Annotated in this window: 92 protein-coding genes and 4 tRNA genes (2 of these 96 running past the window's edge); 45 read left to right on the top strand and 51 right to left on the bottom strand. The window is 54.0% G+C overall.

What is annotated here, in order from left to right; genetic code table 11:
* The 6 genes from Q8902_01565 to Q8902_01540 all read right to left on the bottom strand — a co-directional run.
* Nucleotides 1-168 carry the 5' end (the start) of a ribonuclease P protein component gene (locus Q8902_01565; protein ID MDP4198240.1) on the bottom strand. 267 nt of this gene lie to the left of the window's left edge, so the window shows 168 of its 435 coding nt (coding positions 1-168); its start codon is at nt 166-168; its stop codon lies beyond the left edge, outside the window.
* Between the two features lie 100 nt (nt 169-268).
* Nucleotides 269-421, bottom strand: a complete 153-nt coding sequence (rpmH, locus tag Q8902_01560) for a 50S ribosomal protein L34 (GenBank protein ID MDP4198239.1) — start codon at nt 419-421, stop codon at nt 269-271.
* A gap of 36 nt (nt 422-457) precedes the next feature.
* Nucleotides 458-1,270, bottom strand: coding sequence for an AAA family ATPase (locus Q8902_01555; GenBank protein ID MDP4198238.1), 813 nt, complete (start codon nt 1,268-1,270; stop codon nt 458-460).
* Nucleotides 1,271-1,349: 79 nt separating this feature from the next.
* On the bottom strand, nt 1,350-1,913 hold the full coding sequence (locus Q8902_01550; protein ID MDP4198237.1) for an NUDIX hydrolase: 564 nt from the start codon (nt 1,911-1,913) through the stop codon (nt 1,350-1,352).
* Nucleotides 1,910-2,908 (bottom strand): inorganic phosphate transporter, encoded by a 999-nt coding sequence (locus Q8902_01545; protein ID MDP4198236.1) that lies wholly within the window; start codon nt 2,906-2,908, stop codon nt 1,910-1,912. Before Q8902_01545 ends, Q8902_01550 begins: the two co-directional genes overlap by 4 nt.
* A 4-nt stretch (nt 2,909-2,912) precedes the next feature.
* Entirely contained in the window at nt 2,913-3,560 is a 648-nt protein-coding gene (locus Q8902_01540) for a DUF47 family protein (GenBank protein MDP4198235.1), read from the bottom strand.
* A gap of 312 nt (nt 3,561-3,872) precedes the next feature.
* On the opposite strand from Q8902_01540, the gene Q8902_01535 reads away from it, so the two are divergent.
* From Q8902_01535 to Q8902_01510, 6 genes are all read left to right on the top strand, one after another.
* A complete protein-coding gene (locus tag Q8902_01535) occupies nt 3,873-4,364 on the top strand; it encodes a hypothetical protein (GenBank protein ID MDP4198234.1) in 492 nt (163 codons plus the stop codon).
* A 117-nt stretch (nt 4,365-4,481) separates the two neighbouring features.
* Complete coding sequence (locus Q8902_01530) at nt 4,482-5,801, top strand: TolC family protein (protein MDP4198233.1); 1,320 nt, start codon at nt 4,482-4,484, stop codon at nt 5,799-5,801.
* 5 nt (nt 5,802-5,806) lie between these two features.
* Nucleotides 5,807-6,922, top strand: a complete 1,116-nt coding sequence (locus tag Q8902_01525; GenBank protein MDP4198232.1) for an efflux RND transporter periplasmic adaptor subunit — start codon at nt 5,807-5,809, stop codon at nt 6,920-6,922.
* A 2-nt stretch (nt 6,923-6,924) separates the two neighbouring features.
* On the top strand, nt 6,925-10,032 hold the full coding sequence (locus Q8902_01520) for a CusA/CzcA family heavy metal efflux RND transporter (protein MDP4198231.1): 3,108 nt from the start codon (nt 6,925-6,927) through the stop codon (nt 10,030-10,032).
* A complete protein-coding gene (locus Q8902_01515) occupies nt 10,029-10,682 on the top strand; it encodes a hypothetical protein (GenBank protein ID MDP4198230.1) in 654 nt (217 codons plus the stop codon). Before Q8902_01520 ends, Q8902_01515 begins: the two co-directional genes overlap by 4 nt.
* Complete coding sequence (locus Q8902_01510; protein MDP4198229.1) at nt 10,682-11,713, top strand: DUF2279 domain-containing protein; 1,032 nt, start codon at nt 10,682-10,684, stop codon at nt 11,711-11,713. The genes Q8902_01515 and Q8902_01510 overlap by 1 nt, the downstream gene beginning before the upstream one ends.
* 20 nt (nt 11,714-11,733) lie before the next feature.
* Here Q8902_01510 and Q8902_01505 read toward each other — a convergent pair whose 3' ends face one another.
* Nucleotides 11,734-12,330 carry a C39 family peptidase gene (locus Q8902_01505; GenBank protein MDP4198228.1) on the bottom strand — a complete coding sequence of 199 codons (597 nt, stop codon included), beginning with the start codon at nt 12,328-12,330 and terminating at the stop codon, nt 11,734-11,736.
* A gap of 87 nt (nt 12,331-12,417) precedes the next feature.
* Here Q8902_01505 and glgP point away from each other — a divergent pair, with 87 nt between their 5' ends.
* From glgP to gltX, 4 genes are all read left to right on the top strand, one after another.
* A complete protein-coding gene (gene glgP, locus Q8902_01500; GenBank protein ID MDP4198227.1) occupies nt 12,418-14,607 on the top strand; it encodes an alpha-glucan family phosphorylase in 2,190 nt (729 codons plus the stop codon).
* 110 nt (nt 14,608-14,717) lie between these two features.
* Nucleotides 14,718-14,791 (top strand) — tRNA-Arg (locus Q8902_01495).
* A gap of 55 nt (nt 14,792-14,846) precedes the next feature.
* Nucleotides 14,847-14,920 (top strand) — tRNA-His (locus tag Q8902_01490).
* Nucleotides 14,921-15,032: 112 nt separating this feature from the next.
* Nucleotides 15,033-16,472, top strand: a complete 1,440-nt coding sequence (gene gltX, locus Q8902_01485) for a glutamate--tRNA ligase (protein MDP4198226.1) — start codon at nt 15,033-15,035, stop codon at nt 16,470-16,472.
* Between the two features lie 2 nt (nt 16,473-16,474).
* On the opposite strand, the gene Q8902_01480 is transcribed toward gltX, so the two are convergent.
* Genes Q8902_01480 through Q8902_01450 form a run of 7 tightly spaced genes read right to left on the bottom strand, consistent with a single transcriptional unit; the run spans nt 16,475 to nt 22,023 of the window.
* Nucleotides 16,475-18,859 (bottom strand): DUF5686 family protein, encoded by a 2,385-nt coding sequence (locus Q8902_01480; protein MDP4198225.1) that lies wholly within the window; start codon nt 18,857-18,859, stop codon nt 16,475-16,477.
* A 4-nt stretch (nt 18,860-18,863) separates the two neighbouring features.
* Nucleotides 18,864-19,409, bottom strand: a complete 546-nt coding sequence (locus Q8902_01475; GenBank protein MDP4198224.1) for a hypothetical protein — start codon at nt 19,407-19,409, stop codon at nt 18,864-18,866.
* A gap of 32 nt (nt 19,410-19,441) precedes the next feature.
* A complete protein-coding gene (locus Q8902_01470; protein MDP4198223.1) occupies nt 19,442-20,125 on the bottom strand; it encodes a hypothetical protein in 684 nt (227 codons plus the stop codon).
* Nucleotides 20,126-20,131: 6 nt separating this feature from the next.
* On the bottom strand, nt 20,132-20,872 hold the full coding sequence (locus Q8902_01465; protein ID MDP4198222.1) for a class I SAM-dependent methyltransferase: 741 nt from the start codon (nt 20,870-20,872) through the stop codon (nt 20,132-20,134).
* The gene (recR, locus tag Q8902_01460; protein MDP4198221.1) at nt 20,869-21,477 is read right to left on the bottom strand and encodes a recombination mediator RecR; all 609 of its coding nucleotides are present in this window, start codon (nt 21,475-21,477) and stop codon (nt 20,869-20,871) included. The genes Q8902_01465 and recR overlap by 4 nt, the downstream gene beginning before the upstream one ends.
* 6 nt (nt 21,478-21,483) lie before the next feature.
* Nucleotides 21,484-21,792: a YbaB/EbfC family nucleoid-associated protein gene (locus tag Q8902_01455; protein MDP4198220.1), complete on the bottom strand. Its 309-nt coding sequence runs from the start codon at nt 21,790-21,792 to the stop codon at nt 21,484-21,486.
* A gap of 48 nt (nt 21,793-21,840) precedes the next feature.
* On the bottom strand, nt 21,841-22,023 hold the full coding sequence (locus Q8902_01450) for a CPXCG motif-containing cysteine-rich protein (GenBank protein ID MDP4198219.1): 183 nt from the start codon (nt 22,021-22,023) through the stop codon (nt 21,841-21,843).
* Nucleotides 22,024-22,102: 79 nt separating this feature from the next.
* Between Q8902_01450 and bshC the strand changes: the two genes are divergently transcribed.
* The gene (gene bshC, locus Q8902_01445; GenBank protein ID MDP4198218.1) at nt 22,103-23,881 is read left to right on the top strand and encodes a bacillithiol biosynthesis cysteine-adding enzyme BshC; all 1,779 of its coding nucleotides are present in this window, start codon (nt 22,103-22,105) and stop codon (nt 23,879-23,881) included.
* A gap of 66 nt (nt 23,882-23,947) precedes the next feature.
* A tRNA-Arg gene (locus tag Q8902_01440) sits at nt 23,948-24,021 on the top strand.
* A gap of 429 nt (nt 24,022-24,450) precedes the next feature.
* Here Q8902_01440 and Q8902_01435 read toward each other — a convergent pair.
* Nucleotides 24,451-25,671, bottom strand: coding sequence for an acyltransferase (locus Q8902_01435; GenBank protein MDP4198217.1), 1,221 nt, complete (start codon nt 25,669-25,671; stop codon nt 24,451-24,453).
* Nucleotides 25,672-25,934: 263 nt separating this feature from the next.
* On the opposite strand from Q8902_01435, the gene Q8902_01430 reads away from it, so the two are divergent.
* Nucleotides 25,935-27,053 (top strand): sugar phosphate nucleotidyltransferase, encoded by a 1,119-nt coding sequence (locus Q8902_01430; protein ID MDP4198216.1) that lies wholly within the window; start codon nt 25,935-25,937, stop codon nt 27,051-27,053.
* 391 nt (nt 27,054-27,444) lie between these two features.
* Here the strand turns inward: Q8902_01430 and dnaA are convergent, their stop codons facing one another.
* From dnaA to Q8902_01400, 6 genes are all read right to left on the bottom strand, one after another.
* Nucleotides 27,445-29,259: a chromosomal replication initiator protein DnaA gene (dnaA, locus tag Q8902_01425; GenBank protein MDP4198215.1), complete on the bottom strand. Its 1,815-nt coding sequence runs from the start codon at nt 29,257-29,259 to the stop codon at nt 27,445-27,447.
* A gap of 343 nt (nt 29,260-29,602) precedes the next feature.
* Nucleotides 29,603-30,778: an anhydro-N-acetylmuramic acid kinase gene (locus tag Q8902_01420; protein ID MDP4198214.1), complete on the bottom strand. Its 1,176-nt coding sequence runs from the start codon at nt 30,776-30,778 to the stop codon at nt 29,603-29,605.
* Complete coding sequence (locus Q8902_01415; protein ID MDP4198213.1) at nt 30,775-31,014, bottom strand: hypothetical protein; 240 nt, start codon at nt 31,012-31,014, stop codon at nt 30,775-30,777. The genes Q8902_01420 and Q8902_01415 overlap by 4 nt, the downstream gene beginning before the upstream one ends.
* 94 nt (nt 31,015-31,108) lie before the next feature.
* A complete protein-coding gene (locus Q8902_01410; GenBank protein MDP4198212.1) occupies nt 31,109-31,756 on the bottom strand; it encodes a hypothetical protein in 648 nt (215 codons plus the stop codon).
* On the bottom strand, nt 31,756-33,042 hold the full coding sequence (locus tag Q8902_01405; protein MDP4198211.1) for a hypothetical protein: 1,287 nt from the start codon (nt 33,040-33,042) through the stop codon (nt 31,756-31,758). Before Q8902_01405 ends, Q8902_01410 begins: the two co-directional genes overlap by 1 nt.
* A gap of 60 nt (nt 33,043-33,102) precedes the next feature.
* Nucleotides 33,103-33,849: an RNA polymerase sigma factor gene (locus Q8902_01400; protein MDP4198210.1), complete on the bottom strand. Its 747-nt coding sequence runs from the start codon at nt 33,847-33,849 to the stop codon at nt 33,103-33,105.
* 264 nt (nt 33,850-34,113) lie between these two features.
* Between Q8902_01400 and Q8902_01395 the strand changes: the two genes are divergently transcribed.
* Nucleotides 34,114-36,504: a hypothetical protein gene (locus Q8902_01395; protein MDP4198209.1), complete on the top strand. Its 2,391-nt coding sequence runs from the start codon at nt 34,114-34,116 to the stop codon at nt 36,502-36,504.
* A gap of 58 nt (nt 36,505-36,562) precedes the next feature.
* On the opposite strand, the gene Q8902_01390 is transcribed toward Q8902_01395, so the two are convergent.
* The 3 genes from Q8902_01390 to Q8902_01380 form a co-directional block, all read right to left on the bottom strand.
* A complete protein-coding gene (locus tag Q8902_01390) occupies nt 36,563-37,339 on the bottom strand; it encodes a hypothetical protein (GenBank protein ID MDP4198208.1) in 777 nt (258 codons plus the stop codon).
* Nucleotides 37,340-37,347: 8 nt separating this feature from the next.
* Nucleotides 37,348-38,136 (bottom strand): hypothetical protein, encoded by a 789-nt coding sequence (locus Q8902_01385; protein ID MDP4198207.1) that lies wholly within the window; start codon nt 38,134-38,136, stop codon nt 37,348-37,350.
* A 173-nt stretch (nt 38,137-38,309) separates the two neighbouring features.
* On the bottom strand, nt 38,310-40,751 hold the full coding sequence (locus tag Q8902_01380) for a PDZ domain-containing protein (GenBank protein MDP4198206.1): 2,442 nt from the start codon (nt 40,749-40,751) through the stop codon (nt 38,310-38,312).
* Nucleotides 40,752-41,080: 329 nt separating this feature from the next.
* Here Q8902_01380 and Q8902_01375 point away from each other — a divergent pair, with 329 nt between their 5' ends.
* Together Q8902_01375 and Q8902_01370 are read left to right on the top strand one after the other, a co-directional pair.
* Entirely contained in the window at nt 41,081-43,957 is a 2,877-nt protein-coding gene (locus Q8902_01375; GenBank protein MDP4198205.1) for a hypothetical protein, read from the top strand.
* Between the two features lie 98 nt (nt 43,958-44,055).
* Nucleotides 44,056-47,382 (top strand): tetratricopeptide repeat protein, encoded by a 3,327-nt coding sequence (locus tag Q8902_01370; protein MDP4198204.1) that lies wholly within the window; start codon nt 44,056-44,058, stop codon nt 47,380-47,382.
* Between the two features lies 1 nt (nt 47,383).
* Here Q8902_01370 and Q8902_01365 read toward each other — a convergent pair whose 3' ends face one another.
* A complete protein-coding gene (locus Q8902_01365) occupies nt 47,384-48,349 on the bottom strand; it encodes an SDR family oxidoreductase (GenBank protein MDP4198203.1) in 966 nt (321 codons plus the stop codon).
* 107 nt (nt 48,350-48,456) lie between these two features.
* A complete protein-coding gene (locus Q8902_01360) occupies nt 48,457-49,764 on the bottom strand; it encodes a UDP-glucose/GDP-mannose dehydrogenase family protein (GenBank protein MDP4198202.1) in 1,308 nt (435 codons plus the stop codon).
* 200 nt (nt 49,765-49,964) lie between these two features.
* Here Q8902_01360 and Q8902_01355 point away from each other — a divergent pair, with 200 nt between their 5' ends.
* The gene (locus Q8902_01355) at nt 49,965-51,275 is read left to right on the top strand and encodes a hypothetical protein (GenBank protein MDP4198201.1); all 1,311 of its coding nucleotides are present in this window, start codon (nt 49,965-49,967) and stop codon (nt 51,273-51,275) included.
* 2 nt (nt 51,276-51,277) lie between these two features.
* Here the strand turns inward: Q8902_01355 and Q8902_01350 are convergent, their stop codons facing one another.
* The 4 genes from Q8902_01350 to Q8902_01335 form a co-directional block, all read right to left on the bottom strand.
* Nucleotides 51,278-52,444: an aminotransferase class V-fold PLP-dependent enzyme gene (locus Q8902_01350; GenBank protein MDP4198200.1), complete on the bottom strand. Its 1,167-nt coding sequence runs from the start codon at nt 52,442-52,444 to the stop codon at nt 51,278-51,280.
* Between the two features lie 84 nt (nt 52,445-52,528).
* Nucleotides 52,529-53,257, bottom strand: a complete 729-nt coding sequence (locus Q8902_01345) for a DUF2461 domain-containing protein (GenBank protein MDP4198199.1) — start codon at nt 53,255-53,257, stop codon at nt 52,529-52,531.
* 84 nt (nt 53,258-53,341) lie between these two features.
* Complete coding sequence (locus Q8902_01340) at nt 53,342-53,941, bottom strand: metal-dependent hydrolase (protein ID MDP4198198.1); 600 nt, start codon at nt 53,939-53,941, stop codon at nt 53,342-53,344.
* Between the two features lie 110 nt (nt 53,942-54,051).
* Nucleotides 54,052-55,677 (bottom strand): S41 family peptidase, encoded by a 1,626-nt coding sequence (locus Q8902_01335; GenBank protein MDP4198197.1) that lies wholly within the window; start codon nt 55,675-55,677, stop codon nt 54,052-54,054.
* 411 nt (nt 55,678-56,088) lie between these two features.
* On the opposite strand from Q8902_01335, the gene Q8902_01330 reads away from it, so the two are divergent.
* Nucleotides 56,089-56,298 carry a hypothetical protein gene (locus Q8902_01330; protein MDP4198196.1) on the top strand — a complete coding sequence of 70 codons (210 nt, stop codon included), beginning with the start codon at nt 56,089-56,091 and terminating at the stop codon, nt 56,296-56,298.
* 155 nt (nt 56,299-56,453) lie between these two features.
* On the opposite strand, the gene Q8902_01325 is transcribed toward Q8902_01330, so the two are convergent.
* Nucleotides 56,454-58,451, bottom strand: coding sequence for an OmpA family protein (locus tag Q8902_01325; GenBank protein ID MDP4198195.1), 1,998 nt, complete (start codon nt 58,449-58,451; stop codon nt 56,454-56,456).
* Between the two features lie 780 nt (nt 58,452-59,231).
* On the opposite strand from Q8902_01325, the gene Q8902_01320 reads away from it, so the two are divergent.
* Nucleotides 59,232-60,014 carry a DUF3108 domain-containing protein gene (locus tag Q8902_01320; protein MDP4198194.1) on the top strand — a complete coding sequence of 261 codons (783 nt, stop codon included), beginning with the start codon at nt 59,232-59,234 and terminating at the stop codon, nt 60,012-60,014.
* Nucleotides 60,015-60,047: 33 nt separating this feature from the next.
* Here the strand turns inward: Q8902_01320 and tsaB are convergent, their stop codons facing one another.
* From tsaB to Q8902_01305, 3 genes are all read right to left on the bottom strand, one after another.
* On the bottom strand, nt 60,048-60,620 hold the full coding sequence (gene tsaB / locus Q8902_01315; protein ID MDP4198193.1) for a tRNA (adenosine(37)-N6)-threonylcarbamoyltransferase complex dimerization subunit type 1 TsaB: 573 nt from the start codon (nt 60,618-60,620) through the stop codon (nt 60,048-60,050).
* An 88-nt stretch (nt 60,621-60,708) separates the two neighbouring features.
* Complete coding sequence (tsaE, locus tag Q8902_01310) at nt 60,709-61,158, bottom strand: tRNA (adenosine(37)-N6)-threonylcarbamoyltransferase complex ATPase subunit type 1 TsaE (GenBank protein MDP4198192.1); 450 nt, start codon at nt 61,156-61,158, stop codon at nt 60,709-60,711.
* A gap of 38 nt (nt 61,159-61,196) precedes the next feature.
* Nucleotides 61,197-62,777 (bottom strand): bifunctional response regulator/alkaline phosphatase family protein, encoded by a 1,581-nt coding sequence (locus Q8902_01305; GenBank protein ID MDP4198191.1) that lies wholly within the window; start codon nt 62,775-62,777, stop codon nt 61,197-61,199.
* A gap of 149 nt (nt 62,778-62,926) precedes the next feature.
* On the opposite strand from Q8902_01305, the gene Q8902_01300 reads away from it, so the two are divergent.
* From Q8902_01300 to Q8902_01280, 5 genes are all read left to right on the top strand, one after another.
* The gene (locus tag Q8902_01300; GenBank protein MDP4198190.1) at nt 62,927-63,637 is read left to right on the top strand and encodes a peptidase E; all 711 of its coding nucleotides are present in this window, start codon (nt 62,927-62,929) and stop codon (nt 63,635-63,637) included.
* Between the two features lie 201 nt (nt 63,638-63,838).
* Complete coding sequence (locus Q8902_01295) at nt 63,839-64,111, top strand: hypothetical protein (GenBank protein MDP4198189.1); 273 nt, start codon at nt 63,839-63,841, stop codon at nt 64,109-64,111.
* Between the two features lie 87 nt (nt 64,112-64,198).
* Nucleotides 64,199-64,969, top strand: a complete 771-nt coding sequence (locus tag Q8902_01290) for an MBL fold metallo-hydrolase (protein MDP4198188.1) — start codon at nt 64,199-64,201, stop codon at nt 64,967-64,969.
* 63 nt (nt 64,970-65,032) lie between these two features.
* Nucleotides 65,033-65,716, top strand: coding sequence for an HAD-IA family hydrolase (locus Q8902_01285; GenBank protein MDP4198187.1), 684 nt, complete (start codon nt 65,033-65,035; stop codon nt 65,714-65,716).
* Between the two features lie 74 nt (nt 65,717-65,790).
* A complete protein-coding gene (locus Q8902_01280) occupies nt 65,791-68,919 on the top strand; it encodes a hypothetical protein (GenBank protein MDP4198186.1) in 3,129 nt (1,042 codons plus the stop codon).
* A gap of 56 nt (nt 68,920-68,975) precedes the next feature.
* Here Q8902_01280 and Q8902_01275 read toward each other — a convergent pair whose 3' ends face one another.
* The 5 genes from Q8902_01275 to rlmD all read right to left on the bottom strand — a co-directional run bounded on the left by Q8902_01275 (nt 68,976) and on the right by rlmD (nt 73,788).
* On the bottom strand, nt 68,976-69,575 hold the full coding sequence (locus Q8902_01275; GenBank protein MDP4198185.1) for a hypothetical protein: 600 nt from the start codon (nt 69,573-69,575) through the stop codon (nt 68,976-68,978).
* 58 nt (nt 69,576-69,633) lie between these two features.
* The gene (locus tag Q8902_01270) at nt 69,634-70,989 is read right to left on the bottom strand and encodes a DUF4139 domain-containing protein (GenBank protein ID MDP4198184.1); all 1,356 of its coding nucleotides are present in this window, start codon (nt 70,987-70,989) and stop codon (nt 69,634-69,636) included.
* Nucleotides 70,990-71,084: 95 nt separating this feature from the next.
* Nucleotides 71,085-71,852, bottom strand: a complete 768-nt coding sequence (locus Q8902_01265; GenBank protein MDP4198183.1) for a DUF4239 domain-containing protein — start codon at nt 71,850-71,852, stop codon at nt 71,085-71,087.
* A 76-nt stretch (nt 71,853-71,928) separates the two neighbouring features.
* Nucleotides 71,929-72,013, bottom strand: a tRNA-Ser gene (locus tag Q8902_01260).
* A gap of 209 nt (nt 72,014-72,222) precedes the next feature.
* Nucleotides 72,223-73,788, bottom strand: a complete 1,566-nt coding sequence (rlmD, locus tag Q8902_01255) for a 23S rRNA (uracil(1939)-C(5))-methyltransferase RlmD (GenBank protein ID MDP4198182.1) — start codon at nt 73,786-73,788, stop codon at nt 72,223-72,225.
* A 23-nt stretch (nt 73,789-73,811) separates the two neighbouring features.
* Here rlmD and Q8902_01250 point away from each other — a divergent pair, with 23 nt between their 5' ends.
* From Q8902_01250 to Q8902_01240, 3 genes are all read left to right on the top strand, one after another.
* Nucleotides 73,812-74,627 (top strand): hypothetical protein, encoded by an 816-nt coding sequence (locus tag Q8902_01250; GenBank protein MDP4198181.1) that lies wholly within the window; start codon nt 73,812-73,814, stop codon nt 74,625-74,627.
* A gap of 196 nt (nt 74,628-74,823) precedes the next feature.
* Nucleotides 74,824-75,552: a phosphoribosylaminoimidazolesuccinocarboxamide synthase gene (locus tag Q8902_01245; GenBank protein ID MDP4198180.1), complete on the top strand. Its 729-nt coding sequence runs from the start codon at nt 74,824-74,826 to the stop codon at nt 75,550-75,552.
* 215 nt (nt 75,553-75,767) lie between these two features.
* The gene (locus Q8902_01240) at nt 75,768-78,125 is read left to right on the top strand and encodes a T9SS type A sorting domain-containing protein (protein MDP4198179.1); all 2,358 of its coding nucleotides are present in this window, start codon (nt 75,768-75,770) and stop codon (nt 78,123-78,125) included.
* A 68-nt stretch (nt 78,126-78,193) separates the two neighbouring features.
* Here Q8902_01240 and Q8902_01235 read toward each other — a convergent pair whose 3' ends face one another.
* From Q8902_01235 to larB, 3 genes are read right to left on the bottom strand one after another with little or no spacing between them, the layout of a single operon-like run.
* Nucleotides 78,194-79,018, bottom strand: coding sequence for an undecaprenyl-diphosphate phosphatase (locus tag Q8902_01235; protein ID MDP4198178.1), 825 nt, complete (start codon nt 79,016-79,018; stop codon nt 78,194-78,196).
* Nucleotides 79,019-79,068: 50 nt separating this feature from the next.
* Entirely contained in the window at nt 79,069-79,872 is an 804-nt protein-coding gene (locus Q8902_01230) for an inositol monophosphatase family protein (GenBank protein MDP4198177.1), read from the bottom strand.
* A 7-nt stretch (nt 79,873-79,879) separates the two neighbouring features.
* Nucleotides 79,880-80,575 (bottom strand): nickel pincer cofactor biosynthesis protein LarB, encoded by a 696-nt coding sequence (gene larB, locus Q8902_01225; GenBank protein ID MDP4198176.1) that lies wholly within the window; start codon nt 80,573-80,575, stop codon nt 79,880-79,882.
* Nucleotides 80,576-80,675: 100 nt separating this feature from the next.
* Between larB and Q8902_01220 the strand changes: the two genes are divergently transcribed.
* Together Q8902_01220 and Q8902_01215 are read left to right on the top strand one after the other, a co-directional pair.
* Nucleotides 80,676-81,326 carry a glycerol-3-phosphate acyltransferase gene (locus Q8902_01220; protein MDP4198175.1) on the top strand — a complete coding sequence of 217 codons (651 nt, stop codon included), beginning with the start codon at nt 80,676-80,678 and terminating at the stop codon, nt 81,324-81,326.
* A 54-nt stretch (nt 81,327-81,380) separates the two neighbouring features.
* Nucleotides 81,381-82,592: a trypsin-like peptidase domain-containing protein gene (locus Q8902_01215; protein MDP4198174.1), complete on the top strand. Its 1,212-nt coding sequence runs from the start codon at nt 81,381-81,383 to the stop codon at nt 82,590-82,592.
* A 1-nt stretch (nt 82,593) separates the two neighbouring features.
* On the opposite strand, the gene Q8902_01210 is transcribed toward Q8902_01215, so the two are convergent.
* Nucleotides 82,594-83,850 (bottom strand): hypothetical protein, encoded by a 1,257-nt coding sequence (locus Q8902_01210; GenBank protein ID MDP4198173.1) that lies wholly within the window; start codon nt 83,848-83,850, stop codon nt 82,594-82,596.
* A gap of 331 nt (nt 83,851-84,181) precedes the next feature.
* Nucleotides 84,182-85,507 (bottom strand): phosphoribosylamine--glycine ligase, encoded by a 1,326-nt coding sequence (gene purD / locus Q8902_01205; GenBank protein MDP4198172.1) that lies wholly within the window; start codon nt 85,505-85,507, stop codon nt 84,182-84,184.
* A 190-nt stretch (nt 85,508-85,697) separates the two neighbouring features.
* On the opposite strand from purD, the gene Q8902_01200 reads away from it, so the two are divergent.
* The 4 genes from Q8902_01200 to Q8902_01185 are packed head-to-tail and all read left to right on the top strand — an operon-like array spanning nt 85,698 to nt 87,982.
* Nucleotides 85,698-86,444 (top strand): DUF4905 domain-containing protein, encoded by a 747-nt coding sequence (locus tag Q8902_01200; protein ID MDP4198171.1) that lies wholly within the window; start codon nt 85,698-85,700, stop codon nt 86,442-86,444.
* Nucleotides 86,386-86,877, top strand: a complete 492-nt coding sequence (locus tag Q8902_01195) for a hypothetical protein (protein ID MDP4198170.1) — start codon at nt 86,386-86,388, stop codon at nt 86,875-86,877. Before Q8902_01200 ends, Q8902_01195 begins: the two co-directional genes overlap by 59 nt.
* Nucleotides 86,878-86,879: 2 nt before the next feature.
* Nucleotides 86,880-87,341, top strand: coding sequence for a thioredoxin-dependent thiol peroxidase (bcp, locus tag Q8902_01190; protein ID MDP4198169.1), 462 nt, complete (start codon nt 86,880-86,882; stop codon nt 87,339-87,341).
* The gene (locus Q8902_01185) at nt 87,341-87,982 is read left to right on the top strand and encodes a GNAT family protein (protein MDP4198168.1); all 642 of its coding nucleotides are present in this window, start codon (nt 87,341-87,343) and stop codon (nt 87,980-87,982) included. Before bcp ends, Q8902_01185 begins: the two co-directional genes overlap by 1 nt.
* 12 nt (nt 87,983-87,994) lie before the next feature.
* On the opposite strand, the gene murQ is transcribed toward Q8902_01185, so the two are convergent.
* The 4 genes from murQ to yidC all read right to left on the bottom strand — a co-directional run bounded on the left by murQ (nt 87,995) and on the right by yidC (nt 94,116).
* Nucleotides 87,995-88,924 carry an N-acetylmuramic acid 6-phosphate etherase gene (murQ, locus tag Q8902_01180; GenBank protein MDP4198167.1) on the bottom strand — a complete coding sequence of 310 codons (930 nt, stop codon included), beginning with the start codon at nt 88,922-88,924 and terminating at the stop codon, nt 87,995-87,997.
* Nucleotides 88,925-88,969: 45 nt separating this feature from the next.
* Complete coding sequence (gene mnmG / locus Q8902_01175) at nt 88,970-90,838, bottom strand: tRNA uridine-5-carboxymethylaminomethyl(34) synthesis enzyme MnmG (protein MDP4198166.1); 1,869 nt, start codon at nt 90,836-90,838, stop codon at nt 88,970-88,972.
* 46 nt (nt 90,839-90,884) lie between these two features.
* Nucleotides 90,885-92,165: a GTPase gene (locus Q8902_01170; GenBank protein ID MDP4198165.1), complete on the bottom strand. Its 1,281-nt coding sequence runs from the start codon at nt 92,163-92,165 to the stop codon at nt 90,885-90,887.
* A gap of 88 nt (nt 92,166-92,253) precedes the next feature.
* Nucleotides 92,254-94,116 (bottom strand): membrane protein insertase YidC, encoded by a 1,863-nt coding sequence (gene yidC, locus Q8902_01165; protein ID MDP4198164.1) that lies wholly within the window; start codon nt 94,114-94,116, stop codon nt 92,254-92,256.
* A 189-nt stretch (nt 94,117-94,305) separates the two neighbouring features.
* Between yidC and Q8902_01160 the strand changes: the two genes are divergently transcribed.
* From Q8902_01160 to Q8902_01150, 3 genes are all read left to right on the top strand, one after another.
* The gene (locus Q8902_01160) at nt 94,306-97,782 is read left to right on the top strand and encodes a T9SS type A sorting domain-containing protein (protein ID MDP4198163.1); all 3,477 of its coding nucleotides are present in this window, start codon (nt 94,306-94,308) and stop codon (nt 97,780-97,782) included.
* A 90-nt stretch (nt 97,783-97,872) separates the two neighbouring features.
* Nucleotides 97,873-98,376, top strand: a complete 504-nt coding sequence (locus Q8902_01155) for a hypothetical protein (GenBank protein MDP4198162.1) — start codon at nt 97,873-97,875, stop codon at nt 98,374-98,376.
* Nucleotides 98,373-99,131 (top strand): hypothetical protein, encoded by a 759-nt coding sequence (locus Q8902_01150; GenBank protein MDP4198161.1) that lies wholly within the window; start codon nt 98,373-98,375, stop codon nt 99,129-99,131. Before Q8902_01155 ends, Q8902_01150 begins: the two co-directional genes overlap by 4 nt.
* A gap of 16 nt (nt 99,132-99,147) precedes the next feature.
* Here the strand turns inward: Q8902_01150 and Q8902_01145 are convergent, their stop codons facing one another.
* Nucleotides 99,148-100,299, bottom strand: coding sequence for an AAA family ATPase (locus Q8902_01145; protein ID MDP4198160.1), 1,152 nt, complete (start codon nt 100,297-100,299; stop codon nt 99,148-99,150).
* 287 nt (nt 100,300-100,586) lie between these two features.
* Between Q8902_01145 and Q8902_01140 the strand changes: the two genes are divergently transcribed.
* From Q8902_01140 to tmk, 8 genes are all read left to right on the top strand, one after another.
* Nucleotides 100,587-103,418, top strand: coding sequence for a T9SS type A sorting domain-containing protein (locus Q8902_01140; GenBank protein ID MDP4198159.1), 2,832 nt, complete (start codon nt 100,587-100,589; stop codon nt 103,416-103,418).
* A 157-nt stretch (nt 103,419-103,575) separates the two neighbouring features.
* A complete protein-coding gene (locus Q8902_01135; GenBank protein ID MDP4198158.1) occupies nt 103,576-104,136 on the top strand; it encodes a hypothetical protein in 561 nt (186 codons plus the stop codon).
* Nucleotides 104,137-104,239: 103 nt separating this feature from the next.
* The gene (locus Q8902_01130; protein ID MDP4198157.1) at nt 104,240-105,904 is read left to right on the top strand and encodes a LamG-like jellyroll fold domain-containing protein; all 1,665 of its coding nucleotides are present in this window, start codon (nt 104,240-104,242) and stop codon (nt 105,902-105,904) included.
* Between the two features lie 49 nt (nt 105,905-105,953).
* Entirely contained in the window at nt 105,954-107,540 is a 1,587-nt protein-coding gene (locus tag Q8902_01125) for a tetratricopeptide repeat protein (protein MDP4198156.1), read from the top strand.
* 158 nt (nt 107,541-107,698) lie between these two features.
* Entirely contained in the window at nt 107,699-110,389 is a 2,691-nt protein-coding gene (locus tag Q8902_01120; protein ID MDP4198155.1) for a hypothetical protein, read from the top strand.
* Between the two features lie 74 nt (nt 110,390-110,463).
* Nucleotides 110,464-111,231 carry an aminotransferase class I and II gene (locus Q8902_01115; GenBank protein ID MDP4198154.1) on the top strand — a complete coding sequence of 256 codons (768 nt, stop codon included), beginning with the start codon at nt 110,464-110,466 and terminating at the stop codon, nt 111,229-111,231.
* Entirely contained in the window at nt 111,209-111,592 is a 384-nt protein-coding gene (locus Q8902_01110) for a DUF3037 domain-containing protein (protein ID MDP4198153.1), read from the top strand. Before Q8902_01115 ends, Q8902_01110 begins: the two co-directional genes overlap by 23 nt.
* A gap of 299 nt (nt 111,593-111,891) precedes the next feature.
* Entirely contained in the window at nt 111,892-112,596 is a 705-nt protein-coding gene (tmk, locus tag Q8902_01105) for a dTMP kinase (GenBank protein MDP4198152.1), read from the top strand.
* Between the two features lie 141 nt (nt 112,597-112,737).
* Here tmk and Q8902_01100 read toward each other — a convergent pair whose 3' ends face one another.
* Both Q8902_01100 and Q8902_01095 read right to left on the bottom strand, forming a co-directional pair.
* Nucleotides 112,738-114,213, bottom strand: coding sequence for a T9SS type A sorting domain-containing protein (locus Q8902_01100; GenBank protein MDP4198151.1), 1,476 nt, complete (start codon nt 114,211-114,213; stop codon nt 112,738-112,740).
* Nucleotides 114,210-114,899, bottom strand: coding sequence for an RNA polymerase sigma factor (locus Q8902_01095; GenBank protein MDP4198150.1), 690 nt, complete (start codon nt 114,897-114,899; stop codon nt 114,210-114,212). Before Q8902_01095 ends, Q8902_01100 begins: the two co-directional genes overlap by 4 nt.
* Nucleotides 114,900-115,038: 139 nt before the next feature.
* Between Q8902_01095 and Q8902_01090 the strand changes: the two genes are divergently transcribed.
* A protein-coding gene (locus Q8902_01090) for a hypothetical protein (protein MDP4198149.1) crosses the window boundary here: on the top strand, nt 115,039-115,343 show its 5' portion. The gene runs 535 nt beyond the window's last position; the window shows 305 of its 840 coding nt (coding positions 1-305); it begins with the start codon at nt 115,039-115,041; its stop codon lies beyond the right edge, outside the window.

Genomic DNA, 115,343 nt, shown 5'->3' with positions numbered 1-115,343 from the left:
CGAGGCTTCGCCTTCGGGAAGCGGCCGCTCCGCCCAGGAACACTCGACGACTTGCAGTTTCGCGGACCGGATCCACTTTCGGTTTGCAAAAAACCAGTCGAGTAATTTCGTACCCCGCACCGTGTGATCGCGATCGAGCGAAAGTCGCGGTCTCATTGGCGGATTCATGCGGCCAGCAACAAAAAGCACCCGAAGGACATTCGGGTGCTTCGAAAATCAGGATCGAGGCCACAATGGGCAATCCGGAGCGGATGAATATCCGCCAGGATTAACCCTTCCGCTCGTCAGAGACGGTCAATTTATGCCGGCCTTTGGCGCGACGGGAAGCGAGGACGCGGCGTCCATTCTTGGTCGCCATGCGTGAACGGAAACCGTGCTTGTTGGCGCGCTTGCGGCGACTGGGTTGGTAGGTGCGTTTCATATCGGCGCGGGTAACAGGAACGGCGGCAAGAATGGTTCAGACCGCCGAGGGGGCCGAATTGACCGGCGGCTTTCGTTTCGCGAATTTTGGGTTCCGCTTCACGATCTCTCCTGCCAAATCGAGGTACTGTTTACTTCCCGTCGATGCCGCGTCGTAAAGCACCACAGGCTGTCCAAAGCTCGGCGCTTCCGAAAGACGGACGTTCCGATGGACCAGTGTAGTAAATACCTTTTCGCCAAAATACTTTTGAACTTCTGCGACCACCTGATTCGAAAGTCGCAGCCGGCTGTCATACATCGTCAGCAGCACGCCTTCGATATCCATCTTGGGGTTCAGGTGCCGCTTCACGATATTGATCGTATTCAGGAGCTGCCCCAGACCTTCCAGCGCATAATATTCGCATTGGACCGGAATAAGAACACTATCGGAGGCTACAAGCGCATTCAGCGTCAGCAGACTCAGCGAGGGTGGACAGTCAATAATTATGACTTCGTATTGATCTCGAATGTCCGCGAGCGCCTTCTCCATGATGTGCTCGCGGTCCGCCGCCTCGATGAGTTCGACTTCGGCGCCAACGAGATTGATATGCGACGGCAGAAGATCAAGATTCGGGACGATGGTCGATATGATCGCGTCTTTCGGGTCCAGATGATTCACGAGGACTTCGTAAATCGTCTTCGAAAGTGATTTCGATTCAACGCCGAGCCCGCTTGTGGCATTCGCCTGTGCATCGATATCGATAAGCAGCGTCCGATACTCGCCCACCGCGAGTGAAGAAGCGAGATTGACCGCCGTCGTTGTTTTTCCGACGCCGCCCTTCTGATTTGCGATAGTTATGATCTTGCCCACGCTTCGCGAGTAACGAGTGGATGAGTAATGAGTGCCTGCCACTAAACACTCGATTCTCATTCCTCGTTACTTCTGTCGATCACAATCCGGCAAGCTTCATCCAGTAGAGAGCGGCGATGACGAGCGAGTGCTGGATTTCGCCTGATGTAATCAGCTTCTCGATCTCGGAGCGAGGGACAAGCCGGACGCGAATGTGCTCATGCTCATCGAAGTGCGTTTCGCCGGTAGGCCGGACGTTCGTTACAAGATAGGTGAAGCACTTGTTGCGAATAAATGCGGGATTAGGAATGACTTCGCCAATGCGCCGGAATTCGCTTTTCTCGGAAATCTGGTATCCGGTTTCTTCCACCAGTTCGCGAAGAATGGAGTCGTCCGGCTGCTCGTTCTCGCCGATAATTCCGCCGGGAATTTCCAGTTCGACCCGCTCGCTCCCTTGCCGGAATTGCTCGATCAAGACGAGTTCGTCGTTCTCTGTGATTGCAACAACATTTGCCCAATTCGGCGCATGGACGATAAAGAAGTAACCGTGCTTTCCGGTGCCTTCTTCTTCGCGACGATGTTCTTCGAGTGTGAGAAATGGGTTTTCAGCGACGACCGTTTTAGTGGTGGTCCTCCAATGCGGGATTGATTTCTTCTTGGTCATGGAGTCGTCCAGCCGAGCGCAGCCAGAGCGTAATAGGTTAAGGCGGCAATACCGGCGCTGGCCGGAATAGTAAGAACCCACGCCCAGATGATGCGTGTGGCGACACCCCAGCGGACCGCCGATAGACGACGAAGCGATCCAACCCCGACAATCGCGCCGGTAATCGTGTGCGTAGTGGACACCGGCACTCCAAGAGAAGACGCGCTGAACAGCGTTACCGCGCTGGCAAGCTCCGCGGCAAACCCACCAATGGGTTTCAGTTGTGTGATCCGCATGCCCATGGTGCGGACGATACGCCAGCCCCCTGAGAGCGTGCCTAGTGCCATCGCAAGATACGCTCCGATGATGACATACGTCGGGATTTCAAACTTCGGAATGAGATGGTTCGCAAAGAGCAGACCGGCCACGATCCCCATCGTCTTTTGGGAATCGTTCGTGCCATGACCCAGCGAATAGGCGGCGGCGGATACAAGCTGACCGTGTCGAAACCAGCGATCGACCCCCATCGGGGATTTCGCGCGTGAGAGCCAGGTCACAAGCAGAAAGATAAAGAACCCGAGAATCATACCGACCATCGGAGCGAGCACGATCCATAAAATCGTCTTGGTCCATCCTGATAGAATGATGACACCAAATGTTCCGGCTTTTGCGATGGCCGCGCCCGCATATGCTCCAACGAGTGCATGTGATGAGCTGGTTGGCAGGCCGAGCCACCATGTGATCAGATCCCAGAAAATCGCCCCGAGCAGCGCGGCGAGCACGACGTATGTCGTAACAACGCTGATATCGACCATGCCCGAACCGACCGTCTTCGCAACAGCCGTTCCGAACCCAAAGACGGCGACAAAATTGAAGAACGCGGCCCAAAGCACCGCTTGCAGTGGCGTGAGCACTCGTGTCGAGACAACGGTCGCGATCGAATTCGCCGCGTCATGAAAGCCGTTGAAGAAGTCGAAGATGAACGCGATCGCGACAACGATGATAATAAGAGTCATGTCGCTATGCGTACTTTACTACCACACCCTCGATCAGATTCGCGACGTGCTCGCACTTATCGATCGCTTCTTCGATATCCGAAAGGATCTCCTTCAGCTTGATAAGCTGAATCGGGTCGGTGATACTCTTGAAGAGGCGTGCGATTGCGTTGTGGTAGATATCATCACCGGCGTTCTCGCAAGTGTTCACGTGCTCGCAAGCCCGCAAAATCACTTCGACATTCTTCATGTCGCCCAGCAGCGGAACGGCAATTGCAAGGTCCTCCACAGCGTGCAACAGCGTGTCGGTCAGGTCGCGAAATTCCGGCGGGAATTCGGTCACCTCATATAGGATGACGCGGATCGCCACGTCTTCCATGAGATCGAGAATGTCGTCAATCTCCGCAGCCAGGCTATGGATGTCCTCACGATCGATCGGAGTCACAAACGTGCGCGAAAGATCGGCGAAGATATCGTGTGTGATTTGATCGCCCCGATGCTCGGCATCTTCGATCCGAGCCACCAAAATTTTGCGGTCCGCCGTCGATTTCGCGTCCAGCAATTTCCGCAGGTCAGAGGCGGCTTCTTGAATATTGGCGATATTGCTCGTAAACAGCCTAAAATACTGGTTCTCCTGGGGGAGGAGCTTGCGGACGAAGGATGAAAAACCCATGGAGCTGAATTAATTACGAATGACGAATTACGAATTATCCCACAGCCTGGGCCATTCCTAATTCTCGGACGCTCTTATACTGGCAAAATTACGACTGTTTCGCGACTGACCTGTAACAAATTCATATTTCCGAAGTTGTTTCCTCTGAGCGGACTTCTCAATTCGTTCGACAAAGCGGGCCGTTCACTTCTGATTCGTGCTTCGGGCGCCCCTTTCGTTCAATTTTCGATCAAGCTCAGGTCGAACCATGTACAGCCCCGCGATCGGGCCAACGGAACTTCATTCCGAGAGGCCAGGGTTCATCCGTTGGTTATGATTGGCGCCTTTCGACACATTGCATTAGGTGGCAGCACGCGAAAGCTTACCGGCTTTCAGCGCGTGGCTGCACAACTGGCACGCGTTGTCTCAATCATTACCGTCCTCGTCTTCTTTGCCGACACCATCAATGCGGACATTCTGTACGCTGCGATCAAGGGTGATGTCCGATTCGATGATAACCCTCTAATCCTCGACTCAGCAACAGATGGGACAGGCGTGATCCCCGCCTCGCTTGTGCCCCATACCAACTACTTCGCGCTCGCGAAGTATGATGGTGGCGCGAAGCAAATCTCGCGACATATCATCCCGCGATTCCACGGCACGACGATCATCGAAGATGCCGATAGCCCATCGGTCCTCGATGGCGCGACAACGGCAACGCTGACGTTCTCGTGTTTTCAGTACGATCCAACTCTCAAGATCGATCAGGCGAGCGCCACACCAATGCTCGATCGGACGATCACCTATAGCCGACTGCTGATTTAGCAGCGCATCATCATTGGCAGTGGCCGCCTTATCGGCTCTGCACAGAATGCGCAACTTAAACAACGCATCGGATTTCATTCGATGCGGCAATTTAATCTATACTATGCTAAATCGGCAATGCCATATCCTATTCGTTCTCGAACTCCACGGGAGGCCCTGGCGGCGTGCGCGCTGCTCGCGTCGCTCCTATCCTGCGTAGCACGCGGCCAGACTTCACTCGGTGACACACTTGTCCTAAGTCTATCCGATGCGCGCCAGATCGCGCTTGAGCGGAGCACGGCTCTCGCGGCAGCGCGGTACCGACTGCATGCCGCAGAAGCGGACACCATCGGCGCGCATCTGTTGCCCAATCCGCTTCTTTCCGTCAATGCCACCAGTGTCGACGTGCTTCACGGGCCGCCGAATTTCACAGGTGCATCGACGTCGTACCGTCTGGACCAAACATTCCCGATTGCTGGCCAACGAGGCAACCGCGTTCTGACAGCTCGCGCATCGACCGAGGCCGCGCGCGAAAGCTTCGACTATCAGGTCTTTCAAACGAATGCAACAATACGGGATAGCTACATCGATGCCGCATACGCGCAAATCAATATCGATCTCGCCCGGCAGAATTACGATTTGTTTGCGAAGTTGATCGCAGCGGCGAACGCGCGGCTCCACGCCGGCGACATTGCCGAGGAAGACGTGACGAAGCTGGAGTTAACCGAGCTGACGTATCGCCAGACGCTGAACGATGCCCGGCAAAACTTGCTCGATGCGATCAATTCCCTCAAGCAAGCCATTGGGCTGGATACCAATGCGCCGATCGCGGTGAAGTACGACTTTCAGAGTATCGCTCGCGACGCCTCCGAGACGTCTATTTCCAGAGACTCGCTCGAGCGCGTCGCGCTTGCACGTCGTGCGGATCTCAGTGCTACAGAATACACTGTACAGGCCGCCCAGCATCAGATCGCACTTGCCCGTTCTAACGCATGGCCAACTCCTGACATCGGGCTTGAACTCGATCGCTCGGGGCCAGACTTCCCCAACCTGTTTGGCGGTGGGATCGGCATTGCTATTCCGCTCTTCAGCCGCAATCAGGATGAGATCTACCGAGCCGAATCGAACGAACGCGCAGCGGAATATGACTACGAAACTGCGCGACTCGGTGTGCGGACCGATCTGGCAACCGCATACGAGAAGTATAACAATTCACTTGATCTGTTTCGCGGACTCTCTCCCGACATCCTGAAAATGGCAACGGATGTGCGGGACCACGCAATGCAGAATTACACCTCGGGCCGTATCGGACTGCTCGATCTCCTCTCGTCGGAACAGGTCTATCATGATGCCATGGCGAGCTATTATGGCGCGCTCTATACACTAGCCAGGAATCTGTCGCTGCTGGAACGGGCAGTCGGCGTGGATTCCGAAGACACACAAATATTTAAGAGGTAATTAGAATGCGTACAACCACTTATCCTATTGTTTTGCTTGCCGGAATCCTGGCTGCATGCTCAGCCAAAGCGCCGGCACCGACGGAAGAATCAAAGGCGACAACAGACGTCATCTCTACAAGCATGAAGATGTCGAGCCAACTTCCTCTGGTTGTGGCCGAGACAGAGCCGACTACGATCAGCACATTGCTCTCAGGTCGAGTAGACTTCGATCCGAATGCTGTTACACATGTATACCCATTGGTAAGCGGGGTCGTCAGCCACATCTATGTGATGCAGGGGGATCGGGTCGCAAAGGGCCAGGTTCTGGCGGATGTCTATAGCAGCGAGTTCGCAAGTGCAGTCTCCGATTTCCAAAAGGCGCGCGCCGCACTGACTCTCGCCAAGAAGGGACATGCTCGCGAGCAAGAACTTCTGGCTTCGAAGGTCGCATCACAACATGACGTTCAGCAAGCGGAGAACGAGGAGGCGCAGGCAAAGGCCGATTTCGACCGAAGCCTCGAGGCATTAAAGCTCCTCGGTGGAAATGAACGCTCGACGAACATGACGTTCCAGATCACGGCTCCTATCGCCGGCACAGTCGTCGAGCGCACGGTCCAGCCGGGCTCACAAATGCGAAGCGATGGCTCCTCGCTTGCCTTCACCATCGGAAGCACCCAAAGTATTTGGATCACGCTCGATGCTTATCCGGAGAACTTGCGCATGTTGCACGTTGGTGATTCCGTTGTGCTGAAAGCGGCGGGGCTGGAAGACCATCCGTTCATCTCGCATATCGAATACATCTCGCCGACTGTCGATCCAACGACATTCACCACGAAGGTCCGCTGCACGCTGCCGAACTCTGGCGGATTGCTGAAACCGGCGATGTTTGTCGGTGCAACCGCTTATCATCCGGATGGTCCCGGACTATTTATTCCCGCGGCCGCAGCATTCTACGATAGTGACGGCAAGGTTTATGTTTTTGTCAAGGCGGGCATGCGCGCCTTTCGAAAGCGGCAGATTCATGCTGGTCAGGTTCAACCGGACCGCATTCAGGTAGTGGACGGTCTCAATGCGGGAGATACAGTGGTCGCAGATAACGCGCTGTTTCTCAACGATGAACTTCAGGCGGACCAGAAATAGATATGCTTAAGAAACTCGTAGAACTTGCCCTTCGCGAACGGCTCGTCGTGTATTTCACGACAGTCCTCCTCATCGTCGCCGGGATCTATTCGTTTACGCAGCTACCGATCGAGGCGTATCCCGATCTTACGAACACGCGTGTACAGGTCATCACGCAATGGCCCGGTCGAAGCGCGGAAGAAATGGAAAAGTTTGTCACAGTCCCCACCGAGACCGAGATGAACGGCATTCCCCACTTGCAAAATCTTCGGTCGATCTCGCTCTTCGGGCTGTCGGTCGTGACGCTCACGTTCGATGATGTAGCGGATGAATTCTTTGCTCGAACAAACGTCACCGAGAAGTTGCAGGACGTGCAACTGCCGGATGGCGTCACGCCACAACTATCGCCCCAGAGTGGCCCGACTGGTGAGATCTATCGCTACACGCTTCAAAGCAAAACGCGCTCCGCGATGGAGCTAAAAACCATTGAAGACTGGGTGCTCGAGCGGCAGTTTAAGACTGTCGAAGGCGTGACGGATGTATCGAGCTTCGGAGGGCCGACGAAGCAGTATGAAATCGCTATCGATCCGCAAAAGCTGGCATACTATGGCGTCAGCCTGAAGCAGGTATCAGAGGCGCTCCAGTCCAACAATTCTAACGCCGGCGGCTCGCTGATCGAGCAGGGCAATCAGGGCTATGTATTTCGCGGTGTTGGACTGCTCGCTGGCGTCAATGATATTGCGAATGCGGTTGTCACTACGCTGAATGGCACCCCGCTTAAAATCGCACAACTGGGCGACGTCCGAATCGGTCACGCGGTTCGCCTTGGGAAGATCGAGACACCGAACGATGACGATGCCGTGGAAGGAATCGTGTTGATGCGGCGTGGGGAGAATGCGTCGCTGGTAATCGAGCGGGTCGAGGAAAAAGTCCGACAATTGAACTCTACGATCCTTCCAAAGGACGTGAAAATCGTCCCCTACTATGATCGTGCGGATCTGGTCGGCGTGACCACCCATACCGTTCTGCACAATCTCGTTGTCGGCATGTTGCTCGTGATCGTTGTGCTGTTCGTGTTTCTTGGTAACGTGCGGAGCGCGTTCATTGCCGCTCTCATCGTTCCGCTCTCGCTCTTATTCGCATTCGTGCTGATGTACTGGCGCGGGATGTCCGCAAATTTGCTTTCGCTGGGCGCGATTGACTTTGGTGTTATCATTGATGGCGCGGTGATTATGGTCGAGGCCATCTTTGCACGGCTGGCGCTCAAGCATGTCACGGGTGAATCAAGCCGTGAAGATTTGATCCAGTCCACAGCGGTCGAGATGAGCAAGCCAATCTTCTTCTCCATTGTGATTATCATCGCCGCCATGCTCCCGATCTTCTCGTTTCAGCAGATCGAGGGCCGCATGTTCTCACCGCTTGCATATACGCTTGGCTTCGCACTCATTGGTGCGATGCTACTCAGCCTAACATTGGTGCCGGTTCTCGCGCACGACCTCCTCAAGGGCGACCTGCATGAGAAGAGTCCCATCTTTGACTACTTGAATCGCATCTATGTCAGGTTACTTGATGCATCACTCCGGAAGGGCAAAACAATCTTTGGTATTTCCATCGCTGTGCTTGCGGTGAGTCTTTATCTCAGTCAATTTCTCGGTACTGAGTTCCTACCACATTTGAATGAAGGCGCGCTGTGGGTCCGGGCAACAATGCCGATCAGCGTGAGCCCATCGACTGCCGATTCTACCGCCAGACGTATTCAGAAAGTACTCCTGAAGTACGATGAGGTAAAAAATGTCGTGTTGCAGGTCGGCAGGCCCGATGATGGCACGGACGCGACCGGCTTTTTTAATTCCGAGTTCTTCGTCGATTTGAAGCCGGAAGATCAGTGGAAAAAGCATTCCTCCAAGGATGCGCTGATCGCCGACATGAACCAGCAATTCGCGGCGTTTCCGGGCATCGACTTCAATTTCTCGCAACCGATCTCGGACAACGTGGAAGAGGCCGTAACCGGTGTGAAGGGAGAATTAGCCGTAAAGATCTTTGGACCCGATCTTGCCATACTTGAAAAGAAGGCGGAGGAGGTGCGAGATGTGCTCACGCACACGAATGGCATTGCTGATGTCGGAGTGTTTACGGAACTTGGCCAGCCAACTCTTCAGGTCGCGGTGGATCGCATCAAAGCAGGACAATATGGAGTCAACGTCAGCGACGTGCAGGATTTGATCGAGTCTGCGATCGGCGGACACGTCGCAACCCAATTCTATGAAGGCGAGAAGCACTTCGACGTCGTGGTCCGGTTGGCGCCACAATTTCGCGATGCGCCGGAGAAGATTGGTGCGATGCTGGTTTCCACTTCCAACGGTGCAAAGATTCCACTGTCTGCTGTGGCACACATCGGCGTGTTTCCGGGTGCAGCCTTTATCTATCGCGAATCGAACGAACGATATATCGCAATCAAGTTTGGTGTCCGCGGTCGCGACATGGGCGGCGCTGTCGATGAAGCACGTGAGAAAGTCGAGAAGCAGGTGAAATTTCCCGCCGGGACATTCGCCGTGTGGGGCGGTGAGTTCGAAAGTCAGCAGCGAGCGATGAAACGCCTCGCCATCGTCGTGCCGCTAAGCCTGCTGTTAATCCTTGTCTTGCTCTATACCACGTTCGACTCCTGGGGCTATGCACTGCTAAGCCTTGCAAATGTCCCATTCGTAACGATCGGCGGCATTCTCGGATTGCTCATTGCGGGGCTGCACTTTTCGGTCTCCGCTGGCATTGGCTTTATCGCCCTGTTTGGCGTGAGCATTATGAATGGGGTGGTGCTGCTTACCTATGTGAAGCATCACCGGCCGGAATTTCATAATATCGACGATCTTCTGCGGCATACGTGCACCAGCCGCGTTCGGCCAATCGTGATGGTTGCAGTGCTCGCGATGATCGGCCTCATGCCGGCCGCGCTTTCTTCCGGTATCGGGTCAGAGACCCAAAAACCGCTCGCCGTGGTGATTGTCAGCGGATTGTTACTCACGGCAGCGATTAATTTGATTCTCCTGCCAATCATGTTCAAATTGTTCCGTGTCGACCGGTACGAAATTAATGACCAGAGCCCGGTGGAACAGGGTATGGCTTCCGCAAGTTGATGCGCATTCAATCGCTTACTCCTGTCACGATGCTTTCATTTCTCGATCGATCGACTCCTGGACGGTCCCGCGCGCGAAAACGCCTGGTGGCGGCCATGGTTCTTATTCTGGTCGAGATGCTTGGCGTCCCTGGAAGAAGTCCGGCGCAAACAGGCGCACATTTACAAGATGCCTGGGGTGTCCGCCTTGGGGTGCTGGCCGTTCCGGAATATCCCGGTGCGCATCCACTCCTTCAGCCATTCTATGAATCCAGAACCTCGGATCTTGGCGGACTGACAGCAATCGTGGATCTTACGCTCGCATTCACGACTTTTGCGAAAATCGAATTTCCGAATTACAACGCAAACGATCAGTTGCTTGACTATGGGTTTCACGGTGGAGTGCGATACACTTTTACGAGCCTGGGCACGGTGACACCGTTTGGCACGGCCGGACTTGGCCTCGATGTATATCCGGATCCGATTTGGCCTGATACGATCGGCCATGTTTCAGCAAGTTTCCCAATAACGTTCGGGGCACTGTATGACCTGTCACATACGGCTCAACTCGAAGTTGCGTTGATAGCACGACCACAATGGTACTTTCGTCAGGGATGGAGTTTTGCCTATGCCTTGAGTGTCGGTGGACGGTTCTTAACCTTTTCCGAATAATGGACAGAACCTTCATCCAATATGTACTCGTGGCACTCCTGCTATTGCCATCAATCGCGGCTGCGCAGACAGCCCGCGATTCATCTCGTGCCTCAACATTCAGCGACACACTGCTCGCCCATCATCACACAACGAAAGCCGATTTCGATCAACCAGTCCCAATGCTTCGTCCTGCAACACCGGGCGTGAATTGGACCAGAGTTGGCATCGCCGGCGGCGGCCTGGCCGCTACGATCACGGCACTGCATATCTACCAACTCAACGCGTGGTGGAATGCCGATCGCGCGCCGTTTCACGTGATTGAAGATCCTTCCTATCAAGCCAATTTCGACAAAGCCGGCCATATCTTTGGAGCGTATTATAGCTCGTACTTCTTCAGCGAAGCATATCGATGGGCAGGGATGGACAGTGCTCAATCCGCGATCATGGGTGCATTTTCCGGCGCACTGTGGGAGCTCTACGTCGAGATCGAGGATGGCTTTGCTCGTTCATGGGGGTTTTCTCGGGGTGACGCCAAGTCCGATATGCTTGGAGCTTCATTCTTTTTGCTTAATGAGCGCGTACCCTTTCTCAAGGATTTTCGCGTGAAGTGGTTCTATTCTCCGACTACCAAGCTCACCGAGAATCATCCGGATATTCCGGGACAATCGGTAACCTTTATCGAGGACTATGGCGGCCAGACCTATTACCTGCGCGCCGATGTCCATCACATGCTGCCCGAAAGCTTGAAGCCATACTGGCCGAGCTGGCTCAATCTTGCCGGAGCGATCAGCGGATATCATATTAATGCGCCGGACTTCAACGAGCGGCAAAAGGCATGGTACATCTCGCTCGATTACGATATGGACAAGCTTATCCCTGAGTCTTCGATCGGCATTCTGAACTTTGTTCGGCGTGCCCTGGGATATTGGCATTTTCCCGCACCAGCCTTCCGAATCTCACCCGACCCGCATTTCTTTCTCACATTTCCGATCAGCATCTCCTTCGATCATGGTCTTCACATCGGTGCGGAGCCATCACTCGGAGGATGATTCTGGAAATAGCTGCCGGGTTATTCTGCCCCGTTCGATCGGGAGACAGAATGATCATCACTTCTCGGAGCCGTCACGAGAATTGAGCGGCATGTGTGCTGAAAATCGTCATGCCAAATATCTTCGAGTTGGCGATAGCTCATTGACCCCTCACCCGGTGGTGGCCAGAGTGGATCGACTAATTCCACCATTTGGAGGCGATCGTTGTAGCCACACACGATCTTGGTATGTCCGATGGGAGGACTCGAGGTGCTGATCAAGACGGGCCGATGCTGTTGAAGCGCGACGCGTATCGCGTTCAGTCCTTGTTCAAAACCAAGATGATCGAGACTGAAGGTCTTGATCTCCCAGCGATAGCCGATCGATTTCAAGCCTTGGACCAAATCGGCGTAGTAGGTCCCTGTAAAATCCGATTTGGATTTCGCCAGGGCTTTCACTGTGTCCTGCGAGTAATGATCGCCATAATATTCTAGTACCATCGAGGCACACGCTGGCACGCAATAATTTGACTTCGTCTGAGGCTGGTAGGGAATGGTAAGCGAACACGTCCGCTGGGATTGGCACGCATATAGAATGATGCTCAGAAAAACAACCAGCAGGGAATATCGAGTCGTCATTTGCGTGTTTGAAAAACCGCGGAGATTCATTTCCCGCTCCCGCAGGCTCGTAAGTTTGCAGTATACTCTAACCTTTACCTCGACCCATTGCCTACACTACCTTCCCCAATTTCACGCCTCGAAGAAGTCGCTCGTAACCTCTGGTGGAGCTGGTCGCCGGAGGCGCGCGGAGTCTTTCGCGCCATCTCTGTTCGACTTTGGCGGGAAACGGACCACAACCCGGTCTTGATGCTTCACCGCGTCACGCAAGACCGGCTCGATCGGCTTGCGGTCGATCCAGACTTTCTGAAACGCTATCGCGCACTGCTGCGGACGTTCGATCGATACCTCGCTCGCACAGGTGCTGGCATTCCACCGACCGACGCGAAGATCGCATATTTTTCTGCAGAGTATGGCTTGCACGGAAGCTTACCGATTTACTCCGGTGGCCTCGGCATTCTCTCTGGGGATCACGCTAAGTCGGCTAGCGATTTGGGGCTTGACTTCACTGCGGTTGGCTTCATGTATCCACGCGGCTATTTCGAGCAGGGCATCGATCCGGATGGCCTGCAAATCGCCAACTATGCCCAGATCGATATTCCGGACGTGGCGATCGAACGAGCGTACTTGCCATCCGGAGAGCCACTTGTGGTGTCACTGGCGCTCGAAGGGCCGGATGATTTACTCCACCTTCAAGTGTGGCTCGTTCGGTGCGGTCGCGTAAGAATCTATTTGATGGATTCGAACCTCGAAGCCAACGCTCCACACAATCGCGACATCACGACGCGGCTCTATGGTGGCGACCAGGAATATCGGTTGCGGCAGGAGATCGCACTCGGTATCGGTGGCGTCCGTGTCATTCGGGCGCTTGGCTTGACGCCCGGCGTCTGGCATGCCAACGAAGGACATGTCGCATTCACACTAGTTGAGCGATTACGTGAAGCTGTGAAATCGGGTATGAGCCTCGATGAAGCCAAAACATTCGTCGGCAGTCACTCCATTTTCACCACTCATACCCCTGTTCCGGCCGGTACGGATGCATTCCCGTTCGATCTTATCTCGCGGTACTTCTGGCATTTCTGGCCAGAACTGGGTGTCGACAAAGAGACTTTCCTCGACCTGGGGCGGCACGCTCAGCCCGGAGGTGGCGATGCATTCAACATGACCGCGCTCGCAATGACGTTGAGTTTCCACCGCAACGCTGTGAGCAAAAAGCATCTCGAGGTCACGGCTGCCATGTGGCCGGAATTCAGTTCGGTTGTTGATCGTGGAAAGTTGACAGGGGATAACGGAGAGGTGAAGGCGAATCAACCTCCCGAAGGAGCCGTGCCCCCTCAACCATCCACTATCCCTTCTCAACCATCGACTCTAACCAGCGTTACAAACGGAGTTCACATTCGAACATGGCTCGCGCCCGAAATGGAGGAGCTTTTCGCCCGCAAGTTGGGCCGCGACTGGACCGAGCATCTCGACAATGAAACATATTGGGCTGCATTCCGCCAAGTCGATGATGAGACATTCTGGCGGACGCGGCAGACACTCAAGACCAGTTTGTTCAGCTTCATTACCGATCGTGTTCGGAGAAAATGGATTGCAGGATCGCTCGATCCAAAGTTGTTCGTACCACACGGGATGATGCTCGACCCGAGTATTCTGACAATCGGGTTTGCACGCCGCTTTGCGACGTATAAGCGCGCGACGCTTATCTTCAAGGACCTGGACCGCCTCAAGGCCATGCTTAGCGATTCGCGCCGGCCCGTGCAATTCGTATTCAGCGGAAAGGCGCATCCCGCCGATGAAGGGGGCAAGCAGCTCATCCGCGATATTTGGCAATATGCACTCGATCCCGCCTTCGGAGGCAGAATCGCGTTCATTGAAAACTATAGCATGCACGTTGCGAAATATCTGGTTCGCGGAGTGGACGTGTGGATGAACAACCCCAAAGCTCCCTTGGAAGCCTCCGGAACGAGTGGTATGAAAGCCGCGATCAATGGCGTGCCCAATTTTTCTATTCTGGATGGCTGGTGGATCGAGGGATGGAATGGCAAGAACGGATGGGGGCTCGAAGGCTCAATTGAAGGATCTTCGGACGATCAAGACCGGGTGGATTCAGAACGAATGTATGAGGCTCTTGAGAAACAGGTGATTCCGCTCTATTATGACAAGCAATCCGATAGCATTCCGCATCGATGGGTCGAAGTCGCAAAGGAATCGGTTGCCAGCGTACTGCCACGATTTTCGACGGACCGGATGGTCCGGGAATATGCCGAAAAGCTTTATATGCCCGCCCAAAGGTAGGTATTCGTCTGCGCGAACTTGTCGAAGGAGCATCCTGTTACTCGGCTCCCGCGCCGGGCGTGCGCAGTAAGGCCATCCGCAAAAGGATGGGTCTGCGCCACACGAAACAAGCGCCCGTAGCTCAGTTGGATAGAGCAACAGCCTTCTAAGCTGTGGGTCGCTGGTTCGAGTCCAGCCGGGCGCGCGAACGGATGATCGGTCATCGTGGATGATTGGTCATCCGCAGAACAATTGATACGGTGGGTGTAGCTCAGCTGGTTAGAGCGCCTGGTTGTGGCCCAGGAGGTCGTGGGTTCGAACCCCATCACTCACCCAAACAGTGGATAGTGGAGAACGGATAGTGGATAGTGCCCGAAGCATTCCGCTGTTCTAATAGCGCTAAGTCTCTCATCGCTATCCACTATCCACTATCCGCTATCCCCTCTGTGGTACGAGTAAGATTCGCTCCCTCACCGACCGGTTACGTTCACGTTGGCTCGCTCCGGACCGCGCTATACTGCTATCTCTTCGCGCGCCATCACAGTGGTGTCAATATCCTTCGCATTGAAGATACCGATCGCACCCGCTACGTCGAGGGCGCTGTCGAGAATATCATCCGCACAATGGAATGGGCTGGGATCACGTTCGACGAAGGGCCGATCAATGGCGGGCCGTTCGGTCCGTATACGCAGTCTGAGCGGAAAGAGCTTTACTCGAAGCATGCCGCACAATTAGTCGCGGAGGGCCATGCGTATCCCTGCTTCTGCACTGCCGAGCGGTTGGATACCGTCCGCAAAGCGATGCAGGCCGCCGGGCTTCCACCAATGTATGACCGGCACTGCCGCAATCTCCCGAAAGAAGAATCAGACAGACGCATCGCCGCCGGCGAAGCGCACGTCATCCGGATGCGCATCCCAATTGGCGAGTCCATCCGATTCAACGACTTGATTCGCGGCGATATCGAGTTCGACTCGAAGACCATCGACGACCAGGTTCTCCTCAAGTCCGATGGTTTTCCATTGTATCATCTCGCGAATGTCGTGGACGATCACTTTATGGAAGTCACCCACGTTATCCGCGGCGAGGAGTGGCTCTCCTCGACTCCGAAGCATGTCCTGCTGTATCGTGCATTTGGCTGGGAGCCGCCGAAGTTTGCGCATTTGCCACTGCTGCTGAACGCCGACCGCTCGAAACTTTCGAAGCGGCAGGGTGATGTTGCGGTGGAAGATTATCGCGAGAAGGGATACCTGCCGCAGGCGCTCATCAATTTCGTCGCGTTGCTCGGCTGGAATCCGAGCGCGACCGAGGAAATCTTCACGATTCACGATTTGATTCGCGATTTCGACTTGGAGCGTGTCAATAAAGGCGGCGCGGTCTTCAATCGCGAGAAGCTCGACTGGATGAACTCGGAGTACATCCGCAAGATGTCGCCAAGTGATTTGCTGCCGCTGGTGCGGCCACTGCTCGATAAGCGCAACTATATCGTCAGTGATGAATATGCAACCCGGGTCATTGCTGTGATGCAGGAGCGCGTTCACACGCTTTGGGACTTTGTCGATTTCGCGAGCTACTTCTATGTTGCGCCAACGTTTACGGATGTTGACGAGAAATACAAATCGAAGCATTGGACCGACGAGGCAAAAATGCGCCTCGGTGAGCTACTCCCCAAACTCGAAGCCTCCGCAACCTGGGATCATGATTCGCTCGAAGCCATCATCCGCGAATACGCGGAAGCAAACACAGTAGGCGCCGGCAAGCTCATCCATCCGCTCCGCCTTGCCACCACAGGTCGCGGCATGGGGCCGGGGCTCTTCGAGCTGCTTTCGGTCTTAGGTCGCGAGGAATGCCTGCTCCGCATTCGACACGCGCTGCGACATTTGGCGTAACATCAGAAGCTAATCGCCAGCGTACCCGTCACGAAGAAATTGCGGTTGGTTTTGTGGGTCAGCCGCCAGGCGGCATCGAAGCGGAAGATGTTCAGAATGTTGCCAATGCCGAACCCTGCTTCGACGAACGGCTGGTTGAGGATCGGCATGACGGCTGTCGCAATATGATTGGCCGATGCATCCGTGAGCGTTGCCCCGGCAAGACTGGCAAAGCCAATCCATTGAAGATCGGTGAGCGAATGCAGACCGAAGAACCGCGTTGGCAGATCGTAGAAGTTTTGTTCGAACATCGCGGACCAGGTCCGATCACCCTGAAATTCGAGCGGCGACATCGTTCGAAAGACAGAACGCGATGTAATGACGGAATTCCGAGACTCGAAATAGAAAAGCGATTGATTGGGTAGCGTCCCGCGCAAGAGATCGCTTGCGGCGAGATCGAACCACGCTTTTCCCCACACGCCGTCCTTTCCTTCAAGCGTTATATGGGCCGATGCAGTCGCAAACGTGAATTGGCTTCCAATGACTGAATCGGCATAGTCTATTTGTACTGTCGCGGAGCCGCTCCAAGTGGAAACATAAAAGTCCTTTGTGAGCGCCGCACCAATTGCATGCAGCCGCCCATCATCGATTGCTGGGTTTGCGCGAAATGTATTGTGGGAAAGGAGCAGGCTGTAATCGGTTACGGTCGAGAGGCTGTATTCATTTTCATTCGTGAACGACACCGCGCCCGTAAGCCCATCAGCAAGGTGGTTCGAATATGTGACATCGAACCCTCGAGCACGAAAATAATCCGGGTAGTCGCTATGCAGAAGAAGCGCTGTCAGGGTGTTTACCACCTCTGCATACCCCTGGCCACGACGCACATAATTATCATACAGCCGCATCCGGAAGGAAGAGGAACTCGAGGCGACGGTCTTCATGCCGTGTAGGCTTACATCACCTCCAAGCGAGACATTCGCATTGACCAACTTGCTGGTGGCCCACGTCAGTCCTTGCTCGAGATTGAGGGAATACTTCCATCGGCGGTCGCCAAGTCCGTATCCGACCGAGCCATCCATACTGAGCGGCCATGCGTCCGAGAACCGAATGGAATGCGACCACTGGAAGCGGGAGCCTTCCACGCGATTGAAGCTGTAAACATCAAGACCTGGGAGCCAGTCTGCGATGTCTTTCAGGAGTGCGGATCCTGGTGGTGGCGGTGGCAGCTTCGCTATACTATCGTATTTCCGATAGGCTTTGTCTTCGTCGCTCGCAAGCGGGATCAACCGCTCCGAGGCCCAATGCAGCGAATCAACACTATCTGCTGTCGGCGCTACCGCGTGCCGTTTGCTAAAGACCGAATCCGCAATGTCGCCGTTGATTGTATAGTCTTGCAGCATCGCATTCTCATCGAGGCGGAACGCTGGAACAAACGGCATGTCCAACTTGACCGAGAATCCGAACGTAAGCTGCGAGGGCATCCAGTACTTGTTCTCGACAAAACCAAATGTTTGTGAAATCGAGATGTTTTTGATTGGGCCGATCTTGACCGCATCGTTCGGAGCCAATTCCAAATAGGCGATCGTGTAGTCCGTTTGGTCAATCCATAGTGTACCCTGAAATGCTGGATTCAATACTCCTCGTGGCTCAACGGAGATCTTGTAGACCGGCGCTCCATTCAACTCACCGTCACCAATAAGATCGTAATCATACGCATCGAATGCATCGTGAGCAACCGGACTCGTCAAACTGTAATCCAAGAAGTCAATGCGCTCGTTGTAAAAATTATCGACATCGAAGAGCCGCCCATAATCTTCGCCGCCCGGCAAGTTGGCGGTCTGTTTTCGGGCGGTCACTCGCTCGGCATATCCCTTGCCCTGCTTCCAGAATCCATCCGCAACCGTTTCGATTATGGCAAAAATCTTGGACGAGGTGTCTTGTAGTATGCGGGCATTAAGCCGGCCATATACGTGGAAGCGGTAATCCTTGATCTCGGCTTGCCAGGCATCTTTTGTATCGATCACTTTTTGAATGATTCGCCGCGCCTCCTTGCGGCTCGCATCCGCTGAGATGGTGATGGTCGCGCCCGTGACCGGCGACTCGCGAAGTGCGATCTCGCACGATGAGTCTTTCGCGAGCGTGAAGGAGAGTGTATCCGGCTTGTAACCGATCGCCGTAACGCGAATGCGATATGCAACATTACGATCGAGCTTCAGCAGGAAGGCACCTTCACGATTTGCTTTCGCACCCCGTGGTGTGCCCATAATCGCGAGAGATGCACCCGGAATTTCTTCGCCCGTCCCACGAATGGTCACGCGGCCACGAAGCTCGACCTGCTGGGCGTGCGAGGCCGATGTCAGCAAAGCGATCAGGAGCACGAGCGCAACGCGCCCGCTAGTATTCATCATCCTTCTAAAGATTGGATTCGTCTTGCCAATGACCGGCTTGCCAGATATCTGATGGAGTGGGGCGCTCCAGGTGAAAGACGGCACGCCCATCCACATGCTCGACATCCGCGGCGTTAAAGGTGATGTCGAGCGAAAAACTTCTCGTGATGTCGAAGGCGGTCGAAGTGCCTGATGAATCCAGCACGGTCCCCCATAATAGTGAGATTGCTTCGGCGTTCTCGAAAAGACTTCCGGTCGAGCGCATTTCGTCATCGCGACCCCACGTGATATCAACGCCTCGGTCGTAATTGCGATAACTAAACGTGAAGTCCGAAGCGATCAGCGCGCCATACAGCGTTGTATCCTTAAACTCGTACGCGTACTTAAATGCCTGAAAGAATCCATCAATCGTATGCGCATCGCCGAACTGCACGGTCGGCGCTGTCTCGTCCAGCTTCGGCGCGAAGGGATTGCAGCCGATCACAATAAGGAGCAGCGCATAGGCAGTCACGCGCAATGCATTTCGCAGCAGGAGTCGCCAGAACCTTCGACCTATGAGCGCGTTCTTCATTGCTCGCTTCACACTTCTGATCGCCCGATCCTTCACGATGATAATTTGAGCTTGAGGTCTGTCCAGGTTTCACTTGTTCCGCCAGTGGGAGCAAAGTCCGTCCAGGAAACAATTCGCCATTCCTTCGTGCCTTGCTCGGTGGTCACGAGCAGGAATTGCATTTCAAGCGAGCCTCGGACCGTATCGGTCGGGATCACGCCCGTAGGCAGCGCAATCGTGTATGACGTGGTCAGGCTCGCAGCATTGGAGCTTTGCACAGGGGCGATTGCGCCCAGCGTGATCGCAAGTGGTCCGCTGTGCGGAAGTGCCGCAAGTTTTGCAAGCCAGGCGTGCTCGGATTCCGATGGTCCTTCAACGGTCCAGTTCGTGAAGATGGTCCGCGACGCGGGATCAAGGCCGGCTATTGGAGTGAATGCAAATGCCTTGGGACCGGAGCCTGTCGAGTCTGTCGCTGCGATAAAGACCTTGGTATAGTTGGATGCATCGAACGCCTGAAGTGCACCTGTAAAATTGCCCATCAGGATTTCCACCGTTGTCGCTGGAGTCCAGATGAACGTATTAGAACTGCTTGGCGGCTCCGGTGTCCGTGTCGAGAAAAGATCGCAACCAGCAAGAACAATGACGAATGACAAAATGCAAACGACAAATGCGAGGCTACGAATCCATTTTGCATTCGTGGCCTGCAATTCGTATTTCGTATTTGGTCGGTTGCCCATCAACTCTTACCTTCGCGCAAACATGATCAATCGCTCCGATTGGTCTCGGTCATAGGACTCACCAGAATAGCTACCGAATGTCCACTGGAGTGTTAGACCGGCCCCCGCGAACATCCGCTCGAAGTCCGCTAATTCGAACATCCGGACCGACTCGATGAATTCATGGGCCTCCGTGGAATTCGGTTCACGGAGAACCAGCCGTTTTTCCACACGCCCATGCTCGGTCCATCGTGATTGATCCAGCACGACACCGGATGGTAGCACTCGAACATCGTGCGCAACATGATGCGTCTGGACCCATGCACTATTGAAAAAGTCGATGACAAAATAGCCGTTGGCGGAGAGATGCTCAGCTACTGCTTTTATCACACTGGCATTTTCTTCGTCACTTTCAAAATAGCCGAAGCTCGTAAACAGATTGACTGCGAGATCGAATGTCTGCTGTGGCAGATCTCGCATATCACGCTCGAGGAATTCCACGAGAAGCCCCTCTGATTTCGCATTGTCGCGCGCTTCCGCGAGCAGTGTTGGCGAGAGATCAACACCAGTCACATTCGCATATCCTCGACGCGCAAACGAGAGTGCGTGCCGTCCCGAGCCGCAGGCCAGATCGAGCACGCGGCGGCGAGTCTTGTGGCCGATAGTCTTCTCGATCAAGTCGATCATGGTCTCGGCCTCGCTTTCGTCGCGGTGCTCGTAGACGACGCGATAGTTCGAATCGCGAAACCAGTCTTTATACCAACTCATACTGCCGTTCGCCCTTCAAGCGCTCTGGCCAATGTTGCCTGATCCGCGAACTCCAGATCGCTGCCGATAGGAATGCCTCGTGCGATGCGCGTGACCCGCTCGACAATCGGATGAAGTAGCTTCGCCAGATAGAGCGTCGTGGCCTCACCTTCGACGTTCGGGTCCATGGCAAGAATGATCTCCCGAACTGGCTCGGCGCCATCGGGTGAGAGCCGATCAAGCAGCTCCCGGATTTTCAATTCATCGGGCCCAATGCCTTCGAGCGGTGAAAGCGAACCGCCAAGGACGTGATATAGCCCTCGAAATTCATTGGTGCGCTCGATCGTGAGAACATCATTTGGCTCTTCCACGACACAAATGATCGACCGATCGCGCCGCATGTCACGGCAAATGGGGCATGGGTCTTCATCCGTGATATTCGCGCAGATCGTGCAGGTATGGACACGCTCATGCAGCTCGCCGATCGCTCGAGCGAGCAAAAGCGATTCCTCTGCCGGTTGCTTGAGCAAGTAAAGCGCAAGCCGCTGCGCGGTCTTGCGACCGACCGTTGGCAAGCGTGACAGGCGCTCGATCAGAGTTTCAAGGGCAGGCGACGTATAGAGCATAGAAATTTACGGCATCGGGAAACCGGGCGGCAATAGCGATCGCGCGGCTTCGCTCATCTTCTCCTCCGCCATCTCTTTCGTTCGATCGATGGCTTTATTGACCGCGGCAACGATCAGGTCTTCGAGCATCTCTGGTTCGTTCGGATCGATCACCTCTTTCGCGATCTCCAGCTTGAGCAGTTGTTGCCGCCCATTCACCGTAGCCTTGACTACGCCGCCACCGGACTCTCCACTGGCCTGCATTTGCGCGATCTCCTCCTGGGCCTGCGCCATTTGCTCCTGTAGCTCCTGCAATTTCCCCAGCATGTTACTCATAAACGTCCTTCTTTTTTCGGCCCAAGGCCGACTCCGGTGCATGACCGATCATTCTTCAAAACTTGCATCGATTGTGATCTCATCTGTTTCGGGGTCAATCTGCACACGGAGCACATTGGGCCGGCAACAGACCTGGCAATCCTCGATGTACGCCTGGCTCAAGCCCTGCGACTCATCGACAACGGTCTCGATCTCTTCGCCACAGACTGCGCACGTATAGGAAGCAAGCATAGAACACCGGAACAAGCGACTTCGTCGAATTGGTGCGCGAACGACCACAAGTAGCGAAGCCTTTTCCGAATTGAACCTGTTGAGAGACGTACACCACATGGACGCCGCACATCTTCCGAACCTGACTCCGCTCGCCAAAGACTATCTCTGCAACTTTGAGTCGACGCCAATTCGTGATTTTTTCGCAATTTCACCGACGGCTCCTCACGAGCAGATGCGCACACTCATTGATGCGCGACTCACGCGAGAGCATCATCTGCCGCCCGAGCATCGCGCGGCAGTTGTGGCGGAAATCGAGTCGCTCGCCGTTTCCATTGGAGCCGATAGCAAACGCGCCCGAGAGAACATCGAACTGCTCAAATCACCCCACACGCTAGCCGTTGTCACCGGGCAGCAACTTGGAATACTGGGCGGACCGCTCTATTCATTCTACAAGGCATTCACCGCTATTCATCTCGCCCGAACGCTTTCCCGCCAGTACGAGGGCTTTGCGTTCGTCCCCATCTTTTGGCTGGAAGGTGAAGACCATGATTTCGATGAGATTGCCAGTGCGCATGTCCTGAATGCGGAGACACAAGTCGAAACCATCCGCTATCGACCAACGACAATCGCACCAGGCGAAGAGAAGAACTGGAAAAAGCTCGTTGGTCCGATCGTGCTGGAAGAGTCATCCATCGAAACGATGATTCTGGAGCTGCGCAATGCGTTGCCACCGACCGATTTTACAGATGAGGTTCTCGCGCTGGCACAAGGGTGTTACACGCCAGGCCGAACGCTCCAGGATTCGTTCGCGCGACTCATGGCGGCGTACTTTGCGGAGGATGGACTGCTGCTCTTCGATGCAGGCACCGGTAAAATGAAAGAGCTTGGCCGCGGTCTCTTCCGGCAAGAAGTAGAAACGTCCCCGCAACTTTCTGAGCGCATCATCCTCCAATCGGTGCAGTTGGAGGAAATCTATCACGCGCAGGTTAAGCCGCGAGCCATCAATCTGTTTTATATCAATGACGAAGGCGAGCGGCTCCCGATTGTCGAGCGCGAACGAGGCGGACTCGAAACGGCCCGGACGTTTTTCCTGAAAGGCAGCCGAAAGACTTTTACGCTCAAAGAGCTTCTCCACTCACTCGATCACGAGCCCGAGCGATTCAGTCCAAATGTTTTGCTTCGCCCTATCTATCAGGACACGTTGCTGCCGACGGTTTCCTACGTGGCTGGTCCCGGCGAGATTTCATACTATGCGCAGTTCAAGCCGGCCTATGAATGGGCTGGACTTCCGATGCCGCTCATCTATCCACGCATGAGCCTTACGCTGGTGGAAGAGCGGTTCGAACGGTCCTTCACGAAATTTCAGATTTCGGCGGAGGACATTCTGATGAACGGCCGTGGAAAGAATGCCTCGCTGTTCGACCAGATGATCGATTCCAATCTTTCACCCGCATTTGCTCAGGCACTCACAGCCGTTGATGGTGCGCTTGAATCCTTACGGAAAAACGTAACAGGTGCAGAGGCGACCTTGGACGGGGCGCTTACTTCGCTCAAAGGCAAGGTGCTGACAGCGATTCGGGATTTCGAAAACAAAACACTCGCCGCCGAGCGCAAACGGCACACGACGACCAAGACCCAACTCGATAAGCTTCTGGCTGCATTACTTCCCGAAGGCGAATTGCAGGAGCGGGAGTTGAATTTACTCTATTTCCTGAATAAATATGGGATGTCCTTTGTGACACTCTTGAAACAGGCTCTCGTCGCAGATGGACTCGATACCCACGAACATCGGATCGTCCATATCCGGGACCTCACGGTTGGCCAGACCTCGCTCGATGGCTCCCCGAGAGAACTTCACCCGCTCTTGAAGGGTTAATGGCTCCCCGCAAGGAGAAACTATGAGGAATTCCCCGTGTATCGCTCATAGTTCATCCTAGCTATCGCACCCGTAGCTCAATTGGATAGAGCATCTGACTACGGATCAGAAGGTTTGGGGTTCGACTCCCTACGGGTGCACTTGGTCCCTGTAAGTCATTATTATTTAATAGCTTAACCTATGTCCACTTTAAGCTTGAAGTAACGAATAGGCAACAAAACTTGCCAGCGAAATCAAGAATGGACGCTTGATTTCTTGACCGCTGGTGCCGTGAGGCCTGCTTCCACTACTCTAGATATTTCAGGTCACTCATTTCTAGCCTATATTCGCGCCAGAAAGTTGTAACCTTTGTGCATCTCGTGGCTCCTCCATTGAGTATGACACCACGAATCTGAGCCGGCCGGCTGGACTGGCGGTCCCGATCCTTCTCGCTTAACCCCAGATACATCGACCTCAACAGGTTCACAAGGGGGAGTAGTGGAACGGTACCGAATATTACATATGGCGGCTCAGTCAATGCGTTCAACGAGAAGCGACCCGTAAACGATAAGAAGATACGGAACTGGTGGTCATAGATTCGCAGCCACCTCTGGCGCCTGAATTTGCTGTGCGGACTGCATTTCGATGGTCTCGACGCGAGAACGGTAGGAGAAGTATTTCTTGAGCCGAAGGAAGTGCTTTTCGAACAAATGATAGCTGGCGTATGCGAAGACGATCGAGACAATGAGATATGTGGGAATATAGATCGCGTCGAGCACAAACGGATGCACTGATGCCAGTCGCGTCAGGCCGGCGGGCAATTGAATCGCCGAAACGAGCCCCATCAGCGGTTTGTGCAGAACATACAGCCCGTAGCTATATCGACCGAACCACTGCAACCACGCCTGCTTGAAGAAATGCTGAACGCTATTCACCGGGCCGACACATAAGAACAGGACCCACGAAAAAGCGACCGAAATGAGCGTGAATGTAATGGTGCGCTGCAGTACATTCCAGTTGGTCAACGAAAACGTAATTGGGAAGTAGCCAAACGAGGCACGCACAAATATCATGGCAATCAGAATTACGCCAATTACCGCGGTCCTGTTATTGACCGCCTGACGGCCAATTGACGTGCGCAGATAGACTGCCATTATGCTTCCCATAATCAGCCCATCGCAATGCGTGAGCGTGCCGACATGTAACGGAAGTATATCGGAGCCATTCAGGCTGGCGATGAGTCTCATGGCCATTGGAAGGAGAAGGAGAGCGGGCAAGAAGCGGCGGAGAAGTGTGATTGGGATTAAAAAGATAACCAGCGGCCATAGGAGATAGAACTGTTCCTCGATCGCCAGGCTCCAGAAGTGACTAATAATCTGGTTCGGCCAACCATGCAGTGCCACATCGACATTCGTCAGATATGTCCAGTAATAAATGCTTCTGGAGTTCACAGCGTCCATCCCCAAAAGCGGCAGTAATACAAATATTGCGAACACCGCTCCATAGTAAAGCGGAAAAATTCGAAGGACGCGCCGAGCGTAGAATGTTCGAAAATACTTGGGCTGCGCCTTCGCATCGAGCAGGATGCCGCTGATCAGAAACCCTGATAGCACAAAAAATAGATCAACTCCTGACCACATAAAAAGCGTCAGATGGCCCAGCAATGCATGAACTCTCCCCGAGGCCGAGTACCCCAAAACAAAATGATGGGATAGGACCATGAGCACTGCTAACCCACGCAGACCATCGAGCGCAGGATAATGCCCACGTGGTGCGTTCGTCCGAACTTCCTTGACTGAATCTAATGGCATTTCTAAAACAGAGCGATAAGTAATCTAACCTCAGTTGCGATCACTTTGGTGCTGCCATACCACAGCATCAACCAGTGAGACATCTATGGTGCCTTGCGGATCGATTGTTGTGCTCTGACCTAACCGGCAAGCTTATCGTTTTGGCATAGATCGGGAAATACCCTCGACGTTTCGATCACGACCTTAGCCGACGATTTCTTGCAGCGACCTCCAATCTACCGAGATCGGCCACGGTTCGGATAAACCACCGTAATTTTGTACTAATGAGAATTAGCGTAGTAATTATGGCTGGCGGTGTTGGCACCCGCTTTTGGCCCGAGTCACGCGAGCGCAAGCCGAAGCAGCTTTTGGATGTGCTAACTCCAGGCACATCGCTGGTCCAGGCGACCCTGGCCCGAACACAGCACTTTGCGGCCGCTGAAGATACAATTATTGTCACGGGCGAGGCGCAGCGCATCGAAATGCAGCAGCAACTTCCCGAAATCCCACCCGAGAATATCGTTTCAGAGCCATTTGGGCGGAATACCGCACCGTGTATTGCGCTGGGTGCTCGCTTACTAAAGCCCCGAATTGGCGATGATGGTATTATGGTGGTCCTGCCGGCGGACCATATCATTCGAAACGAGAACGAATTCACGCGACTCACGAAGCTTGGAGCACGATTGGCTCACGAGACGCGGAGTCTGGTAACGATCGGCATTCATCCGACTCGACCGGAATCCGGCTACGGATACATTCAACTGGATGACGAGAACCTCCCCTCCAAAAGCCAATTGCCCGATTTTAGCGAGTTTGAACTTCGCGATGTCTTTTGCGTGAAGCGGTTTGCCGAAAAGCCGGATATTGATACTGCGCGACGGTTTGTCGAGAGTGGTGACTTCCTTTGGAACAGCGGGATGTTTATCTGGCGCATCGATGCCATCGAGGCGGCCTTACGAGAGTACACACCGGAAATCATGCAGCAGATTGACATGGTACCCGCCCAGACCTCCGCGGACTTCACCACGAGGCTGCGCGAGGCCTACAGCACGATCCGCGGAGTCTCGATCGACTACGGAGTGATGGAGCATGCGCCGAATGTATATGTTCTTCGCGCTGGCGCATTGGGTTGGAGTGATGTCGGAAGCTGGGATGAAGTATTTCGACTCAGTGAGAAAGATCTCGAAAACAATGTCCTGATGGGCGCGCATGTCATTGCACGCAATACAAAGGGATCACTGGCAATATCCAGAACACAGCGACTCGTTGCGCTCTATGGCGTATCGGATTTAGTTGTTGTTGAAACTGAAGATGCAATTCTCGTCACCAGAAGGGATCAGGCTCAAGGTGTGCGAGAGATCGTTGACTATCTGAAGCGATCTCAGATGAATGAATACCTTTAATCGTTACCCACTTCCTCTTCTTCTTCTTTCTCTTTTAAAGAGATTTAAATACATTAGTAATTGATTTAAAGGGTGTGGAAATGTTGACAGTGTGAGGGAGCGTCTTCTGAAAGCGTTGTGTGATATGGCCGCAATCGAGCTCCACATGTTATGCGTGGTACGATGGATAAGTGGAGAACCAGTGTTCCGCTAACATACCACGATGTTCTCTACTGCCGGTGTGGATAGCAATTGCTGTTCCTCACACATACGTGAAAGTTGTTCTATTATGCTATCCACGCTCGAGCCGATACACACAAATTGTTATCCCGGCATCTGGATATCGCATTATCGCAAAATTAGAATGGCGCGGAAACCGCGCCATTCTACACTATTTCCGCTGAGATTGACCTCAGTGCATCATTTCGAACTGCCTCCGAAGATCTTCCAGCTTGGAAGCAAGTCCCGTATCATGGCGTATGTCATCCACCACAGCCTGGACGGCATGGATCACAGTTGAATGATCGCGGCCACCGAAATGAAGGCCGATAGACTTCAGTGAATGATTGGTCAACTCCTTCGCGAGGAACATGGCGATCTGTCTCGCCTGCACGACTTCCTGCTTGCGAGTCTTCGCGCGTAGCAGCTCTTCTTCTACACCAAATTTCTTGGCCACGGCGCGTTGGATCGTCTCGATCGTCAGCATTGGCGTGCTTCGCTTGGCGACCTTACGGAGAACCTCGCGCGCAAGATCGAGCGTCGGCTCTTTGCCTTCGAGCGAAGCGGTCGCCAGCAATGAGATCAGGCAACCTTCAAGCTCACGGATGTTTGTAGTGACATTCGATGCAATGAACTCGATGATCTCGCTTGAAAGCTCAACCCCATCGGCAAGAGCCTTGTGGCGAAGAATGGCAATGCGGGTTTCGAGGTCCGGCGCGCCAATATCAGCCGTGAGTCCCCACTGCAACCGGTTGAGGAGACGATCATCGATGTCCTTCAACTCCTTTGGAGCGCGATCGCAGGTCAAGATGATCTGCTTCCCCAGTTCGCGCAACGCGTTGAAAGTATGGAAAAAAATATCCTGTGTCTTTTCTTTGCCGGCAAAGAACTGAACGTCATCAATGATTAGCACATCGATCGATCGATACAGGCTCTGAAATTCATTGCTGCGGTTATTTTGGATCGAATCGACGAATTCGACCGTGAAGCGATCGCTGGAGGTATAAAGGACGCGGGCTGAAGGAAATTTCTGAAGTGCCGCGTTCCCAACCGCCTGGATCAAGTGGGTCTTCCCGAGTCCGACGTTTCCATAGATCACGAGCGGATTGTACCGTGTTCCGCCCGGATTATTCGCGACGGCATTTGCGGCAGCGTAAGCAAGCTTGTTCGATTCGCCGCGAATAAATGTCTCGAATGTGTATCGTGGATTGAGATTTGGCTCAATGGCTGGACGCTTGGATGCTGCGTTCTGCGCATTGCCTGCATTATGCTGGCCATTCCCAAACGACGGTGTGCCTTGGCCATTGGGCCTCGCATTGCTGTATGGCTGTGCGGGCTGTGGCGCATACTGCTGTGTGAATGCACTTGGAGCCGCAGAGTGGCCGGATGGCCCATTCGGAGGTGGTGCAAGTATTCCGGACGCCGATGCTGGCTCAAGCTTCGTGTTCAGCGCATCGAGATCGCTTGTCGTTTCGAACCGGAATTCCGCCGCAGCGCCGAGCACATCCCGCAACGACTTCTGAAGGGAATCTTCATAATGCTCTGTGATCCATTCACAAAAAAAACTGCTTGGAGCGCGAAGTGTCAGAATTGCTCCCTCCAGCCCAATCGCTTCCAGTGGGTCGAACCACGTCCGCATCGTCTGCGGATTCAACTGAGCGCGAAGAGTATCCAGGCATCGTTTCCAAATTTGCAGGGCGGCGCTGCGAAGGTTTCGCGTGCTCTCCTCAGCGGAGGCAGCTTCACTCAGGCCAATGCTCTCGTTAATTCCTGGATGCGCGAGTACCTCCCGTTCGCCGTGCGGTGTCGATTCAGTCAGGAGTTCGGGTTCGGTGCGCAGAGCGTGCTCGGACACGGGCGTTAGGTTGGAATACGGATATGCAAAAGTACCACCCGCCATTACATTTGATTGCGATGCAAGATTCCGCGATGTCGGCGCGGCCTTCATGTTCGGATGCACGGGTGATGCTTCCATAACTTCAAGATCGGCGAATTCCGTTCGGCTCATTCGTGAATTGATGCGATGACAACGGTAAATGTGCTACTGAACCGAGACTGTGACGACGCGCCCAAGCATATCGATGCTAAATGCTTTCATGTCGGTAATGAAATGAACGCACGCACTGCTACTCATGAAGCAGCTGATTAAATCAATGATGGCTCGGAACGCTTACTCGGACGAAAGATCTGGAAGTGACAAACGCCAAAACGGTTCGTCCACTTATCCACATTCTCTACACACATGGAGTTGATCTTCTCGTAATGCAGTATAATACATTCGAGTACCGAATGTCAAGTGTTACGAAGAGATTTTTAAAAATAATTTTTTGCGAAAATACTTTTGGACACGATTATTGTGAAATCAATGATTCTTCGCGCCTCGCTTTTGCCAGCGTACCGAGCGTCGCGCGGCTGTGCGCTCCGGTCGTTCGAGGAAGATGAATTGGAAGTTCCTCAAGGAATGCTTTAGCGAAGAACGCAAACGCAATGGCTTCTTTCGCACTTGCGGAAATTCCGAATACATCGGATGAGACAATGTGTGCCTGAGGGAGATTCACGCTCAGTCGTTCCATCAGCAGTATGTTCCGGATTCCGCCGCCGCTGACAACTAATTCAAAAGGTCCAGCGGAACCTACGAAGCGAAAACTTTGAGCGACGGAGCGCGCGGTCAATTCTGTCAACGTTGCAAGTGCATCGTCGACAGTGATCTCTCTGGTGCCGATTGATTTCATGATCGGCGATATAAACGCCTCACCAAACACTTCACGACCAGTTGTCTTGGGAGGAGCCATCGCGAAATAGGCACAATCCAGTAATTCCCTCAGCATGTGGTCGTTGATGGATCCCTCGCGAGCGTGTTCGCCATTACGATCGAACGGCTCGTCAAGGTATCTCCGGCTTGTCAGGTCAAGCAACATGTTTCCTGGGCCAGTATCGAAGGCGATCACGTCTTCGATACTCGCGCCTTTCGGAAGCCAGGTGATGTTCGCAATTCCGCCGATATTGAGCGTGGCGCGGTCGAGTGTGTCGCTTTTGAGAAACGCATAATCGAACATTGGCATCAGCGGAGCACCTTGTCCGCCGAGGGCTACGTCCGCCGCACGAAAATCGCTGACGACGTCGATCCCAGTGAGCGCCGCAAGCGCGCTTCCATTGCCGAGTTGGAGTGTTGCGCCCTGCGCCGGAAGATGGCGCACAGTCTGGCCATGTAGGCCAATAGCGCAGATCTGTCTGGCATCGAGTCTTGCCTCTTGCAGCGTTTCGTTGACGGACCTCGCGTATTCTTTAGCGAGTGCGAAATGTAGCGTGGCGACATCATCCATTCGGACCATTTCCGCTGAGGCTAATGTAAGAAGCTTCGTGCGGATCTGTTTAGGCCATGCTGAACTGTGAAAATGTATTAGCTCGACGATCTTGTTCTCAAATCGGCACACTGCAACATCGATCGCGTCGAGGCTCGTACCAGTCATGATGCCGATATATAGACTCTCGCTCCGCTCGGAGGCGGTCCCCAGTGGTGCCATCATGGGATGCGTCGTGTGCCGACGTGCGGTGGTGGCGCGGCATGAATGGTGTCCTCGGTGCTATCCGGGACAAGACCTGTTGGGATTTTCCGTTCGGTAATCTTCAAAAAGAGAAAAAAGACCAGACTCATCGCAAGAAACAGAATCGCGCGAATTGCGAAGGAATCCGCATGCAGCAGAGCCATTGGGCCGCTGGCGTGTGATTGGTAGGCATGGGCCTTCGATCGACGAAACATCATACTGCTTAGCCCAAATTGCGGAGCGCTAAGTTCCCGCGTTGTGCTATTCGCCGAGCTTAATCCTATTTAGCCAAGAACACATGCGACGCTTGGGTCAGCTTGGGTATTGAATTCCTAATACCTGCAAATGCCCAATTTCTGTGTTTCCGCCGGCGAACGTAGCTTCACGAATCAGGCCATGACCGTTTGCGAAGAAGCGAAGCGTGTACACGCTTGCATCATCTCCATCACGATGGTACTGGATCACAACGACGTCCGAAAAATGAACGGTCCGGTTTGGAGGAAGATAATAGTCATCATAGCGACCGATGACCGTTGCTCGGATATGATGGATAGGATCGGCAACCCAAGTCGCGCTATCCTCTAAGACGCCATCGAGAGCCAGCAGTGTCGTGTCGCCCGTCGAAAGGGTGGCCGCAAGATTGTTGTTGGCATCGTGCGTGAAACCGATGAAGAAAAGTACATTGCCAGTCTTCGTATCGACGAGCGCGTTCTTATCCGCCATCGTCTGGCCGATCACTAACCGGCAAGCAACCGTATCATAAATGTTCTGGTTGAGACCCGTCTCAAACCGGCTATAACTATAGACCAGGCCATTTTGCAGCGGGAAAAAATAGTCTTGTACGGTCGCAGTCGAGCTTATCGGAACCGTGCCCATCGAGCAGCCAGTAAGCGCAAATAGCCCGGCGAGTATCACCAGGCGAAGCGCTCGAACGATGGCCATGTCATAAGCGGCTGACATTAGAAGTGGAAATAAAGTCCCGTGTTGAGTTCGAGGTTCAGGCTTGGGGCGGCATCGCCAACGCCATTTGGTACGACCAGTGAACCGGCGCCAGAGTGGATGGCCGCATTCTTATCTGCGGTTAAATCGTAACTAAATCGGACAACTCGAAGCCCGGTGACTAGCCCAACTTCATGAGTGAGATCGTAGTGAAATCCGAGTTCTCCGATCATCATCTGTCCAAGGCTACCGAATCCATAGCCGCCCGTAAACGTCAATTCCGCGCCGGCAATCGATGGAAAGCGCAGCTGCGCGAGAGCTGCCATGTAGCTGATTTGTTCGTGGACCGTATCGCCTGCCAGAACATTTTGCAGTGGATCGATCGGATTGCCTGCATGCGTGAAGAGGCCCTTCCGTGTTACGTTCGCTGTGCCATAATCTGCGCCGGCCCATAGCACGTTCGAATGCGGCAGTACTTGAAAATAGGTACCGACTGAAGAATTCGTCATCAGAGGTAACGATACGTTCGTCGCGGCACTATTCGGGAATTGCCGGCCAAAACTCTCGCTCACATGAAACTCGAACCGTTCGAGCAATGATCGGCGGGGTTCCGCAATCGGCGTATTATGGAACTGTGGCGCAATGCCGCCATCCGTGCCAATGCTGTGCAATACTTCTGGCTGCTGGTCACGAGGTTGAACATACGCGATTGGAGCCTCTGCAGATTGTGGTAGCGATTCGCTTGCCGCTGCAGAGCTGAATAGACTCGCAAGACCGAAGTGCTCCATTCCGAGTGGAGACATAGGCTGTATTGGCGAATCGGATGCAGCGCTTATCCACGTCGGAGATGAGTGCTGCACGGAACTCGCAGAAACCGACGCAATCTTCGGCGCGCTTGGCAACGCTCTCGTTGCCTCCATGTTCACGTTCACTGGTTGTGTGGCCGCGAAATAGCCGGCGCCGATCCCAATCAATAGACCAAGCGCGCCGACGGCCGCGGCGGACGCTGTCATCATACGCGAAAAGAAACCTGCGGCAGCGGGTTGCATCAACGCGACCGGTTGCGGAGCCACCGTCGAGGATGTGGCCGGGAGGATCGCATCGACACTCGCCCAGAGCGATTGCTCCGCTTCATACGGTACGGCAATTGACTCGCGGTCGCGTGAGAGCAGCGACTTCTGGTTCATAAAGTCCCGGAGCACGTTCCGCTTCTCGGGTGAGACCGAGAGCGTGTGCAACAGCTCTGCTTCATCGTTCGGATGAAGCGAGCCGTCCATAAATTCCAGAATGCGTTCGTTCAGTGTCATCGTGATAAACTTCTATCGGTCAGCGGATGAGCAATCATCCAGAGTTGATCGATCAAAGAGCTATATTGTTTCGTTATAATATGGTCCAAGTAATACTCTGAGGCTCTCTTTTGCGCGGTAGATCCGGCTTTTGATTGCGGGAATACTCGCATGCAATACTTCTGTGATTTCCTGATGGCTAAGCCCTTCGTATTCCCGGAGTACAAGCGCCTCGCGCTGTTCGGCCGGAAGCTGGGCCATCGCCCACTCGATCCGGTCGCGCCATGACTCGCCCAGATCCTCGGGCGGCCGAACGACGAGAGGGTCGTGCGGGCTCGCCCCAAGGCCTGGCCTCATATCGTCTATCGTATCGTGCGGCTTGCGATCTCGAAGCTTGTTCAGGCAAAGGTTATGAGCGATCGTGAAGATCCACCCGCCGAGGCTCTTCTCTTCTTCGAACGTCTGCGCGCGAGTCAGAACCCGAAGAAATACTTCCTGATATAAGTCCTGTGCCTCTTCCTGACTCGAAAGCATCCTCAGCGAGTAGGCATAGACCCGATCGCGATACCGCAGGTAGATCTTGGTATAAGCTTCTCGTGCTTGCCGGCGACCTTCAGGCAATGCGCTCCCCATTCCCGCAAGGAATTCGCGGAACAGTGCAAGGTCCTCAGCATTTTCCTGGTCCCGATTGGCCCTGGAATCCTGACCCTTCGTGCGCAGAGGCAAACCAGCAGCCAAGCCACCCCGGGGGGACTGATCCTCCGCGTGTGACTCTCGCTCCTCGCCGATTGCCATTGATGCCTGCTCCATGTCTCTAATGGGGAACACAGGACCCGAGGCAAAGTTGCGAGCGATTGACCCTCGAAATTGAAGAGACTTAGAATCGCAGCATAACCCGGAGGATCACTGTCTCTATTTTCTCCTATCTATTAGATAGAGGAGTTCAGAACAAGAAAGATCTGTCAAACAAGGACGCTTTCTATCGGGAAGCTTTTGCAAAATGACAGGCACGTTTCATTAATCCAAATAGTTTTCACAGCGTCTTATTCGCTTTTTCCGTCAATTCATAGTTCCCCACTTACCAAAAAACCAATGTTCAAGCTTTCACGAGTTGCCTCGTATTGCGTAGCATGTATCGCCCTTTTTCTGACTCATGCCGCGCAATCACAGAATGTGCCTCGCACGATTACCTATCAAGGGGTCATCCAGAGTTCCGGACTTCCGGTCAATGGCTCGTATTCCTTGACGATCCGGCTCTACAGTTCGGCGACAGGCTCGGACCTGGTGTGGGAGGACACATTCAGCGCGTCCATTCAGTCGGGCCTCTTCATGGTCCAGCTCGGTTCGCAACAGCCACTGCCGCAGATGTCGGTGCCACTGTGGCTGGGCATTTCCATCGATGGTGGAGCGGAGCTGTTTCCACGAACTGCGCTGTCCTCCTCACCGTATGCTCTGTCCATCGTCGATAGTTCGATCACGGCGAGCAAGATGGCAACGGACTACATTGCGGACGTCATGATCAACGGCCATCCGCTATCTGGCGTCGGTTCCGATCTGATGATTGGCGGCACGCCGAATCAGTTGCTGCTGACCGACTCCGCCGGAACGATCACCTTCGGCACGCCGCAGGACATCGCGATCACCTCATCACCGGGCTTCTTCAATCTTTCGCTCACGAACAACCTTACAATTAACAATGGGATGTTCACTGTATTGGGCGCAACCGGAAATACGAATGTCTCGGGTACGTTCAACTCCGGCGGTAATTTCTCCGTCGCGAATAATCAGTTCATCGTCAACGCCTTTAACGGCAACACATCATTCTTCGGCGATTTGAACATCAATAATGGCATGTTCACGGTGCTTGGCTCGACCGGCGATGTGAATATTAACAACGGGATGTTCACCGTGTTCGGAGGCACGGGCAATACGAACATTTTCGGGACGTTCAACTCTGGCGGCAATCTTTCGGTCGCGAACAACATGTTCATTGTCAATGCGCTCAATGGAAACACCTCATTCCTGGGCGATTTGAACATCAATAACGGGATGATCAGCATCATCGCTTCGACGGGCGACGTGAACATCAATAACGGCATGTTCACCGTTTTTGGAGCGACTGGAAATACGAATGTTTCCGGCACGTTCAACTCTATCGGCAACCTGTCGGTCGCAAACAACATGTTCATCGTCAATGCCTTGAACGGCAACACGTCCTTTCACGGCAATCTCACGATCAACAACGGGATGTTCACCGTGCTCGGAGCAACCGGAAATACGAATGTCTCCGGCACATTCAACTCCGTCGGCAATCTGTCGGTTGCGAACAACATGTTCATCGTCAATGCACTGAATGGCAACACGTCGTTCCTTGGCAATCTGACGATCAACAATGGGATGTTTACCGTGCTCGGCGCGACTGGCAACACGAATGTGTTCGGCACGTTCAACTCGGGCGGCAACTTGTCGGTCGCAAACAACATGTTCATCGTCAATGCACTGACCGGCAATACTTCGTTTGCCGGAAACTTGAACATCAACAATGGCATGTTCACGGTGTTTGGTGCGACGGGCAACACGAACGTCTTCGGCACATTCAACACTGTCGGCAACTTGTCGGTCGCGAACAACATGTTTATCGTTAACGCGTTGACCGGCAACACCTCCTTCGCCGGAAACCTGAATATCAACAATGGCATGTTCACCGTGTTTGGCGCCACTGGCAATACCAACGTGTTCGGAACGCTCAATTCCGGAGGCAACTTCTCCGTTGCGAATAACCAGTTTATTGTGAATGTTGCGAACCATACGACTTCGATTGCTGGTGATATCAACATCAACAACGGAATGTTCGCGATCACCAATCTGACGAACACGATCAGCGTTGGAGGCATCTTCAACCTTGGGGGCAACTTCTCGGTGGCGAACAATATGTTTAATATCAACGCATCGAATGGTAACACCTATATCGGCGGTACACTGATTTCGACTGGCAATATTTCGATTTCCAATAACCAGTTCGTCGTTAATGCGCTGACAGGCAACACGTTTATTGGTGGTACGCTCAATGTCTTTGGGACTTCGATCTTTGGTGGCAACTTCAACATGAACCACCATTCGATCACGGAGCTTGCCACACCGATCAACGATAGCGACGCCGCAACAAAGCTTTATGTGGACCAACAGATCGCGACGGTCTCGGGAGGCAATGGCGGGCTATACCACAACTATCAATCTGTCGCGAGCGGCGCAGTTATAGCCGCTACCTCGGTTGTGACGAACGTGCAGTCGAATGGTATTCCTGGTTCTCCGGCAACACTCAGCCTTCCATTATCCCAAGTGGTGAATGGCCAGGAAATGATTGTGATGACAGATGACCTCGATGGCGTCAGCGTCTATGTGGGAGGTGCCAACGTGTTGGTCCCGCTCAGCGGTGCGTATCACTTTGTCTTTGGTGGCAAAGGCTGGCGTTCGGAGCATTAATCTGTCCTGAGAATTCCCGGGAAGCCTCCCGGGAATTCTGAAGAATGGGTCTCGATATCTAATTCAGGTTCACCCAGGCCGTCCCATCAAATCCTTCGAACTTGCCGGTGTCGGTGTTGAACCGGATCATCCCTTGCGGTGGCACCGCGGGTCGCTGGGCCGTTGTGCCGACCGGCATCATGCCCTGGGGAGGAGATGAGATCGCAATCGAATGCGTGCTTGCATCCGGAGTAAGTGTAATTCCACCGCCAGCCGTGAGAAGAAGATTGCCACCGGCATCGGGTCCAATGCTACTTACGGTTTGAATCGATTGTTGAGGGACTGGTAAGATCGAAGCATCAATCCGACCGCTCGTATCGAGTGGCACCGGCCAAAGCGCGCCGTTGACCGGACGATCGAAAACCTCAAGGCCGTTTGCGCGCTCTGAGTTCATCGCGTATGGTGCCGAAAGGAGTAGTTGCCGTTCGAAGACTTGCTCATCGGCTGCCCCTTGGTCGAAAATAAGCTCGATCCAAATGGGCTTGTCGAATTTGAGGGTAGCCGGAAATTGTTGTATCGGACCAAAACTTGATCCGAGGATTAGATCGAACACTCCTCCCACGAATGAGACCGATTTAAAGACTTCCGTTCCAAAAGAGTTGCCTCCGGACGCCGCATCATAATAATTGACCGTAACAGTATGTTTGTTGATGACTGGCTTTTGATTGCCGTCCACCATCAGCCCCTGATAGCTGATGAGGTGCGGTATCTGTATCTGCGCATTACCAACCGTTGTGGCGAGCATGATCGCCGTAAACACAAGCACACCAATCTGCGAAGCAATACGTGATTTCATGATGATTGCTAATTAAGGTTATGCCACACGCTGCCATCGAAGGCTTCGAACTTATTCGTATCGGTGTTGAATCGGATCATCCCCTGCGCTGATGTCGCGGGTCGCTGGGCCGTTGTGCCAACGGGTACCATCCCTGCGGGCGGCGATGAGATCATTATCGAATGCGTACTTGGATCTGGAAAAAGTCCGACACTGCCGTTTGCCGTGAGCGCGAGGTTGCCGCCAGCATCGGACGCGATATTGTTTATCGTTTGAACTGACCGTTGCGGGATCGGCAAGATCGAGGTGTCGATTCGTCCACTCGCGTCGAGTGGAAGCGGCCAAAGCGCACCGTTGATTGGATGATCGAAAACCTGAAGCCCATTCACTCGCTCTGAGTTCAATGCATACGGCACGGCGGATAGCTCTACCCTCGGAAATACTTGCTCAGTAGGCGCACCCGGGTCAAGTGTGAACTCAATCCAAACGGGTTCGGCAAAAGTCATGGAGGCAGGAAACTGAGGTGGAACAAATCCACCTCCAAGCACGACTTCGAAAACTCCCATGGTGAAGACGACATTGCGAAAGGTCTCGCCGCCGGCTAAATTGCCTCCACTGGTTTCGCTGTAATAGTTTATGGCAATCGTGTGTGTGCCATTCACAGGCCGCTGATCCTTGTCCATCATGAAGCCCTGATAGCTGATGAGACGCGGACCGCTACCAATCGACATCGGTGGTTGTGCGAGCGATGCGGACACGCTGAACGTGCATGCCCAAAGGACGACACAACCGGCAAGCCGAGCGAGCGTTTGATTCATATGTTTCTCCAATCGTCCATTGGTGGGTGACCCATCAGCCACGCGGGACTCACAAAAGTACACAATAGTCGGCGGCCGGTTCGAAAATACGCCTCGGTGTAGCCCGGCCTTTAGGCCGGACTTATTCTGACTGCGACCTGAAGGCCGTGCCACACCGGCCATCGTGCCTGCCGCTACTTCTTCTCCGGGTTTCCATCATCGAACAGAATCCCTCGGTAGCTTTTGACGACGGCCGTGCCAGGTTTAACTCGGGTGTCGGAGTACCAGTCCTCGCCGTGTCCTAAATCGATGAGCATTCCGAGCGAGCCGCTATGGCGTGGCGGGATGAAATTGCCACCACCCTGCGAGTTCGTGGTATCCGATTGCTTTATATAGTAGCGATCGTCGCCATGACCATCCAGGAGATAAGCGAAGGAGACGAAGAATCCGCATCCCTGCGAGGCACCGGAGGATCGGTACGTGTCGTTGCCGGCCCAATCTTCTAAACACCCGCTGGACCAATCGTGAGCATTTCCTTGCTCGAGCCACGCATACGCATCGTAACTATCATCGCCAGAATCGTCGAGCAGTGCAGCGAAGGAGAGATGGATTCCGCTGCCCTGTGAGTATTGTCCGGCAGAGTATCGGTCCGCCCCTTGCCAATCGTGAAGGATGCCGAGCGCATACCAGTAGCTTCCGCCCTGACTGAAAATACCGGCGTCATACACATCGTCGCCATGAACATCGCTGAGTAGCCCGATTCCGCCATCGGTCCCAATTCCAGTGCTCCAGGGCCGCATGCCAAATCCAAAGCCCTGTGACATCGCAACATGCGCGCGATTCGGCCACCGGTCATCAGGGTATTTCCATCCGGCACGATATGCGTCATTGCCCGAACGCTCGAGCAGCATCCCAAAACCCTTTGCATATGCGAATCCTTGGGAATACACATCGGCGCGGTATTGATCGTCACCGGCATGATCGTAGAGCAGGCCAATGCCGAGAAACGCGGCGCCTTGCGAGCACCAATGCGAGGCGTAAATATCGTCGCCGCCAAAATCGGCGAGCATGCCGATTCCAAGGCATCCCGCGCCTTGCGTCCAGCTTGTGCCGCGATAGACATCGTTGCCGCTGCAGTCGACGAGCAGATCGACGCATCCAATGCCGGCAGCAATGGGGCCATTATAGATGTCGTTGCCGGCAATGTCGGCCACAACTCGGAACGTCCCCGTCCTGCAGGGCGGAAGATCGTACACATCATCTCCGCCGAGATCGATGATGAGTGCAAAGTCGTCACCATAATAGCGGTTTCGTCCGGTGCCGCCAATGACGCAACGTCCCTGCGGCGTCACCCATTGCATAAGCACGACCCCATCGACGCCGGGAACATCGGTCATTGGGCCGAACGGCTTGCCGGACCACTTCAAACTTTTTGTCGCATCGAGCTCAAATCCGCGCACCCAGTTGGTATCCGCCAGAGCGGCAAGCATGCGCGCTGCGCTGACGATATCCGCAAGATGGACCTTGTCCGCATCGCCAAGCAACCCGGCGAGCATCTTCTCCGCACTCTTGCGAACCGCCAGTTGCTTCAGCGGATCCGTGGTAGAATCGACCGGGTCCTCCCAATTATGATCGACATTGAGCAACTCTGAAAGTCCGCGCGCCAGCGAATCGAGATGAGACGGTCCACGTTCGTTCCTCCCACCGACGGGCGCATAGGCACGATCGAGAAGCGATTGTACTTTGGCGAAATATGCGTTCAGATCCTCCACGGATTCCGGTGCTCTTACGCGTGCATGCTCGCTTGGCAGGCAACCCAACTGGAATGCCGCGGCATCGATGGCTCCAGCCACTCCTTGTTCCGAGGCTTGCCCGCGATCGAGACTATCCCAGACACTTTGATCGATCAATCGCGAGAGGGCGCCGACGCGCGTGGGATGATGTTCCAGGTAGGTGATGGCATTCAACCGAAACGGACTCGGCCGGCTCGTGAATGGCAAATCGCAAAAATCTATGTCCGCGGCATTGGCGATTTGCTCGGCGATGGTATCGGCCCAGCCAGTGAGGCCGTTCGCGGCGATGGTCCGTTGCATCCAGGAATTGACACGAAGGGGCCCAAGTCCTGCTGGTTCCGAGTATGCCATCGGCGAGCGTTTGCCGGTATGAAGCGGAACGGGAATCTCCCGGATTTCACCGTTGCGAATGATTTGAAACTGCAGGGTATCACCACCGTGCATCGTGCTGATCCGAGTATTCAGAACGTCGTCCGGTCCATAGACAGAGTCTGCAAGAGTCCGGCCGTTCACTCGGAGGACGACATCACCTAACATCAGACCAGCATCATCAGCAGACCAATGCGGCGCGACATGCCAGATCGGGCTTCCCTTCATTGAGTCTTTTCCATGGGTAAGCGTGCGAACGGAATCAGCGGAAATATCGCGCATGTAAATGCCAAGACGTGGCTTCATCGGCGGCGGTTCGCCATGGCGAACGAAGGGAGGATAATCCACGAGGTTCAGTGTGCGATTGATTAGACTATCGCTCGTCATCTGCGCGCGAATAGTAGTCGATGCCCAGCAGAGCAAGAGCAGCACGCAATGCGCCGTCACCAGTAGGATCAAAGGAGATTTCTTCATATCTAAACAAATGGTCGAGGGGACCGTGTGGATCGTCGGAATAGGATTGGATCGGTCGCTGCAAAACTACGCATTTAATTTGTGACCTGTCATTGTTTGGTCAGCCAACACCTCTTCCCACGGCGCTCCGCTAATCCCCACCATGGTTGCATATACGCTCAAATTTGACGATTTTGCGGCCTCTGAGTGCAATTCATTATTTGCCCCAGTAAATGTTGTATCTTTGGAGTGTTCGCCGCTCTGAGTCTGGCTGTTCTGCGGTTAGGAAATTGTTTTTCTCGTCCTATCTGAGCTTCTCAGAAGCGCTGTTTCTTTCTTAGAATCTCATTATGAAACACAACTCTAATGCCGTGGCGCTTTTGATAGCGACGCTGCTACTATTGGACTCGAGCCTGTCGTCGCTCCGAGCGCAAACTCGCAACTTGTCCGCGAGCACGCCAAGAACGATCAGCTATCAGGGCGTGCTGCGAATGGCCGACGGCTCGCCAGCGACCGATAACGATTATCAGGTCACCATTCGTCTCTATTCGGACGAGGCCGGCACGCAAGAGGTTTGGCGGGATAGTTATGTCACGCGGACGACCGGTGGAGTATTCACGATCGCGCTGGGCTCCGGCAGCATACCACTCCCGGAAGCTCCGATGTTGGATCGTCCGCTCTGGCTGGGCGCGCAAGTGGGCGATGGCGAAGAAATGCGTCCGCTCGCTCCACTTTCGGCAACGGCATACGCGCTCAATGTCGCGGATAAGTCGATCTCCGAGAGCAAGATTTCGGCCGACTATATCAAATCTGTGACGCTCAACGGTCAGACTGTTTCTGGCAATGGTAAGAATTTGAATATCCAGACTGGTGATGGCATGGTTGCCACCGTCGATCCCGCGACCAATACGATCCTGCTCAAAGGCAGCAGCGCCTCGCTCGATGGCTCCAAGGGCGGAGAGGTGCAAGGCAACACGACGATCTCCGGATCGCTCACGGTTACCGGATCGACATTCCTTGGTTCGGCTACGTCGCCTACGAATGTGTACGGCGTCTTGAATGCCTCGAAAGATATCCTGCCTGTTGGAGATAACACGCAGAGCCTCGGTAACCCCACGCACCGTTGGAAAGATCTGAATTTGGGCGGCGGTTCGCTTACGATGATTGATGGCTCGACCCAAACCCAGCTCGAGTGCTTCGGTGGAACGGCGACGTTTACCGTTACCGATGGAAGCACGACAGCCTCTCCTTTGACGCTCGATCCATACGGAATGACCACGACCGATCTGCAATCTGGCGCAATCACCTCCGGTCTCAGTGTCAAGATTGATGGTACATCCAATCCGCGTACGATCCAATCGGATGCCCAATTGATTATCTATGTTGACCCCACATTAGATGGTGGGACTAATCCACCCGGTGCGACAGGTGGACCACTCACCGTCTACGCGGGTCCGGGTGGTGGTGGTGCAGTCCCCGGCAATGGCGGTAACCTGACGCTCGCTTCCGGAGTCAGCGGTGGCGGCTCGGCGGCCAATGGATCCATCTATCTAAAAACTGGCGGTACCTCTGGCACACCGCAGATCACGATCGACCCGACCATTGGCGTTACGATCAATACCAACGCCACATTTTCGACGGCGACCTTTAACACGTCTCTTTTCTCGCCCACCATCTATGGTGGGACATCCGCAGGCTCGAACCTTAGTCTGCTGACCACGAACAATTCGGCGGCGCCAAGCGGGACGATTACGCTCGGCGGCAGCACAGGTGCGGGCACCACAACGTTCGCAACGATGAGCGCCACGGCCATCGGGATCCCCAACGGCCAAAGCATTCTTGCCAGCGGTTCAACCGGTACAACGCCGGCCAGCGGCGCAGGCACACGGCTTGAGTGGATTCCGGCGAAAGCGGCATTCCGCGCGGGACAAGTCAGTGGAACAGCGTGGGATGACGCAAGTGTCGGAGCATGGTCGATTTCGGCCGGGAGCGACAATGTTGCCAGTGGCGAGTCCTCGACCGCGTTTGGCAATCAATCGTCCGCAACTGGAGAGATTTCTTTAGCTGTCGGTGACAATGCTATGGCAAACGGTAGCAACTCTGCCGCCATCGGAGCGTATGTGACCGCAAGCGGAAACAATAGCACCGCGCTCGGCTTTCAAACCACTGCTGGCGGTTCGAGCAGCACCGCGATGGGCAATGGCAGCACTGCCAACGGCAACTATAGCGTGGCGATCGGCGCCAATAACACAGCGAGTGGCAACTACTCGACCGCACTCGGCAGCAACGCATCGACGAACGGTCAGGCCAACTCGCTCGTCTATGGCGATGGCAGTACCTCCACATCCAACGATGCGGCGAACCAGTTCATGGCACGGGCTTCGGGAGGATATAAACTATTTGATGACGCGAGTGCAACGCCATCGCTAACGCTTTCCGGCACGAATCTCGGCATAACTGGCGACATTAAAACATCTGGTGGCGACTTTAAGACTGGATCGACCACGCGTATTGCCAGTACCGGCGATGCCACGCTTCAAGCGACAACAACGACGACGCTGGATGTTGTTGGAACTGCAAATATCAACTCTGCCGGGAGCGCCTCGACGCATATTGGTAATGCAACTGGAACCACCACTATAACGGGTGCGCTGACGACGCATGGAGCTGCTGACATTAATACGACGGCAGCGGACGGCGCGACAACAATCGGCAATGCCTCCAACACTACCGATCTGCACGCCAGTGCTGCAACGATGAATACCGCTTCCGGTGATGGCACTACTTCGATTGGCTATCGCACACACACGCTGACTGTCGCGGGCAATACTGCAATCAATACTGCATCGAACGATGGGACGACAACCATCGGTAATAATACGCAGCCCACGACGACAACGCTACAAGGCATCACGGTACTACCCTACGAAGAAGAGTCAACGGCCTCGACTGGCGGTGTGCATTTGGCTACGTTTACGTATGGGACAGTTCTCGTGCTGAAGGAAGGTGGTGATTGGGACAACACGCAGGACACGAAAGTCGTATTGCCACCCGGCACAAACGGCCAGATCGTATGGGTATATAATAATCTCAATGATGCAGATGGAACGGCTAACTTGAACATCTATCAAAGTGATGGGACAACCCAGGTTGGCACCTCTATCCCAAACAGCTCCGGTGTTGGTTCATACGCGCAATTTATTTATCTGATGAATGGCTGGCATTAATTCCGGATGCGAACGATCGGATCGATCTGAAGCAAGAATTGCGATTCGAGAAGTTCGAACGCGATCTTTCGCCAGATGGTCGGCCGAGTGGAAGTGCTATGGACTCCTCAACTGAACTTCGGCTATTCGTTTCTTCCACGTTCACCGATTTTCTCGGTGAGCGGGATTACCTTGCGAAGAAAGTCTTTCCGGCACTTCGGAGCCTTTGCCGCGAAAGGGGTTTGGAGTTCACCGAAATCGATCTTCGATGGGGGCTCACGGCAGAAGACAGTCAGAAGGGCCGGATCATTCGAACGTGTCTTGAAGAGATCAATAGTTGCCATCCGTTCTTCATCGGGTTGCTGGGCGAGCGTTACGGCTGGGTGCCACCAATCGAAGAGCTGGAAAAGGATCCGGAGTTGCGCGAGGATCAGCCTTGGCTCGAGACCGCTATTCGGAATGGCCAGAGTGTAACGGAATTAGAGTTTCGTCACGCATTCCTCAATCACAGTCCGGGTCGTAGTAAACCGCTTGTCTATTTTCGGCCCTCAGGCGCGACAAAAGAGGATCCACGACTGACTCGGCTGAAGCGAGAAGTGACAGGGCATGTCGGCAGAGTTCCTACTTTTAAATCGCCTCAGGAACTTGGGTTTCTGATCGAGCAGGATCTGACGGCTCTGATCGAAACACATTGGCCAAGCTCGAAAACGACCTCATGGCTGGATCAGGAGCGAGCCGGCCATTCGGCATTCGCGCAAAGCCGTCGAAAGGCGTATGTGCCCGATCTTGCGCTGACGGACCGCTTGAACGTTCACTTGCGAGCGCCGCAACCGGTTCTCGTCTTGACTGGCGAATCTGGCGGCGGCAAAAGCTCGCTGCTTGCATATTGGGCCGAGAAGCTGCGCTCGCAAGATCCGAATCTTTTTATCATCGAGCACTATATCGGGGTGACCGCGGCGAGCACCGATCCGGACACGCTGATGCGGCGGATCATCGAAGAGATTCGAGAGCGGACGCACTCGGAAGATCCAGTGCCGCAATCATCCGAAGAACTCAAGCGAGTGTTTCCATCGTGGCTGGCGCGTGTCACGGGTGAGCGCCTGTTGATTCTGGTCGATGCGATGAATCAGCTTACGGAAGACGGTCAATTCCTGAGTTGGCTGCCGGAGCACATGCCGAGCAACATCAAATGGGTGCTGTCATCGACAAAGAGCGGTGCACTTGGCCGCTTGCGAGACCGCGGGTGGCCCGAGGTTGCCGTGATGCCGATCACGCCAGATGTCCGGCGAAGAGTCTTACGAGAATATCTCGCGGGGTATCGGAAGAAGCTCGCTCGCTCGCAGGAAAACAGAATCGTCAGCGATCCAAAATCTTCGAGCCCGCTTTTTTTGCGGACGCTACTTGAAGAATTGCGACTGCAAGGCATGCACGAGGAGTTGGATCGGCAGATCGAGCATTACCTTGCTTCAAAAGATATTCCCGATCTGTTTACCAGAATTCTCGAGCGATTGGAGAACGACTACGGGAAAGAAGAAATCCATCGCTTGCTCACGCGCTTGTGGGCCGCACCCCATGGGTTATCAGAATCCGAATTATTAGCTGCAAGCGAGTTGGACCGCAGCACACTTTCGCTGCTGCTACATGCATTCGATTTTCATTTTGTCCGGCTGCGCGGCCGCTTAAGCTTTTTTCACGATCACCTCCGCTTTGCGATCGAACGTCGCTACCTGGGCTCGGCTTTGGAGAAGAGAAACGCCTGGAAGATTCTGGCTGCTTTCTTCCAAACCACGGAAGCGTCCGCAATCAAAGCCCATTCGCTGCCCTGGTTATTAAGCCGGGCAGAAAGTTGGACCGAACTCAAAGAAACGCTCCTCGATGTGGAGCTTCTTCCTCATCTGACCGAAGGCTCGCGCACATACGATCTGCTCGGATATTGGCTTACACTGGAAAAGCTACAAACTTCCGTTGCCAGGCCCGAAGCATCAACAAAGAATTCCTGGAACATCGATGTCGTCTCAGAATATGAGACAGCACTCGAACGCTATCGCGCTACCGGCGTTGAGGCCTCGAAGCTCGATCGATCGAAAGAACGGAAGCTGCTGTATGCACTCGCGCTGTTCTTTCATAATGCCGGATGGCTGCAAGGAGCGGTCCGGAGTGGTACGCGAGCGCTCGATCTTTGCCCAGCAGTTGCTCCAAAGAGTGATACATATCAAAACGACCCCGATGCTCTTGACATGTCGATTGATATTCGCCTCGAGCTTGGTATCGCATACATGGATAGCGGTGATCTCAAACAGGCCGCCGACTCGCTCGAAACAGCAATGCAGTTGGTCGCTGCCAATCCAACGCGATCGACTGGGCGATCGTCTTCAAGTCTCCGGGAGATCCTGGTAAAGACTCAGCATGCGTTTCTACTCCGGCAGCTTGGCAAATATGACGAAGCGGAAAGCGCAGCACGAATTGCGATGGACGCTGCCGCGCGACGCTTCGGCAACGAGCATCATACGACTCTGAAAGCCATGCGCTACCTGGCGGATGCACAAGCGCTTCAGGGAAAGCGGAGCGAAGCCGAAGCCATGTATCGAAGCGTCCTGAAAAAAGTCGAGGCATCATCCGGAGCACAAAGCTTGGAGACGGCGGAGTCCCTGAACGATCTCGGAACAATCCTGAGGCTCTATCAGGGAGATTACGAAGAAGCCAAGCGCCTGCTCGAGCGTGCCGGAAATATCATCGAAGCCCGGCTTGGTGCGTATCATCCCGATCTCTGTACCTTGCTGAACAACCTGGCTTCGCTGCATAACGAGCGCGGCCAAGCCCTGAAAGCGGAACCACTGTTTCTCCGCTGTCTTGAAGTTGGCGAGCGGGCCTACGGACCGCAACATCCAAAGACGGCGACGATCCTGAACAACTACGCGAGCATGCTCTACGGGCAGCAGGCCTTCGATCGCGCCGAGCCCTATTTCCGAAGGGCCCTTGAGATTCGCCAAACAGTGTTCGGCGCCGAACATCCCGAGACGGTCATCAGCCTTAACAATCTGGCCAATGTACTTCGACGGGCTGGACGAAATCTCGATGAAGCCGGTGAATACTACAAAGAAGTATTGCGGATTCGAATCGCGACACTTGGCGCCGATCATATCTACACAGGCTTTTCCTATGCGGCGTACGGTCAACTCCTCCGAATCACAGGCGATCTCGCCGGCGCACTCGATCTTCTCGATCGCGCCTATCCAATTTACAGAGAACATCGCGGGCTTACCCATCGCGACACCATTCCTGTTGCGACCGAGCTTGCCGAAATCCTGCTCGAACTCTCGCTTATCGATCGCGCTCAACAGATCATTGCGGAATCGCTCGTGCCGGCTGACAAAGCAAGCCTCACTGAGGTGCTGCGCGGCCGCATCGAAAAGTTAATTTCCAAAGAACGAGCCGTCACCGCCTGATTCAGGTGCGGGCCGAGGCGGTCTGTTCCGCCTTCACAGCCTGCCGAAAATATGTCAGCGTTCGTTTCAATCCTTCCGCGCGCGGCACGCGTGGCTCCCACCCAAGCAACGATTTTGCCAGTGTAATATCTGGCTGCCGAATTTTTGGATCGTCCTGTGGCAATTCCTCGAACACAATTGCGCTTCCACTCTTCGGCACCATCGCCAGAATCTCTTTTGCAAGTTCCAGCATCGTCACTTCATCCGGATTGCCGATATTAACCGGCAGATTGTAATCCGACATCAGCAGACGGTAGATACCTTCGATGAGATCGCTTACGTAACAGACGCTACGCGTTTGCGAGCCGTCGCCGAACACTGTGATCGGCTCGCTGCGCAAGGCCTGCGACATAAAGGCCGGAATCGCGCGACCATCGTGCAGGCGCATCCGCTCGCCATACGTGTTGAAGATGCGAATAATCCGTGTATCGACGCCATGATAGCGATGGTACGCCATCGTCAGCGCCTCGGCAAATCGTTTCGCTTCATCATATACGCCGCGGATACCGATGGGGTTGACGTTGCCCCAGTAACTCTCCGGCTGTGGATGAATGGCTGGATCGCCATAGGTCTCGCTGGTCGAAGCGATGAGGAATCGCGCGTTCTTCGCCTTCGCAAGTCCAAGCGTTTTGTGCGTACCGAGCGAACCCACTTTCAGCGTTTGGATCGGCAGCTTCAGGTAGTCGATCGGACTTGCCGGTGACGCAAAGTGCAGGATGTAATCGACCGGGCCATCGACATAGACGAACTGCGTCACATCGTAATGGATGAACCGGAAACTTGGGACTCCGATGAGGTGCGAAATATTCTCCATCGAGCCGGTTGAAAGATTATCCATGCAGATAACTTCGTGGCCTTCGGAGATGAAGCGGTCGCACAAATGACTTCCGAGAAATCCGGCGCCGCCGGTGATGAGGGTTCGTGGCATGGGCCTAAGAACGCCACTCCTCGTGTTTTGAATTCATCTCGTCTCAGTATCGCAGAGCGTCTTCTCTTCCCAGTCGCAGAAGGATTCTGCGCTGGCCCTAGACGAGCCTACCGCCTTCCGATCCCGAAGTATGTAAATCCGAACTCTCGCATGCGCTCGGGGTCATAGATATTGCGGCCATCGAAGATGACTTTGTCGCGGACTTTGGTGGCGATGAGTTCGAAATTCGGATTGCGGAATTCATTCCACTCCGTCACGACGACTAACGCATCCGCGCCTTCGAGCGCATCGGTGTTTTTACGGAAATACTTGAGACTCTCGGACTCCGGCAATACATTTTTCATCGGCGCGATCGCTGCCGGGTCCGAGGCATGGACGCGTGCGCCACGAGCGATGAGGCCCGTGATGATCTCGATAGCCGGCGCTTCGCGGATGTCATCGGTGCGCGGCTTGAACGCAAGGCCCCAGACGGCAAATGTTTTGCCGGTAATGTCGCCGTTATAGTGGAGCAGAATCTTGCGAAGCAGTTGGGTCTTTTGCCGGTTGTTGGCGTCCTCGACTGCTTTCAGAATCGCAAAGTCATGTCCCATTTCTTCCGCGGTCTTGACCAGCGCCTTGATATCTTTTGGGAAACAGCTCCCACCGTAGCCGACGCCTGGGAAGAGAAACTGCGGACCAATGCGTCCATCGGACCCAACGCCGATGCGAACGTGCTCGACATCCGCGCCGACAAGATCGCAGAGGTTTGCGATCTCATTCATAAAGCTGATCTTCGTCGCGAGCAGTGAATTCGCCGCGTACTTCGTCAACTCGGACGATTTTTCGTCCATGATATAAATCGGATTTCCGGTGCGGACGAACGGCTCGTACAGCTCCTTCATAATCATAATCGCGCCTGGATCGCGAGAGCCGACGACAATGCGGTCCGGCTTCATAAAGTCCTGCACCGCCGCGCCCTCTTTCAGGAATTCCGGGTTCGATACGACGGCGATCGGAATATCGGTATTGCTTTCGAAGATGGCGCGAACGCGGTCGGCCGTACCGACCGGCACCGTGGACTTATTCACGACGACCTTCGGCTCGGTCACCAGTTGTGCAATACCCTTCGCTGTCTCGAGCACCATCGAAAGATCGGCAGCGCCATCGGCACCGGGCGGCGTCGGCAGTGCGAGGAAGATTACCTCGGCATGATCGACGGCCTCCTTGAGATCGAGCGTGAATTTCAGACGCCCTTCCTGGACATTGAACTTCACGAGTTCTTCGAGGCCCGGCTCGAAAATCGGAATGATCCCCTTACGGAGGTTCTCGACCTTCTCGGGGATGATGTCCATGCAGAGGACCTGGTTGCCAGTCTCGGCGAATCCGGCGCCCGTCACAAGGCCGACGTAGCCGGTTCCAATAATTGAGATGTTCACGGAGTAGTGGATAGTTGATAGTGGATAGAGGAGAACGAAAAGTGAACCGAAGACTATCGATTCCACGATCCACTATCCACTATCCGTTACGGTCGCCCTAAACAGTCTCGGGAAGGGTTTGCTCCCACGGCAGGAAGGTCATAAAATGATACCCCCAGAACCAACGTATCTTTGCAGAGAAATCGCCAGTTCAATTCCGTATGAAACGACTCCTCTCAACGCACCTTGCATTGCTGTGTTTCGTTGCCAGTTCCCATCCGGCGCATGCGCAAGGTGGCTCATGGACGACTGTTCTCTCGGGCTACTACGGCGCAAGCTTTCGCGCTCTCACGTCCGATACCCTCCTCTACATCAAATCCGCGACGGTCAGCGAGTATGCGGTGATGTCCTCAACGAATGGCGGTCAAACATGGGACAGCTCCGAGGTCGGCTATTGCTTCCATGATCACCCGGGCGGATTTCTCCCCGTTACCGTGGAGGGGTCTTCGGTCAATGATTGCTATGTCGGAGGGTATGTCGATTCGATCATCTACGATCCCGATTGGCGGGAGGAGGTCTATCCGGCGATCCGCCATACAACGGACCGCGGTAAGACGTGGACCGATTATGTCACGATCAAGGCTGGCCTGCTCGATCGAAGCTCCGGAGACTATTTTTTCAATATCAAATTGATGCCCTCGGGTAATATTATTTGGAACACGAACACGGATGTCGTAGGCTGGCCGTCGCTGTTGCTCGTCGATCAGGGGAAAATAACGACCCTGCTTGGCAATCCGGGTAAACAGATCGGCATTTTCGACTTCCGCGACGAATCGACCGGAATGGCATGGGTCGGGAGCACCGAGCTGATCCGGACAACCGATGGCGGAATCCATTGGGACACCATCATGCACCAACGTCTGCCCTGGTCGCAAGGCGGGTATTGGTCCGTTAAGTATCTTAAGTGGGAAACCTGGTTCGCCGTGCAGGACTCGCTCGTATACTCGACGACAGACGATGGCCAAACGTGGTGCGATAGCATGCGCATCCCGTTTCCGTGGGGGATGGCAACCTGCAATTCGTCTAGGCACCTGGGGTTTCTTCTGCCAGGGGATGGCGCTCCGTACTTTTATGGCACCTCGAACGGCTTGATCTGGGAACGGCTTGAAACACCGGATACGCTTCCGAACCCAACGGCCTATGCCGGTGACCGAAACACTCTTTATTATGCGACGAGTAGAGGGCTGTTTCGATCGCGGGTGGCGGGAGGACTTGGTGTCGCGCTCTCTCAAGTGCCGAAATCCAATATTTCGATCTCATTGAATCCCGCAAGCAATACCGCAACGGTTGGACTCGAACCGAGTAATGGTCCCCGCATGCTCACGCTTTGCGATTTGCTGGGTCGCGCTGTCGCTCGCGAACAAATTGGATCCGGCGTACGATCGGTATCGATCGACGTTCACGATCTTGCCGCTGGATTATATGTGATTGAAGTGGATGGCGAATTCAGCAAAATCCTGATCGAGAGATAGCCTCACGCTGCTAAAATCCGCTCGATTTCTTCGGTTACGGCATCGATTTCGTCCATCGTGTTATAGAAATGTGGCGCGATACGGATGCCGAGCGGCGGACGATAGTCCACAATAAAGCGGCGGCGAATCAATTCATCGCAGATGTCCTTGGTCGTGAGCTTTGGATGTTTCCTGTTTCCCAGCGGATCGATTGTGAGCGCGCCGCCTCGCTTCGCGGCTTCGCGCGGTGAGTTGATGGTGAATCCGTGCTCGTCTGCTTTCACGATCAGCCGGCCGGTAAGCTGAAGTGATTTTTCTCGAATCGCCGCAATACCGATCTCGTTGAACATCCGAAGCGCTGGCCGCGCCGTGTGCAGACACGGGACCTGAATGCTCGAAGTCAGGAAGCGGTGCATGCCGCTTTCGAATGTAACATCTGGCATGTGAAACTCGAATGGCTCCCGGTCACCGAGCCAGCCGCGAATGGCGGGCCGGAACTGCTCCTGTAATTCGGGTCGTACGTACATAAATGCCGCGCCGGGTCCGCCACACAACCACTTCAGAACGCCGGTCGCAAGAATGTCGCAGTCCAGAGCCTTGACATCGATCGGCACAACACCGGCTGCCTGATACGAATCGACCATGACGAGCGCTCCCATCTTGTGTGCGTGCTCGATAATCGGCTTGATATTCTGCAAGCCACCTGACCGGAAGTAGACATGCGAGAGCGCGACGAGCTTCGTCGTTTCGTCGATCGCTTCGATGTACTTCTCAGTCTCGGTCCAGATACCATCGCTTTCGATGACATGTGGCACCGCACCATACTTGCGCCAGCCTTGCCACAGATAAGAAATGGTCGGGAAGTGGAGATCGGAATAGACGATCTCGTTTCGCTTGCCAGTGAAGTCGAGGCAACTTGCGATCAGCGCAGAGCCAATCGTAAGGTTATGTATCAGCGTGACATTGCTGGAATCGGCGCCGATGAGATTCGCGATGAGACCGCTCACTTCGTCGACGAACGGAAACCATGCATGCCAGGCCTCGACGCCCTCGGTCTGCCAGATGTCCGTGTATTGTTTCAGCTCAGACTCGACTTCGCGCGGCATGGCGCCAAGCGAGTTCGAGATCAGATAGCTGGATGTTTCCAGAATCGGAAAGTGAGAGCGGTATTTGGCGGCGAGTTGGTCCATTTGAAGCGGGTAACTTTCCCTTGCGTTATTAACTTCTATACAATCTCTAGATTATATAGATTCTATAGAGTGCATTCTTCCGAATCAGGCGCTTCCCAAAAATAACACAACAGGCAGTGCTACCTTGAACTTCTTTCCAAGAACATCCGGAAGCTCTTCGTTCAACAACTCACTGTCTGCAAGATCGAATCCGAACAAAAAGCTCTTGAGCTTGAGCCACTGCGCAGCGGGATGCCCTTCTTCATAGCCGATGGGAATTCGCTTTAGCGATTCCCCTTCGAGCCCCTTTGGGTATAGTCTCTTGAAAGCAGGTGATCCGATAATCTTCGTCAGCTCCTTATGGTTGCTGGCGATCTTCGCGCGAATGCGCTTGAGTTGTGGCGGCATCGGCATGTACACGCCGCCGCCAACGTACACGTGCATACCCTTGCCGGTCTTTGCCGGTTCGAATCCGATGTAATACCCACACCATTCTTCCTTCTTTGTTCCTTCGAGTGGAAACGAGAGGCCGATGTGGGTCTTATACGGCGATTTGTCTTTGCTGAATCGAATGTCGCGATTGATGCGAAAGAGCGACGTCTTCGCGTTGCCAACGAGCGGCAGATCATGCTCTTTGAAGTACCGGCCCATTGCATAGGCGAGCGCCTTCGATGGTTCGCACAGGTGCCGCTCATAGTCATCGCGGTGTGCTTCGAACCACTCCTTGTTGTTGTGCTTTTTCAGGCCGTGCAGGAATTTGAATGTCTCGTTCGAGAAGCCTTCAAAGATGGGAGCAGGTTCGTCAGGTATGACTCTTGGCGCTTTGGATTTCACAGGTATAGATTAGTTGGCAATTACATCCAGGGCCACACTCGTGTTCGTTCCGGCGAAATATTCTGGTGGGATGCCGACGCGATGCTAGGCAAGACCGGCATGAACCCAGAGGATCATCTCGAACAGCCAGAAGCATGCGGCAATCGTTCGGAAGCGCGAGCGATCGGTACTGACTCGATTCCAATAATACGAGCCGATTGCGAACGTCCAGAGCATACCGGCCTCCGCAAGGAACAGGCTAATTCCACGCTCACTCAATAGTTTTGCTGGGCCGAGCGGCGCCAGCGGCAGCAAGTCGCCGAGGACGTACCGCGTGTTATCGAACGGCGCCAGGTATGCAACACCGATATATCCGCCAGTACTATAGCCATCGAGCAAAGGGTGAGAAAACGCAATGAGGAAGAGGACGGCGAAGAGCTTCCACACCGCGTCATGCGAGATCCATTGCTTGTGCCTGAAGAGCCATACGGTGATCCCTGCCGAAACGATCGCGAAGAACACGGAGTGCAGGATCCCTCGATGGCGAAAGATCGAATCGTGCCCGAAGATACCCATCAGGATGGTGTCGGTATCCGGTAATGCCGCAAGAATAATGCTGGCGAACAGAAGTCTCCGTCCTTTGACGAAGCGCGGCCATTGGGCGATCCCCATGCCGACAATACTGTGGCTGATGACGGTTGGCATGATCCATTACGGCTATCGATTACACAATTGTAAAAATCAACAGCCGGCGCTTGAGAATGGCGCCGGCTGCTAACAACCTCAGATATGATAATCGATTACTTAAATACCTATTACTTAAATGCCTGCGCAAGATGCCCTGCTTCACCGAGCACATTATATGCCTTTTGGTATTGCCGATCGAACGGCAGCAGGACGATCGTTGCGACGTTGTAGCCATAGATCCGACCGCCAATCGCGGCTTTGAGTTCCGTTCCGATCCAGGCGCGGTCGATATTGAATTCCTTCATATCCACCTCGGCCCGTGGCTTACCATTCTTCTCTTCCTTCGCCATCGCAAGGATCTTGTCCGCCCAGTTCGATTCCAGCTTGAAGTTCGTAATGAAGTAAGCGCTATCGTGTGCCTTGATCTCACCGACATGCTCGGTCACATAGTCCTCGACATAATCCGCAAGAATGCCCGCCGCACGAAGCCGCTTGGTGGCGGTCTGCAGGGTGTCGTTGCGGACGATGAAGTCCGGTGTGATTCCACCACCACCATAAATAGTACGCCCGGCAGCCGTCTTGAATTTCGGTCGTGATGTATCAGTAGTTACGTCGTATGAATGAGAGTAGTTATCCTCATCTTCATCCTGATACGTCGTGGACTTCATGTAGTGTGCACCTTCATACGGCCGTTGAATCGAGCGACCACTCGGAGTGTAATACCGAGAGATCGTGAGCCGCACGGCGCTGCCATCCTTGAGTGGGAATTGCCGTTGGACAAGTCCCTTGCCAAAGGTCGTCTGACCGACGATGAGCGCGCGGTCCAAATCCTGCAAGGCACCGCTGACGATCTCACTGGCGCTGGCCGATCCATTATCGACCAGTACAACGAGCGGGGTCCTCTCGAACGCTTGTCCGGGTTGTGAAACTTGCACGTCGTCAAAATTCGAAACGCGACCCTTGGTATATACGATGGTCTTGTTGCCACCGATAAACTCATCGGCCACCTGAACGGCCTGTTCCAAGTATCCACCGGGGTTTCCTCGCAAGTCGAGGATTACGCGCTGCATTCCTTTCGATTTCAAATCATTGAGTGCATCGAGTAATTCAGCGTGGGTTGTACCGGCAAACCGGCCAACATCCACATAGCCTGTCGTGGGATCGACCATGAAATGCGCCATGACACTGACCAACGGGATCACGTCACGGGTGATCGTAAAGTTCATGGGTTGCGGCTGTCCATAGCGCACAATACCAACTGTAACTTTCGTCCCCTTCGGACCGCGGAGTTCCTTGCGCACATCCTCTTCATGCAATTTCAGCGCGGAGTGTCCATCGATCGTCACAATCTTATCACCAGCGCGAATGCCAAGCTGTTCGCTCGGTCCACCCGGAACGGGTGAGTCCACGGTGATGGTATCCTTCAAAATCATAAAGGAAACGCCGATGCCTTCGAAATTGCCACGGAAGGACTCATCTTGTTCCTTGACGTTCTTCGGCGGCATATAGACCGAGTGGGGATCGAGTTTACCCAGCAAGCCGACGATTCCCGCGTCGTTCAGTTCGGAAACATCGACCTTATCGACGTAATAGTGCTGGACCATATTCAGCACTTCGCCGTACTTGTCGATTTGCTCCATGATGTTATCATCGCTCATGGCGCGTTCGATGCGGGTGCCGAGTAGGGCGCTCACAACTATGAGGATGGCCCCGGTCATGGCCAGTCGGCGTGGGTTATAGTAAAACTTTGACATGATGATAAGCCGTAAGGCTGGTGTTGATTAACTAAACGAGACCTCGATCCGAATGACGACGCTCAAATGCTTTCCCATTTCGTGTTCTTTTGGATACGTTTTGGCGTGCAATGAAGTTTCGAACAAGCCGTGTGCCGCAATGACTTCTTGCTAATACACCGCCTCTCCCATCGCATCGATTGTGTAAATCGAACTTGCGTAGTTGAGATCGAGGCCGATGGTGCTCCCCACCGTAATGACTCCGACTCTCAACAGCGGCCCTTTTGGCGAAAGTTCGTGAGGGTTTTTTCAGCTTGCCCCCATCACCATATCGCGGCACTGCCACGGCACTGCCACCGCACTGCCGCGGCACGCTGCTTGCACGAATGCGCCCGTTCATGGGTTTAAGATACCCATTGGATTCCTACCATAATGCGAAGCACAGACCCACATTTCTCGAGTCCGGCGGCACCACAGCCAATCACGCCTCCATCGGAGCCGACCACTCCACCCATGCAGCCAAATCCGCCGCATCAGCCCTCGACGCCCGGCACCATGCCCGATCCGACGCCTAAACCAGTGCCCGGCAACCCGCTTCCTCATCCGCAGCCTGCTCCGCCACCCATGCAAGGATTGCGCTGATTTCCCGCAGTAAAGTCTATTGGCTCTTCAAAATGTGATCCTCTTTCGCTTTTGAGGAGGCGTATTCTCGTTTTCCTTATCGTTTTTTCCCGACCCATACAGAAAGGGCACGTCCGCCGGACGTGCCCTTCAAGCCTACCAAAGAAATTCGTAGCTTATCGGCTCGATTTCTCAATTGTGATCTCAACGCGGCGATCCAATTGACGGCCTTCTGGAAGGTCATTGTCAAAGCGGAGGTCGCGGAAGCCATGTCCGTGAACGGTGACGTTCGCTGGCAAGCTGGTCATCGAGCGAAGCGCGGTGACAGCAGCGTTCGCGCGGGCCTCACTGAGTGTTTGGTTGTACTCGGCAGTACCAGTCTGGTCGCAATAGCCATCGATCTTGACACCGGTGGCATCGCGGCTGACGCTCTCACTGATCAACTGGAGCATCTGATGTGCGCGTTGGTTGATGTCGGCGCGGTCGAAATCGAATGACAACATCGCGAATTTCTCGAGATCGTCACGATCGACGGTCTTCGGAACGATGCGTGTGTAGCCATCGGCCTTGGCCGTCTGACCCTGAGCGTCCGTGACGACGAGTGTATAATGCACGGGTTGGTTCATGTACTTCGAGGCATCCGGAACTTCGGTAGTGGTCGAGGCAGGCGGAGCGCCGGTTCCGGAGATCGGTGTGCCGAGTTGCACGCCATCCTTATCGAGTGTTACAGTCCAGTTCGCATACGTGTGGGTCGAAGGGTCTGGCGTAACGGTCATATCGTAACGCACTTCCGTCGGTCCAACGCTGAGCGCCTGACGGTTTTCGATCTTTACAGGAGCCGTGAGATCGGTCGAGGTCGAACTGATTTCTACGCGGCGGTTTTCCTGCATTCCTGCTTTCGTCACAGGATTGGTCGGCAACTCGGGAAGATTGCGCTGATCGACCGTGATCCGGCTACGATCAATTCCCCATGTGGACGTCAGGTAATCCGCAACGGCCGTTGCACGTGCCTTCGAAAGTGCGATGTTATTCTTCTCTTCCTTGGCATTGGCATTCGTACCTGTCAACCGGAGCGTCAGCGAAGGATTGTTCTTCATGCGCTCGCCGACGACATCCAGCAGTTCATGGTTTGCCTGGAGAGCATCTTTGCCACTGAGGGAGCTTTGCTCGCTATAGCCAGTGGCACCGGTGCGCGAGTACCGCGCGCTAATGACTGACGAATTGTCGTCAAAGAAGATGTATGGCAATAATGGAATAGAGCTCCGCGTGTGTAGCGCCTGCTGCGGGGATACCGGTTCGGCCGTGATTGAGCCATCCGGCATAATACCGTGAGCCGTAATGCTGGCGGCAAGTGCGACCGGCGGCGGAGGCGGTGGAGTGCCACCACCAAGTGCGAATTTCAAGCTCGCACCACCAGAAAGCGTGACCGGGAACAACTCACGGTTGTTGCTCGGAGGATTCGGGTCCTGTACGTAATCGGTAACAGGATAGCTGAAGAACGCTTCCGGCGTCAGCCAAATCGTATTTCCGGCATTGAGCGGAATGTCATATCCGACGCCGCCTTTGAGTGCCGCGAGGAATTTGGCCTCATTCGGGACCACATTCTTTTGGTCCACGGCATCCGAAATGTTTTGGCTGTGTGCGTACCACATGTCATGGATCGGGGTCGCAAGATTCGCTCCCGCCATCACATGGAAGTTGCTGAACGCATACTTAAACAGCAAGTCCGCGCCAATATTCGCGATGGAAGCAACGAGCGCCTGATTGCCAACACCTGCTACGGCGGTGGAAGCTTGCTGGTCCCATCGAAGGCTGTAGTCATTGTACGAAATCCGCGGTGCGAACATCCAGTTCTTCGCGATCGGAATCTCCGCGAGAATATGGAATTCCGGCTGCACGAGCACATGGCTCTGGTTGTAGCCATACTGCCCGGCGGCGGTGCCTTGTGGGTCAGTATTGACGCTACCATCGGTGGGCATCGAGGAAAATGTGCCGGATCCCTGCCAGTTCGCGTTAGCAGCTCCACCAAAACCAAGGGTAAATGTGGTTGGCCAGGTGACTTCATCATTCATCAGTCCCGTACCGCCCTTCTGGGCATACGAGCGGGGCGCAAGCAGCGCCATCGCTACGAGAGCGATCGCGGATGCGCCGATGGTCATTCGATGACCGATCATTCGAATTGTTTTAGGTAACATGACTCTCTGTCCTACTTTTCAGTTGTAAGTATCTCATCGCGTGGATCATCCATCGCTTTCGCGATCTATCATCCACAGCGCCCGCGAGGGTTTCGCCAGCAGACACGACATTACGACGCGCCAATCGGCGAGAATCTCCCGGAGGCTCCGATGAGGGTGATTTAGTTGACAAAACTCACTGGCGATCCGCTGGCCAATGCCGTTGCGAAACTGCGGAAGCCACTCGGTCCGAAGTTCTCCATTGAGAGAAGCCTCGTGCGTCATGGAATTCGCGTGAATGCGAAACCCACTGGCTGAGTAATTTCTGTTTAATCAAATTCCTCGCCAATCGGGATTGCATCACAATCCACACGTGGACCTTCTACAGTCCACAAGGTCAATGAACAAGCCGCGTGAGCCATGGGCTGAGTCTCGCCAGGGGGCAGGGGCGACGAGCAACTGCGCATTCAAGCGCGGCAACCGCAGTTATTGACGGTGAGCGCGAATGAGAAATGAGTTCTCATTCACTGGTTGATTGTAGCGGATGTGGCTTAGGAATGTTTCCAACCACGCTGAATAGCTCAACCATTGCAATTCGGGGGTTTTGAGGGCATCGGGCTCGCGGGTCTCCACACATGAACTAGAACTCTCGAATCATTCAATTCATGGATGCGTAGCTTATAGGCGAGTTCGGCGTACTATTTGGTGAAGCATAAAGTAAGCGGATTTCGCTTCTTGCAAGCTGAAACGTTATTTCCGATTCGATAGTAGAGAGTCAATATGAAAAAGATTAAATCGTACTTCATGGGTCTGGTCGCAATTGCGACGATGTTTTCAATCGCGTCCGCCACTCACGCCCAGGCGGGCCGAAAGGATGCATTCCAAACCGGAGAGCAGCTTGTTTACAATGTGAAATACGGTTTTATCAAACTGGGGACGCTTGTTGTCCAGACCGGGGCCATTGCCAACGGAAAGGCCACCGCTCACATGCAATTTTGGACGGCAGACGTGCCATTCCTCAATACAAAGACCGGGGTGACCGATCAATTCGATACGCGCGATCTGACGCTCCGAAGTTTCGAGGAACATTCGCAGAACGGCGATGAGAAGACCAATAAGTACATGACCTACGATCCCGAAGCGAAATCGCTGACGTATTCGGACGATCAGATTAAGAATAAGGTAACAACAGGGATCGATCCATTCGATGATGCGCTGGGATTGCTCTTCAATATGCGCGCCTGGAGTGGTGCGGCTGGCAAGAAGTACCTCTTCCATTTGCGTGGCAAGGATGGGGCGCGACCAGTCACAGTGCAATTCACCAATCAATTTTCCAACGAGCAGGTTGCCGCACTCGATGATAAGGAAGTACGCACGCGTATCCTTCAAGGGAATGCGGACATGGGCTCCTCCTCGCCGCTCGGTGCCAACGGTGCGTTCACGGCTTACATCTCCGACGATGCCGCCGCGATTCCCGTTCGCATTGACATGAGTATTGCTGTCGGCTCGATCTCAATCGTGCTCGACAAAGTCAAGCGTCCCGATTGGACTGCCGCCAAATAGAGCTATTCCAACCAAGGACATGTGGGGCCTGCTTCAGCAGGTCCCTGTTTTGAAGTCAGTAAGATAGAGCGGTTCCAGCGCATCCATTTCCTCGCCGTGAATCGTTTCACCCGATTCGGCCGTGAGGCGCGCCATGATCGCGAGGGAAATGAATGCCGAATGTAGTACGACGGGTGATGGAAGTTCCTCCCGAGACACAAGCCGAATATCGCGCGGCGAAGTTGACTTGGCGAAATAGAACGAGTCATCACGGTAGCTCGCCGTCACAATCGGTGAATCACGAATCCCTTCGGCTGCAATCACTTCATGCTGAGTCAGCGGCACAAGGATGGCTCCTGTGGCAAGCGCCAGGCCCTTCGCGAAGGACAGTCCGATCCGGAGGCCGGTGAAGCTGCCAGGGCCGATGATAAGCCCAATGCGCTCGATTGCACTTGCTGGTGTGCTGGTTGTGGTCAACAACGTCTCGACTTCTGATGCCAAACGAGCATCATGAATGCCGCGCTCATCTGCCGAGGCATCCGCATGGAATTCGCAAAGCACATGGCCCGCATTATCGGCAACGCCGATCGCGATATGTGAAGACGATGTATCGAAGATGAGAATCATTAGCAGTCGTCCACTTTAGGGTACGCGATTCGGTTGCCAATAAACTTGCAGGAATTGCGAAACAGTCCGCGTGGCCTAAAGGCTACGACTACCATGCGATATTCCGTTCGGTATCGCCTATGATTTCGATCGTAACATTCATGGCATCGGCAGGTATCAGCCCCGCGATCCGCTCCGGCCACTCGATGATCGTTGCTGCATTTTTCGGATACAGATAATCTTCGACACCCAGTGCCAACAATTCCTCCGGCTTCTCGAAGCGATAGCAATCCAAATGGAAAAGAACGCGTGGCGCTCGCCGCGGTAAGCTTTCAGTCTGTGCATTTCCGGCTGCGGAGACTTCAAACTCATTGGCCAGGGTAAATGTCGGCGACGTGATGTCGCGCTCATCGATCCCAAGCGACCGGGCGATACCTTTGATGAAGTGTGTCTTTCCGGCGCCAAGCTCGCCGCGAACCGTCACGACGACTCCAGCCCGGACGAACTCGCGGCCGAAGGCTTCGCCAAGCGCGAGGGTATCTTCAGGTGACTTGGACATTAGGGGTTGAATCATTGGACCGAGATGACCAATAAGTCCTATTTCCCTTCTAGTGTCACCACCGGCAAAATCATTTCCTCCATCGAGATGCCGCCGTGCTGGAAGGTGTCGCGGTAGTAGTTCAAGTACTTATGGTAATCGGTCGGATAGATGAAATAGTAGTCTTCCTTGGCGATAATATAGTTCGATGCTGCGCCTCGGTGTGGCAGCTTGAAGTCTTCCGGCCGCTTGATGATCATCGCTTGCTTCTCTTCGGCTTTCACATTGCGGCCATATTTATAGCGAAGACTGGTAGAAGTCTCGCGGTCCCCCAGAACTTTCGCGCCGCGCAGGCTGCGAATAGAGCCATGATCGGTCGAAACAATAATCTTGAGGTTCGGCACGGTGGCGAGCGCCTTGAACATGTCGAATAAGCTCGAATGCAAAAACCACGAGCGCGTCAGCGAGCGATATGCGCTTTCGTCCGGCGCAATTTCCTTTAGGATTGGCGAGTCGCTCCGAGTATGTGCGAGCATATCCACGAAATTCACGACGATCGCGGTCAGATGGTTCTTGGCGTGTTGCGTGATGTTATCGGCAATGCCCGCGCCATACTCGCGATCGATGATCTTGATATACTTCGGCTCTTGTCGCAGCTTGATCCGCTTGCGCTCGAGCAACTTCTGGAGCATCGCCGCTTCATCGCGATTGTGAGAGTTCTCGTCGTCATCGCTCGAGGACCATGTTAGCGGGAAGAGTTTGCCAAATTCGGACGGGAAGAGTCCGGAGAAGATCGCATTGCGCGCATACGGTGTCGCACTCGGCAGAATGCCAAAGTGATAATCGCGCGTAATCTTGAACAGATTGCGCAGCTCGTTTTCCATGATGATCCACTGATCCAACCGGAGGCAGTCGATCACGAAGAACACCACGTTTTGCTTGACTTCGGATTGGAGCGGCGGCAATACCCACTGATCGATCAGGTCGGGTGACATTGCCGGGCGCTCGTCCCGATTGGACTCGACGTAGATTGTGTTGACCCAAGACTGATAATGTCGCTCGACGAACTTTCCGAACTCGGAATTCATCTCGCGCTTTTGGTCGAGCAGCGTTTGTTTGAGGCCCAACCCGCCATGTTCATCAAGCTCCATTTCCCATCCAACGAGCTTCGCATAGAGTTGCGTCCAATCTGCGGCGTTGCGAGCGTTCATCATCTCGACGGCCGTCCGCGCGAACTCTTGCGTGTAATCGCGTGAGACGGCTTCCCCGACAATCTGCCGGCCTTCCAAAAACTTTTTGACAGCGATCAGGACTTGCGTCGGATTGACCGGCTTCGTCAGGTAATCCGAAATCTTCTTGCCGATCGCCTGCTCCATCAGGTCTTCTTCTTCGGACTTCGTGACCATCACTACCGGCAAATCGGGATGCTGGGCTTTGAGCGCTTCGAGCGTTTCGAGTCCGCCCATGCCCGGCATGTTCTCATCCAGGAACACGAGATCCGGCGTCTCGGCCTGCGCCATGGCGAGTGCATCCTCACCGCTCATGGCAGTGTGCACCGCGTAGCCACGACCTTCGAGCAGCAAAATATGCGGCTTGAGAAGATCGATTTCATCGTCGACCCAGAGAATATTACCTTTCATAAGAAGCTGAACCTGGATTACGCAGATGATGGCCGCGCAACCATAGTTGCACGGGATTTCGCGGATTGATTTTTCGGAATAACCGATTATGGCTATCCGTTGAATCATAGAAGCAGAATTGTTCTCGAATCAATCCGATAAATCAATCCGTGAAATCCAGGCTCAAGAATGTTGTTGCGTTCGGCGGCGATTCGCTACAGGCCGATCCGACCAATAAACTATCCGCAAAATTCATACTCGGTCTGACCGGCAAGTCGCGACCGCGAGCCTGTTTTCTTCCGACCGCCAGCGGAGACCCGCAGTCATATATCCAAGGGTTCTACGCTCGGTACTCTCCGGATCTTTGCGAAGCGACTCATCTGGAGTTGTTTGCTCGCACCATTAAGGATCTTCGCTCCTTCCTGCTCGCGCAGGACGCTATTTATGTCGGTGGCGGCAACACCGCGAATATGCTCGCGATCTGGCGTGTCCATGGAGTGGATAAGATCCTGCGCGAAGCATATGAACGGGGCATCGTGATGTGCGGCACCAGCGCCGGATCGCTCTGCTGGTTCGAGTGTGGCGTGACCGATTCATTCAGTCTCGATCTCGATCCCCTGTATGATGGCCTCGGTTTTGTGAACGGCAGCAACTGTCCACACTACAACACCGAGCCAAACCGAGTGCCGCAGTATCACAAGTTCATTCAGGAAGGCCTTCCGGCCGGATACGCGGCCGACGATGGCGCCGCGCTGCACTTTATCGATGGTAAATTTGCCGAAGCGGTCAGTTCCGTTGCCGGTGCCAGAGCCTTCAAAGTCGAACTTGCAGACAGTGCTATTCTCGAGACGCCGATTCCGGTCCGCTATTTGGGGGAATAGAACCACGATTATGCAGATGGTGGCAACGCAACCATGGTTGCGCCGGAATTCGCGCATTGATTCTCCGGATTCGGTCTCGCGCTTTGCGATTTGGTGGAAATTCCGATGAACGCCTTCCGACAAAATCTTGTAAATCAATCGGCGAATTCCGGCGAAGCCGTAGTTGGCGCCGGCATCATGCGCGTAATCCAGCTTCCATAAATGACTCACGAAGAATTATTCGAAGAATTGAAATCGCTCGCGGCCGAACTCGGCATCAAGTTGCGGTTCGAAAACGGCAATTTCGATGGCGGCTATTGCCTGTTACGCGAGGAGCGGCTGCTCGTGCTTAATCGCCGCGCCACCGTGCCGAAAAAGATTCGGACGCTTGCCCGTGGACTCTCGGAGTATGGTTTGGGTACTATCTTCATTCGCCCAGCTTTGCGAGAAGCGATTGAAGATGAGATCGCGAAGGAAATGAAGGAAAATGCCTAATTGATGACGAATGACATATTGGGAGCTTAGTATGAGACTCGAACGCGTATTCATGTGTCATTTGTCATTCGTCATTTGTCGTTTCGGATGAAGGTCACGCTCTTAGGCACCGGTACCTCGACGGGTGTACCGATGATCGGCTGCGATTGCCGCACGTGCCGCTCAGAAGACTCTCGTGATAAACGGCTCCGTGTAAGCGTCCTTATCGAGCACGACGGCAAAAACATCCTCATCGATACCAGCGCCGACTTTCGCCAGCAGATGCTTTCGCATGGCGTAACACATCTCGAAGCAATTCTCTATACCCACAATCACTACGACCATATCGCGGGCTTCGACGATATTCGCGCGTTCCAGTTCTTAAGACGTAAAGCCCCGCCCTGCTATGCCGACGAGGTGACCACGAACCATATTCGCCGGACCTTTGACTACGCCTTCGGCGCCGCGACGCAATTGGGTGGCGGACTTCCAGAAGTCCGGTTCACAATCATCGACGAGCAACCATTCGACGTGTTTGGTCTACGTGTTATTCCCGTGCCTCTCATTCATGGCCGAATGTCCATTCTTGGATTTCGCATTGGCGGCTTCGCGTATCTCACCGATTGCAGCGAGATTCCGGAGGCGTCCTTCGCGCTGCTCGAGGGCTTGGATACACTCATCCTCGATGGCCTCCGGCCAAAGCCGCATCCGACCCACTTTTCCATTGAGGAAGCCGTGTTGCAGGCCGGACGGATCGCGCCGCGCATTACGTATCTCACCCACATGAATCACGATGTTCTGCACGAGGCGGTCGAGCGGGAGCTGCCTCCGCATGTCAAATTGGGATTTGATGGACTCGCATTTGAAGTAACGAGTTGAGGGAATAACGAATGACACATGACAAAAAATGGTTGAAGCAATAGTCATTCGTCATTCCCCACTATGATCAAGTCTATCGTTTTCGATCTCGATAACACGCTCGTCGATTTTATGGCAATGAAACGGCAGGCCATCGAGGCTGCCATTGACGCCATGCTCGATGCCGGACTCGATCTCGAACGTGCGGACATCCGTCAGCGGATCGATGCCATTTATAAAGAACGCGGCATCGAGTACCAGCAAGTCTTTGATGATCTCCTGTTTGGGGTCTTCCAGAAACTCGATCACCGGATTCTTGCTGCTGGTGTGATTGCCTATCGACGCGCGCGCGAGGCAGCACTCAAGCCGTATCCGCATGTGACCGCCACGCTTATGCAATTGCTGCAGCGGGGTATCAAACTCGCCGTGCTCACCGACGCTCCCAGCCGCGAAGCATGGCTACGACTCTGTCATATCGGGTTTCATCATATCTTTGGTGTCGCTGTCACATTTGATGAGACGGGTGAGCGCAAGCCATCGGCCAAACCATTTCTCAAAGTGCTTGAGCGCGTGGGGACTGTGCCCGCCGATGCCCTCATGGTCGGCGATTGGGCCGAGCGCGACATTGCCGGCGCCAAAGCCGTCGGCATGCAGACCGCCTTTGCCCGATATGGGGATGTGACCGGCGTCATCGAGCACGGCGCAGATTTCGATCTCCACGACATCACGGACCTCTTGGCGATCGTGGATCGCCAAAATGGCAAATGACGATCAGTTAGTTCGGGCACCGATTCGCGGCGCAGGTTGTCATTGGTCTTTCCTTATTTGTCATATTTCAAAGCATGCTGCGATTTGTAATATTTCTACTGCTATTTTCCGCGCCAACGGTTCTTTTTGCACAGGAGCATTCTCAGCCCAGGCAAGAAACCGGTGATCCGGAGACCCTTTCGAAGCTGATAGATCTGCCGCCGCCTGTGGGTCTTTACAAGGAGCTTCAGAATGTGACGGAATCGATCCGCCGGTCGGCCCCATTCGCGCGCGGACTTTACGAGATGACCCGCCGCGCCGGCCTTGACGGTACGTTCGATGTCGAGGCGCGGGTTCGGGCTTACGAGCAGTCGCAAAGAGATCTTCAGGAATCCAGTGTGGCGGAAAAAGCGAGCGGTATTGGCGCGCCCATGAAGCCGCTTGCCGATGCATGGAGGAATATCGGTCTTATCGGTTCTTCTGCCAATGGAGTGTTCTCAGCCGGTTGCGTAACAGCAATCGCGATTAACCCGAGCAATCCGAACATCATGTATGCGGGCGCGACGAGCGGCGGTGTGTGGAAATCGACCGATGCGGGTGGGCATTGGGTCCCTCTGACCGACAATGCGATCCCAAGTCTCGCCATCGCTTCCATCGCAATCGATCCGAAGAATCCCAATACGCTCTATGTCGGTACCGGTAATGGATATGCGGCCATCGATGAATTGACCGGCACGGGCCTTTATAAATCGACCGACGGCGGTGGAACGTGGACGCATATTGGTGCGACGACGCTTAATGCGACGGTGGTAAAAGTCCTCGTCGATCCAGTCCGCAGTAATGTGATTTTTGCTGCAGAATACAGCGGTTTCCGAGGTCTGTATCGTTCTTCGGATTCGGGTGTGACCTGGTCGAAAGTGTTTCCGACATCAGGTAATTCGGCGGGTGTCGTCTGGGATGTCCTGGCCACAGTCGTCGGCGGAACACCCTATCTCTATTTCGCGGAAGGAAATAACGTTGGCGGTAACTCCACGGAGTGCGGAATCTACAAATCGATCGATGATGGTGTGACGTGGGCCAAGTATCCCTCCCAGTTTCCGCGTGGCGATACCGTTGGCCGGTGCGTTCTGGCCGCATCGAAAGGTGATCCGCGACGCATTTTTGTATTTATGGCGAACCCCGCCGGCGATACCATTTCCGGTGGCCGGCGCTCGCTCTTTCGCTCGGTGGATAACGGTCTGACTTGGAGCCCGATCGCGATTCCTACCACAGTCTTTCACGGCGCGGGAAATCAGGCGCCACAGGGCTGGTACGATTGCATGATGGGAGTCACGCCGTATTCCAATGGCACGACGGGCTCGGACACAATATTCATCGGAGGCGTCGAAGGGTGGGTCAATTTTAATGACGGCGCGGGATGGCAGGACTATAGCGACAACAACTGGAATTGGGCCTACTCGCACGTCGATCACCACACGATCGCATTCAATCCGCTGGACCCAACCATCGTCTATGATGGCTGTGATGGTGGTTTGTATTGGTCGACTACAGCAGGATATCCGGGATCGTGGGAGTATCGCTCCAACCAAATGGTGACCGGGCGCTTCTATCATATCGGGCTTGACATCCTAACAGCTAATGCGGTGACCACATTGGGTGGCGCACAAGATCAGGGGACGTGGAAAATCCAGGGGACGCAAACTCCCACACTGCTTGTCGGTGGTGATGGGCTCCAGCCGATCGTGAATTCGATTAGTCTATCATATCCATATTATGCCGAGCTTCCGAATGGCGATCTCTATCGCTCCAATAGCTCGGGAAATAACTTCACCCAGATCGGCACAAGCTACTTCAATGACAATGCGGACTGGAATACGCCGTTCAAGCAGTCCATTGCGGCGTTTGGATCTACGCCGGCTTATCATGTTTTCTATGCTGGCCGGCAGCATTTGTGGCGCTCGACCGATGATGGCACGACATGGGGAATGACGTCGACCACATCGTTCTCGAACAATATCCATGCAATCGGTCTTTCCGCGACTCCGGCGGGCAATATGTATGTCGGCAGCTTCGGGCAGATCGAATTTTCAACCGATGCCGGGACATCGTGGGTATCGAGATCGAGCAACATCCCATCATCCTGGGTGTCATCGATTGTGACGACCGGTCACGATCCGAATTTTGTACTGGCAAGCTTCTATACCGGTGCTGCGAATCACGTCATGTCTTCCACTGATAATGGTGCACATTGGATAGCGCGCAATGGCTCGACGGGACACACGCTCCCTGCTGTTGGAATTAACTGTGTGGCTCTCGACTCTGTCGATCCGGTTCGTATTTGGTATGCTGGAACCGACAACGGCATTTACTACACGATCGACTCCGGAAATACGTGGTCGGTGGCCGGCTCGGGATTGGGCCTCGTCCCGTGTTATGACGTAGAGGTGCAGGCGAACAAGACAACGATTCGTGTTGCGACGTTTGGCCGGGGTATCTGGGAAGGCAGCACAAACTCGCTGCCCATCGAATTAGGCTCCCTCTCCTACTTGAAGACGCAATCGGGCACGGTCCTGAAGTGGTTTACCGATAGCGAGCGCGGCGATGCCGGGTTCTATGTTCAGCGGTCCTTCAACGGTGCTCCGTTCGAAGATATTTCATACGTCGCGTCGAAGGCGATCAGTGGCAACTCGAATTCAAGAATCGATTATGTTGCTCCTACGGATACGATGAAGCAGCCGGGCACATATCTATATCAACTCAAACAGCTCGATCTTGATGGCTCGCTCCATTTCTCGAATCATATCGAAGTTCACTGGGGCGGCAACCAGATGATCGTGTATCAAAACTATCCGAACCCGCTGCTGATCGGCACACCGTCCGGACAAATCGCGAGTTCTTTCCAACCATTCGGACAGGATAATACACCGGTTGTCCAGCCGGCACTCGCGACGCGGATCGACTATGAATTACCGTATGATGAGACGACCGAAGGCGATCAGATCTCCGTCAAGGTCTACAACTCACTCGGCAAATTCGTGAGTTACGCAGTCGATCCGAATGGCGTCCAGGTCAATAATCTCGCACAGCAGGCGGGCACGAACTCTGCCTTCTGGGATGGCCACGCCAGCGATGGCGCGATCGCCCCGAGCGGTGCATACTTCTATACGATCGAGACCCAGCACCATGGTACCTTTGTAGGTAAGATGGTGCTCTACTCTAATTAGTTGATAGTGGATAGTGGAAAGTGCGCTGCCCACTATCAACTATCAACTATCCATTATTATCTCCCCTTTTGCGCACCGCCGTATTTATAGTTTCTTGCTTCGGGCGGCATGTTCGGGGCAATTGTCCGCATCGGTACCTCATGCGTTGCAACGCGTGCCTCTCGTGCGTTTGCGGCGGCCCGGTCGCGCTCTTCGAATAATACCCTGTCGTTGTTCTCGTTATATGCACGGGGCGTGATTACGTGATCTGGAGGAACAGTCTGTATGATCCGATTTTGCGTGACGATCTGGCCATACCGATCGTATGCGTGCGCCGGGTAATTCCTTTCGTAATACTCATGATTCATCCACGGCCGTGACGTATTGCGATTGAGCATAACGACATAGGAATGGTCAAGGTCCACATTGTATGGCGGCGCGGGGTTCGGGACATATGAGCCGTTGTTCAAGTAGTAATACTGCTGAGCTGCGGCATCATAATATATCCCGTAGTCCGGAAAGTAATAATACGGCGCATAGGCACCATCGGTATAGAGCGGAGCCCAGCTCGGTGGTGTGGAAGCGGTTTGCGATGTGCCGCAAGCAATCAGCGTGCACGCGGCGAGCGTAAGGATGAGTAAGAGAAATGAGCTAAGATTGATGGATTGTTTTTTCATATTGCTGGAGCATTAATGCTCCGGCAATCGCTTCAAAGTCCGCGCCACAATCCTCCGGTTACCATCGGTGCCGCACCGTGTAAGTGATCTTCTCCTCGCCATGTGAGTTCACTGGCACATGGAAGACAATATGATATGCATCTCTCTTCTCGTAACTCATGGATGACTGTGCGATCTCCCAGTTCGTACCGAGATTTTCGATGGCGTCGATCGTCACCGGTTCATCCTTGTGGTTCTTCAGCGTAATCTCGACCGTCTCTTCGTTAGCGTTCGGTCCTAAGCTTTGCTGATTTGTGACCGTCCGTTCGCCGGTCAGATCGAACGCATTCCCGACGTGGAGCGTGATCTTTTCGTCTCGTGGTGTGTGCTCGATGTGATCTTCGCCAACGAATTCGAGCGATCCATCTTTGTCGCGTTTCATCACGCGGACGGTCCCCATTGGAATTGGCATTCCCAGATGATTGGCTTCCGAGTTTTGCAGCGCAATCGTAACTGCAACGGACTTGCCGCCTTCGTATGTGTACTGCTTCTCAACTGCAACCTTATCCGCGCTCAGTAGTGAAATTTGTTTTACCTCATTGTTGCCGATTGTGGTCTGCCTTCCGAGATCGTAGACGTGATACTCGAACATACCATGCTCCTGAAATTGAACATCGTTCATTGTGATCGCATTTGCGGTTCCTCGCGAACCATGGAATGAGATGGGAGGAGGCTGCACGCGGTTTATCGCGCCGGCCACGAGTTTGAGTTTCGCATCGGGATACGACATGCCGCTTTTATTGTCAATCGAGACCCATCCGGTGAGATCGACTGATCTATCATCGTCAGCAAGCGCCGCGATGTATTCGGCATGCCATGAAATGCCGCCAGTCTGATACATCACTTCGAGCGGCTCGCCGGTCATCGTGCGAGCAGCGTGCATTTGCCAAACGAGTGACGGCTTGGTGTAGAGTCCTCCAAGTTGCGGCATGTTCAGTGTGTAGCCTGTGAGTCCCGAGAGCGAGATGATGCCGGAATCGGTCATGATCATCAGCTTGCCGGTCTCGACGGCGAGCAGCGTGCCGGTTAGTCTCTTGCCCGCTGTGGATGTCAGGGTGATCGTCTTGTCGATATACTTCTCGAGCAGTTTATCCTGACTGATGAGATCATACTCGTAGTTCTGCTCGATGGCATCGACATCCTTCGGATGTGCAAGATCGGTGATCTTCACTGTGGTCGGATCGATGCGGCTTGGCACATCCGTCATGCGGACTTCACCGGTGCCTTGCTTGAGATCGAATCGCCGAACATCGCGCACGACACCGAGATCGTTATTATAAACAGTGAGCGCGACCGACTGTCGATTGTCCACCTGCTGAGCGAACGAGGACGTAGCGAGAAACGAGGATAGGAAGACCCAAATGAGATGCTTCATGATGAATTGAGAAAATAATGGGTATCGGTGCAAACGGATGCCGGCTGCGGAAGTTACGCCGGGACCTCATGATGGGCCCACACGATGAACGCCAACTAACGGACGTTCGCTTGATCGATCAGATATTGAAATGCGTCGGGATGCACTTTGACATCGCCTGCGAAAGCATGATCCAGAGAGAGGATCAAAACTAACGTCATCGTGATCGTGGCCGTCAGAAGCGCGACGGTGACATACTGGGGCCAGGTTTTTGGTGGCCAAAAGAGGAATGTGAATCCGACTACGATCACACCGCCGCCAATTAGAAGGACCCACATGATTTTCGGCACCTTCGCGCGACTCGAAAGAATGCGCTCGCGTCGTGCATCGTTGAACGCGCTCATCTGTCGAAGCGATTCTTGATAATAGGGCTCATCCTCGGGTCTGGGTCGGAACGAGCGGTACGCCTGCCACATTGCGACCATTTTCCGGTAAGTCGCGGAGTCCTCCTTGCCATGCTGCATGGTGATCCATTCACGATCGACGACGGAGCGCACGTAATCCATCGTGAGTCCTTCCAGCCGGGCCTGCACGGAATCGGGAAACGCCTGCGCGAGCCGGCGAAGATCGCCAATGTGGCCGGCCTCGGTTTCACTGTAAGTCTCGGCATCGTTGAACTGCTCCCAGACCACGACGACGACAAAGGCAAGGATTACCGCATAGATCACGCCGACGACGGCATAGACGAATCCGGTGACATCGTGCGAGGCGCGAAGGTCCTCCGCTTTGGTGAAGTGGTGGAAGAGCGCAAGACCAACGAGAGCCAAAATAACGGCCACGGCAATCGAAACCGATCCAAGAACGGCAACGGGAAGTTGTTCCATTGTGATAACAGGCGATGCGACACAAGGCGATAACCGGCACCAACCCCCGAAGGAGGATGCCAAGACACGTTACGTGCGGAGAGGGAGAGATTCGAACTCTCGATACCCGAAGGTATAACGGTTTTCGAGACCGCCGCATTCGACCACTCTGCCACCTCTCCGAATGCATTTGGATGATCGGGCATCCGGGACGCTCGTTCATCCTCCCTGGTCGTGGTAATTCACTCACCCTCACGTCCAAAGATTGTGAGGCGCCACAACTCAGCAGGTGTCACTCACGTTCCAAAATCGCGGGATGGCTGCGATGGCGCGGCAGCCCCTCCAAAAGCGCGCAACCAGGGTACCCTACAAGCTTCGTCTTTCGATGCCCTTATGAATTTCGCCGTAGCTTAGCCACGCACTCGATGTGGAACGTCTGCGGAAACATATCGACGGGCTGGAGATCGAGTAGATCGTAGCCTTCAGCGAGTAATTGGACATCGCGCGCTTGCGTGGCAGGATTGCAGCTCACGTATGCGATCCGCTCCGGCTGAAGCCGAAGAATTTCGCGGATGACATCGGGGTGCATCCCGCTTCGGGGCGGATCGATGATCATCACGCTCGGTCGGGGATGATCCGATAGGAATTCCGGCGTTGTCAGGGCCTTCCGCAAATCGCTTGCGACAAACTGGACATTCGCGATCCCATTTGCCTGTGCATTCGATTCGGCGTCCGCAATGGCGCTTTGCACCAGTTCGATGCCCAGGACGCTCTTTACTCGATCGGCGACGAACAGCGAGATCGTGCCGGTTCCGCAGTATAAGTCCCAGAGTGTATCATCCGCATGGAGATCTGCAAACTCCGCTGCAACGGCATAGAGCCGCTCCGCCTGCGCGGTATTGGCCTGGAAGAAGCTGTTGGCGGAAATGCGGAACGTGGCGCGGCCAATGCGGTCGGTGATCGAACCTGAACCGTGATAGACCTTCTCGAAATCTCCTACCGCGACTTGCGCGCGCCGCATGTTCACGTTATTTACTACTGTCGTCACGGATGGCGCTGCTGCGAGCAACTCACGGGTATAGGTCTCCATGATGCTGGCATCGTCGCGGCTAGTGACGAGATTGACCATGACTTCGCCAGTCGAATAGCTTGTCTTTACTACCAAAAATCTCAGAAAACTCGGGATAAGAATCGCAGAATCGGGAGTACTTCCAGCGAGCGATTCCTCTTTGCTCGTTCCGAAGTCCGGGTCAAAGACTCCGATGCGATGCTCTCTGGCAAATTGCCGCGTAAAATTCATCACATCTACCGCGACTGTTTTCGGCAGAAAGCAGACTTCGGTATCGATCACACGATCGAATCGGTTGCGGACGTGAAGTCCGAGCGCGAACCGGTCGACTACATCGCCGCTTGCGATCTCTTCATCGGAGAGCCATCGTTCATCCGAAAACGAGAACTCCATCTTGTTACGGTAATAAAATTCCGATTCCGCCGCGATCGCTTCACGGACCGGCGGCTCATCAATCTTGCCAATCTTTCGGAAGAGATCGCGGACCTGTTCGCGCTTTGCCGAGCGCTGGGCCGGGTACGTCATGTGCTGCAATGCGCAGCCGCCGCACGTGCCGAAGTATGGACAGATGGGAGCGCGACGGTCCGCGGAGGGTTCGAGAATGTCGATGAGCTTCGCTTCGGCGAAATTCCCTTTGGCCTTCAGGATTTCGGCCACAACGCGCTCCTGGCCAAGAGCGCCTTCGATGAAAACCACATATCCATCCTCAGGCCGCCGTGCTACGGCCTTTCCTTCAAAGGCCAACGATTCGGTCCGGAGCTCCAATCGGGCTCCGCGTTCCGGTTTTGGAAGGCGTTCGGCGGGTTGCTTTGGCGCGGTATCTGCCATGAAGATTTCAGTATCCGCGGATTGAACGGCGGAGTTGCGTAAATTTGTTGGTCGTTTCATCAATTAGGAGCACGCTAAAGGCTATGAATCTCTCCAGACGTTCCATTTATGTCATCGCGATCGCGTTCGCGGCTTTCATTCCACGCGGCGTTCATGCGCAGATTACGCGCGATACGACGCATTGGAATGACGAAGAGTTGTATCAGGAAGATAAGACGTCGCCATCGTTTTTCTCGGTGGGCGGCGGATTGTTAGGCGGCTATTTTATGCCGGACTTCTCCACGTTCAACACGAACGTCGCCCAGCCGTTCGTCAAACAGAACTATCGCCAGCAGGTCTGGATGATCGGCGGCGCCGGGTTCGTGACACTGCCGTGGATCAAGAATGTCCGCGTCGGTGGCATGGGTATGAGTGGAACCAGTAGCGATTGCGGTTGCACAAATGATACGATTCAGGGAATCGCCGTGAACCGCTACCTGACATACAGTGTGGGGTACGCCGCGCTCACGATCGACTACGTGTTGCCGCTCCGCACCGGGCGGTTTCATATCATACCCGGCGTGGCGCTTGGCTATGGCGGCGTCGATATTTATGCCCGCCAGGCGCAGAACCGATCGAATTTTGATGTGGGCCAGTTCACCAAGGAGTTCGATTCTTCGAATCTCTATCGTACCCACACCTACACGTCGCACTTCTTTCTCTACATGCCGCAGATCCAATTCGAGTACTCGCCAACGGGTTACATGATGCTTCGTCTGAGTGCAGGCTATCAGGGGACCTCGATGGGGACATGGACTGTCGATCAGGGGCTTTCACTTGGACCCGGACCGATTTTCGATGGCATCAATGGATCGGGACTCGTGGCAAGTCTGGGAGTGTTTCTGGGATTATTTCAATAAGGAGAACCTGGATTACACGGATGATGCGGATTACGCGGATTGATTTTCAGGATTGATTAGACTTATTCGCGTAATCCGATTTATCGGCGCAATTCATCGTCAAGGTATGTTAGAGAGCTCTCAAATTCTTCAGGCAAGCCGCCATCCGAAGAATCAACCCTCGCAATCGGCATCATCAGCATAATCCGGCTAAACTATGGAAAAGGATCGTCTACTCTACGAAGGCAAAGCCAAAAAGCTCTTCTCCGTTCGCGGTTATGAGGACCGCGTAATTCAGGAATTCAAGGATGACGCGACCGCCTTCAACGGCGAGAAGCGCGGAAGCTGGGCACATAAGGGCGAAGTGAACAACGCCATGGCGAGCGCCCTCTTTACCATGCTCGAGAAGAGCGGCATTCACACGCACTTCATCGAGAAGCTCTCGCCGATCGACATGCTGATCAAAAAGCTCGAGATCGTGCCGCTTGAAGTCATCGTGCGAAATATCGCGGCGGGCTCGTTCGTCAAACGATATGGCGTGAAGGAAGGAATGGAGTTCGCCCAACCGACTTTCGAATTCTCTTACAAGCGGGATGATCTTGGCGATCCACTCATCAACGATAGTCACGCGCTTGCGATGGGCCTTGCGACCGAGGACGAGATCGACCACATCCGCCATACCGCACTCAAGATCAACGACATTCTGAAGGCGTTCTTCCACGCTCGCGGAATATTGCTCGTAGATTTCAAGCTCGAGTTCGGTCGCACCGTAGGCAGTAGCAAACGCGAAATTCTTTTGGGCGATGAAATCTCTCCCGATACCTGCCGATTCTGGGACGCGAAGACCCGCCAGAAACTCGACAAAGACCGATTCCGTCAGGACCTGGGCGGCGTCGAAGAAGCCTACGCTGAAATGCTCCGCCGTGTGACCGAGCCTGTGGCGTAGCTCCTGGTTGTGCCGTTCACGCACATTTCGCGCCCTGACCCGGTTGTGTCTGGAGCGGTGAAGATCTGCGGCCGCAGCTAGATAAAAGAAAATAGGGGGTGCCGAATGTGAGTTTCTAGGGGATGGTGTGTTATTCCCCCCGAGGATGGTACCGGTATTTGACCGACTTTTGGGGGAAGATTCCTGCTTGTCCTCGAATCACTAAGAAACTTGCCATGCATACTTTGAGACTTCTTTCGGCGGCGGCGATGATCTTGTTCGCTTCGGGCCTGGTCCGTGCTGATTCCTTCAGCCATACTCCTGACACCGTCACGTTTAGCCCGCAACAGGGGCAGACATCCCTCACGGCGTACGTTCGCGCTGCCTACAACGGCGACACGACTCAGCCTGGGACCACGGTGCATGCCTGGATCTCTTCCGGCAACAGCTATTTCAGTGTCGATACCAATCGTCACTACTTCAAATCGATGTATTATTGGCTCGTAACCTACCACGTCCAATCTTCCGCGGTTACGGGTGCCGTCGCGCTTTCGGACGACACTGCGACGCAGCACGTCGTGCTTATCGCTCATGCGCCGACCCCGGCGCCGGATGGGTACCTTACAGGTGTCGGCCCGTACTTCTCGACGACGCATGAGGATTCGACAAGCTGCACGTATCTGCAAATGATCAATACTGGCTCCGATCTGGATACGATCGTAAGTGCGGGATGGACCCACAATCCGAACGGGATATTCACATGGGATACCTCGAACATTAGCTTCCCGTTGACGATCCCTTCGCACGACACAGTGCGCTGGAATTTCTGCTTCCACGCTCCGCACGATACTAATTATCATATCGATACATTCGTAGTGTACTATCACGATTCGGCCAGCCAGACGCGGTCTGTCTCGCGTGTGGTTATGGCGAAGGCAACCGGCCCCGCGCCGGATGGAGAAATTTCAGGGTATGGTCCATACTTTTCGAGCACGCAGATGGATTCGACAAGCTGCACCACGCTTCGGCTGATCAACACGGGAGCGGACCGCGATACGATCGTCAGCGCAGGCTGGGCGCACAATCCGAATGGGGTCTTCATCTGGGATACGTCAAACGTCACACTTCCTCGGACCCTCAACTCTCATGATACGCTCCTTTGGAATTTCTGCTTTCATGCTCCGAGCGACACCAGTTACCGCATCGACACATTCATTGTTTATTACCACGACTCGGCGAGCCAGACACGCTCGATCACGCGTGTTGTCTATGGACGCGCCGCATCGCCGGCACCAGATGGCTATATCTCAGGCGTTGGGCCATATTTCCCAACAACGAAAGAGGGCTCGACCGGCTGTACGACCATGCGTATGATCAATACCGGCAACGATATGGACACGATCGTCAGCGCTGGATGGACGCACAACTCGAATGGAATCTTTGCATGGGATACTTCGAACATCAGTCTGCCGACCACGCTTACTTCTCACGATACTCTGCTTTGGAATTTCTGCTTCAATGCGCCGAATGACACCAACGTCTATCGCGATACCTTCGTAGTGTACTATCACGATGCTTATAGCCAAACGCGCTACTTCTCGCGAGTTGTTACGGCGCACGCGGTGGATTCGAGCTTGCAGGATTGCTACTACATCTATCCGCAGACGAGTCGCATCACCGAAGTTGGGGACACAAGCTATATCCACGTATATATCTCGAACCGTCTCGATTCTTCGGTCAATCTTACAGCGCTGCACATTGGCGGCTCCGGAGATGCCGCGTACCGCGTCGATTCCTCCACATTCCCGCATACAATTGCGGGACATCATTATGATAGCTTGTGGATCGCGTTCATTCCCACCGCAGGGACTTCGAACTACTTCCCCGCTACAATCACTGGACTCTTTACCAGCAATGACACGACGCATTGCAAGGCGGCGACCGCTTCCCTTGCCGGACATTCCGCCCTCTATGCCAACGATACACAAACAGTGAATTTCAATGATACTGGAACAGCCACTGTAAATCTCTCGGGTGATTCCGGTTGGTATTCGCACCGCATCGAGTTCGTAAACAACGCGAGTGTCTCGTTGCTGGTCCATAGTATCGTACTTACAAATACGAGTCACTTCTATATCGCGCAGACGCTTCCTGCGACGCCGGATACGGTCACGCCGGGGAAGAAGATATCCGTGATTGTGCATTTCTATGGCGATTCATCAGGGACCACGTTTAGAGATACGATCGTCGTTGATATCGATCATGCGTTGACCTCATTCTATGTGTATGTCAAGGGGCAGTCACCAGTGATTCGCACATCCGGCGTTGCCACCAGCACATCTGCTTGGGCAGAGCTTCGAATCTATCCGAATCCAACACGGGGTACAACATCTCTCGATCTTGCCGGTGTATCCACGGCAACCTATGAGGTGCTCGATATGCTGGGAACCGTGATCGCGACGTATCACGGCGCTGGCCCCTGGCAATGGAATCCTGAGAACGTTGCCGACGGTACGTATTACGTCCGCGCAGATGGCCGCGACGCGACTGGGCACGAGTTCATCACAACCCGGCGGATCATATTGACGCGCTGAGGATCAGTGCAATCTTGAAGCACGAGAGGCGGGGATGACCCCGCCTCTTTCATTTATTGGCAGAAATCTCAGGACAAAAAGCCTGATAAGGCTAGTGCGATTACGGCCGCCCCAAAGACAATGCGATAGACGCCAAAGCCGGTGAACGGATGCCGTTGCACATAGCGGATGAACCATGCAACAATAGCAAGCGCAACGACAAACGACGTGATGAATCCGATTGCGACAATGCCGATCACATCCTTTGTGAGCAAGTGACGGTACTTGACTAATTCGAAGAGGCTCGCGGCGACCATCGTAGGGAAGGCGAGAAGAAATGAGAATTCTGTTGCGGCCGAGCGTTTGATGCCGCGCAACATTCCGCCCATGATCGTGGCTGCTGCCCGCGAGGTCCCCGGAATGAGCGAGAGAGATTGGGCCAGACCAACAACAAGCGAATCCTTGGTGGTCATCGTATCGACGGTTATTTCCCGGTCTTCCTCAACCGTCCGCCGTTCGATCCAGATGATAATGATGCCGCCGATCACGAGCGAGATCCCGACCGTCAGGGGTGAGAAGAGATAGGTCTTGATCCAGTGATGTGTCAGGAAGCCGATGATCGCAGCCGGCAGAAATGCGATGATCAGATTCAGTCGCAGACGACCGCCTTGGGATTCGCCGCTCTTCGTCGAGAACGTTGACATCAGTCTCGCACGATAGAGAAAGCCGACGGCGAGGACTGCTCCGAGTTGGATCACGATCTCGAACATCTCAGCCTTATCCGCGCTTGCGAGCAATTCCTGAAATCGGAACACGCGATCGGCGATAATGAGGTGGCCCGTCGAGGAGATCGGCAGGAATTCTGTCAGACCCTCAACAATTCCGAGCAATGTGGCGACAATAGTAATATTCATCCGCTTCTATCGTGGATAGGTAATTATAAACAGTGGATTGTGCTACGTCTCTAGTGCTGTCCCTTCTTGAGGATACTCATGATCTTCTCGTGATGAACCCCACTTGTTGCGACGATGGACCGGCGATGAATGTCGTAATCGCTGCCATCGTAATGTGTGACGCGCCCGCCTGCCTCGCGGACCATCAGCTGACCCGCCGAAGTATCCCAGGGCGAAAGTCCGACCTCCCAGAACCCGTCGAATCGACCGGCCGCGACATTCGCGAGATCCAGCGCCGCACTGCCCAGCCGTCGGACGACGAGTCCCTGACGAAGGAAGGCGACAAACTGCTCGATCACGTGCTCGGGATCTTCGTTCACATTGTAGGGAAAGCCCGTCACGAACAGCGATTGCGACGGATTGTTTTGTTGCGACACATGTAACCGCTTGCCATTGAGATACGCGCCATGTCCGCGTTGCGTGGCGAACATTTCATGCAGGTTCGGATTGTAGATCGCACCGCATTCCACCCGACCATTCACTTCCACACCGATCGAGACACACCAGATCGGTAGTCCATGGGCATAGTTCACCGTTCCATCGATTGGATCGACGATCCATCGAACGACATCATTACGGTCGGATTTAGGAGAGAGGTCGGCACTTTCCTCTCCGAGAAATTCGTGATCCGGGTAGCGCATGTGAATCGCTTCGCGGATCACATCCTCATTCCGCTTGTCCACTTCGGTCACAAGGTCCATGGGATTGGACTTCGTCATGATGAGCAACTCGCTTCGGTTGATCGCATTGGCGTAATCACCGGCCTCCTGTGCCATCTCCACCGCAAGCGCCAAATATTCCTCGATCAATCCCATTACCGCATCATTCTCCGTTCGTTATCGCCCCGAGGATTCGTATGGCAGCCATCGCTGCGCCAAATCCGTTATCGATATTCACGACCGTAATCCCCGACGCGCATGAGTTTAGCATGCCCAGCAGCGCCGCTACGCCACCAAAGCTCGCGCCGTATCCAACACTGGTCGGTACCGCAATCACCGGGACACGAACCAGACCACCAACAACGGAAGGAAGCGCTCCTTCCATACCGGCACAAACAATAATCGTCTGAGCTCTGCCGAAATCATTCGTTCGCTCCAGCAGCCGATGAATGCCAGCGACACCGACATCGTAGATGCGTTCGACATGCCCGATGCCGGCGACTTCGAGCGTGATTGCCGCTTCTTCGCTTACTGGCTGATCGCTCGTGCCTGCGGCGATCACGGCGATCGTCGCGGCCTGGAGTGACGGGGAAACCGTGGCTGGATCAGGCAACGCATAGACTGCTCGCGCGCGCTCGTTGTATGCGCTCGCTGGCACCTTCTCTTTTACTGCGTTGAATTGCTCCAGAGTTGCGCGGGTTGCAAGCATGCGCCCACTGCGCTCGTAAATACTTTCGGCGATAGCAGCGACTTCATATGCAGTCTTGCCCTCAGAATAAATCACTTCGGGAAAGCCCTGCCGCCGCTCGCGATCGTGATCGAGCGTGGCGAAGCGATGGAGTTTACGTGCGTCAGCCATTGATTGTGAGTAACGGGTAACGAGTGGCAGGCGGATTCCGTTACCTTTTTCTGATTGCCGGGCTCTCTATAAATCGTTATACAATACTCGTTTCTTCAGCGTGACAGACTTGGTACTTTCGCCCCAGTCTTTACTACTCGGTGGCCTTACGGGCTACATGATCGGTTCGATTCCGTTCGCTTACATTGTTACGAAGCGCCGGACGGGAATGGATATCCGAAAGTACGGTACGGGCAATGTCGGCGCAGCGAATACATTACAGGTCACAGGCCAGAGAACCATTGCCAGGACCGTGCTCGTACTCGATATGCTGAAGGGATTTCTTCCCGTGGCGGTGTTCGAACTGCTCGGCCTGTCCGCTCCGTTGGTTGTGCTCCTGCCCGCTCTGATACTCGGGCACTGCTATCCGGTCTGGCTCGGCTTTCGGGGCGGACGCGGACTCGCGACCGCTACGGGCGCACTGCTGCTTGTGAACCCGGGTGCGGTCTTTCTTTGGTGCGTGACGTATATGATCGGCAAGCGCATCAAACCCGATATTCGGTTCGCTTCCATTTTGGCAACCGGCCTGGCGCTGGCAGTGGTCTTGGGGCTACCAGCCGACTTCCTTGGCCGAACGACGCTTCCATTTTCCGGTCTCTCCGATCACGGTACGCAGGTTTTCCTCTCGCTATCGGTGGTCCTGTTAATCATTCTGTCGCGACACATCGGGCCGTTTCTTGAGCTGATCGGGGTGCGAAACTCAGGCGAATAAAATCCGTTTGCTTTTCGGCGGCCTCTGAGCCGCTGATTCGGTAATATGAGACGCATGCAAATCTTACTCATTCATATTCTCAGCCTTTTTTCACTTGCGACGCCGCTTGCCTCCTGCAATCGGAACGGCGCGACCCCAGTCTATTCCGTCGATCAGCATGGACCGAACCGCGATTCGATTAATCAGTCCGTAAGTGGTGGTCGGCGCAACGCGATCACAGTCGCTGTCGCGAAGGCAAGCCCTGCTGTCGTCGGGATCAATGTCACGGAGATCCACGAACAGCAATATCGGGAATGGGACCCGTTCAGCGCCTTCGGTAACGATCCGTTTTTCCGGCAATTCTTCCCGGATTATGGGGGCCAAAGTCGTGGCGGTGTCCATACTCAGAAGTATGAAGTCAAGGCGCTGGGCTCCGGCTTTATCATCTCGGCCGATGGCTACATCTTGACGAACGATCACGTTGCCGGCAATGCCTCCAAAATAATCGTGACCACAACCGATGGCTCGGAATACGATGCAAAGCTTATCGGCACCGACCATAACGATGATATTTCCCTGCTCAAGATCGAAGGCAAATCCAACTTGCCGTATCTGAAGCTTGGCAACTCGGGCGATCTCGATGTCGGCGAATGGGCCATTGCGATGGGTAATCCGTTCGGACTGTTTTCGATCAACGATAAACCAACGGTGACGGTCGGCGTGATTAGTAACACCGGAGTAAATCTGGGCTTGGAGAATGGGCGCAACTACCGCGACATGATCCAAACCGATGCGGCGATCTCGAGCGGAAACTCCGGCGGTCCGCTGCTCAACGCGAATGGTGATGTCATCGGAATGAACTCAGTCATTCGTTCGACGGCGCAGAGCAATGAAGGCGCGGGATCGATCGGGCTTGGCTTTGCAATTCCGATTAATAAGATCAAAGAGGTCGTCGATCGGTTGCGCTCTGGCGACAAACTCGATCGCAATATCGATCTTGGAAAGCTTGGGATGCAGGCGCAGGATGTGACGCCGCAGATAAAAGACTATTACAATCTCACGAGCGATATCGGTGTGGTCGTGATGGCGCTCAATCGTGGTGGCATCGCCGATAAAGCCGGCATCCAGGCTGGCGACTTGGTCGTTGCCCTGGATAAGGAGAAGATCCGCAGTACCGATCAACTCCAAAGCGCATTACTCGACCATGAAGTCGGCGATGTCGTCGTCTTTCACGTACTGCGCGATGACCGCTCAGTTGCGGTTAGCGTGCGGTTGCCGGGGAAATAGGTTAGTGCGTAATAAGCACTCGCCCCACCTGACGCTCCCGGCCAGCTTGTGCGACCGCTATGTAGAGCCCGGCAGGAAGCGATGAGAGATCCAGGTCGAGTTCTCTCTCGCCTTCCATTGCAAGAACTTCTCCTCCGAGGACATTCGCAACACGAACCGCGATTGATTCTGCATCCGCGTTAACAAGAAGCCGGTCTCCAACTTGATGCATTGTGAGCCCAGGGTTCACATGCGGGTCATCGACCCCGGCGAGAGAATAGTCAAAATCGAGCGTGGGACAATAAAATGTATCGAAGATGTTCGTATTCGCTCTCGTGAGCGTGACGCCGGGAGTGATGATTGCCGTCAGCCCTGTCAAGCCTTGTGGCGTCTGCGAGCGAACAACGGAACCGCCGGCCTTGATATAGCACTGCCCGTACCCTCCGAGCGCAGTGAGGACACCTCCGGGTTCAACGAAAACAAGCGCGTGGTGACTCAGCGTGTTGATTTCGTAATTGCCGCCGGCCTGAATCCAAAGAATGGAATCCGAACCGGATTCTGTTCCGGTCACCACATGCGCGTTTCGTGGGATCGTCGGCCTGCAATCCACAACCACATACCAGAACGGCCACACGATCGAGCATCCCGATGCATTGGAGTTGACCAGCGTCGCGCGTTTTAGTCCGCTTGTGCTATGAACCACTCTCGGCGCATACTGAAACGAAGTGTCCACGGTAGCATCGGATTCGAATTGCCAGGAATAAGTCAGACCAGGATCGTTTGAATAGCCCCCGTCGATTGTAATGCTCTGACCCGTGAATCCAAGCGTGACCGGAATACTCTGCGCGCCGCCAGGATATGATGACGCATAGACTTGAAGCCTGTGGGGAGCGTCACAGAAGGTACCACCGAATTTAAGCGTCGAAGCCGTAATGTTGACGCCATTATCGGGTGAGATGGCATACGGCGCGCTCGCGGCAACTCGAACGCGATAGTGGGTACCAGGGCCAGTAACTGGAATCGACAACGTGCCGCTCATTGCCGAACTTTGCGCGGCGCTTGATGTAAAGCTCCCAAACGATCCCGATGAATCGGAAAGCTCGGCATAAAAATGATTGCCAGTGTTGAACGGCCCTGTCGCTGTGTAAGCAACCCGCACGGTGTCACCCGTGCAATAAGCGAGTCGTGCGATCGGACTCACAGAAATTGTTTGGCTCGCAGCGGCCGAGGAGATCAGGAAACCAATGAACGCGATGTTGGTCGAATGGAAGTGTCTCATGTATCTAAAACGCTCGAGGGTGCCTCCGGTTACAAAAATATCTTCAGAATTCTTTCGGACCGGCTCAGAATCGGCACTGTTCATGAATGAATTATGGCGCGCCGTTCTATCCAGCGCGAAGGCCACGATGCGAGTGAGGATGAAGCTGCCGGGGAAAATAGCAGAAAGTTTTGGCGCCCGGCCCGGAATGGACTGTAGTAACACGTATGATGAACCAACCAACACGTTTACCCGGAGCCGGCCGCCGGTAGTAACAATCGCCGTTTTGCGAGTTTGTTACAGGCGGCGGAGCGCGTATCGCAATAATCTCACTAATCCCAAAAACCCAGGTTCAGACAGCCGCTTCCGCCCGTAGTGCTTTCGCTCCGATATCGCTCCGGTAATATGCCCCGTTGAAGCTGATTTGCGAGACGGCATTGTATGCTTGCGAGATGGTTTTGCGAAGATCATCTTCGTAGCCGACGGCGGTCACTGCCAACACACGTCCGCCACTTGTGAGAAAGCGCCCTCGATCATCGACTTTAGTCGCGCCGTGGAAGACGACGGTGCCCTCATCGATCTCGCGCTTTTGTGTGAAGTCTTCAAGTCCGCTGATGACTTCGCCGGTCTGATAGCTCTCAGGATAACCCTGGCTTGCCATTACGACCGTAACCGCACTCGCCGGAAATTGCTTGATCGGCAGGACATCCTTGAGGCGGCCTTCCGCTGCGGCAAGTAGAATCTCCGCGAGATCGCCATCGATGAGTGGAATCACAACTTCTGCTTCGGGATCGCCAAAGCGGACGTTGAACTCGACGACGCGCGCGCGGCCATTGGCAATCATGAGACCAACATAGAGTACCCCGCGGTAGAGGCGGCTCTCGCTCGCAAGCCCTTTGAGTGTTGGCTCGATGATCTCTCGCTTGACCTGCTCCATGATCTCTTCGGTGACGATTGGCGCGGGAGCGTACGCGCCCATGCCGCCAGTGTTCTTGCCGCGATCGCCATCGAGAATCCGTTTGTGGTCCTGCGCCGGTGCAAGCACATCGTAATCGGCACCATCGGTGATGGCAAAGACACTCGCCTCTTCGCCATGCATGAATTCCTCGACGACGATTCTCGAGCCGGCTTCGCCGAAGATGCGATGCGTAAAGACTTCATCGAGTGCGTGCGTGGCTTCGGCTTCCGTCTCGCAGATCATCACACCTTTGCCGGCGGCAAGTCCATCGGCCTTGATGACAGCGGGATAGTTCACATGCCGCAAAAAGGCGCGGCATTCCACCTGCTCCTCGAACGAAAACACGGCATAGCGCGCGGTCGGAATGCCATGGCGATGCATGAAGTCCTTGGCAAAGGCCTTCGAACTTTCGAGCAATGCTGCATTGCGTCGAGGACCGAACACCGGGATGCGCTCTTTATCCAGCGCATCGGCCACACCCATCGCGAGCGGACCTTCAGGACCGATGACGACGAGATCGATACGCTCGCGCATTGCGAAGCCCACGACGGCCTTTGCATCGGTCGGAATGATTTCGACGAGTTCAGCAACTTGCGCGATGCCGGCATTGCCGGGCGCGCAGAAAATTTTCTGAACACGACCGCCGAGTGCCTCGGATTGATTGAGCTTCCACGCGATCGCGTGTTCACGGGCGCCGCCGCCAAGGACAAGAATTCGCATTGAATAGTGGATGAGTAACGAGTAACTGGCAATGAGTTATGGATGCGGGGCACTACAAAATTACGACGAAATTCAAACTGTGACCTCCGTGCGAGGTAAATTTGTAGTGATGCACCTCGGTTTCCGTCGAATCCTTAAACCTTTATGGTCCCTGGAATCCTCAAATGATAACACGATCTTTTGGAAACTGTTGATCAGCAGCAGCGGCATCCTGACAGGCGAAGAGCGCAATATTGAGTCGAAGACCGGCTCGCTGTTTGCCATCGAAGTACTGACTGGGCGAGTGCTCTGGCGAGGCATCACGCTTGGTGAGGCCTGGTGGTTCAATTCGGATCGTGTGACGAACGACACTCTTTTCGTACAGACTTTTCGGAAGCCGGACCTCCCGGAGCCAAAGGGCATTATTGCGATTGATCTGCACACCGGGAATATACGCTGGCATCAGCCGGATTTTTCGATTCTCGGCACCACCCTAAACCGTGTGCTTGTGATGCGTCAGGGCTTCACCCATCGTGAGTATTGTGCTCTCGATGCGATGACCGGTGAGATCGTGCAGGATTTTGGCGTGGAACAGCCGATCTTCCCGGAGGGTGATGAGTTGCCTGATACCTTTTTTGCGGACCCGATTCAGGAGATACCAATCGCACTAAGATCAGCGATCAAGGTCGAGGACATTCGAGGGCCGATTGATGTCCTGCGGCATGGTTTCTATGAAATCTATGGATTGCATAGAATCGGCGATCACCCGGATACTAAGCTCCTAATGAATGAACTCATCATCTTCAAAAAGGGCCGACTTGTCTTTCGCGAAACCATACAGGCCGAAACTCCCTTACCGCTCCCGGAAAATTTCTTTGTCTCCCACAATATTTTACTTTATGTCAAAGAAAAACGAACGCTGGTTGGCGTCGATTTGCGGCACGACGCTCGCACTTAGTTCAGTCCTCCCAATTCTGGCCGGCTGCGATCGCGGCGCTTCAGATGAAATCGGAGCTGCCCGAAAGTTTTCGGAAGCCGTTGTGCGAAACGATCAGACGGGTCGCGACTCCATGATCGCGACTGCGAAATTCAAAGAGTATTTCGATAACGCATACGTCGGCCATGACATGCGAATCTGGTTCGGCACGTTTTACGATTACAAAGAAGGCCATTTTAGCGGCACGAGCTCGGCGGATGTCGAGCGCGATTTGAAGCCTGACCTGCAAGGCGCATTGATCGACACGACTGAGATCGAGGAGACGGGAATGGTCAAAGTGAAACCGAAAGACCCGAGCGAGGATGCCGCATTCTTCTGGATGGTGCATCAGCGCGGCAAACCATGGCGCGTAGCTGTCGTGACAAAGGGTGAAACGAAGGTTAATTTCAAATAGCGATGCTTAAAGAAGGTGACAAGGCTCCTGAGATAACTGCGAAAGATGATGCGGGCAACACCATCTCACTCAACGACTTTCGCGGCAAGAACGTCGTACTCTATTTCTATCCAAAGGACATGACTTCCGGTTGCACGAGAGAAGCATGTGACTTCCGCGATAACTTCGCGCGTGTCGAGCGGAAGGATGCCGTCGTGCTCGGCGTGAGTCCCGATAGTGAGAAGAGCCATGGGAAGTTCAAGGAGAAGTACGAGCTGCCCTTCACGCTTCTTGCCGATGAGGACAAGAAGATCGTGAACGACTACGGCGTGTGGAAGGAGAAATCCATGTATGGCCGGAAATATATCGGTGTTGAGCGGACGACATTCGTGATTGATAAGAAAGGGAAGATCGCGAAAATCTTCCCGAAGGTGAAAGTGACCGGCCATGTCGATGAAGTCTTGGAGGCACTTGCCGCACTGTAATGCTCGATTTCTATCGCCCGCCCGTGCGGGTGCCTACTTCGCTCGCATCACCACGTCTGACGATCCGAAAGATTCATGTTTCAGACGCCGATGAATACTCCGCCCTCTTTGCCGATTCTTTTGTCGGCCATCTCGATGCATGGTCACCTCCTACTCCACCAGAGGCTTATGCCGATAAGGCGCGGAGGTATGCACGCGATTATATCATGGCCGCGCTCGAGAAGTGGGATGAAGGGACGGACTACCGGTTTTTCATTTACGCAAAAGATACCGAGCCACCCAATGCGATTGTCGGGCAAATCGGCTTGACTAATCTGGTGCGTGGTGTCCTGCAATCCTGTTTTATTGGATACTGGATCGGCAAGTCTTATATCGGTCAGGGATATGCAACTGAAGCCACGAAGCTTGCACTCACATTCGCATTCGAGCATTTGAAGCTACACCGCGCATCACTCTGGATAGGTGTAGATAATCTGGCGAGTCTTCGGATTCCTGAGAAGCTTGGTCTTCGACGTGAAGGCACGGTTCAGCGAGCACTGTTCCTTGGAGGGAAATGGCAGGATACCCATGTCTTTGCGATCACGCTCGAAGAGTGGGAAGCACGTCGTGAGGAATTTCAGCATGGGATCAACGTCCCGTGAGCGACAGGCGTGTCACTTGGAGCGGAGCTTCTCAATCGCTCGCTTGACGAATCCATCCGACTCCGCAAGTACTCTGTCAGCTTCTGCTTTGTTGGAGCCAGCGATTCTCATGATGATCGCACTCTTGACGTGTCCGCCGCTTTGCTCCAGCAGTTCTTTCGCCTGCTCGTAATCGCAGTCGGTGGCAATCATAACGATTCGTTTTGCGCGCTCCTCCAACTTCCTGTTTGTAAGCTGCAGATCGACCATCATGTTCTGATACACCTTCCCCATGCGGACCATCGCGGTTGTCGTGATCATCGTGAGGACCATCTTTTGCGCAAGAGCAGACTTCATGCGGGTTGAGCCCATAAGCACTTCAGGTCCGACGACGGGACAAATAGTCTCGCTCAAATAAGGATACCCTACCGATTCGCGGGGATTCGTGGTGAGCAAAACCGTATAGGCATTGAGCGTAAAGCCGCGTTCAAGAGCCCCAAGAACGAATGGAGTACGCTTGCTTGCCGCGATACCGATTACCATATCGGTGTCGGCGGCGCCAGCTTGCTGGATTGCGTGTGCGCCGAATTCGGGTCTGTCTTCGGCGCCTTCCTGTGCTTGAAAGACGGCCAGATGGCCACCAGCGATGATGGCTTCAATCTGGTCCCGGGGCGTTCCGAACGTTGGAGGACATTCTGCGGCATCGACCACCCCCATTCGCCCGCTCGTGCCTGCTCCAACGTAAAACAACTTCCCGCCACGTTTGAAGCGCCTCACCAATTCATCCACGACTGCGGTGATGTGCGGAATTTCGCTCTCAACAGCCTTCGCGACTTTCGCGTCTTCCCTATTAATCAGTCTGAGCACTTCTTCAGTGCTCATTTCATCCAACTTTAGCGAATCAGGGTTGCGCTGTTCTGTCGCAAGAAGTCTAACTTCGTCAAATAAGCTTTGGCTATTCACTGTTAAGAAAGATAAGAAGAGTGAAAAAAGGTAGAGAAAGTGTAGTTATTGTAGAATAGCTGAATGTTCCACGTGGAACATTTCGTGTTTGCGAACAGCAATCATCAGCATTGCGACGTCTGATGGTGTCACGGCGGCAAGTCTGGATGCCTGCCCGACGGTTGAGGGTCTTACTCGAGAGAGTGCCTCCCGACTCTCCTTACTGATGGAGAGGAGATTGGAATAATCGAACGATAGTGGAATCGCGCGGTCCGTGCTTTCCTTGAGTCGAATTATCTGTTGTCGGTGCTGTCTGACGTAGCCTTCGTAGGCTATTTCCGTTTCGATAGTATGCAATAGGTCTCGCCGATGAAGAATTCGCCCTTTGAGCCCTTCTTCCTGGCTATCTCGCAGGAAGCTCTCAAAGGAGCCATTCTTGGATCGTATTCTATTAAGCACGCTGTCTCGGACCAATGGATATGTGCTTACCTCCACTCGCTCCGTCTCGGCCCATTCAAGCGCATGCCTTATCAATGCCCGCTTGTCATTGGCCTTCTCATACTCCGACCGCGAAATAAGCCCGTATGCGAATGCCTTATCCGAAAGGCGAAGATCTGCATTATCCTGGCGAAGCAGAAGCCGATGCTCGGCGCTTGAAGTGAAGAGACGATAAGGCTCTTCCTGGATTTTGCTGATGAGATCGTCTATCATTACACCGACGTACGCTTCCTCCCGGCCAAGGATGAAGTCCGGCTTCCCGATGACTTTGGAGGCAGCGTTAATCCCAGCGACCAAGCCCTGGCCAGCTGCTTCTTCGTAGCCAGAGGTACCATTTACCTGACCGGCGAAATACAGTCCCTCGATTTCCTTGCTTTCCAGGGTGTGTTTTAGCTGGTAGGCTGGGAAGTAATCATATTCGACGGCATACCCAGGGCGTAGCAGTTCGACCGTTTCAAGTCCCGGCATGGTTCGGAGCGCCGCTACCTGAATATCTGCAGGTAAGCTCGTGGAGAAGCCATTGACATAGACCGTATCGCCATCTGCCTCTTCCGGTTCCAGAAAGATATGGTGCGAGTCTCTCTCCGCAAACCTGACTATCTTGTCCTCGATCGAAGGACAATAGCGAGGCCCTTTGCCAATTATCCGGCCCGTGAACATCGGTGACTGGTCGAAGCCTCTTGATAGGACATCATGCGTAATCCGAGAAGTTGCCGTCAACCAACAGGTGATATGATTCACCGGTGGGAGAAGCGTTCTCGAAGAGAACGGGACAATTATTGGGTCGCCGGGCTGCGATTCAAGATTTGAGGTATCTATCGAGGCCAATGATACTCGAGGCGGCGTCCCAGTTTTGAGTCGGGCGGTCCGAAGCTTTAGAGCAGCTTCGGGTTCAGTCGTAAGAAATGCAGATTGCTCACCATATCGACCGCCAGATGATTGTGTCATACCTGTGTGCATGACGCCGTTCAGGAATGTGCCCGCGCAAATAATGACAGCCTTGGATCGGAGGTGTCTGCCATCTGAAAGAATGACTCCGGCGACTCGGCTTCCTTCGATCCAAATACGTTCGACCGATCCTTCGATGATGATGTTCGGATCCAGTTCACGCAAACGCCTCTGAGCAACAATAGGATAGAGGCTACGGCTAACCTGAGATCTAGGCGACCATACGGCTGCTCCTTTGGAGCTGTTTAGCATTTTGAACTGCAGCGAGCATTCATCCGTGATCTCACCCATCAGTCCACCTAAAGCATCGATCTCCTTGACAACCTGACCCTTTCCGGTACCGCCGACTGCCGGATTGCATGAAAGTGTTCCGACCTTATCCGCCGACATAGAGACAAGCCGAACGCTCAGACCCATCCTATGGGCCGCATTCGTCGCTTCGATGCCGGCATGGCCGCCACCGATTACGAGGATATCAGTTGGTTCCACGTGGAACAATTCAGAAATCATATCATAAATATCTTTGCCGACTTTACTATTTTCCTATGCACATCTTAGCGAATATGTAATCAAGACTGTTATCAGATATGTTTTCACCAAGCAATTCCGAAATACCGCTGGCGCATCGTCTAAGGTCATCTGACAGAATAGCAGGCTCAGATTCAAGAGTCACGCCCGAAAGGGACAACAAGACCTCTGAAATCGTAGACTGCTCAAGATCAGACAATGTGAGCATATTATATTCGGACGATCGCGAACGAAGCTCGCCAGCGAGCCACCCGTGAATTCTGGAAACGCCTTCGCCAGTAATGGCCGATACACTCAGACCCTCGCTCCATCCATCCAGATCACGCTTATTGTGCAAGAGAAGGGAGCCATTGGGCATGCTCGGAAGCCGATCGCCTGGCTCCGTCACTCGAAGCGAAATATCGGCATGCTGCGCCGCGTTTGCGCCAAGCTCGATGCCACGACCTTCAATAAACTCCTCGGCATCGCGGACCCCGGCGGTATCGATCAGCTTGACTCGAAAACCATCAATATTGATAAAGGCCTCGACATAGTCACGCGTGGTCCCGGGAATATCACTAACTATGCTTCGCTCGAAATTCAAGAGCGCATTGAAGACGCTACTCTTTCCAACATTCGGTGGACCCGTCAAAGCAACAGTAAAGAAACCCGCGTTTGCGCGACGAGTGAGGGAATCGCGTAGTAGCTGCGCGAGCGAGGCACGAACGGATTCGACGCGCAAATCAAAATCCTTGATTTGAATATGGTCCGATTCGCCAAAATCAATCTCCGCATCAACATGCGCGATCAGAGAAATAAGCTGTTCGTATGCGCCGTGCAGACGCTCGAACTTCTCATGAAGAGCCAGCTCCGAGCCGCGCAATTCGTGCACGGATTGAGCGTCGACCTTCACGGAAATCAACTCCGCATCCTCAATTCCAATCTTGCCATTGAAAAACGCGCGGCGCGAAAACTCTCCAGGCTCAGCTTGCCGAGCCCCACCCGCGTAAAGCAATTCCAGTATCTGGCGAGCGATAATCGGCGAGCCATGCGGCGTAATCTCGCAAAGGTCCTCACCAGAAAACGATCGGGGTGCGCGGTTGATATGAATCACCACATCGTCGATGTCCGTAATCTTCGCATAAACCGAACTTGCGGATTTTGCCACCCATAAGTCTGCGGGGTCCTCGACCATACGAGAGACGATGCCGATCGCATCCGGCCCGGAAATCCGAACGATCGCCAATGCGCTACGGCCTTCCGGCGTGGCGATCGCTGCGATGGTATCGTGAAAAAGTCCGAGGGGCATGGCGTAAACCCTAAGTCCTGACGTCAAACAAAAACTCCCGGAAGCAGGGTGCGCTTCCGGGAGTCATCAAGATCGCCTCGGGAATCGATTATTTCTTCTTCTTGCCCGTCTGTCCTTTACCGGTGTATTGCTGCTGCCGGGTCGAACGCTGTTGCTTTTCCATATCCTGAAGACGCGCCATGATTCCGCCGCCCTTTTTCGGGTCTTTCTTCATATCTTCGATATTCAGCGGAGTTGCGATCTTCGTGAGATAGAACTGTTGCGCGAGTCCGAAAATATTGAACATGAAGTAATATAGGGCGACGCCGGAGGGCAGATTGTTAAACATGAACAGGAACATGAATGGCATGATATACGCCATCATTTTCTGTCGCGGGTCGGTCACCATGAAAAACTGCTGCAAGAACATCGTGGCGACAAGGAACAGGGTAAGTCCGCTGATCGCATCGGGAAGCAAGGGGATATTTTTGCCGAGATGAATGACAAAATCCGGGGTCGAAAGATCGGTGATCCAGAGGGCGAACGGCGCCTGCCGCAATTGGATCACATTCTTCAGTACCTGATAGAGCGCAAAGAGGATCGGCATCTGAAGCACCATCGGCAAGCATCCTCCGGCGGGATTCACGCCGTAGGTCCGATACAACTTCATCATCTCCTCGTTCATCTTCTTCTGATCGTCCTTATACTTGTCGCGGACTTCGGTCACCATCGGCGCCAGCACTTGCATCTTACGCATCGATCGCATTTGTCCGGTCGAGAGCGGAATCGTCACCAGCTTAATGACGATGGAAAAGACAATAATGACCAGGCCCCAGTTGGTGATGAACCCATGCAGCCATAAGAAGAACGGCATCAGCAAATGGACCGCGATGGGCCGAACGACGGGCCAGCCAAAGTACATCGACTGATCGAGCCCAACACCAAGCGCCGAAATGCGATCGTATTCGAGCGGACCGAAATAAAGATTGAATGCGAGATCTTCTTTCGACGTGCGTCCGATCGGCACATTGATCGAGGCCATATACTTGGCAACGATAGCGCCGCCCGCAACAGTATCGGCCTTCGCAGTCAAAAGGGCGCCGATCGACTTCATTCCCACCGGCATCATCGCTTTCTCGAAGTACTGATTGCGCATGCCGGCATAGGTGATATCACCATTGACCGACTTGGATTCGGATTGCTTCGCTTTCGAAACCGCGAGATCCTCGATCTCTCCGGCAATACCGGCAAAGACCTTCGCGTTAGTGAGGTCATCCTGGCTCCGTTGCTCGACGAACGGAAGGGGATTGTCTAGTGCGGCGGTGTAGTGATAACCCGAGACGGAATTTTCAAGACCGTTTAGCTTATACTCGATGCCGACTAAATAATTCTTGCCGCTGAAATGGAAGACCTTCTCGATCGAGCGTCCACTATCCAATCGATAGAATGCACTAAAGGTAATGCTATCACCCTCGGCAAGGACGTTTGGTTTTGGGTCGAGAATAAACGGAAAATTATTGGTCTGTGCAAGCTTGCCATCAGAGGTGACAAATCGCAAGTTGATGTCCGCACCCTGATGTTCCGTCGGATCGACGAGATCGAGAGGCTTCTTGTCCCAGGTCAGGTAATGCTTTAGCACGAAGCTGGAGATCGCTCCGCCATGCGAGGAGATCGTCGCAGTGAAGAGCGGAGTCTCGACAGTCTTGAAAACTTCGGGCACGGCCGCAGCCGAAGCAAAAATGCCGCTTGCCGTATCGGACTTCTGCGATGCAGTGGCCCCATGCGACGCTTCGGTCTCATGTGTAACTTGAGACGTGTCGGTCGGCGCGGTGGAGCGAGTCGTATCAGCCGCCACTGGTTTTGGCTGATTTTTGGCGATCTTCGCCTGCTGTTCGCTCATCATGTAGAGCCAGCCGGCAAAGATAAGAATGATCAGCGAAACGCCAATCGTTGTCTGTGTTGAGGATTTCATTTTAGGCGAGCCGGAAACGCCGAGTTGCCGGAGAAGGTTTGGCGCGACGCGCAAGGAGGGCACGAATCCAAGGGCCCACATGTCATAAAACGAAGATTGCAAATCGGCTATTCTCTTGCTCCCTCTATGAGTTGTATGATACTCGAGCGATGGCGCCAACGGAGCGCAAATCGCGTTCGTGCGCTCTGCTTGGCAGTTCTCGCACTTGTCTCGCTTCGGCCATCCACATCTTCCGCTCAGGCGATTACCTATCTGCTTCCGGACATCGGCACGCCCGGCATGAACACGTACATCGAGATCATCGGGCCGAACAAAGCATTCGGAAACTTCGGAACGGATAGCATTTATGCCAATAATCCGGGCGATCGGGTCCAGGTCATCTGCAAGAATCCCTCGGATACGAACCGTGTCAAGTTCGGACCCTGCGTTGTAAGCTGGAATGGCCGGATGATAGCCACTCAGGTATTCGTTATGCCCTGGGTACAGGCCAATGCAACCGATTGGAGGTTGGGGATCAAGATTCCCATTTGCGTGATCGTTGGCGGCTCACAATCAAATACGGATACATTCTATATCGTAAAGCCGCAATCGCTTGGAGTGCTTTCCACGGCTGGCTTGCTCGGTTCGGGTGGCGCGTATGGCTTTCGTTCACGTCGCGGGGCCATGATCGTCGATAGTATGATATTGACCGGCAGCGGGATGTATGGTGTCAGCACTTCGGATTGCGATCCTACGATGCCGGGCATTCAAGGCTATTTGCCGTTTACCCTGATTAGTCTTGGACCAGTTCGTACTATTCCCAGTGCGCAACTCGATGCAAGTGCGAATGGCGTCGATGCCGGTCCCGGCGGTGGCGGCGGCGGTAATGGGCTCACGTGTGGCACGCGAGGCGGTAATGGATTTACCGGCGGCGGGGGCGACGCGGACTGGCAATCCGGGTGCGGCGATCGTCCGGCAGGTATTGGGACGGGTCCGCTTCAGAATAGCCTCAATTTTGCGCCGGGTGGCGTATCCAGCGGCGCCAATGAAGGTGGCGGAGGCGGGACGGGCCATGCCTTCGGGACTGGCGGAGCGGCTGGTGGCGCCGGGGACTATGGAGGGGGATTTCCAGGATACGGTGGCGGATCCGGCGGACCCGAGTGCTGCGTGCCACCGGTTCAAGGCGGTGGTGGTGGCGGCGGATTCGCAACGGCCGGATCCAGTGGAGGATTTTGGCAGGGCTTTCCCTCTGGTGGTTATGTCAATGGAAATCTGGAGCTTGTCCCGATGGCTGGAGGCTCGGGCGGTGGTGGTGGAAATGACAATGGCGGGGAAGTTGGCGCGGGAAATGGCGGCGGAGGTGGCGGATGCTTGGCGATCAATGCCAGAAGTATCGCTATCTCGGGATTGATCGCCAAAGGCGCGATCGGCAGCGATGATACAAGCTCCTTTTCGGACGGGGCCGGCGGTGGCGGAAGCGGTGGTGCGATTATACTCGGAAGTAAGATTTCACTCTCAGCGCCGAGCGAGGATGTTCATGGCGGAAGCGGTGGACAGGGTGTTCCGCAACATAGCGGACAGGATGGAGGCAATGGCGGTGCTGGTCGTGTGCGTCTTGATGGACTTGTAGTCTCCTCGATTACCGTGTCACCAAACGATGCCACGCGATACGCAGGGCCCTCAACCGATACCTCGCACGAGGTGAATCGCACGTTTACGATCACCGGGACTGGCAATGGCAAAGATATTCAGCTCTATCTCAAGCCTCTGTCCGATACCTGGTCGTTGATTGCGACCATCACGGGTTATGCTACGAATTGGAGTCGGAAGATTACGCTACCAGGAAGCGACACACTATATCTTTTAGCGGCTGCGCAACAGGTTCCTTCACCGAGCGCGGACACATTTGCTGCTGAACCGGGCTGGGTGCTTTCGCAGGCTGCCGCAAATATATTCCATGTCAGCGAGTGTATTCCTCCCGTCTTGCAGCTCGATACAAGTGGTCCGCTGGAATTCTGCGATGGCGAAACACGCACCATCATCGCGCGGCCGATCGGACTCGTGCATAAGTGGCTGAAGGACGGTGTGGATATGGGAGTTGCCTCGGACTCGCTTGTCATCTCCGAGTCCGGACTCTACAGTGTTGTAGTTTCCACGACCAATGGCTGTGCGGACACGGCAATCGTTACTGCGTCGGTAACGGCGAAACCCAAAGTGCAGATCACAGCCAATAGCCCAATAAGACTATGCGCTGGTGATAGTGCCACGATCCATGCATCATCGACAGACGCTGGTGTGCAGTTCATGTGGTTGAAAGACGGATCTGATATTCAGGTCGCTCAAGACTCGATAACGATCGGTGACTCAGGGCAGTACTCTGTGATCGTCTCGAAAGCAGCAGGTTGTACAGACACCGCGTCGGTCCAGGTTATTCTCAATCCCTTGCCGATTGCAGGGATCGCACCTTCGGATACCATCACGCTAGATTGCGCTAACCAGGCAGCGACAATTGCGGCTACAGGTGGCAATTCATATCTGTGGAGCAACGGCGCGAATACGTCGTCGATTGTTGTCTCTGATACCGGATTGTATTCAGTGCTTGTCACCGATTCTAATGGCTGCTCGGCGCGCTCGAAACCGGTCGCGGTTCGATGGCAGTCTCCGCTGGTTACGATTTCATCCCAGAGTGACACAACAATCTGTGCCGATTCGGGCATGAGTTGTGTGCGACAGATCCAATTTACGAATCACTTGCCTCGGACGCAAGCGATCGTTGCACACTCCATTACGTCCAGCGGCTTTCACGGGATTCCGGATACGATCGTGCTTGCGCCGAACGAGACACAGCGCATCGGAGACACGCTCGTTACGGATGGCTCCGCGAAGGATTATCATGTCGCGTACTACTTTACGGATTCCTGCGGCGCAACACTTGGCGGGGGAATCGACTCAGCGATCTTCTCGGTCCATACGATTGCCAAATCGCCTTCGGTACAGCTCGAGATGCTTCCGGACAGCGGAAGAACTGCACGGGCCGAGGATACGATTGCATTCCCGATTCGTCTTGTCCGAGGCGTAGCGGCGTGTCTCACGAAGCTTCATATTTCGATTGCGCACGATGGCGATCTTCTTCGGTATGCTGGTGGCTCGGGCCTTCAACTCGATAGCACCACCGCGGATGGAACGATCGATTACGTGACGCTCCAGTTGAGCGGCAACGCCGGAGTTGTTGCTTCAATCGTATACCAAATGTTTCTTGCGAGTAAGGATTCGACTCCGCTGTTGCTTTCGGTGATCTCTTCGGAGGATACGTGCACTGCCTCTGGAGTCTGTCCGCAATCCCTGGAGCAATCGGCTTCCAGTGTGCGATACGTTTTTGCTTGCACCGATCGCCTCATTCAGGATCAATTGCGGACCGGTACGTTCTACATCGATCGCATTGCACCGAATCCGGCGCGAAACGAAATTCAGGTTTCGGGTTCAGGGCTTTCGGGAGTTGCTGTCGAGATGTATGATATGCTTGGCCGCTCGATCGCATTGTCTGCGCCAGATTCTATGACTCATGAATCGGACGGGCATAGCACTACACTCCGCTTTGATGTCTCTCAACTCCCGGACGGCTTTTATCACCTCCGCATCGCGGGTGGCGGGTTAATAGTGACTCGAAGTATAGTCATCCAGCGGTGAGCGGAGCAGCCAATGTTTAGGACAATAAATCGTGAAGGCAGAAGAGTGATTGTAACTTCTGCCTTTTCAATGTGTTTTTCAAGAGTCACAATGAATATCAGCTTATGTCTACTGTTGGTCTCGGGCACGCTATTGCTTAGCGCCTGTAGCACAAACTATCGTGTTGTCGAATCAGCACCTGATGTCATTTCGTGGGATTCACTCCGACACTCCGTAACGATCCAGCCTCCAAAGCCCGTAGTTCATCCCGGAAAGGTTGTCACTTATGAACACTTCCTGTTCATAAGCGATCCGTATAAAGGTTGGTACGTTATTGATAACACCTCGTCGTCTTCTCCGCGAGGCGTCGCTTACATCGCGGCGCCGGGCTCTCTTGATGGGTCGGTTAATCATGGATACTTCTACATCAATAACTCGACTGATTTGGTCGTGCTCGATATTTCCGATCCATCCAGTCCAAAGATCTCGAAGCGGTTACAAAATGTGCTACGAGTGCCAGCGCCGCCACGCACAATGAGCGATTATCACAATAGCGGAGCTGTCATCGGATGGCATGATACGCTTGTCATTGTACCGATCTCACCATTAGGATGATGCGACCGAAATTCAAGCTTGCAATTGCGATTGCGCACTTGGCATTTTGCGCCGGTTGCCTGAGTTCAACAGAGCCCGGGCAACTGACAGGTTGCAATAGTTATCGGCATCTCTATGATTTTGTCACGAATGGCTTATTCCTGTTTACCGATTCCCTCGCATTTTCCCTTACTGAACCTTCGAATCCCGTTCCACATGGGGGCTACCATTCTTTCGGAGGTGATACGGCATTCGTCGATAGCACTCAACCGTCGGAGGGGTACTCATTTCTCTATTGGGGATATCGTGTCGATTCATTAGGTACAGAAATCCAAAATGGACGGGACATTGCTCTGAATGGTTGTCCCCGCCACGTCGCCTATCGTCCGGGGGTCATTTACATGTTGCGGCACACGACGTATCCCGGAGGTAACATGTATTTCTGTGCTCAAGCGGAAGATACCGTCAATGCGCTTGATGTTGAATCATTCTCCGATACTTTGGTAACGCTGCAATCGGAGGTTCCTCTAACTGATCCACAGGATATCGCAATCACCGGAAATATCCTCTACGTTCTCGATGGTGCCGTAGGTTTGCAAATATTCAGCCTCAGTGATCCAATGCGTCCGGTACTCATTGCGACGATCGGTAGCATTCAAGGATATCACATGGACCTGACTCCGCAAACTACGCTGCTCGTTCATACAGTTCGGGGAATTGCGCAGTATGATATTTCGAATCCCACAAGTCCAGTCCTGCTTAGCATGATTCTGTAACAGCTCGCAGTATTTGCTATCCAATAGTCACAAGCGCCTCTTCCAACTCCACCACGAGTTGCATCATCACCGGACGAAGCTGAAGCTGCAACCGGACGAGGTGCATCGCGCGATCGACTGCTGCAAGCGCCAGGACAATGCCGCGAGGATCGCCAAAGCGGCCAACAAAACGGACAAGCGCATCCATCTGATCAAGATTGACGATCTGCGCTTCGGCTTTCGTTGTAAGCGCGAGCGCATCACGTAACCAGAGCGCAAGCAAAGCCAGTCTCTGTTCGGTCGCCTGACGACGCTCCAAGAATTTGCCACCACCAGAACGTGGAAGGAAAAGATCGATCTGTTGCGCGGCACGCAATCGGCTTTTGGAAAGCCCCATCCGCAAAAAATCGACGATCTGATTCCGCATTTCCTTCACGTCCTCACCGATCATCGCGCGTGCGCCGGAATAACTGCCGTTTGCCAATCGAGAAAGAAACTCCGCTTCTTCGTGCGGTAACTCTTCGCGCTCAATGAGCGCGCGGGCAATTTCTTCCGCAGCAAGTGCATCGAACCGGACATCCTGGCAGCGCGAGTGAATGGTTGGCAACAGTCTGTGCGCGTTCGAGCTGGTGAGGATAATTAGCGTGTTTGCGTGCGGCTCCTCCAGTGTTTTGAGAAATGCGTTTTGCGATTGCACGTTCATCATGTCCGCCTCACTGATGATGACGACACGCTTTTGTCCGCCAGTAAACGAGCGAGAGAGCGCCGTGCGCAGCTCGCGGATCTGAGCAATCTGAATCGCAGTTGCGCGCGGAATCTCCAAGTTGTGATACGGGTCGGCGGATTTTGCGGCAAGCTGTTCGCGGATGACATCGATATCCTTGAGATCGACTTCTTCATCACCCGAACTTTCCTTCTTCGGCAGCGCGTGGAGGAAGTGGACTGTGTTCGAGGCCAGGGACTGAATCCCGACGCAGCTTTCGCACTCATCGCAAGCGCCTGACTCAGTCGGATTAATACAATTCAGCGCCTTCGCCAGCTCCAGCGCGGCGGCATCCTTCCCGACGCCTTCGGGTCCCGAAAACAGATACGCGCCCGGAAGTTTGCCGGATTCAATCGCATTCGCGATAATCCGCTTGACGCGCGATTGCCCGATCACATTTGCCCACATGCGCGAGGAGTAACGCACAATCTTGGATGCGAGTGCTCAATCCGTCCCGGAGCGAGCAGTTATTCTGTCAGCAAGTCCTTCTGTGTACTCATCTGTGTAATGAATTGGAGCCCCAAACGGCCATTTTTGTGCGTCGTCGGGGACAGAAGACGTCCTGACGGCGAATGTAACACAACCAATCAACAAAAACAAAAATGTATTCGACACTCTTCAAACAGGGTCCCAGAGTCTCTGCCGGACCATCCCTGCAATCGCGAAAGCACCGCGGAGCATTGCGTGCGCTCTTCGCGCTTCTTTGGTTGAGCATGGCTATCATAGCGCATGCGCAAAGCACCGATACGTGCGTGCACAGTCCATGCGAGAGCGTACTCCTGGGCAACACGAGTTTCGAGGAACTCCCGAACTCGACCGTAGCGAACATCGTGAATAATGTTGGCTTCGTTCAAACGAACCAAAACAATATTCCATATTGGAAGACAACGGCGTCCGACCAGAACATCGAGATATGGAAGAGTGGATACGACAACATCTCAGCATATTCTGGTAATTACTTCGCGGAGCTGAATGCCACGCAGGTCGGCACACTCTATCAACCCTTCACCGCAATCGCTCCAATTTCGGTCGTGATTTCCTTCGCGCACCGTGGACGGTACACTGGAATGGACACAATGGAAGTCCTTCTCCTCGATCCTACCGGTAACCCCACTGTGCTCGGAACCTACTATGATAACAGGACGGCCTGGCGGTACTATACCACCGCACCGTTTGCGATTCCGTATAATCTGCTTGGAGCATGGACGCTGCAATTCAAGTCCATCTCATCGAATAGTGGTGCGGGGCCGGCGGATGGAGGTAATTTCCTCGATTCGATCACCGTCACATGTGCCACGGTCGATCCCTGTAAAGATGTGCAGCTTACGAATACCGGTTTCGAGCAGATCCTCAACGGGCAGGCTCCTACGACCTTTGTGCAGACAGACGAAAGTAACATTCCGGGCTGGAGCACCACCGCAACGGATCAGAAGATCGAAATCTGGCGAAGCGGCTATGGCAACGTTCCCGCGTATGCTGGTCTCTACTTTGCTGAGTTGAACGCAACGCAAGTTGGGACGCTCTACCAGCCATTCACAGTAACCGGTCCAATTGCAGTCACCGTTTCCTTCGCACATCGTGGCCGGTATCCAGGCGTTGACATGATGGAAGTGCTGATTGTCGACACGGTGACGAACAATGTCACATCGCTCGGCACCTATTCGGATAATGACTCGACGTGGCGCTACTATACCCTTGCCCCGCAATCGTTGCTGCCCGGTAATTACTATCTGGAATTCAAGTCGATCTCCTCGAACGGTGGTAACGGACCATCCAACGGCGGCAACTTCCTCGATTCCATCAGCGTGACATGCGCCGGCACCGACCCGTGCCATGATGTTTGGATTCAGCGGACCGCCACGGACGATGGTACCGAGCCGTTAGGACCGGCCCAGGGGTATATCGCCAACCTTCCAGTGCCAAATCCAACCCTGCCGTGGGGTGCTCCCGGCGTGTGGAATACCGTAAACGATCCCACAGGAATGGAGCATCAGAATCCTGTGCGCGGGGCATCGAATGTTCTGCGAGTCCAACTGAACAATCGCGGCTGCGTCGCGTCGAGTCCAGGACATCTCTATGTGTACATCACCCCGATTCAAACATGGATGCCGGTTTCCGCGTCAGCAGCGAATCTGTATCCGAACAATCCCGGTGCCACCGATGGTAACTGGCCGAGCGTGCTGCCCAGTCCATACTATGTTGTAACACCCTCGATTCCCGCGGGAGGATCAACCATCATCAACATTCCATGGACGCCACCTGCCGGCAGAAGTCACTGCTGCTTCAACGTCCGCTATGAAAATCCGGAAGATCGTTTGAAGGCGCAAGTCACGGACGCAATCCAAAATCCGATCGCGGATAATAATGTCGCACATAAAAACGTGGATATTATCGATTCCGTCACGCATACGGGGACGTTCTCGATCGGCAACCCCGATAGTGTTGCGCGTCCGATCGACCTGCATTTCAATCTCAATACGCTGACAGCGAACGGCTCTTCCTTGAACTCGCTGGGGATCATTATTAAGTGGCCGCCGCCGGTCTATACGGCGTGGGTCCGCGGTGGAAGCCATGGCAACGGGATCGCCGTCCTGCCTGATTCCTCGATCCGTCTTACCGGAGGCGCGCAATCTGACCTGCTCGCAATTCCGCTCGCGGCCAATCAGACGGCTGATGTCTCGTGGGAAGTCGATTCGATACAGACTCCAACTGGTCAGCGACTTCAGATCAACGTGACGCAGTACACTGAGCCGAAGGATAGCTTCGACATTCGGGGCGTTCGACTCGATGATGGTTTGTCGTGGGATATTCGCACCATCAAGCGGATACTCGCGAACGCTCCAAAGGGTGGCGACACCATTGCGAGCGAGCGTCCGACAAATCGTCCGATGCATGTCCAAACACACGCCATCTATGTATCGAATGGCAATTCGCAACGGGGCACGATCGATCGCGTGATTGTCGGTGTCGAAGGAAAGGCGGCTATTCTCGCTGTCGGACCGCCGCAGGATAGTGCAAAGACCTGCATCTCATTGGCGAGAGACCGCACAGGACGAAGCTATGTCTACCAATGTGCGCCCGATGACTACGTCCAGATCTATGCTGGCGAAGTATTTCGTCCAATCTATATCACGGTGTCTACACCGGACACCGGATCGATCACGATCGACTTCAAGACGCTCTCTGCAACTGGCGACACGCTGACCGATAGTAAGGCATTCCTAACGGATCGCCTCCCGTCGAGTGCCGTGAATAACTCAGAACGGCCGGTGTACTCTGCGCCATCGCTGCTGAGCAGTTATCCAAACCCCGTGAGTACGACAGGGACAGTACGGTTCGTACTTCCGACACTGACGCATGGAGCGGATTTGGAAATCCTCGATGCATCGGGACGTAGCGTCCAGTCGATCATGACTGCAGCGACGTTCGAGGCTGGCCTGCACGAAGTCAACTTCAATGCCTCGGATTTGCCGAGCGGCGCATACTTCCTCATGCTCCGCACGGATGAAGCACAGTATACCTCCAACCTGAAGATCGTCCATTAGACACGATCCTCCCGAGAAAGGCGCCATCATAATTGGTGGTGGCGCCTACTCTGGAGCATGAACCCGACTCCTTTCAACGATAATAATCGAAGGCAATTAAACCTGGCAACGAAAGATAATCTTTCTTCGCCGTAAACATTCGATGCTCAACAACTCTATGACAACTTCATTGGCCGCTCCGGCCGTCGCTCCGACTCCGGTCACCGCCCCATCTTCAGAATTCGCGATGCCAAAGCCGCATCCGCTGCACCTTGTGTTCACTGCCGGGCCGCAGAACGTATTGAACAATATCTACCCGGGAGATTTCTCCGCTGCCGCACTCGTAGCGCCACGCATGGGACTGAATGATCCGTCCCAGGATAAATTCTTCCTGTGTACGTTCAAGTGGACGCCGCCAGGTCATTGCTGCAAGATTACTCGTGCAATTCTTACAGTAAATCTGAAGGCAAATGTCCCCGGAGTGTCTCTTAAGGATTCAATGGCCGGCAACGATACAATCGGGATCGTCCGCAATGGTGTCAGTGTGCCGGGCTACAGCGAGACAGTCTACACGCATTGGCCATTCGCCGCAGGGCAGCCCTCGATCAAAACGTGGACGCTGGATCCCGCTGAACTTGCGCACATGAACACCGATCATCGCCTGAGCTTCAACGTGCAGGATGATACGATGGTCCAGTCCGCCACCCTTGAACTATGGGGTTGCTGCCTGGATAAGTAAGCGAAGCAAGCGGTGACGCCAGTATTGTTGGCGCCGCCGCTTCTTTTCTTAAAAGTGATTCATTATCAATGTATATTTGTATAACAACTTTCCCTGTTCTCCTATGAAATTACGTCTCAGTCTCATTGGTGTCCTGCTTCTGATTGCGCCCTGTCTTCTGATTCTGACAGGATGCCCAGTCCCTCATCCGCTATGCATAGAAATCGTGCATCTGTCGTTTGATGGGAGCCTGGTGGATTCCTCCGTGTATCATCATCAGGTGACCGCAACCGACACGGCGCGGTACGGCCAGAATCGTTTCGGTCAAAGGAATAAATCGCTCTATTTGAATGGAACGACCGCGCTGAGTATTCCGGACACAGCGAATCTTCGACTATCGAACACATTCACGATTAGCGCGTGGGTGCGAACCCGCGATACAAACGATGCGGGTATTGTCTGCAAGGGTCCCGCTAATAATGCTGTCCCTGGGTATCGTTTGGATTTGAAGCATGGACATCCACATGCAGCAATAACGGCAAGCGGTTCAAACGTGGACATCACAGCCACGAAGTCGGTTGCCGACAACGTGTGGCATTTGCTCACACTGACTGCATCGCCTGCCGGAGTAACCCTCTACCTCGATACCACCGTTGCAGGCCATGCCAGCGGCACGAACCTGCGGGCGGACTCGATGAACACCGCGCCACTCTGGATCGGAAGACTGCCGAATGGACTTGGTACATACCAGGGTTACCTCGATGAGATTATTATTGGACCGTGTCCGGAGACCCTGCCAAATGTCATTCACCAGTATAGATCCTCCGTGGCAAACCTAGCCGATATGCCTCCGGGAGTGATGATCAATCCTGCTGATACGCATACCTACATTCTTGGGATGTGCTGGGACGATTCGCTGACAGGGTATTGCTGCGGCACCCACGGCACCATTGAAAAGACCATCGATGGGGGCAATAGTTGGACACAGATCTGGATCGGCACTAGTGAAATCCTGAGAGCCATCTCATTCAAACAGGGAGTAGGCTTCGCTGTTGGTGATAATGCCGCGGTATTTAAATTCACTGACAATGGGACTGTCATCAGCGTCAATCCCGATCATTCAGCCACCAACCTCCTAATCAATCAAGGGCTCTCCCAAATTGATTACAGAGGTGTAAAAGTCTTTGATGCAACTGATTTCGTTTTTATTGGAGGTGCGGAGTGGATCTCGGGCGGAATCGGTTTTATCGTGACAGGCGCGAATGGCAGCTGGTCATCGAATACGAATTCGAATTCCATGCGGTGCATGAAGTGCATTGGTACTGATGATAACGGTACTCCTGGTGCTTGTTGGGTCGCTGGGGATGAAGGAGAAATCTGGAAATCTACAGCCAACGGTTGGGTACATGACCAACTGCCAACAGGTGGCACGGCCACGATAAGAAGCTGCGATTTCCGGATGACTTCGGGAGTTGAGACTGGTCTCGTTGGAACTGATGATGGTCATATCCTGCAGTACAATTCTTCGAACGGTACATGGTCTCCCGAGCGCGGAGCCGACAACTCTTGGATTCTTGGGGTGCAATTAAGAACAATTGGCGGCGACTTGGGAGTAATGGATGCAAGTGGTGGCGGACATGTCGAGAACCTTCAGCCGCCATGGCAACAACTTCAGGGGTCACCTGTGTCAACGCTACCATGGGTGCTATCCTGTCCTGGAAGCGTAAATGGAACTGCATTGCTCCACTACCAAAGTGCACCGCCAGTACAAATTGATTGGCTGCACTAACTCATTGAAGGGAGTATTCGATGAGACAGATACCGATTTGGGAAGTTTCGTGAAAGAGGTTCTCACCCGAAAGGAAGAGTTCGACCGAACGATTGAGTCGATCGAACGTGATCTCGACATGGACCGCTGCGCTGCAGCGGTCCCGCGATTATTGGAGATTTGCGGTTCGGATCTCTTAGCTCGAACGAAAGTCTATTTACTCGCTGCTCGCTGCTATTTTGTGGGCCGAGATGTGGAGCGGTACCTCGCCATGATAGAGGAGGCGAGGCTGGCTGCTGCAGAAGGTCCTATCGAGGCCAGGGTGCGAGTTGCGGCGATCGAAGCATCATTGCTCACATCCGCAATAAATATTCCGGAATCCGTCGTGAAGTTAGAGTTTGCGATTGAACACCTGCCTGAGGTTTCGGATGAAGTGCGGAGCCTTGTGATGTCGATCCGGGGACGGAATGATGCATTGATGGGACGCTACGCAGAAGCATTGGAATATTCCCAGGAGGCGATCTCACTCGCGCATCGTCTCTCATCGACTGCTTCATTTGCAAACGGCACCATGGCATTGGTATTCCAATTTATGGGCCGCATCGAAGAGTCGGAACATTATGGGCTCGAACAAATAAGAATCTTGAGTGAACGGGGCTCGCTCAATTGGGTTGCAAGTACGTATTCCTTCCTCAGCTCTGGGGCAGCCTCCATTCAACAATGGGAGCGAGCACATCAATATGCTGTGAAGGCTACCGAATTGATGACCAATACCCAGCGTCAGTCTTCAATACGTGTGCTTTCACTGCTCTGGGTTGCAGATTCACATTTCGCACTTGGAGAGTACGAAGCAGCTCTGGAGTATGCGAGTACCGCACTCGCGGTAGCGATGGAAGAGGACAATGCTCGTTTCATCGCAAACTCTCAAATACTTTTGGGTCAAGTCCATCTCAAGATGGGTAATAACTCGCTAGCTCTTGAAACTCTCCTCACTCCACTCGAACGGGACAGTGAACTGCTGGACAATGAGCGAATGTACCTCTATCGCTGGCTCGCTGCGACATACAAAGCTCTGGACCGCAAGGCGGAAGCATTCGATATTTGCTACAGGCTTTGGGAATTGCAGACGGATTTTGACCGGAGAACGCGCGAAGCACTCCTTGGCTACCACAAGGCACTTGAAAAGAAAATCCACTTCCAGGAGATTGCGCTTCTCAAGACGAAATCCGATGCCATTGCGCGGGAGCTTTCGCTCAAGACGATGAACCTCGCGGCGCAGACCGATCTGCTGGCGCGATTTCGAGATGAGTTGCGCGTTGTTATTCGTAATGTGGGCGATCCGGGTGCGGCGCTAAGTCAGGTAAAAGAAAAACTGAAGGCGCTGCCGTGCGAACAAATAGACTGGACCAAATTCGAAACGCAATTCACCTCAGTCCATCCCGAGTTCAGAAGATCGCTTGCCGAGAAATTCCCAACACTCACACAACAGGAGTTGCGGTTGTGCCAGCTTTTGCGCGTGGGAATGAAGTCCTTCGAAGCCGCGCGACTCATGTGTATCTCGGAGCGTGGTGTCGAGAATCATCGGTTCAATATTCGGAAAAAGTTGGAGCTTACGCGAGAGCAATCGCTCACGGACTTTCTGACTGCATTGATATAGAATAGTCAGATAGACTCACGACGGGTTCAGGGCAATTCTCTCGGAACATGTATTTGAACTCCCGCACCTATTGACTTTCATTAAGGATAATTGTATCTTTGCACTTTAGGCTCTCTCCGGAGTCGTCGTCTTCACAATCACGTCTATTCGCCTGAGTTATGAGTACGTTCTTAAGAATCGGATTCTTTGTCGCAGTAATCGCCGTAATTCAAAGCACGGCAGCCTGTGCGCAGGACATACCGCATACGATCAGTTATCAAGGTACCATTCAGTCGCCAACTGGAATTCCAATTGCGGATGGGGAGTATCTAGTGATTTTGCATCTCTATGCCGATCCAGACGGCAAGGAAGAAATTTGGTCGGCGGGTTACAACACGCCCGTGGCCAATGGAATCTTTAACCTGACTCTCGGCGGCGGTGGCGCACCACTTCCCACAGCGGCGGAGATGAGCCGTCCGCTCTGGATTGGAACACAGATCGGTGACGCACCAGTGATGCGGCCCCTCGCGCCGCTTGGATCATCACCGTACGCGCTCGCCATTGCCGATCGCTCGGTCAGTGCGAACAAAATGGCAACCGATTATGTCAGCGCGATCACGGTCAATGGGCAGCGTCTGAGCGGCGTTGGCACAGACGTACATTTCGTAAGTGGTCCCGGTCTCAGTTTTGAACTCGATCCGTCGAGCAACACTGTTTTGCTTTCTTCCGAATCGTCCGTGACGAGCAAGGGTGCCAATGCTCAACATGAAGGCTTCGATAACATCAGCCCAATGACAGCGCTCGGCGACATGATTTATGGTAGCACACCGATCGATAATGGCCATGCGACAGGCGCTCGTCTCGCGGGTAATACTTCGAGCACCAAGAAATTTCTCACTCAGACGGGGACCGGCTCGGCAAGTGCCGCACCCGCATGGGGGACGATCAGCGCGAGCGATATTTCCGGACTCACCGTTCCAGTAACAAGCGTCTTTGGAAGGACCGGTGATGTGGTTGCGCAGAGTGGCGATTACGGCAGCGATCAGGTCACGGAAGGCTCGACGAACCGATACTACACCGATGCGCGCGCCAGAGCCGCGATTTCGGCGATGGCGCCGCTGAGCTATAATAGTGTCAACGGAGTGATGTCGCTGGGTAATATTCCGGAAACCCAGGTGACAAACCTCGCAAGCGACCTCGGCAACAAGTGGAGCACCACGGGAAATGCTGGCACTGCGGCCGGGACGAATTTTATCGGGACGACGGACAGCGAGGCGTTTGAAATACGGGTTTATAATAATTGGCGGTCTTCAAATACGAACTACCTGAGAGGAGGACGTGCCATGCGCTTTGAACCCCACCAGTTCGGCGTAAACATCATTGGAGGCGATAGTGCAAACTCAGTTCGAAGCGGTGTGAGCGGTGCCACGATTGCTGGTGGCGGTGGAATAACCGTCTATGCGACCGGACTTTATCCCAATCGCGTTCAGGATAATTCCGGAACTGTTGGCGGAGGCGCTGGTAATGTCAGTGGAGACACTGGACTGACCGCAGGCTTTGCAGTGGTCGCCGGTGGTCGCGATAACTGGGCAAAAGGCTCATGGTCTGCAGTCCTGGGTGGGGATCACAATCGAGCGTTATCCGATGAAGCTACTGTTACAGGGGGAGCAGGTGATACAGCTTTGGGCTTCCTATCCGCTGTGGTTGGCGGAACAGTAAATATTGCGGGAGGATCTGCTTCTTTCGTGGGAGGCGGAAGTAACAATAGAGCGACCGGTTACTATACATCGATTACCGGTGGAAGGAGCAATATGGCTACTGCTGATTATTCGAATGTCAACGGAGGAAATAGCAACTTGGACAGTGCCAGTAATTCCGTCATTGCCGGTGGCAGCAACAACATCATCTATGGCGGTCCAAACACTGATGGCTCCGCAATTGCTGGGGGAATTCAGAATTGGATTTTCCACAATAACAGCTTCATCGGAAGTGGTTACCAAAATCGGATTTATGGTCCCTCGAGTGTGATTGCTGGCGGCTTTAATAATACGACTGGATATCCGCAAGGATATGGCTCTTCGTTCATCGGCGGCGGATCGAACAATTCGGCACCGAGATATTATTCAACGATCGTTGGTGGGGCTTACAATTCTTGCAATGATTGGGACTTTATCGGCGGGGGGCTCGCAAATAACGGCAATGGGTCATACTCCGTTATCGTGGGGGGTGACAGCAATAATTATGGAGTCTTCGGCAACTATACAAACTCATTTATCGGCGGTGGACATCGAAACTATGCGGGAAACTATGCTGTCGATGCAGGGGGTGCCTACAACTCTGCGTCGGGGGATTATTCAGCCGTAGGCGGCGGGAGAAATAATGTCAGCTACAACAAATACTCCGCGATTCCTGGGGGACAAAACTTAGGTATCGGCTTCAATAGCTTCGGATTCAATGGAGACACCTCCGCTACGCGTTATACCAACTTCCAATATGGCCAGTCCATGGCGTATTTCGGGAATGTAGACCTGTGGATCGGCAACGTCGATGGGCAAGCACGAATGCTAAAGTTCTATGCACCGAATACTTCGACCACTTTTTCAGGCGCTTACTCTACCTCGTTCAAAGCTGCGGCGCAGAGTAGTGATGTCAGTTACACGCTACCCGCCGCCGATGGCTCAAGCGGACAAGCGCTGACGACGAACGGTTCAGGCGTGCTCTCATGGGTTTCGCACATGAAGAACTGGGTTTCGGTGCCAGCGTCTTCAACCGCAAGTGGACAGCCGGGCGATGCCGCTTATGACGCGAACTACCTTTATATTTGTGTAGCAGCAAACACGTGGGAAAGAACGCCGCTCTCATCCTGGTAGCGTGATCTTTGAATTGTGATGAAGTAGGGGCGTGCGGAGCACGTCCCTATGCCGTGTTGTGTTCCATTCTCCCGATGCTCGAAACGCTCCGTGCCACCCGTTATGTCATGCCGCTCCGCGAGGGTGGCTCGCTGCCTGCGCTTGTCGAGGCGGACGACGATGGCATCTACGTCCTGAAATTTCGTGGAGCGGGGCAAGGCAAGAAGGCACTCATCGCCGAACTCATTTGCGGCGAGCTCGGCCGATTGCTTGGATTGCCGGTGCCACGACTGGCGATGATGGATTTGGATCCTATCCTTGGCCGCAATGAGCCGGATTACGAAATTCGATCGCTGATCCAATCGAGCGCCGGACTGAACCTCGCAATGGATTATCTGCCGGGTTCGATTTCATTCGATTCCAGCGCGAACAATGTCGATCCTGCTCTCGCATCGGCAATTGTTTGGTTCGATGCGTTCATCACGAATATCGATCGCACAGCGCGCAATACAAATATGCTGGTCTGGCACAAGAAGCTGTATTTGATCGATCATGGCGCCGCGTTATTCTTCCATCACAACTGGCCGACGGCCGAGGATAAATTTCGGAGCCCGTTCGCGCAGATCAAGGACCATGTCCTGCTGCGATTTGCTCACGATATTCGTGGCGCTAGAAAAATGATAGCCGAAGACGAGATCAGACGAATCGTTGGACTGGTGCCGGATGATTGGTTGGATTCGGAGAACATATTTTCGAACATCGAAGCGCACCGTGAGGCGTATGTGAATTATCTCATACACCGACTGGCGTCGTGTGACATTTTTGAAGAGGAGGCGATTCGTGCCCGAGCAAGTATCATTTGATTACGCAGTGGTCCGTGTGGTGCCGCGCGTCGATCGCGAAGAATTTATCAACGTCGGCGTGATTGTCTTCGCGCGTACACAAAAATATCTCGCTGCGCGCGTCGCACTCGATCGAGACCGGTTGCTCGCACTTGCGCCGAATGTGGATCTCACGGAGATTGAGCGACACCTCGAGCAAATACCGAAGATCTGCGCGGGGTCTTCGGGCGCTGGTCCGATCGCCCAACTGCCACAACACGAACGCTGGCACTGGCTTGTCGCGCCGAAGAGTACGATCATTCAGATGTCAAGTGTTCATTCAGGACTTTGCTCCGATCCTGCGGCTGAGCTCGATCACCTGATGCAGATACTGGTATTGTAGGGATATGCCAATTCCCAACGGTCTATTCCCCATACTGACCAGATGAGCTGATCCGAGGAAGGGCATGCGCGGCACTGGCAGTCTGAGGGCAAAAATATTTCCTGCAAACTTTGCCTACAGAAGTGCTATATTCAGGAAATATTGCGAACGGATTACCGTTCTAAAAGGACATCGAATTGGGTAGGGGCTAATGGCATTAGCCCTTCTCTGACAGTGGGATTGATGCCATCGGATTAATGCCGTTAATCCCTACGCGGTTCGATCACAACAGGCTTCGAACACTCATAGAAGGAGAACACATGCTCATTACGTTTGAAGGTATCGATGGTTGTGGTAAGTCATCTCAAGCCCAATTACTCGCGGACCGCTTGAGAGATTCGGGGATCGAAACCCTGTTAGTCCGCGAACCTGGTGGCACCGATGTTTCCGAACATATTCGTTCTATTCTCTTGAACGAGAAGCACTCGATGCCACTCTCCTCGACTGCAGAACTTCTGCTCTTTGCCGCCAGCCGCGCACAACTCGTCAAAGAAGTTATCGAACCCGCACTCGCTCGCGAGGCCGTCGTGATTTGCGATCGCTTCACCGATTCGACGATTGCCTATCAGGGCTATGGCCGCGGGCTGCCGCTCGCGCACATTCGCACGATCAACGATGTGGCTACCGGCGGTCTGGTGCCGGACCTCACATTCCTGATCGATGTGCCGATCGAACTGGCCGTTCATCGCCGCAAAGGAATGGGCGATGACCGCATGGAAGCCGAAAGCCGCGTCTTCTTCAACCATGTGATCCAGGGCTATATGGCACAGGCCCAAAAGCAGCCGGACCGCATTCACGTTATCGATGGCACCGACTCGATGGAAGACATTCATCATGTAATCTATCGCCTCGTGGAGTACGAGCGGGGAAACGACTTACGGCACGCTCATCACATCGCGAGCGTGCCGGCAACTGAGTCGTTCGCCTTCAGCTTCGACGTAACTGCCGAGGCGCTGGCGAGTTAAAGACTCCTGTTATCTTCGGTTTCGTGATTCCAGGGTTCCGTTTCAACTCCACCCTGGGCTAATGACCACAATTGTCTTGGTGTGTAGCCCAGGGTGGAGCGTAGCGGAACCCTGGGAATCCCGTCGCACTGTATTTGCGACCTACTTATTCAGTACAATCCGCTCGATGCTCTGCTCGCCATCCTTTGTCGAGGTGACGAGAAGATAGACTCCCGCTTCAAGCTTCGAAAGATCGAGCGAGAGATCGCCAGTGCCGGAGGCTGTGCCGGCATCGATCAGCTTTTGTCCGAGTAGATTGTAGACGCCGAACTCGGCTTCTTTGCCGCCATCGATCGTGTAGTGTACTTTTGCCGCGCCGCTCGTGGGGTTTGGGAAGATCGAGAGCGTGAAGTGTGGCTGCCGGGAAGTCGCAACGTGCGTGTTCTCTGATACACTCAATTCTTGTGATGCGGCCTCTTTCACCAGATTTGTAATGTCAGCGGTCGGCTCGTACCAGAAGATCAGGTCGTTCACGTGGTCGGGATTGTTCGCGTTATGGATGTGGATCGGGATGAGGCGATTGATCGCATCCGAGTTGTCGATGAATGCGTTGTATTCCGTGTCCACAGGGTCAGGTGCGTCGAAGACCTTGTTTGGCTTGTTCATGCGCTTCACAAAAGAATTCGTAAAGTCGTTGCCCGAAGTATCGCGGGGCCCATTCTGAGGGTTAAGAACAACTTTCATCGACCCCTCAGACTGGCGTGACGCGTGGTTCGGGTTAAGCAACTGATTCGCCACCTGCGTGGAATAGATGCTGTCATCATCAAAGACAGGGATCACATCATAGGTCCCACTTGGTCCGATAAAACTTTTTAGTGTCTCCGTATGAAATCGACCCCTGTTTAGAGCAAAGCTGCTTCGAAACGAGAAGAGACGCTTCGTCCCATTTGTCGCTGTGATTAACTTTGGCGGAGACGGAAGAATGTGAAGCTCAGGCAGAGCGTTCGCTGTCAATCGAGGGGCATGTGCCAACAAATGGATTCGCAATCCCCAGGTAGGCGGCAAGCCATAGTGGTTAACATAACCTGTGTCTCCATCTATTGCAAGACTATCCTTGGTATAAAAATCAATATCGCCATTGTCTTTTAGCACGACGCCGAGTTGCGCTAACTGCTCTGGCGCGAGTTCGACCGGATGAATTGCCACTGCTGGCAGCGGTGGGATCGGTGGTGTTGCTGGCAAGGGTGGCAGCGGCGGCAACGCGGGAAGCGCTGAAGAATCGGCAAACGCGAATCGTAGGGTTTTTCGCACGACTCGCGTTGGTGTCTTTGCCGAAGTGGTATCGATCGCGGCGAACGATTGTGCCTTCGGCGATTGGATATTCGAAGAATTCTGCGTTTGATGCGGCTGAAGCGCCAGAATCCCGATCGTGATAATCCCTGCTACTGTCATGGCTGTGATCCCAAGTTTACGTGGAGAGGAGAGCAGCCGCTGGAATAGCTTCTGCCCGATTGTCCTTGGTACACTACGCATGGGATGCTCGGCGAGCAGGCGTTCGGCATCGCGCTCGGACACAAATTCCGGCACGGCCTCATTGCGTGAGGCTTTGAAAAGATCGTTGAGAGAGTTGTCGCTCATAATTTTTCCTTTGCCTGAAATGCCAACCGGGCATGATAGCTGCCGTTGCCGTTAGTGCTGAGACCATTGGTGCTGACAGGAGCGAACGCCGTGACAGATTGTACGGCGTCATCCTCAACTCCGAGCAGCTTCCCGAGCCGTTTGCGGCCCCGGGAGACCCGAGTCTTCACCGCCGAGAGCGACGCAGATTGCGCCTCCGCTACTTCTGCCAGACTCAGCCCCACGATCTCGCTCATGACAATGGCTTCGCGCTGCTCTTTGGGCAACCGTGCGAGCGCGGCATAAAGCTGCGCGGTATCGGCTCCGGCGTCAGGTGCGCTCGTTTCAGCGTGATGGTTCGCATGCTCTTTAGCGAGCGGCAGCCAGATCGCGCGTCGCTTTTGCTCGTGCCGGTGGATGCGTAAGGCGATTGTGAATAGATAGCTGAGGAAAGCCTTGTGCTCCCTGACGCGCTCGAAACTCTCGAACGCCTTCAACACTGTCTCACTCACGAGGTCTTTGGCGGCCTCATGATCGCATACGCGTTTATCGCGGCACATCGCCAGCGCGAACCGGTTGAGCGCGGGAAGACACGGCCCGAGCAGCGCGAGAAATTCGCGCCGGGGCTCGCACCCATGGTGCGATGCATCGTCTTCCCTTACGGCATCATCCAGCGAGGATGCACCGTGCTCTTTTGTTAGGTCCATGCGTAAAGTGTACCGCGGTTACAATGGGTAAGAGGATCAAGCGGGGAAAAGGTGGCAGGGAAAGTCGGCTATTTTTCTTGAGTAAGTGTCGAAGTCAAAGACTCACCGATCTTGAAGGTCAATAATGAATCCTCACGGAATGAACACCAGAATTGAACGTTTCTTTCATTATATGATGTGGCGGTTTCTATCGGTTCTCTTTCTTACGGCGCTTCCTTGTACAGTTAAGGCGCAAACCGATAGCATCCTGGTCCAGGTAAGAACGCGAGCCATGGGGCTGTCTTACTCATACACTACAACGGTTACCCCTGCTGGAGCTGGAAGCGGTCATACGGTTTCAGGTGGTATCTCTCTGGATTTCGATGGCACCAGCAGACTCGCAAACGTGAATAGTGTTGCAGTTTCGGGAAAAGCGGGTACCAATGAGGGGTGCAGATTCACCAT

The sequence above is a fragment of the Bacteroidota bacterium genome, from assembly GCA_030706745.1.
Taxonomy (GTDB): Bacteria; Bacteroidota; Ignavibacteria; order Palsa-1295; family Palsa-1295; genus PALSA-1295.
The sequence above is the reverse complement of the archived record's forward strand: the minus strand, read 5'-3'. Positions and strand labels throughout refer to the sequence as shown.

Bases quoted from the DNA above. Each gene is read 5' to 3' on its own strand.
- Q8902_01135 (MDP4198158.1), top strand. From the start codon at position 103,576: ATGACAACTTCATTGGCCGCTCCGGCCGTCGCTCCGACTCCGGTCACC.
- Q8902_01295 (MDP4198189.1), top strand. From the start codon at position 63,839: ATGACTCACGAAGAATTATTCGAAGAATTGAAATCGCTCGCGGCCGAA.
- Q8902_01365 (MDP4198203.1), bottom strand. From the start codon at position 48,349: ATGCCACGAACCCTCATCACCGGCGGCGCCGGATTTCTCGGAAGTCAT.
- Q8902_01530 (MDP4198233.1), top strand. From the start codon at position 4,482: ATGCCATATCCTATTCGTTCTCGAACTCCACGGGAGGCCCTGGCGGCG.
- tsaB (MDP4198193.1), bottom strand. From the start codon at position 60,620: ATGATTCTCATCTTCGATACATCGTCTTCACATATCGCGATCGGCGTT.
- Q8902_01505 (MDP4198228.1), bottom strand. From the start codon at position 12,330: ATGACGACTCGATATTCCCTGCTGGTTGTTTTTCTGAGCATCATTCTA.
- Q8902_01535 (MDP4198234.1), top strand. From the start codon at position 3,873: ATGATTGGCGCCTTTCGACACATTGCATTAGGTGGCAGCACGCGAAAG.
- Q8902_01115 (MDP4198154.1), top strand. From the start codon at position 110,464: ATGCTCGAAACGCTCCGTGCCACCCGTTATGTCATGCCGCTCCGCGAG.
- recR (MDP4198221.1), bottom strand. From the start codon at position 21,477: ATGCTCTATACGTCGCCTGCCCTTGAAACTCTGATCGAGCGCCTGTCA.
- Q8902_01325 (MDP4198195.1), bottom strand. From the start codon at position 58,451: ATGATCGGTCATCGAATGACCATCGGCGCATCCGCGATCGCTCTCGTA.
- Q8902_01210 (MDP4198173.1), bottom strand. From the start codon at position 83,850: ATGAGACACTTCCATTCGACCAACATCGCGTTCATTGGTTTCCTGATC.
- Q8902_01385 (MDP4198207.1), bottom strand. From the start codon at position 38,136: ATGAATCAAACGCTCGCTCGGCTTGCCGGTTGTGTCGTCCTTTGGGCA.
- Q8902_01330 (MDP4198196.1), top strand. From the start codon at position 56,089: ATGCGAAGCACAGACCCACATTTCTCGAGTCCGGCGGCACCACAGCCA.
- Q8902_01185 (MDP4198168.1), top strand. From the start codon at position 87,341: ATGCTCGATTTCTATCGCCCGCCCGTGCGGGTGCCTACTTCGCTCGCA.
- yidC (MDP4198164.1), bottom strand. From the start codon at position 94,116: ATGAAATCCTCAACACAGACAACGATTGGCGTTTCGCTGATCATTCTT.
- Q8902_01270 (MDP4198184.1), bottom strand. From the start codon at position 70,989: ATGAAGCATCTCATTTGGGTCTTCCTATCCTCGTTTCTCGCTACGTCC.
- tmk (MDP4198152.1), top strand. From the start codon at position 111,892: ATGCTCATTACGTTTGAAGGTATCGATGGTTGTGGTAAGTCATCTCAA.
- Q8902_01510 (MDP4198229.1), top strand. From the start codon at position 10,682: ATGGACAGAACCTTCATCCAATATGTACTCGTGGCACTCCTGCTATTG.
- Q8902_01475 (MDP4198224.1), bottom strand. From the start codon at position 19,409: ATGAAGAACGCGCTCATAGGTCGAAGGTTCTGGCGACTCCTGCTGCGA.
- Q8902_01450 (MDP4198219.1), bottom strand. From the start codon at position 22,023: ATGCTTGCTTCCTATACGTGCGCAGTCTGTGGCGAAGAGATCGAGACC.
- Q8902_01275 (MDP4198185.1), bottom strand. From the start codon at position 69,575: ATGAAAAAACAATCCATCAATCTTAGCTCATTTCTCTTACTCATCCTT.
- Q8902_01305 (MDP4198191.1), bottom strand. From the start codon at position 62,777: ATGAAAGGTAATATTCTCTGGGTCGACGATGAAATCGATCTTCTCAAG.
- Q8902_01545 (MDP4198236.1), bottom strand. From the start codon at position 2,908: ATGACTCTTATTATCATCGTTGTCGCGATCGCGTTCATCTTCGACTTC.
- Q8902_01280 (MDP4198186.1), top strand. From the start codon at position 65,791: ATGCTGCGATTTGTAATATTTCTACTGCTATTTTCCGCGCCAACGGTT.
- dnaA (MDP4198215.1), bottom strand. From the start codon at position 29,259: ATGAGCCGAACGGAATTCGCCGATCTTGAAGTTATGGAAGCATCACCC.
- Q8902_01395 (MDP4198209.1), top strand. From the start codon at position 34,114: ATGTTCAAGCTTTCACGAGTTGCCTCGTATTGCGTAGCATGTATCGCC.
- Q8902_01140 (MDP4198159.1), top strand. From the start codon at position 100,587: ATGGCTATCATAGCGCATGCGCAAAGCACCGATACGTGCGTGCACAGT.
- Q8902_01230 (MDP4198177.1), bottom strand. From the start codon at position 79,872: ATGGGATTGATCGAGGAATATTTGGCGCTTGCGGTGGAGATGGCACAG.
- Q8902_01480 (MDP4198225.1), bottom strand. From the start codon at position 18,859: ATGATGAATACTAGCGGGCGCGTTGCGCTCGTGCTCCTGATCGCTTTG.
- Q8902_01455 (MDP4198220.1), bottom strand. From the start codon at position 21,792: ATGAGTAACATGCTGGGGAAATTGCAGGAGCTACAGGAGCAAATGGCG.
- rpmH (MDP4198239.1), bottom strand. From the start codon at position 421: ATGAAACGCACCTACCAACCCAGTCGCCGCAAGCGCGCCAACAAGCAC.
- purD (MDP4198172.1), bottom strand. From the start codon at position 85,507: ATGCGAATTCTTGTCCTTGGCGGCGGCGCCCGTGAACACGCGATCGCG.
- Q8902_01415 (MDP4198213.1), bottom strand. From the start codon at position 31,014: ATGATGTTTCGTCGATCGAAGGCCCATGCCTACCAATCACACGCCAGC.
- Q8902_01320 (MDP4198194.1), top strand. From the start codon at position 59,232: ATGAAAAAGATTAAATCGTACTTCATGGGTCTGGTCGCAATTGCGACG.
- Q8902_01405 (MDP4198211.1), bottom strand. From the start codon at position 33,042: ATGACACTGAACGAACGCATTCTGGAATTTATGGACGGCTCGCTTCAT.
- rlmD (MDP4198182.1), bottom strand. From the start codon at position 73,788: ATGAAACGACCAACAAATTTACGCAACTCCGCCGTTCAATCCGCGGAT.
- Q8902_01550 (MDP4198237.1), bottom strand. From the start codon at position 1,913: ATGACCAAGAAGAAATCAATCCCGCATTGGAGGACCACCACTAAAACG.
- Q8902_01435 (MDP4198217.1), bottom strand. From the start codon at position 25,671: ATGCCATTAGATTCAGTCAAGGAAGTTCGGACGAACGCACCACGTGGG.
- Q8902_01215 (MDP4198174.1), top strand. From the start codon at position 81,381: ATGCAAATCTTACTCATTCATATTCTCAGCCTTTTTTCACTTGCGACG.
- Q8902_01380 (MDP4198206.1), bottom strand. From the start codon at position 40,751: ATGAAGAAATCTCCTTTGATCCTACTGGTGACGGCGCATTGCGTGCTG.
- Q8902_01470 (MDP4198223.1), bottom strand. From the start codon at position 20,125: ATGGGCAACCGACCAAATACGAAATACGAATTGCAGGCCACGAATGCA.
- Q8902_01355 (MDP4198201.1), top strand. From the start codon at position 49,965: ATGAAACGACTCCTCTCAACGCACCTTGCATTGCTGTGTTTCGTTGCC.
- bcp (MDP4198169.1), top strand. From the start codon at position 86,880: ATGCTTAAAGAAGGTGACAAGGCTCCTGAGATAACTGCGAAAGATGAT.
- Q8902_01240 (MDP4198179.1), top strand. From the start codon at position 75,768: ATGCATACTTTGAGACTTCTTTCGGCGGCGGCGATGATCTTGTTCGCT.
- Q8902_01150 (MDP4198161.1), top strand. From the start codon at position 98,373: ATGATGCGACCGAAATTCAAGCTTGCAATTGCGATTGCGCACTTGGCA.
- Q8902_01540 (MDP4198235.1), bottom strand. From the start codon at position 3,560: ATGGGTTTTTCATCCTTCGTCCGCAAGCTCCTCCCCCAGGAGAACCAG.
- Q8902_01195 (MDP4198170.1), top strand. From the start codon at position 86,386: ATGTCAAAGAAAAACGAACGCTGGTTGGCGTCGATTTGCGGCACGACG.
- Q8902_01250 (MDP4198181.1), top strand. From the start codon at position 73,812: ATGAATCTCTCCAGACGTTCCATTTATGTCATCGCGATCGCGTTCGCG.
- Q8902_01430 (MDP4198216.1), top strand. From the start codon at position 25,935: ATGAGAATTAGCGTAGTAATTATGGCTGGCGGTGTTGGCACCCGCTTT.
- Q8902_01170 (MDP4198165.1), bottom strand. From the start codon at position 92,165: ATGCCCCTCGGACTTTTTCACGATACCATCGCAGCGATCGCCACGCCG.
- Q8902_01420 (MDP4198214.1), bottom strand. From the start codon at position 30,778: ATGATGGCACCACTGGGGACCGCCTCCGAGCGGAGCGAGAGTCTATAT.
- larB (MDP4198176.1), bottom strand. From the start codon at position 80,575: ATGGCTGACGCACGTAAACTCCATCGCTTCGCCACGCTCGATCACGAT.
- Q8902_01265 (MDP4198183.1), bottom strand. From the start codon at position 71,852: ATGGAACAACTTCCCGTTGCCGTTCTTGGATCGGTTTCGATTGCCGTG.
- Q8902_01520 (MDP4198231.1), top strand. From the start codon at position 6,925: ATGCTTAAGAAACTCGTAGAACTTGCCCTTCGCGAACGGCTCGTCGTG.
- Q8902_01100 (MDP4198151.1), bottom strand. From the start codon at position 114,213: ATGAGCGACAACTCTCTCAACGATCTTTTCAAAGCCTCACGCAATGAG.
- Q8902_01350 (MDP4198200.1), bottom strand. From the start codon at position 52,444: ATGGACCAACTCGCCGCCAAATACCGCTCTCACTTTCCGATTCTGGAA.
- Q8902_01120 (MDP4198155.1), top strand. From the start codon at position 107,699: ATGAGTACGTTCTTAAGAATCGGATTCTTTGTCGCAGTAATCGCCGTA.
- Q8902_01155 (MDP4198162.1), top strand. From the start codon at position 97,873: ATGAATATCAGCTTATGTCTACTGTTGGTCTCGGGCACGCTATTGCTT.
- Q8902_01390 (MDP4198208.1), bottom strand. From the start codon at position 37,339: ATGAAATCACGTATTGCTTCGCAGATTGGTGTGCTTGTGTTTACGGCG.
- Q8902_01290 (MDP4198188.1), top strand. From the start codon at position 64,199: ATGAAGGTCACGCTCTTAGGCACCGGTACCTCGACGGGTGTACCGATG.
- Q8902_01245 (MDP4198180.1), top strand. From the start codon at position 74,824: ATGGAAAAGGATCGTCTACTCTACGAAGGCAAAGCCAAAAAGCTCTTC.
- Q8902_01410 (MDP4198212.1), bottom strand. From the start codon at position 31,756: ATGTCAGCCGCTTATGACATGGCCATCGTTCGAGCGCTTCGCCTGGTG.
- Q8902_01375 (MDP4198205.1), top strand. From the start codon at position 41,081: ATGAAACACAACTCTAATGCCGTGGCGCTTTTGATAGCGACGCTGCTA.
- Q8902_01525 (MDP4198232.1), top strand. From the start codon at position 5,807: ATGCGTACAACCACTTATCCTATTGTTTTGCTTGCCGGAATCCTGGCT.
- Q8902_01465 (MDP4198222.1), bottom strand. From the start codon at position 20,872: ATGAGTTGGTATAAAGACTGGTTTCGCGATTCGAACTATCGCGTCGTC.
- Q8902_01335 (MDP4198197.1), bottom strand. From the start codon at position 55,677: ATGTCAAAGTTTTACTATAACCCACGCCGACTGGCCATGACCGGGGCC.
- Q8902_01285 (MDP4198187.1), top strand. From the start codon at position 65,033: ATGATCAAGTCTATCGTTTTCGATCTCGATAACACGCTCGTCGATTTT.
- Q8902_01095 (MDP4198150.1), bottom strand. From the start codon at position 114,899: ATGGACCTAACAAAAGAGCACGGTGCATCCTCGCTGGATGATGCCGTA.
- Q8902_01235 (MDP4198178.1), bottom strand. From the start codon at position 79,018: ATGAATATTACTATTGTCGCCACATTGCTCGGAATTGTTGAGGGTCTG.
- Q8902_01340 (MDP4198198.1), bottom strand. From the start codon at position 53,941: ATGCCAACCGTCATCAGCCACAGTATTGTCGGCATGGGGATCGCCCAA.
- Q8902_01370 (MDP4198204.1), top strand. From the start codon at position 44,056: ATGGACTCCTCAACTGAACTTCGGCTATTCGTTTCTTCCACGTTCACC.
- tsaE (MDP4198192.1), bottom strand. From the start codon at position 61,158: ATGTCCAAGTCACCTGAAGATACCCTCGCGCTTGGCGAAGCCTTCGGC.
- Q8902_01130 (MDP4198157.1), top strand. From the start codon at position 104,240: ATGAAATTACGTCTCAGTCTCATTGGTGTCCTGCTTCTGATTGCGCCC.